Annotated in this window: 105 protein-coding genes and 3 tRNA genes (2 of these 108 running past the window's edge); 38 read left to right on the forward strand and 70 right to left on the reverse strand. The window is 61.9% G+C overall.

Features of this window, described 5'->3' with window-relative positions; translation table 11 throughout:
- From rpoD to I6A82_RS09580, 4 genes are all read right to left on the reverse strand, one after another.
- A protein-coding gene (gene rpoD / locus I6A82_RS09565) for an RNA polymerase sigma factor RpoD (protein ID WP_187336085.1) crosses the window boundary here: on the reverse strand, positions 1–492 show its beginning. The gene continues 1,545 nt to the left of window position 1, outside the view; the window shows 492 of its 2,037 coding nt (coding positions 1–492); it begins with the start codon at positions 490–492; the stop codon falls past the left edge of the window.
- Between the two features lie 36 nt (positions 493–528).
- On the reverse strand, positions 529–2,403 hold the full coding sequence (dnaG, locus tag I6A82_RS09570) for a DNA primase (protein WP_198094684.1): 1,875 nt from the start codon (positions 2,401–2,403) through the stop codon (positions 529–531).
- Positions 2,404–2,464: 61 nt separating this feature from the next.
- The gene (locus tag I6A82_RS09575; RefSeq protein ID WP_198094685.1) at positions 2,465–3,193 is read right to left on the reverse strand and encodes a hypothetical protein; all 729 of its coding nucleotides are present in this window, start codon (positions 3,191–3,193) and stop codon (positions 2,465–2,467) included.
- A complete protein-coding gene (locus tag I6A82_RS09580; protein ID WP_187336088.1) occupies positions 3,190–3,639 on the reverse strand; it encodes a GatB/YqeY domain-containing protein in 450 nt (149 codons plus the stop codon). The genes I6A82_RS09575 and I6A82_RS09580 overlap by 4 nt, the downstream gene beginning before the upstream one ends.
- A 163-nt stretch (positions 3,640–3,802) precedes the next feature.
- Here I6A82_RS09580 and carA point away from each other — a divergent pair, with 163 nt between their 5' ends.
- The 4 genes from carA (at position 3,803) to I6A82_RS09600 (ending at position 9,892) form a co-directional block, all read left to right on the forward strand.
- Positions 3,803–4,966 (forward strand): glutamine-hydrolyzing carbamoyl-phosphate synthase small subunit, encoded by a 1,164-nt coding sequence (gene carA / locus I6A82_RS09585; RefSeq protein WP_198094686.1) that lies wholly within the window; start codon positions 3,803–3,805, stop codon positions 4,964–4,966.
- Positions 4,967–5,297: 331 nt separating this feature from the next.
- Positions 5,298–8,651 carry a carbamoyl-phosphate synthase large subunit gene (gene carB / locus I6A82_RS09590; protein WP_198094687.1) on the forward strand — a complete coding sequence of 1,118 codons (3,354 nt, stop codon included), beginning with the start codon at positions 5,298–5,300 and terminating at the stop codon, positions 8,649–8,651.
- An 88-nt stretch (positions 8,652–8,739) separates the two neighbouring features.
- Entirely contained in the window at positions 8,740–9,216 is a 477-nt protein-coding gene (greA, locus tag I6A82_RS09595) for a transcription elongation factor GreA (protein WP_187336092.1), read from the forward strand.
- A 34-nt stretch (positions 9,217–9,250) separates the two neighbouring features.
- Entirely contained in the window at positions 9,251–9,892 is a 642-nt protein-coding gene (locus I6A82_RS09600) for a rhomboid family intramembrane serine protease (protein WP_198094688.1), read from the forward strand.
- Between the two features lie 20 nt (positions 9,893–9,912).
- On the opposite strand, the gene I6A82_RS09605 is transcribed toward I6A82_RS09600, so the two are convergent.
- The 5 genes from I6A82_RS09605 to I6A82_RS09625 all read right to left on the reverse strand — a co-directional run bounded on the left by I6A82_RS09605 (position 9,913) and on the right by I6A82_RS09625 (position 12,061).
- A complete protein-coding gene (locus I6A82_RS09605) occupies positions 9,913–10,137 on the reverse strand; it encodes a DUF4170 domain-containing protein (RefSeq protein WP_187336094.1) in 225 nt (74 codons plus the stop codon).
- A 114-nt stretch (positions 10,138–10,251) separates the two neighbouring features.
- Entirely contained in the window at positions 10,252–10,749 is a 498-nt protein-coding gene (locus tag I6A82_RS09610; RefSeq protein ID WP_198094689.1) for a YtxH domain-containing protein, read from the reverse strand.
- Positions 10,746–11,081, reverse strand: coding sequence for a hypothetical protein (locus I6A82_RS09615; protein ID WP_198094690.1), 336 nt, complete (start codon positions 11,079–11,081; stop codon positions 10,746–10,748). The genes I6A82_RS09610 and I6A82_RS09615 overlap by 4 nt, the downstream gene beginning before the upstream one ends.
- A complete protein-coding gene (locus I6A82_RS09620; protein ID WP_198094691.1) occupies positions 11,078–11,500 on the reverse strand; it encodes a phage holin family protein in 423 nt (140 codons plus the stop codon). Before I6A82_RS09620 ends, I6A82_RS09615 begins: the two co-directional genes overlap by 4 nt.
- A 33-nt stretch (positions 11,501–11,533) precedes the next feature.
- Positions 11,534–12,061: a hypothetical protein gene (locus I6A82_RS09625; RefSeq protein ID WP_198094692.1), complete on the reverse strand. Its 528-nt coding sequence runs from the start codon at positions 12,059–12,061 to the stop codon at positions 11,534–11,536.
- Between the two features lie 214 nt (positions 12,062–12,275).
- On the opposite strand from I6A82_RS09625, the gene I6A82_RS09630 reads away from it, so the two are divergent.
- The 3 genes from I6A82_RS09630 (at position 12,276) to I6A82_RS09640 (ending at position 15,275) form a co-directional block, all read left to right on the forward strand.
- Positions 12,276–12,611 carry an FtsB family cell division protein gene (locus I6A82_RS09630; protein ID WP_232343389.1) on the forward strand — a complete coding sequence of 112 codons (336 nt, stop codon included), beginning with the start codon at positions 12,276–12,278 and terminating at the stop codon, positions 12,609–12,611.
- Positions 12,612–12,747: 136 nt separating this feature from the next.
- Positions 12,748–13,845 (forward strand): pyruvate dehydrogenase (acetyl-transferring) E1 component subunit alpha, encoded by a 1,098-nt coding sequence (pdhA, locus tag I6A82_RS09635; RefSeq protein WP_198094693.1) that lies wholly within the window; start codon positions 12,748–12,750, stop codon positions 13,843–13,845.
- Positions 13,845–15,275: a pyruvate dehydrogenase complex E1 component subunit beta gene (locus I6A82_RS09640; protein WP_198094694.1), complete on the forward strand. Its 1,431-nt coding sequence runs from the start codon at positions 13,845–13,847 to the stop codon at positions 15,273–15,275. The genes pdhA and I6A82_RS09640 overlap by 1 nt, the downstream gene beginning before the upstream one ends.
- Positions 15,276–15,327: 52 nt before the next feature.
- Here I6A82_RS09640 and I6A82_RS09645 read toward each other — a convergent pair whose 3' ends face one another.
- Genes I6A82_RS09645 through I6A82_RS09655 form a run of 3 tightly spaced genes read right to left on the reverse strand, consistent with a single transcriptional unit; the run spans position 15,328 to position 18,700 of the window.
- Entirely contained in the window at positions 15,328–16,026 is a 699-nt protein-coding gene (locus I6A82_RS09645; protein WP_198094695.1) for a TadE/TadG family type IV pilus assembly protein, read from the reverse strand.
- Positions 16,023–16,574: a TadE family protein gene (locus tag I6A82_RS09650; protein ID WP_332310957.1), complete on the reverse strand. Its 552-nt coding sequence runs from the start codon at positions 16,572–16,574 to the stop codon at positions 16,023–16,025. Before I6A82_RS09650 ends, I6A82_RS09645 begins: the two co-directional genes overlap by 4 nt.
- Before the next feature lie 38 nt (positions 16,575–16,612).
- Entirely contained in the window at positions 16,613–18,700 is a 2,088-nt protein-coding gene (locus I6A82_RS09655) for a TadE/TadG family type IV pilus assembly protein (protein ID WP_198094697.1), read from the reverse strand.
- A gap of 78 nt (positions 18,701–18,778) precedes the next feature.
- On the opposite strand from I6A82_RS09655, the gene I6A82_RS09660 reads away from it, so the two are divergent.
- A complete protein-coding gene (locus I6A82_RS09660) occupies positions 18,779–19,354 on the forward strand; it encodes a squalene/phytoene synthase family protein (protein WP_198094698.1) in 576 nt (191 codons plus the stop codon).
- A 33-nt stretch (positions 19,355–19,387) separates the two neighbouring features.
- On the forward strand, positions 19,388–19,855 hold the full coding sequence (locus I6A82_RS09665) for a hypothetical protein (RefSeq protein ID WP_198094699.1): 468 nt from the start codon (positions 19,388–19,390) through the stop codon (positions 19,853–19,855).
- 1 nt (position 19,856) lies between these two features.
- Here the strand turns inward: I6A82_RS09665 and trmFO are convergent, their stop codons facing one another.
- Positions 19,857–21,197, reverse strand: a complete 1,341-nt coding sequence (gene trmFO / locus I6A82_RS09670) for a methylenetetrahydrofolate--tRNA-(uracil(54)-C(5))-methyltransferase (FADH(2)-oxidizing) TrmFO (protein WP_198094700.1) — start codon at positions 21,195–21,197, stop codon at positions 19,857–19,859.
- A 61-nt stretch (positions 21,198–21,258) separates the two neighbouring features.
- Between trmFO and I6A82_RS09675 the strand changes: the two genes are divergently transcribed.
- The 4 genes from I6A82_RS09675 to I6A82_RS09690 are packed head-to-tail and all read left to right on the forward strand — an operon-like array spanning position 21,259 to position 23,382.
- Positions 21,259–22,092 (forward strand): NAD(P)H-hydrate dehydratase, encoded by an 834-nt coding sequence (locus I6A82_RS09675; protein WP_198094701.1) that lies wholly within the window; start codon positions 21,259–21,261, stop codon positions 22,090–22,092.
- Positions 22,089–22,769 carry a lysoplasmalogenase family protein gene (locus I6A82_RS09680; protein WP_198094702.1) on the forward strand — a complete coding sequence of 227 codons (681 nt, stop codon included), beginning with the start codon at positions 22,089–22,091 and terminating at the stop codon, positions 22,767–22,769. Before I6A82_RS09675 ends, I6A82_RS09680 begins: the two co-directional genes overlap by 4 nt.
- A gap of 8 nt (positions 22,770–22,777) precedes the next feature.
- Positions 22,778–23,005 (forward strand): AbrB/MazE/SpoVT family DNA-binding domain-containing protein, encoded by a 228-nt coding sequence (locus I6A82_RS09685; protein ID WP_198094703.1) that lies wholly within the window; start codon positions 22,778–22,780, stop codon positions 23,003–23,005.
- Complete coding sequence (locus I6A82_RS09690; protein ID WP_198094704.1) at positions 23,002–23,382, forward strand: type II toxin-antitoxin system death-on-curing family toxin; 381 nt, start codon at positions 23,002–23,004, stop codon at positions 23,380–23,382. The genes I6A82_RS09685 and I6A82_RS09690 overlap by 4 nt, the downstream gene beginning before the upstream one ends.
- 85 nt (positions 23,383–23,467) lie before the next feature.
- Here I6A82_RS09690 and gyrA read toward each other — a convergent pair whose 3' ends face one another.
- The 3 genes from gyrA to yaaA form a co-directional block, all read right to left on the reverse strand.
- Entirely contained in the window at positions 23,468–26,182 is a 2,715-nt protein-coding gene (gyrA, locus tag I6A82_RS09695) for a DNA gyrase subunit A (protein WP_198094705.1), read from the reverse strand.
- A 136-nt stretch (positions 26,183–26,318) separates the two neighbouring features.
- Positions 26,319–27,011 carry an SDR family NAD(P)-dependent oxidoreductase gene (locus I6A82_RS09700; protein WP_198094706.1) on the reverse strand — a complete coding sequence of 231 codons (693 nt, stop codon included), beginning with the start codon at positions 27,009–27,011 and terminating at the stop codon, positions 26,319–26,321.
- A gap of 119 nt (positions 27,012–27,130) precedes the next feature.
- Positions 27,131–27,895 (reverse strand): peroxide stress protein YaaA, encoded by a 765-nt coding sequence (gene yaaA, locus I6A82_RS09705; RefSeq protein WP_198094707.1) that lies wholly within the window; start codon positions 27,893–27,895, stop codon positions 27,131–27,133.
- A gap of 212 nt (positions 27,896–28,107) precedes the next feature.
- Between yaaA and I6A82_RS09710 the strand changes: the two genes are divergently transcribed.
- Entirely contained in the window at positions 28,108–29,382 is a 1,275-nt protein-coding gene (locus I6A82_RS09710; protein ID WP_198094708.1) for a hypothetical protein, read from the forward strand.
- A 54-nt stretch (positions 29,383–29,436) separates the two neighbouring features.
- Here the strand turns inward: I6A82_RS09710 and I6A82_RS09715 are convergent, their stop codons facing one another.
- The gene (locus I6A82_RS09715; RefSeq protein WP_198094709.1) at positions 29,437–29,919 is read right to left on the reverse strand and encodes an Lrp/AsnC family transcriptional regulator; all 483 of its coding nucleotides are present in this window, start codon (positions 29,917–29,919) and stop codon (positions 29,437–29,439) included.
- Between the two features lie 173 nt (positions 29,920–30,092).
- Here I6A82_RS09715 and I6A82_RS09720 point away from each other — a divergent pair, with 173 nt between their 5' ends.
- Positions 30,093–31,802 (forward strand): sensor histidine kinase, encoded by a 1,710-nt coding sequence (locus I6A82_RS09720; RefSeq protein ID WP_198094710.1) that lies wholly within the window; start codon positions 30,093–30,095, stop codon positions 31,800–31,802.
- Between the two features lie 281 nt (positions 31,803–32,083).
- Here the strand turns inward: I6A82_RS09720 and I6A82_RS09725 are convergent, their stop codons facing one another.
- The 5 genes from I6A82_RS09725 to I6A82_RS09745 all read right to left on the reverse strand — a co-directional run bounded on the left by I6A82_RS09725 (position 32,084) and on the right by I6A82_RS09745 (position 35,176).
- A complete protein-coding gene (locus I6A82_RS09725; protein ID WP_198094711.1) occupies positions 32,084–32,668 on the reverse strand; it encodes a hypothetical protein in 585 nt (194 codons plus the stop codon).
- A gap of 179 nt (positions 32,669–32,847) precedes the next feature.
- Positions 32,848–32,924: transfer RNA gene (locus I6A82_RS09730), tRNA-Ile, on the reverse strand.
- A 51-nt stretch (positions 32,925–32,975) separates the two neighbouring features.
- Complete coding sequence (locus I6A82_RS09735; protein WP_198094712.1) at positions 32,976–33,263, reverse strand: hypothetical protein; 288 nt, start codon at positions 33,261–33,263, stop codon at positions 32,976–32,978.
- A 67-nt stretch (positions 33,264–33,330) separates the two neighbouring features.
- Positions 33,331–34,101, reverse strand: coding sequence for a murein L,D-transpeptidase catalytic domain family protein (locus I6A82_RS09740; protein ID WP_198094713.1), 771 nt, complete (start codon positions 34,099–34,101; stop codon positions 33,331–33,333).
- Positions 34,102–34,261: 160 nt separating this feature from the next.
- Positions 34,262–35,176 carry an NAD(P)/FAD-dependent oxidoreductase gene (locus I6A82_RS09745; RefSeq protein WP_198094714.1) on the reverse strand — a complete coding sequence of 305 codons (915 nt, stop codon included), beginning with the start codon at positions 35,174–35,176 and terminating at the stop codon, positions 34,262–34,264.
- Positions 35,177–35,264: 88 nt separating this feature from the next.
- On the opposite strand from I6A82_RS09745, the gene I6A82_RS09750 reads away from it, so the two are divergent.
- Positions 35,265–35,341 (forward strand) — tRNA-Pro (locus I6A82_RS09750).
- A 9-nt stretch (positions 35,342–35,350) separates the two neighbouring features.
- Here the strand turns inward: I6A82_RS09750 and I6A82_RS09755 are convergent.
- Positions 35,351–37,462, reverse strand: a complete 2,112-nt coding sequence (locus I6A82_RS09755) for a prolyl oligopeptidase family serine peptidase (RefSeq protein ID WP_232343390.1) — start codon at positions 37,460–37,462, stop codon at positions 35,351–35,353.
- Between the two features lie 189 nt (positions 37,463–37,651).
- On the opposite strand from I6A82_RS09755, the gene I6A82_RS09760 reads away from it, so the two are divergent.
- Complete coding sequence (locus I6A82_RS09760; RefSeq protein WP_198094716.1) at positions 37,652–38,536, forward strand: dienelactone hydrolase family protein; 885 nt, start codon at positions 37,652–37,654, stop codon at positions 38,534–38,536.
- An 18-nt stretch (positions 38,537–38,554) separates the two neighbouring features.
- Here I6A82_RS09760 and I6A82_RS09765 read toward each other — a convergent pair whose 3' ends face one another.
- Complete coding sequence (locus I6A82_RS09765; protein WP_198094717.1) at positions 38,555–38,863, reverse strand: hypothetical protein; 309 nt, start codon at positions 38,861–38,863, stop codon at positions 38,555–38,557.
- A gap of 3 nt (positions 38,864–38,866) precedes the next feature.
- Entirely contained in the window at positions 38,867–40,252 is a 1,386-nt protein-coding gene (locus tag I6A82_RS09770; RefSeq protein WP_198094718.1) for a M28 family peptidase, read from the reverse strand.
- A gap of 206 nt (positions 40,253–40,458) precedes the next feature.
- Between I6A82_RS09770 and ettA the strand changes: the two genes are divergently transcribed.
- Both ettA and I6A82_RS09780 read left to right on the forward strand, forming a co-directional pair.
- Positions 40,459–42,138, forward strand: coding sequence for an energy-dependent translational throttle protein EttA (ettA, locus tag I6A82_RS09775; protein ID WP_187336123.1), 1,680 nt, complete (start codon positions 40,459–40,461; stop codon positions 42,136–42,138).
- Between the two features lie 277 nt (positions 42,139–42,415).
- Entirely contained in the window at positions 42,416–42,883 is a 468-nt protein-coding gene (locus I6A82_RS09780) for a hypothetical protein (protein WP_198094719.1), read from the forward strand.
- A 366-nt stretch (positions 42,884–43,249) separates the two neighbouring features.
- On the opposite strand, the gene I6A82_RS09785 is transcribed toward I6A82_RS09780, so the two are convergent.
- The 8 genes from I6A82_RS09785 to I6A82_RS09820 all read right to left on the reverse strand — a co-directional run bounded on the left by I6A82_RS09785 (position 43,250) and on the right by I6A82_RS09820 (position 48,602).
- Positions 43,250–43,819 carry a Uma2 family endonuclease gene (locus I6A82_RS09785; protein WP_198094720.1) on the reverse strand — a complete coding sequence of 190 codons (570 nt, stop codon included), beginning with the start codon at positions 43,817–43,819 and terminating at the stop codon, positions 43,250–43,252.
- Positions 43,820–43,852: 33 nt separating this feature from the next.
- Positions 43,853–44,203, reverse strand: coding sequence for a gamma-glutamylcyclotransferase family protein (locus I6A82_RS09790; RefSeq protein WP_198094721.1), 351 nt, complete (start codon positions 44,201–44,203; stop codon positions 43,853–43,855).
- Positions 44,200–44,505 (reverse strand): acylphosphatase, encoded by a 306-nt coding sequence (locus I6A82_RS09795; RefSeq protein WP_198094722.1) that lies wholly within the window; start codon positions 44,503–44,505, stop codon positions 44,200–44,202. Before I6A82_RS09795 ends, I6A82_RS09790 begins: the two co-directional genes overlap by 4 nt.
- 6 nt (positions 44,506–44,511) lie before the next feature.
- On the reverse strand, positions 44,512–44,754 hold the full coding sequence (locus I6A82_RS09800) for a hypothetical protein (protein ID WP_187336127.1): 243 nt from the start codon (positions 44,752–44,754) through the stop codon (positions 44,512–44,514).
- A 203-nt stretch (positions 44,755–44,957) separates the two neighbouring features.
- Complete coding sequence (locus tag I6A82_RS09805; RefSeq protein ID WP_198094723.1) at positions 44,958–45,704, reverse strand: NYN domain-containing protein; 747 nt, start codon at positions 45,702–45,704, stop codon at positions 44,958–44,960.
- Positions 45,705–45,755: 51 nt separating this feature from the next.
- On the reverse strand, positions 45,756–47,255 hold the full coding sequence (putP, locus tag I6A82_RS09810) for a sodium/proline symporter PutP (RefSeq protein ID WP_198094724.1): 1,500 nt from the start codon (positions 47,253–47,255) through the stop codon (positions 45,756–45,758).
- A gap of 94 nt (positions 47,256–47,349) precedes the next feature.
- Complete coding sequence (locus I6A82_RS09815; protein WP_198094725.1) at positions 47,350–47,967, reverse strand: pyridoxamine 5'-phosphate oxidase family protein; 618 nt, start codon at positions 47,965–47,967, stop codon at positions 47,350–47,352.
- Positions 47,964–48,602: a carbonic anhydrase gene (locus I6A82_RS09820; RefSeq protein WP_198094726.1), complete on the reverse strand. Its 639-nt coding sequence runs from the start codon at positions 48,600–48,602 to the stop codon at positions 47,964–47,966. The genes I6A82_RS09815 and I6A82_RS09820 overlap by 4 nt, the downstream gene beginning before the upstream one ends.
- Positions 48,603–48,670: 68 nt before the next feature.
- On the opposite strand from I6A82_RS09820, the gene lipA reads away from it, so the two are divergent.
- Complete coding sequence (gene lipA, locus I6A82_RS09825; RefSeq protein ID WP_198095575.1) at positions 48,671–49,612, forward strand: lipoyl synthase; 942 nt, start codon at positions 48,671–48,673, stop codon at positions 49,610–49,612.
- Positions 49,612–50,082 carry a type II toxin-antitoxin system RatA family toxin gene (locus I6A82_RS09830; RefSeq protein ID WP_198094727.1) on the forward strand — a complete coding sequence of 157 codons (471 nt, stop codon included), beginning with the start codon at positions 49,612–49,614 and terminating at the stop codon, positions 50,080–50,082. The genes lipA and I6A82_RS09830 overlap by 1 nt, the downstream gene beginning before the upstream one ends.
- Here I6A82_RS09830 and I6A82_RS09835 read toward each other — a convergent pair.
- Complete coding sequence (locus tag I6A82_RS09835) at positions 50,034–50,549, reverse strand: CinA family protein (protein WP_198094728.1); 516 nt, start codon at positions 50,547–50,549, stop codon at positions 50,034–50,036. The two genes, I6A82_RS09830 and I6A82_RS09835, sit on opposite strands and share 49 nt — an antisense overlap.
- Positions 50,546–51,688, reverse strand: a complete 1,143-nt coding sequence (locus tag I6A82_RS09840) for a bifunctional 2-C-methyl-D-erythritol 4-phosphate cytidylyltransferase/2-C-methyl-D-erythritol 2,4-cyclodiphosphate synthase (RefSeq protein WP_198094729.1) — start codon at positions 51,686–51,688, stop codon at positions 50,546–50,548. Before I6A82_RS09840 ends, I6A82_RS09835 begins: the two co-directional genes overlap by 4 nt.
- Before the next feature lie 112 nt (positions 51,689–51,800).
- Here I6A82_RS09840 and dusB point away from each other — a divergent pair, with 112 nt between their 5' ends.
- The 5 genes from dusB (at position 51,801) to hflX (ending at position 58,443) form a co-directional block, all read left to right on the forward strand.
- Positions 51,801–52,799, forward strand: a complete 999-nt coding sequence (dusB, locus tag I6A82_RS09845) for a tRNA dihydrouridine synthase DusB (RefSeq protein ID WP_425498180.1) — start codon at positions 51,801–51,803, stop codon at positions 52,797–52,799.
- 112 nt (positions 52,800–52,911) lie between these two features.
- A complete protein-coding gene (locus tag I6A82_RS09850; protein ID WP_198094730.1) occupies positions 52,912–55,170 on the forward strand; it encodes a sensor histidine kinase in 2,259 nt (752 codons plus the stop codon).
- On the forward strand, positions 55,170–56,549 hold the full coding sequence (gene ntrX / locus I6A82_RS09855; protein WP_187336138.1) for a nitrogen assimilation response regulator NtrX: 1,380 nt from the start codon (positions 55,170–55,172) through the stop codon (positions 56,547–56,549). The genes I6A82_RS09850 and ntrX overlap by 1 nt, the downstream gene beginning before the upstream one ends.
- Before the next feature lie 74 nt (positions 56,550–56,623).
- Positions 56,624–57,118: an RNA chaperone Hfq gene (hfq, locus tag I6A82_RS09860; protein WP_198094731.1), complete on the forward strand. Its 495-nt coding sequence runs from the start codon at positions 56,624–56,626 to the stop codon at positions 57,116–57,118.
- Positions 57,115–58,443, forward strand: coding sequence for a GTPase HflX (hflX, locus tag I6A82_RS09865; RefSeq protein WP_198094732.1), 1,329 nt, complete (start codon positions 57,115–57,117; stop codon positions 58,441–58,443). The genes hfq and hflX overlap by 4 nt, the downstream gene beginning before the upstream one ends.
- On the opposite strand, the gene mazG is transcribed toward hflX, so the two are convergent.
- The 10 genes from mazG to I6A82_RS09915 are packed head-to-tail and all read right to left on the reverse strand — an operon-like array spanning position 58,422 to position 67,115.
- Entirely contained in the window at positions 58,422–59,198 is a 777-nt protein-coding gene (gene mazG, locus I6A82_RS09870) for a nucleoside triphosphate pyrophosphohydrolase (RefSeq protein WP_198094733.1), read from the reverse strand. The genes hflX and mazG overlap by 22 nt on opposite strands.
- Positions 59,199–59,218: 20 nt before the next feature.
- Positions 59,219–59,398, reverse strand: coding sequence for a hypothetical protein (locus tag I6A82_RS09875; protein ID WP_187336142.1), 180 nt, complete (start codon positions 59,396–59,398; stop codon positions 59,219–59,221).
- Positions 59,395–60,159 carry an MBL fold metallo-hydrolase gene (locus I6A82_RS09880; RefSeq protein ID WP_198094734.1) on the reverse strand — a complete coding sequence of 255 codons (765 nt, stop codon included), beginning with the start codon at positions 60,157–60,159 and terminating at the stop codon, positions 59,395–59,397. Before I6A82_RS09880 ends, I6A82_RS09875 begins: the two co-directional genes overlap by 4 nt.
- On the reverse strand, positions 60,156–60,932 hold the full coding sequence (locus tag I6A82_RS09885; protein WP_198094735.1) for a TatD family hydrolase: 777 nt from the start codon (positions 60,930–60,932) through the stop codon (positions 60,156–60,158). Before I6A82_RS09885 ends, I6A82_RS09880 begins: the two co-directional genes overlap by 4 nt.
- Positions 60,919–62,487 carry a methionine--tRNA ligase gene (gene metG, locus I6A82_RS09890; RefSeq protein WP_198094736.1) on the reverse strand — a complete coding sequence of 523 codons (1,569 nt, stop codon included), beginning with the start codon at positions 62,485–62,487 and terminating at the stop codon, positions 60,919–60,921. The genes I6A82_RS09885 and metG overlap by 14 nt, the downstream gene beginning before the upstream one ends.
- Positions 62,484–63,485, reverse strand: coding sequence for a DNA polymerase III subunit delta' (locus I6A82_RS09895; RefSeq protein ID WP_198094737.1), 1,002 nt, complete (start codon positions 63,483–63,485; stop codon positions 62,484–62,486). Before I6A82_RS09895 ends, metG begins: the two co-directional genes overlap by 4 nt.
- A gap of 4 nt (positions 63,486–63,489) precedes the next feature.
- Positions 63,490–64,116, reverse strand: a complete 627-nt coding sequence (gene tmk, locus I6A82_RS09900) for a dTMP kinase (RefSeq protein ID WP_198094738.1) — start codon at positions 64,114–64,116, stop codon at positions 63,490–63,492.
- A complete protein-coding gene (locus I6A82_RS09905; protein ID WP_198094739.1) occupies positions 64,116–65,252 on the reverse strand; it encodes a D-alanyl-D-alanine carboxypeptidase family protein in 1,137 nt (378 codons plus the stop codon). The genes tmk and I6A82_RS09905 overlap by 1 nt, the downstream gene beginning before the upstream one ends.
- 41 nt (positions 65,253–65,293) lie before the next feature.
- On the reverse strand, positions 65,294–66,100 hold the full coding sequence (locus I6A82_RS09910; RefSeq protein ID WP_232343393.1) for a septal ring lytic transglycosylase RlpA family protein: 807 nt from the start codon (positions 66,098–66,100) through the stop codon (positions 65,294–65,296).
- Positions 66,078–67,115: a lytic murein transglycosylase gene (locus I6A82_RS09915; RefSeq protein WP_198094740.1), complete on the reverse strand. Its 1,038-nt coding sequence runs from the start codon at positions 67,113–67,115 to the stop codon at positions 66,078–66,080. The genes I6A82_RS09910 and I6A82_RS09915 overlap by 23 nt, the downstream gene beginning before the upstream one ends.
- A gap of 177 nt (positions 67,116–67,292) precedes the next feature.
- Here I6A82_RS09915 and I6A82_RS09920 point away from each other — a divergent pair.
- A tRNA-Ser gene (locus I6A82_RS09920) sits at positions 67,293–67,380 on the forward strand.
- A gap of 163 nt (positions 67,381–67,543) precedes the next feature.
- Here the strand turns inward: I6A82_RS09920 and I6A82_RS09925 are convergent.
- From I6A82_RS09925 to I6A82_RS09940, 4 genes are all read right to left on the reverse strand, one after another.
- On the reverse strand, positions 67,544–68,764 hold the full coding sequence (locus I6A82_RS09925) for an MFS transporter (protein WP_198094741.1): 1,221 nt from the start codon (positions 68,762–68,764) through the stop codon (positions 67,544–67,546).
- 181 nt (positions 68,765–68,945) lie between these two features.
- Positions 68,946–70,358 (reverse strand): efflux transporter outer membrane subunit, encoded by a 1,413-nt coding sequence (locus I6A82_RS09930; protein WP_198094742.1) that lies wholly within the window; start codon positions 70,356–70,358, stop codon positions 68,946–68,948.
- Positions 70,355–73,498, reverse strand: coding sequence for an efflux RND transporter permease subunit (locus I6A82_RS09935; protein ID WP_198094743.1), 3,144 nt, complete (start codon positions 73,496–73,498; stop codon positions 70,355–70,357). Before I6A82_RS09935 ends, I6A82_RS09930 begins: the two co-directional genes overlap by 4 nt.
- Positions 73,498–74,640: an efflux RND transporter periplasmic adaptor subunit gene (locus I6A82_RS09940; protein ID WP_232343395.1), complete on the reverse strand. Its 1,143-nt coding sequence runs from the start codon at positions 74,638–74,640 to the stop codon at positions 73,498–73,500. The genes I6A82_RS09935 and I6A82_RS09940 overlap by 1 nt, the downstream gene beginning before the upstream one ends.
- A 512-nt stretch (positions 74,641–75,152) precedes the next feature.
- Here I6A82_RS09940 and I6A82_RS09945 point away from each other — a divergent pair.
- Together I6A82_RS09945 and I6A82_RS09950 are read left to right on the forward strand one after the other, a co-directional pair.
- Positions 75,153–77,846: a TonB-dependent receptor gene (locus I6A82_RS09945; RefSeq protein ID WP_198094744.1), complete on the forward strand. Its 2,694-nt coding sequence runs from the start codon at positions 75,153–75,155 to the stop codon at positions 77,844–77,846.
- 69 nt (positions 77,847–77,915) lie between these two features.
- Positions 77,916–79,883 carry a tetratricopeptide repeat-containing sulfotransferase family protein gene (locus I6A82_RS09950; RefSeq protein ID WP_442945087.1) on the forward strand — a complete coding sequence of 656 codons (1,968 nt, stop codon included), beginning with the start codon at positions 77,916–77,918 and terminating at the stop codon, positions 79,881–79,883.
- 16 nt (positions 79,884–79,899) lie between these two features.
- On the opposite strand, the gene I6A82_RS09955 is transcribed toward I6A82_RS09950, so the two are convergent.
- The gene (locus I6A82_RS09955; protein WP_187336162.1) at positions 79,900–81,255 is read right to left on the reverse strand and encodes an MFS transporter; all 1,356 of its coding nucleotides are present in this window, start codon (positions 81,253–81,255) and stop codon (positions 79,900–79,902) included.
- A gap of 126 nt (positions 81,256–81,381) precedes the next feature.
- Between I6A82_RS09955 and cyoA the strand changes: the two genes are divergently transcribed.
- The 7 genes from cyoA to I6A82_RS09990 are packed head-to-tail and all read left to right on the forward strand — an operon-like array spanning position 81,382 to position 88,057.
- Complete coding sequence (gene cyoA / locus I6A82_RS09960) at positions 81,382–82,488, forward strand: ubiquinol oxidase subunit II (RefSeq protein ID WP_442945088.1); 1,107 nt, start codon at positions 81,382–81,384, stop codon at positions 82,486–82,488.
- Between the two features lies 1 nt (position 82,489).
- Positions 82,490–84,508 carry a cytochrome o ubiquinol oxidase subunit I gene (gene cyoB / locus I6A82_RS09965; RefSeq protein ID WP_198094746.1) on the forward strand — a complete coding sequence of 673 codons (2,019 nt, stop codon included), beginning with the start codon at positions 82,490–82,492 and terminating at the stop codon, positions 84,506–84,508.
- Positions 84,505–85,128 carry a cytochrome o ubiquinol oxidase subunit III gene (gene cyoC / locus I6A82_RS09970; RefSeq protein WP_198094747.1) on the forward strand — a complete coding sequence of 208 codons (624 nt, stop codon included), beginning with the start codon at positions 84,505–84,507 and terminating at the stop codon, positions 85,126–85,128. Before cyoB ends, cyoC begins: the two co-directional genes overlap by 4 nt.
- Positions 85,125–85,520 carry a cytochrome o ubiquinol oxidase subunit IV gene (cyoD, locus tag I6A82_RS09975; RefSeq protein WP_187336166.1) on the forward strand — a complete coding sequence of 132 codons (396 nt, stop codon included), beginning with the start codon at positions 85,125–85,127 and terminating at the stop codon, positions 85,518–85,520. The genes cyoC and cyoD overlap by 4 nt, the downstream gene beginning before the upstream one ends.
- On the forward strand, positions 85,517–86,224 hold the full coding sequence (locus tag I6A82_RS09980; protein WP_332310958.1) for an SURF1 family protein: 708 nt from the start codon (positions 85,517–85,519) through the stop codon (positions 86,222–86,224). The genes cyoD and I6A82_RS09980 overlap by 4 nt, the downstream gene beginning before the upstream one ends.
- Positions 86,221–87,561 (forward strand): ATP-binding protein, encoded by a 1,341-nt coding sequence (locus tag I6A82_RS09985; protein WP_332310959.1) that lies wholly within the window; start codon positions 86,221–86,223, stop codon positions 87,559–87,561. Before I6A82_RS09980 ends, I6A82_RS09985 begins: the two co-directional genes overlap by 4 nt.
- Entirely contained in the window at positions 87,524–88,057 is a 534-nt protein-coding gene (locus I6A82_RS09990; protein ID WP_198094749.1) for a response regulator transcription factor, read from the forward strand. Before I6A82_RS09985 ends, I6A82_RS09990 begins: the two co-directional genes overlap by 38 nt.
- Before the next feature lie 50 nt (positions 88,058–88,107).
- Here I6A82_RS09990 and I6A82_RS09995 read toward each other — a convergent pair whose 3' ends face one another.
- The 6 genes from I6A82_RS09995 to I6A82_RS10020 form a co-directional block, all read right to left on the reverse strand.
- Entirely contained in the window at positions 88,108–89,544 is a 1,437-nt protein-coding gene (locus I6A82_RS09995; protein ID WP_198094750.1) for an NAD-dependent succinate-semialdehyde dehydrogenase, read from the reverse strand.
- 240 nt (positions 89,545–89,784) lie between these two features.
- Positions 89,785–90,111 (reverse strand): hypothetical protein, encoded by a 327-nt coding sequence (locus I6A82_RS10000; RefSeq protein ID WP_198094751.1) that lies wholly within the window; start codon positions 90,109–90,111, stop codon positions 89,785–89,787.
- A 77-nt stretch (positions 90,112–90,188) separates the two neighbouring features.
- Positions 90,189–90,998: a DUF1206 domain-containing protein gene (locus I6A82_RS10005; protein WP_187336171.1), complete on the reverse strand. Its 810-nt coding sequence runs from the start codon at positions 90,996–90,998 to the stop codon at positions 90,189–90,191.
- A gap of 104 nt (positions 90,999–91,102) precedes the next feature.
- The gene (gene lpdA, locus I6A82_RS10010; RefSeq protein WP_198094752.1) at positions 91,103–92,500 is read right to left on the reverse strand and encodes a dihydrolipoyl dehydrogenase; all 1,398 of its coding nucleotides are present in this window, start codon (positions 92,498–92,500) and stop codon (positions 91,103–91,105) included.
- Positions 92,497–92,859 carry an acyl-CoA thioesterase gene (locus tag I6A82_RS10015; protein ID WP_198095580.1) on the reverse strand — a complete coding sequence of 121 codons (363 nt, stop codon included), beginning with the start codon at positions 92,857–92,859 and terminating at the stop codon, positions 92,497–92,499. Before I6A82_RS10015 ends, lpdA begins: the two co-directional genes overlap by 4 nt.
- A gap of 43 nt (positions 92,860–92,902) precedes the next feature.
- A complete protein-coding gene (locus I6A82_RS10020; RefSeq protein ID WP_198094753.1) occupies positions 92,903–94,279 on the reverse strand; it encodes a pyruvate dehydrogenase complex dihydrolipoamide acetyltransferase in 1,377 nt (458 codons plus the stop codon).
- A gap of 144 nt (positions 94,280–94,423) precedes the next feature.
- Between I6A82_RS10020 and I6A82_RS10025 the strand changes: the two genes are divergently transcribed.
- The gene (locus I6A82_RS10025) at positions 94,424–94,879 is read left to right on the forward strand and encodes a universal stress protein (RefSeq protein ID WP_187336174.1); all 456 of its coding nucleotides are present in this window, start codon (positions 94,424–94,426) and stop codon (positions 94,877–94,879) included.
- Between the two features lie 23 nt (positions 94,880–94,902).
- Here the strand turns inward: I6A82_RS10025 and I6A82_RS10030 are convergent, their stop codons facing one another.
- The 3 genes from I6A82_RS10030 to phaR are packed head-to-tail and all read right to left on the reverse strand — an operon-like array spanning position 94,903 to position 98,455.
- Positions 94,903–95,424, reverse strand: a complete 522-nt coding sequence (locus I6A82_RS10030) for a peroxiredoxin-like family protein (protein WP_198094754.1) — start codon at positions 95,422–95,424, stop codon at positions 94,903–94,905.
- A 57-nt stretch (positions 95,425–95,481) separates the two neighbouring features.
- A complete protein-coding gene (locus tag I6A82_RS10035) occupies positions 95,482–97,872 on the reverse strand; it encodes a ribonuclease R family protein (protein ID WP_198094755.1) in 2,391 nt (796 codons plus the stop codon).
- Positions 97,873–97,882: 10 nt separating this feature from the next.
- On the reverse strand, positions 97,883–98,455 hold the full coding sequence (phaR, locus tag I6A82_RS10040; protein WP_198094756.1) for a polyhydroxyalkanoate synthesis repressor PhaR: 573 nt from the start codon (positions 98,453–98,455) through the stop codon (positions 97,883–97,885).
- Positions 98,456–98,500: 45 nt separating this feature from the next.
- On the opposite strand from phaR, the gene I6A82_RS10045 reads away from it, so the two are divergent.
- Positions 98,501–101,869, forward strand: coding sequence for a TonB-dependent receptor domain-containing protein (locus tag I6A82_RS10045; RefSeq protein ID WP_198094757.1), 3,369 nt, complete (start codon positions 98,501–98,503; stop codon positions 101,867–101,869).
- 48 nt (positions 101,870–101,917) lie between these two features.
- Here the strand turns inward: I6A82_RS10045 and alr are convergent, their stop codons facing one another.
- The 11 genes from alr to gor all read right to left on the reverse strand — a co-directional run.
- Complete coding sequence (gene alr, locus I6A82_RS10050) at positions 101,918–102,973, reverse strand: alanine racemase (RefSeq protein WP_198094758.1); 1,056 nt, start codon at positions 102,971–102,973, stop codon at positions 101,918–101,920.
- Positions 102,973–104,592, reverse strand: coding sequence for an MFS transporter (locus I6A82_RS10055; RefSeq protein WP_198094759.1), 1,620 nt, complete (start codon positions 104,590–104,592; stop codon positions 102,973–102,975). Before I6A82_RS10055 ends, alr begins: the two co-directional genes overlap by 1 nt.
- Positions 104,593–104,784: 192 nt before the next feature.
- Positions 104,785–106,812 (reverse strand): acetyl-CoA carboxylase biotin carboxylase subunit, encoded by a 2,028-nt coding sequence (locus tag I6A82_RS10060; protein WP_198095581.1) that lies wholly within the window; start codon positions 106,810–106,812, stop codon positions 104,785–104,787.
- Between the two features lie 63 nt (positions 106,813–106,875).
- Positions 106,876–107,901 (reverse strand): biotin synthase BioB, encoded by a 1,026-nt coding sequence (bioB, locus tag I6A82_RS10065; RefSeq protein WP_198094760.1) that lies wholly within the window; start codon positions 107,899–107,901, stop codon positions 106,876–106,878.
- A gap of 157 nt (positions 107,902–108,058) precedes the next feature.
- Positions 108,059–108,568 (reverse strand): SRPBCC domain-containing protein, encoded by a 510-nt coding sequence (locus tag I6A82_RS10070; RefSeq protein ID WP_198094761.1) that lies wholly within the window; start codon positions 108,566–108,568, stop codon positions 108,059–108,061.
- 137 nt (positions 108,569–108,705) lie between these two features.
- Positions 108,706–110,841 (reverse strand): methylmalonyl-CoA mutase, encoded by a 2,136-nt coding sequence (gene scpA / locus I6A82_RS10075; protein WP_198094762.1) that lies wholly within the window; start codon positions 110,839–110,841, stop codon positions 108,706–108,708.
- Positions 110,842–111,040: 199 nt separating this feature from the next.
- Positions 111,041–111,484, reverse strand: coding sequence for a methylmalonyl-CoA epimerase (gene mce, locus I6A82_RS10080; protein WP_198094763.1), 444 nt, complete (start codon positions 111,482–111,484; stop codon positions 111,041–111,043).
- Positions 111,481–112,167, reverse strand: coding sequence for a haloacid dehalogenase type II (locus I6A82_RS10085; RefSeq protein ID WP_198094764.1), 687 nt, complete (start codon positions 112,165–112,167; stop codon positions 111,481–111,483). Before I6A82_RS10085 ends, mce begins: the two co-directional genes overlap by 4 nt.
- Before the next feature lie 18 nt (positions 112,168–112,185).
- Positions 112,186–113,712, reverse strand: coding sequence for an acyl-CoA carboxylase subunit beta (locus I6A82_RS10090; protein WP_187336186.1), 1,527 nt, complete (start codon positions 113,710–113,712; stop codon positions 112,186–112,188).
- 234 nt (positions 113,713–113,946) lie between these two features.
- Complete coding sequence (locus tag I6A82_RS10095; RefSeq protein ID WP_198094765.1) at positions 113,947–115,047, reverse strand: cytochrome c oxidase assembly protein; 1,101 nt, start codon at positions 115,045–115,047, stop codon at positions 113,947–113,949.
- Between the two features lie 46 nt (positions 115,048–115,093).
- A protein-coding gene (gor, locus tag I6A82_RS10100) for a glutathione-disulfide reductase (protein ID WP_198094766.1) crosses the window boundary here: on the reverse strand, positions 115,094–115,343 show its final stretch. It continues 1,100 nt past the right edge of the window; the window shows 250 of its 1,350 coding nt (coding positions 1,101–1,350); the start codon falls outside the window, past its right edge; its stop codon occupies positions 115,094–115,096.

The following is a 115,343-nucleotide window of genomic DNA, read 5'->3' on the forward strand; positions in this document are numbered from 1 at the left end:
GATGGGCGATTCGCAAAGCCCCAGGATCATCGTGTCCCGGCCAGCCTCGATCCGCTTGGCGATGGCGATCTCGCCTTCGCGGCTCAGCAGTTCGACCGCGCCCATTTCGCGCAGGTACATGCGCACCGGATCGTCCGTCCGCTCGCCCGCGGCGGGCTTTTTGACAGCGGCTTTCTTGTCCGCGCCCTTCTTGTCGGCGGAATCCTTGGCGTCGACGCTTTCGACTTCGTCTTCAGGCTCCTCGGCGGCTTCCTCGTCATTTTCGACGATGTTCACGCCCATCTCGGAGATCGCGGACATCACGTCCTCGATCTGCTCTGAGTTCATCTGGTCCTGCGGCAGCGCGTCGTTCAGCTCATCATAAGTGAGATATCCGCGCTTCTTAGCGCGGCTCAGCAATTTTTTGATTTTCGCGTCGTTGAGGTCGATCAGCGGTGCATCGCCATTATCCGCATCACCGTTCGCTTCGTTCTTCTTCGCCCGAGTTGCCAATGCTCTACTCTCTCAATTTGCAATGAGGGGAGGGGGTTAGCCCTCATCCTGCATAAGGTCGGCGAGCCGACGGTCGAATTCCTCCCGCACGGCGCGCAGTCTCTGTTGTTCTGCGTAACTATCTTCGGTCAGGTTCGTTTCCGCGGCGCGGGTCGCGCGTTCCAGCGCGGCCTCGATCGCGGGGCGTTCCACCATGACGCGAATAGCTTCGCACAAATCCCGCTTTGCCCGTTCGACGACCCCATCAGGAGCCGCGCCGGGTGTGTTTGGCCGATTGAAGGAAAAGATCAGCGGCTCGGCCCCGTTCGGCCCTTGCGCTCTATTATACAATCCAGCTGCGGCTGATATGGGATAATCCCCACGTTGATCAACCCCTTTGGCGTGCCGGGCTGCCGGAACGGACAGCAGCGCGTCCAGGCGCTCGGCCAATTTCGCGTCCGCCGGTTGAAAATCGCCGAGAATTTCGAAATGCGAATGGGCGATGTCGGGATAACGCTCGAGCCCTGCTACCACGGCGCAAGCCATGGCATGGTCGAAGCTGGCCGCGTTGAAGCCTTTCAACGCGGCCGAGGCGGGGCGGGGCGCAGGACGCCACGGACCGCGGCCCGGACGCGCATTGTTACCGCGCTCGTATCGACCTTGCGGACGCTGCTGGCGCGCGAAGAGCGAATCGAGCCGTTCGCGAAAGGCCGCATGATAATGATGGCGAATGTCGTCATCGCGAATGTTTGCCGCATGCCCGTTCAGCCGGGCTTTTAGCGCCGCGCGCTGTTCGGGCGTGGCGAGCGGGGCGGCGGCGCGTTCGTGATTCCATAGGCGCTCGACCAGAGGCTCTGCGCGTTCCAGCAGCTCTGCAAAGGCGCGCGGGCCGGCGCTGCGCACCAGATCGTCCGGGTCCTGTCCAGCGGGAAGCGTCACGAAGGCAAGGCTGTGGCCAGGGCGCAGCAGCGGCATCGCACGCTCGGCGGCCCGCATGGCCGCGCGCTGGCCTGCGCTGTCCCCGTCGAAGCAGAGCACCGGACATTCGGTGTGCTTCCACAGCAGCTCGATCTGCGTTTCGGTAAGCGCGGTGCCGAGCGGGGCGACCACATCGACGAACCCCGCCTGGGCGAGCGCGATCGCGTCCATATAGCCTTCGACCACGATCATCCGCCCGGTCTGGCGCGCGGCAGGCGCGGCCTTGTCCAAATTGTAGAGCGTGCGCCCTTTGTCGAACAGCGGCGTGTCCGGCGAGTTCAGATATTTGGGCGTGCCGTCGCCCAGAATCCGGCCACCGAAGGCGATCACGCGGCCCCGAATGTCGCGGATCGGGATCATCAGCCGACCGCGGAAGCGATCATAGGGCTGCTTGCCCTCCACATCGATCAGCAGACCCGCCTCGATCAGTTGCGGCGTTTCGTATCGCGAGAGTTCGCGCTCCGTACCGCCGCGTTCGTCCGGCGCAAAACCGAAGCCGAAGTTCTTGACGATCTCGCCCGAAAAGCCGCGCTGTTCCAGATAAGCGCGCGCGCCTGCGCCCTCCAGGCCGCCCAGCTTGTCGCGGTAGCGCGTTTGCGCCGCCTCCATCACATCATGCAGGCTGGCACGCTTTTCCGCCTGCCGCGCGGCGCGGGGATCGGGGGCGGGCACGTCCATGCCGGCCTCGTCCGCCAACGCCTTGACGGCTTCCATGAAGTCCAGCCCCTGATGCTGGATCATCCAGTCGATCGCGCTGCCATGCGCGCCGCAACCGAAGCAGTGGTAGAAGCCCTTTTCTTCCACCACCGTGAAGCTGGGCGATTTCTCGTTATGGAACGGGCAGCACGCCTTATATTCGCGCCCCGCGCGCGTGAGTTTGATCGATCGGCCGATCAGCGAGGACAGGCTGATCCGGTCCTTGAGCTGGTCGAGCCATTGCGGGGAAAGGGTCATGCCGACAGTCTAGGCAGCCCCCCGGGATTCGCCAAGGCGGCATTGCCGCCCCGGCGCGAAATCAGGTGCAACCGGTCGCGTCGCCATCCGCTTGCGGGGCGGGGAAGGGGCCGGTCCCGTTCGCCGTAAATCCGTCCGCGTCGAAACCATAGGCCTTGGCCGGGCCCTGCGGCGGCTTCCTGGATTTCCAGAAGAAGGTGACCGGCTCACCCGTGCCCCAGAATTCTCCGGAGGCCACTTCCCATACCAGCTTGCCTTCGTTGCACGAGACGGTGAACGTCCCCTGCGGGCCCAGCGCCGCGCGCGCTTGTTCCAGCGAATAGCCAGCATGGCCGACGAAACCGCCCGCCGGCATGTCGGTCCGGAAGGTCACCGATTTGGCGACCGGCTTGATCGCTTTAGGCGTGCCGATCGCATCGTCATTGGGCTCGTCCACGCCCGGCGTCACGACATGGACATAGGTGTAGATCGTGTCCGCCGGAAGCTTCGCCGGATCGCACACGCTGATATTTTCGGGACAGGCGACATAGCTGCGGATATCGCCGATCGAGGTGCCGTCGGCCATCAGCAGCGAGGCTTCGACTTCAGGCCCGGCGGGTCCTTCGATCTTGCCGCCCAGCTGCTCCCGGCCGAAATCCTCGGCATTGATCACGAAATCCTCGGTCTGCGCCTCGAGCGCGGCTTCCTTTGCCTCGCTCGTTGCGTTGCTTTCGTTATCGACATCGTCGGCGCGGGCGCAGGCGGTGAGCGCCAGCGAAGCGGCAAGGGCGGTAAGGACGATTGGCTTCATGACAGGCTCTCCTTCACGAGCGCGCTGGCCCGGCTCATGTCGAGCTCGGTGCCGTGGCGCGCCTTCAGCTCGGCCATCACGCGGCCCATATCCTTCATGCCCGAAGCGTTAAGATCCGCTTTAATCCCCTCGATCGCCGCGCGCGTTTCGTCTTCGCTCATCTGCGCGGGCAGGAACTGTTCGATCACGGCCAGTTCGCTGCGTTCGGCGGCGGCCAGCTCATCGCGCCCGCCATCTTCGTACATCTGAATCGATTCGCGGCGCTGCTTCGCCATCTTCTGCAGCACGTCGATCACCATCGCATCGTCGTCGCCCGGTTCCTTGCCGCGCAGTTCGATATCGCGGTCCTTTACCTTGGCCAGCATCAGGCGGACCGCGGCCAAGCGCTCCTTGTCCCCGCCTTTCATGGCGGCGATCTGGGCAGCCTTCAGCTCATCGCGAATCATGGGTTCAGCTCCGGAAATGTCGTGAGAAATAAAGTACCGCCATAGCGGCCTTCCCCGATCTTTCCTAGATTGACCGTGCAGCCCTGCCGGTTGTAGCCCATCGCCACTTCGAAAGGCCGCCGAGCGCGGCCCGATCGCACGCGCAAAACAAGGATTTCGCCCCATGTCCGATACCGGCATTCCCGACGCTCCGCCCGGTGCCACGGGGTTGCTGTTATTGCCCAGTGGCCGCGCCGTCTGGGGCAAGGGCTTCGGCGCCGAAGGCATGCGCGTGGGCGAACTGTGCTTCAATACCGCAATGACCGGCTATCAGGAAGTGATGACGGACCCCAGCTATGCCGGGCAGATCATCACCTTTACCTTCCCGCATATCGGCAATGTCGGCGCGAACGACGAGGATGTGGAAGCGGATCACGCCCATGCGCTCGGCTGTCTGGTGCGTGAAGACGTGACCGCGCCCAGCAACTTCCGCCATGCCCAGCGTTTCGACGACTGGATGGCGGGCGAGGGGCTGATCGGCCTGTCCGGCGTCGACACCCGCGCGCTGACCCGCCTTGTCCGCCGCGAAGGCGCGCCGGGCGCGGTGATCGCCTACAGCAAGGAAGGCCTGTTCGACCGCGATCTGCTGATGAAGGCGCTGAACGACTGGACCGGGCTGGAAGGGCAGGACCTGGCGGGCGAGGTGACCGGCGAGGAAACCCATTTGTGGGACAAGGGCGGCACCTGGGAACTGGGTAGCGGTTTTGCTGATAGCCCGCGCGATGGCGCGCCCCATGTCGTGGCGATCGATTATGGCGCCAAGCGCAACATCTTCCGCAACCTCGTGCGCGCAGGCGCCCGCGTCACCGTGGTGTCGGCGCGCGCTTCGCTCGACGATATCATGGCGCTGAAGCCGGACGGCGTGTTCCTCTCCAACGGCCCCGGCGATCCCGCGGCGACGGGCGAATATGCCGTGCCGGTGATCCAGGGGCTGCTGGAGCGCGACATGCCGATCTTCGGCATCTGCCTCGGCCACCAGCTGCTCGGCCTCGCGCTCGGCGCGAAAACCGCCAAGATGTTCCAGGGCCATCGCGGCGCGAACCATCCGGTGAAGCGCCTCGAGGACGGCGTGGTCGAGATCACCAGCATGAACCACGGTTTTGCCGTGGATGGCGACACGCTGCCCGAGGGCGTGAGCCAAACGCATGTCAGCCTGTTCGACGGTACCAATTGCGGGCTGGAGACGAGGGGCGGCCGCGTGTTTGGCGTCCAGTATCACCCGGAAGCCAGCCCCGGCCCACAGGACAGTTTTTATCTGTTCGAGAAGTTCGTGGGAGGGCTAAGGTGAAAGTTCGGTCGTTTGCTGCGACGATAGTCCTAGGGGTAGTGCTCGCGGGTTGTGGATCTTTCGGTAAGCGAATGATGGTGCGCTCTGACTTTAATGACATTAAAAAAAGTTGTGATTCTTTCGAGTTATCTCTGCATCGCGATGATGAGCGAGAGGAGATGGAGCGCGCCGGTCTGACATACTGGACTGTGGTTACAGGGGATCGTCCTGACGAATTGGCAATTTGGGCGCCGAGCACGACGTCATTTGAAGGCGCAATGTGCGCGTCTAGCGAATTGCAGAAGCGCAAACTCATAGCAAACATAGCAATTCCGAACCGCGAGCACCAATAATGCCCAAACGCACTGACATAAACACCGTCCTCGTCATCGGCGCCGGGCCGATCATTATCGGGCAGGCTTGCGAGTTCGACTATTCGGGCACGCAGGCCATCAAGGCGCTGCGCGAGGAGGGCTATCGCATCGTCCTCGTGAACTCGAACCCCGCCACGATCATGACCGATCCGGACATGGCGGATGCCACCTATATCGAGCCGGTGACGCCCGAGATGGTCGCCAAGATCATCGCCAAGGAACGCGCCGAGCGTCCGGACGAGGTGCTCGCCGTACTCCCCACCATGGGCGGCCAAACCGCGCTCAACTGCGCGCTGGCGCTCGACAAGGACGGCACGCTCGAAAAATATGGCGTGGAGCTGATCGGGGCCAAGGCGGACGCGATCGACAAGGCGGAAAACCGCCAGCGCTTCCGCGAGGCGATGGACAAGATCGGCCTGGAAAGCCCGCGCTCGGCCACCGTGCACACGATGGAAGAGGCGCTGGAAGCCGTGGAGCGCACCGGCCTGCCCGCGATCATCCGCCCCAGTTTCACCATGGGCGGCACCGGCGGCGGCATCGCGTATAACCGCGAAGAGTTCGAGGAGATCGTGCGCGGCGGCCTCTATGCCAGCCCGACCAACGAGGTGCTGATCGAGGAATCGGTGCTCGGCTGGAAAGAATATGAGATGGAGGTCGTCCGGGACCGGAACGACAACTGCATCATCATCTGCTCGATCGAGAATGTCGATCCGATGGGCGTCCATACGGGCGATTCCATCACCGTCGCGCCGGCGCTGACGCTGACCGACAAGGAATATCAGATCATGCGCAACGCATCGCTGGCGGTGCTGCGCGAGATCGGCGTGGAAACCGGCGGATCGAACGTGCAGTTCGCGGTCAATCCGAAGGACGGCCGCCTGGTCGTGATCGAGATGAACCCGCGCGTATCGCGCAGCTCTGCGCTCGCCTCCAAGGCCACCGGCTTTCCGATCGCCAAGGTCGCGGCGAAGCTGGCCGTGGGCTATACGCTGGACGAGATCGCCAACGACATCACCGGCGGCGCGATGCCTGCGAGCTTCGAGCCGACGATCGATTATGTCGTCACCAAGATCCCGCGCTTCGCCTTCGAAAAGTTCAAGGGCGCGGAGCCCTATCTCGCCACCTCGATGAAGTCGGTGGGCGAGGTGATGGCGATCGGCCGCAGCTTTGCCGAAAGTATGCAAAAGGCGCTGCGCGGCCTGGAAACCGGGCTCGATGGCTTCAACCGCGTCCGTGACATTCAGGGCATCAGCCGGGAGCGGATCGTGGAGGCGCTGTCCAAGGCAACGCCGCAGCGGATTCTGGTGGTGGCGCAGGCGATGCGCGAGGGCTTCACCGTGGAGGAAATCCACGCGATCACTTTCTATGATCCGTGGTTCCTGCGCCAGATCGAGGCGATCATCAAAGCCGAAGCGGAGATCGAGGAGAACGGCCTGCCGATCGACGCGGCCGGGCTGCGCCGGCTGAAGGCGATGGGCTTTTCCGACAGCCGCCTTGCCAACCTCGCGGTCGATTCGGTCCACGTCGCGCACGGCACGGGGCGCACCGTCGCCCAGTCGCGCGGGCTGATCGGTTCGGTCATCCAGGCAATGGCGGGGGCAACTAACGAGGCGGAAGTCTGCGCGCTGCGGCACAAGCTTGGCGTGCGGCCCGTGTACAAGCGCATCGACAGCTGCGCGGGCGAGTTCGATGCCGCCACGCCTTACATGTACTCGACTTACGAAGCGCCGATCTTCGGTGAACCGGAGGATGAAGCCGAACCGTCCGACCGCGAGAAGGTCGTGATCCTGGGCGGCGGGCCGAACCGGATCGGGCAGGGGATCGAGTTCGACTATTGCTGCTGCCACGCCTGCTTCGCGCTGGAGGAGGCCGGCTACGAGACGATCATGATCAACTGCAATCCGGAAACGGTGAGCACCGATTACGACACGTCCGACCGGCTCTATTTCGAACCGCTGACCGCCGAGGACGTGCTGGAAGTGCTGCATATCGAGCAGACGAAGGGCACGCTGAAGGGTGTCATCGTGCAGTTCGGCGGACAGACGCCGCTCGGCCTTGCGCAGGCGCTGGAGGATGCGGGCATTCCGATCCTGGGCACCGATCCCGACGCGATCGATCTGGCTGAGGACCGGGAGCGGTTTGCGAAGCTGATCCGCAAGCTCGATCTGAAGCAGCCAGAGAACGGCATTGCACGCAGCCTGGAGGAGGCCCTCGCCGGGGCGGAGCGTATTGGATATCCGGTGCTGCTGCGTCCGAGCTATGTGCTTGGTGGCCGCGCGATGGAGATCGTCGACAGCCCCCAACAGCTCGAAAACTATATCGAGACCGCAGTGCAGGTGTCCGGCGACAGCCCCGTCCTGATCGACCAATATTTGCGCGATGCCACCGAGGTGGATGTCGATGCGATCTGCGACGGCGATCAGGTGGTGGTCGCGGGCGTGCTCGAACATATCGAGGAAGCCGGCGTCCATTCGGGCGACAGCGCCTGTTCGCTTCCGCCGCACAGCCTGCCCGCCGGCATCATCACCGAGATCCGCCGTCAGACCGAGGCGCTGGCCTTCGGCCTCAACGTGCGCGGTCTCATGAACGTGCAGTTCGCGGTGAAGGACGGCGAGGTGTACCTCATTGAGGTGAACCCGCGCGCCAGCCGCACCGTGCCCTTCGTCGCCAAGGCGATCGGCGTGCCGGTGGCCAAGATCGCAGCGCGCGTGATGGCGGGCGAAAAGTTGGCCGATCTGCCCGCGATTGATCTCGACATCGGCCATGTTGCGGTGAAGGAGGCGGTGTTCCCCTTTGCGCGCTTCCCCGGCGTCGATCCGGTGCTGAGCCCGGAGATGAAGTCCACCGGCGAAGTGATGGGCATCGACGGTGACTTCGCAACCGCATTCGCCAAGTCGCAAATCGGCGCGGGCATGAAACTGCCGATGGAAGGCACGTTGTTCGTGTCGGTGAAAGACAGCGACAAGCCGGTGATCCTGCCCGCCGTCCGCGACGCGCTTGAGCTGGGCTTCAAGGTGATCGCCACCGGCGGCACCGCGGCTTTCCTGCAAGGGGAGGGGCTTGAGGTGGAGCATGTGAACAAGGTGGCCGAGGGACGGCCCCATATTGTCGACCGTATCAAGGACGGCAGCGTGGATATGATCTTCAACACGACCGAGGGCTGGCAGTCGCTGAAAGACAGCGCCAGCATCCGCGGTTCGGCGCTGCGACAGAACGTCGCAAGCTATACCACGGCAGCAGCGGGCGTCGCCGCGATGGGGGCAATCCGGGCGTTGAAGTCACACCACCTTGAAGTTCGCTCACTTCAGGACTATTATTCGCGGTCGCAGTAACTCCCTTACAATTTAGCGAACTGCGTGCGGATGGCACCGGCCAGCCGCGGGGGATTTGGTTTTAGATTCAGACGTGAAGGATGCCGCCATGGCGACGTTCGATAAGATGCCGATGTTGGCAGAGGGAATGGAAAAGCTTCGTGCGCAGCTGAAGCTGCTGAAGGAGGAGCGTCCTTTGATCGTCGATGCGATCGAGGAGGCGCGCGCGCATGGCGATCTCTCCGAAAACGCAGAATATCATGCCGCCAAGGAACGTCAGGGGCAGGTAGAGGCGTCCATCGCCGATATCGAAGACAAGCTCAGCCGCGCGCAGGTGATCGATCCGTCCGAACTATCCGGTGACAAGGTGGTGTTTGGCGCCACCGTCACCATGCTCGACGAGAATGACAAGCCGATCAAATATCAGATCGTGGGTGAGGCGGAAGCCGATGCCAAGCAGGGCAAGCTGAGCTATTCCAGCCCGCTCGGCCGCGCGCTGATCGGCAAGAAGGTGGACGAGGAAGTTGAGGTAACTGTCCCGTCGGGCGACAAATATTACCTCATCGAGAAGATCGAGTTCATCTGATTTTCATCGCGGCCCGGACGATGGAGCCCGCCCGATGAACATGCCGAAAGGGCCGCTGACCAACATTTTGGTCGGCATCAATGTGCTGATCTTCGTGCTCGTCTGGTTGGGTGGATTCCAGCAGCAAGCGGTGGTCGAGGGCGCGCTGATTCCGGCGCGTCTCACTGGCGCGCTGGGCAGTGCGGGCGCTTATGATTTCTGGTGGCCGGCATGGGTGACATTGCTGACCCACGCCTTTCTGCACATCGATTTCAGCCATTTGCTGTTCAATATGCTGATCCTGTTTTTCTGCGGTCGCTTCGTTGAACTGGCGCTGGGCTGGAAACTGATGGGACTGGTCTATTTGACCGGGGCGATTGCGGGTGGTCTCGCCGAAACGGCCTGGTCTCCGGGCTCGCTCAATCCCGTCCTGGGGGCGAGCGGCGCGATCGCCGCGATTATCGCAGGCTATATGGTGTTATTTGCGCGCAACAGGCCGAAGCCGGTCGGCCCCTTGCCCGCCGAGATCGCGCGCGGCGCGCAACTTTTGCTGCTTTGGATCGGCCTCAATCTGATGATGGCCTTCGCATTCGGCGGCGACGGCATTCAGATTGCCATCGCCGCGCATATTGCGGGTTTTATCGTCGGGCTGGTGCTCTCGCGGCCGCTACTGATCCTGCGTTACCGGAAGGCCTGAACGGATCAGGGTCTGCTGCCTCACGGATTCGCCGGATCGCCGGGCTCCAGCAGCCGGTGCAGATGCACTACGACATAGCGCATCTCCGCATCGTCCACGGTGCGCTGCGCCGCCGAGCGCCAAGCCTCTTCGGCCTCTTCGTAATTGGGGAAAATGCCGACGATATCGAGCTTGTCGGTATCGGCGAATTCCAGCACGCGCGGATCAGAGACCCGGCCGCCGAAGACGAGATGAAGCTTGGCCATGATCGGCATCCGTTCTTTGAAACGTGTTGAAGGCCGCGCCGTTACCAGCGCGGCCTTTCCGATTCAAGACAGCCCTCAAAACATTCCCGAGAGAATGCCATCGGAGTACGTTATTCAGGCACCTTCAGCGTTGGCGACTGCCGATTTATCGGGATGCTTGGCACCTTCGGCCGCTGCCTTGCCGGCTGTCTTCGCGGCACCGCCAGCCTTGTCGACGAGCGATTTGAACTGGTTCTTCACCGCATCGCCGCTCAGGCCGAGTTGATCGATCTGCTGGCTGCCGGATTCCTTGGCAGCTTCGAACGCGCTTTTCGCGCGCATGTTGAGGTCGCGGCCCGTCTTGCCGAGATATTCCTGTTCCTTGCGCGTCCGCGGAAGCAGCGCACCAACCGCAGCGCCGATGGCAAGACCGCCGAAAAGTACGGCCAACGGGTTCTTCTCGATCTGCGCCCCCGACTTGTGGCCGAGCTCACGCGCTTTTACCTTGGTGTTTTCTGCGCCACGCTTCACCGCGTCACGGCTGCTGTCATAGGCGTGACCAGCTTTTTCCTTCGCGGAATTCGCGGCATGCTTCACGCGGCCTTCGCCGTCCTGATTGCTCTGTTCGGTCATAGTCTTTCTCCATCAAAATTTTTGGTAAGCGGCGCGGGTTCGGCGACATGGCGGCGGTGATGCCGCTTCCAGCGCCGCACGGAATGGGCGATCAGTCCGGCAGCCAATGCGGCAAGGCCGCCAAGCAGGATCGGATCACGGTTCTGAACCGCCTCCGCCTTGGCATCTGCAATCAGCCGTTCCACCTGGCTGCGCTTGCGGCGCTTGAACTGGCCAACCAGCGCGCCGGGGGTGATTTCCTGCTTCGCGGTACTGATGCTGCGCTTCAGCTTTCGGCGCACCGCCTTTCGGGCGATGTCGAGTTCGGCGACCCGTTCACGACGTGCGGTCATAGCTCATCCTCTTCATCGCGGCTGCCATGACTTGGTGTTGGGATTGCCAGTTTTCTGGCGCGCTTAAGAGCGATCCATGCCAGCAGTCCGGAGACTGTCAGCGTGACCAACACCACGATCACCGTTGCCCAGATCGGCCCGACCCGCGCCGATAGCACGAGTAGCGTACCGAGAATGAGGGCGGTGAATGCCGAGGCAGCCAGCGCAATTGCCGCGCCGAACAGCAAAGCGGCCTGCTTCGCCAGCGACTTGGAATAGCGCAGCCTGGCACCCCAATAGGCCTTTTCCGCGCCGATCAGCGTTTTGACATCGCCCACCAATCGATCGACATTCTCGTGCAACGTCTCACCGACGGGAGGCGGTATGTCCTCGCGCGTCGGTCCGTCTCGATAATGATCGGCTTCTGCGATATCACTCATTCCCTGGCCCCGCCGTTTCTGCCCGCATCAATCTCAAACGTTGTCGTCGAGATCGAGGCCGGATTTGACGACGCGCGAGGCTGCAAATCCGAGGGCCGCAGCGATGCCGATGGCGATAGCAGGGCTCTTGCGAACGAACGCCTTGGCGTCTTCCAGCAGCTCATCGATATCCTTGGCGTCGAGCTGGGCTGCAATGTCGTCGATCGATTTCGCGGCAGAGCGGGCGAAATCGCCATAGGTCTGGCCGACGTCCTCGTCGAGCTTGCTGGCGCTGGCTTGAATGGCCTTCGAGACGCCGCCCACCTTTTCGACGGCCTTGGATTTGCCGTCGGTTGCTGCGCTGCGTGCAGAAGACAGCGCCTTATCCTTCAAACCAAGGGCCTGTTCTTTGGCAGAACTCTTGACGTCCGACGCGGCTGCTTTGGCCTTCTCGGTTTTGCTTTCGCTGGCCGTGTCGCCGGAAGACGCCGCGGCGCTGGTCGCGGGCGTTGCCGAAGTGGTGCCTGCGGCCTGCTGAACGCGGGCGGTGCGTGCGGAGCTTTCGCTGGTCTCGTTCGCCATGATGTGTTCGGTCCTTTCATTAGGCGGAGGCAACCATCTGGTCTCGGTCACCGTCCGCATGGATGGTTTGTCTCTCGAACGAAGCCTGCTGCAGCTTGTTCCGTTGCCGAACCGAAATCATCTTGGCTCTTGCCTACCGGCGAATACGCGTACGGCTCGCTGACCGTGTGAGACCTGCGATCGAGCGCTAAAATCTTGCCATTGCCCGGCGTGTATGATTCAGTTGCCAGTGATGATGCGCCGCCGCCCGAAGATCCAGTCACTGCTTTATTCGGCGCTTGGCCCTGGCCTAGCGCTGATGGCGCTGCTCGCCATCGCGGCTTATGCCATGCTCGGGCCGACAGGTATCCTCGCCTGGAGCGATTACAAAACCGGGCTGGCCGAACGCGAGATCGAGCTGGCGAAGCTGCAGGAGGAGCGCGACGCCCTGCGCAATCGCGCCAGGCTCCTGGACGGTGACCGCGTCGACCCGGATCTGGCCGGGGAAATGATGCGCAAGGAACTGGGCGTCGCCGCGCCGGACGAAATTATCGTCCCCCTCGACGAGTAATGACAAGATCTGCCGCTCGCATAGCTATGCAGAGCCTCTAATCGCTTGCGGCAACCTGTTGCGCGGCCCGCGCATTCCGCTAGGGAAGGCAAACCACTTCGGGGGCCGCGGAAGGCCCCGACGGGAAAGGATTCAAATGGCGAGAACTCCGCAGAAGAAGCAAACCGCGAGCAAGGCGAAGGCCGCGGAAAAGGACGCCCCGGAGGACCGCCTCCACGGGCATACGCAGATCACCGACGATGCGCCCGGCAAGCCTGAGCTTTACGAGGCGAGCGAAGATGAGATGCTGGAGTTCTATCGCCAGATGCTGCTCATCCGCCGCTTCGAGGAGAAGGCGGGTCAGCTGTACGGCCTCGGCCTGATCGGCGGCTTCTGCCACCTTTATATCGGCCAGGAAGCGGTTGCGGTGGGCTTGCAGTCCGCGCTCGACGGCGATCTCGACAGCGTCATCACAGGCTACCGCGATCATGGCCATATGCTCGCTTACGGCCTTGATCCCAAGGTGATCATGGCCGAACTGACCGGGCGCCAGGCCGGTATCTCGAAGGGCAAGGGCGGCTCGATGCACATGTTCTCGGTGGAGCATCGCTTCTACGGTGGGCACGGCATCGTCGGTGCGCAGGTGCCGCTCGGCACGGGTCTCGCCTTTGCCCACAAATATCGCGGCGACGGCGGCGTTTGCCTCGCCTATTTCGGCGATGGCGCGGCCAACCAGGGCCAGGTGTACGAAGCCTTCAACATGGCCGAGCTGTGGAACCTGCCGATCATCTTCGCGATCGAAAACAACCAATATGCGATGGGTACGAGCGTCAATCGCTCTTCCGCCGAAGACAAGATGTTCCGCCGCGGCCAGTCCTTCCGCATTCCGGGCATCCAGGTCGACGGTATGGACGTGCTGGCGACGCGCGGCGCGTGTGAGTTGGCGCTGGAGCATGTTCGCGGCGGCAACGGCCCCATCATCCTGGAGCTGAAGACCTATCGCTATCGTGGTCACTCCATGTCCGATCCTGCGAAATATCGCAGCCGTGAGGAAGTGCAGGAGATGCGCGAAAAGTCCGATCCGATCGAGCGGCTCAAGGCCAAGCTGATCAAGGATGGCCATAGCGAGGACGATCTCAAGGCGATCGACAAGGAAATCCGTTCGATTGTCAGCGACGCGGCGGACTTCGCCGAAAGCTCGCCCGAGCCCGATCTCGATGAACTTTATACCGACGTGCTGGTGGAATCCTACTGATGGCGATTGAACTGAAAATGCCCGCGCTCTCTCCGACCATGGAGGAGGGCACGCTCGCCAAATGGCTGGTCAAGGAAGGAGACACCGTCTCTTCCGGCGACATCATGGCCGAAGTCGAAACCGACAAGGCGACGATGGAATTCGAGGCCGTGGACGAAGGCACGATTGCCAAGATTCTGGTTGAAGAAGGCACTGACGAGGTGAAGGTCGGTTCCGTCATCGCGCTTCTCGCTGAGGAAGGCGAGGATGTTGAGGAAGTTGCCAGGGGCGGCGGTTCTGCCAAGTCCGGCGGCGAGACCAAGGCCGCTGCCGACAAGGATCAGGCGGCCGATGGCGGCGATGATGAGGATCGCCACGAGCGTCCGGGTAAGAGCGCGACCAAAGATATGGCCGACGCGGGCGAAACCGAGATCCTGAACGATTCGGAAATTCCGGAGGGCACCGAGTTCGAAACGCTCACCCTTCGCGAAGCGCTGCGCGATGCGATGGCCGAGGAAATGCGCGACGACGACCGCGTTTTCGTGATGGGCGAGGAAGTGGCGCAGTATCAGGGCGCCTACAAGGTGACCCAAGGTCTGCTCGACGAGTTTGGCGACAAGCGCGTGATCGATACGCCGATCACCGAATATGGCTTTGCCGGCGTCGGCACGGGCGCGGCAATGGGCGGTCTGCGCCCGATCGTCGAGTTCATGACGTTCAACTTCGCCATGCAGGCGATCGACCATATCGTGAACTCGGCCGCCAAGACCAACTACATGTCCGGCGGCCAGATGCGCTGCCCGGTCGTGTTCCGCGGACCCAATGGCGCGGCGAGCCGTGTGGGTGCCCAGCACTCGCAGAATTACGGGCCCTGGTACGCCAGCGTTCCCGGCTTGATCGTGATTGCTCCCTATGATGCGCAGGATGCGAAAGGCCTGCTGAAGTCCGCCATCCGCAGCACCGATCCGGTGGTGTTCCTGGAGAACGAGCTCCTCTACGGCCGCAGCTTCGAAGTACCCAAGCTCGATGATTTCACCCTGCCGATCGGCAAGGCTCGCATCATGCGCGAAGGCAAGGACGTCTCGATCGTCAGCTATTCGATCGGCGTCGGCCTCGCGCTGGAAGCCGCCGAAACGCTGGCAGGTGAGGGGATCGAGGCGGAGGTGATCGACCTGCGCACGCTGCGTCCTCTCGATAAGGCGGCGGTGCTGAAGAGCCTCAAGAAAACCAACCGCATGGTGGTGGCCGAGGAAGGATGGCCGACCTGCTCGATCGCCTCGGAAATCGCCGCGATCTGCATGGAGGAGGGTTTCGACGATCTCGACGCGCCGGTTATGCGCGTGACGAACGAAGACGTGCCGATGCCCTATGCGGCGAACCTGGAAGAAGCGACGCTGATCGATGCCGAGCGGATCGTCGCCGCCGTGAAGAAGGTGTGTTACCGCGACTGATGGCGTTACGGGCGGCGGGATCCACTCCCGCCGCCGTTACGATGCAAGCGGCTCAGCCAGCGGTGTATTTCGTACAATATAGTTCTTTAAGTGGAGCGTCGTCGATCAGTCCGACGGTGAGATTGCGGTTGTCACGAATATTGTGAGCCGCTTGCTGGTTCAGGATCTTGTCCTTTACGAACAAGTCGCCGAAAAGGCCTTTGTACTTATAGTTTAGCTCCACGAACATCACAGCAGTGCCGCTAAGTGCGGTCACCTCCTGGCCAGCCCGACCCATGCCGGGAAAACTCGTGCCGATTGATCCGGTCCCTTCATCCCCATAGTCAGACTTGACTTTCATTGTTCCAAGACAGCGCTGCCAGTGGATCCACTGGCCGCCCGTCGGATTGCGCTCAAGACTTGTGAGGATCACGCGGCCATTGCTGAGCAGATCGAATGTCTGTCCCTGCAGCTTCAAACCATTGAAGACGGTGATGATATCGCTTTCCTTGATCGCCACCGAAGTCACGTTGTTCTGGGTTTGCCCCAAACGAGACGCATTGTCCGCTAAAGTAAGCGCGGCCTGGCTCATCTGCATATTCACCACAGCGAGATAGGCTAATTCCGTGCCATACATTCCCAGTCCGACAAAGATCGGCAGGCTCAGCGCGAACTCGGTCAGTGCCAGACCGCTCTGGTTCCGACGCAAGCGGCGGATAAGCCCGCCTATTCCTGTGGATGGGCGATGGCGTATCAATCTGCGCGGCGTCATAAGCATGTCCTCGTGACGGACGCCGCCTTGGTCTGCGAATCATAAGGCTGATTTCGAAAGACGGTGGTGGACGATATGGTAACGCGCTTCGATCCGCCGACTAATTTCCAGAGTGGAAATAGCTGATCGTACGTGACGTTGACATTGTACTGCACAACATCACGCGCACCGCCAACGCCGCTTTTGCCGACATCCTTGTCCCACAAAGAGTTGCCGTTTTCGTCTTCGTAGCTTTCATTATTATCGCAAACGCTATTGCCGTTGGAGTCCGCGAAAGCTTCGGCTCGCGCCACATCATTATAACTGAAATAGCTTTTCCGATTGAACGTGATGTCCGCCTCGGGCGCAAGACTCTGGACCTGTTTTCGGACGGTATTGTCGATAGAAGCAATTGAGCTTGGGCCGCCTTCCAACGCGCTCGCCCGCGCAGCCGCCTGTACCGCGCCGGACAGCGTGGCGCGCAGATAGACCTGATATCCGATATCGAACGTGCCAATTAGCATTAAGAGAAAGGTGGGCAGGATGACGGCGAACTCGATCACCGTCACGCCCCGCTCGTCGCTCCGGATGAGGTTCAGCAAGCGCCTCACTTGATGATCCTCAGATCGCCGATCGATTGGGCAATCTTCAAGAAGTTATCATTAAGCTGTTGAGAATTTAGCGAGACGAAGGAGCTGTTCGCGCTCGCGCAATTGCGTAGATCGTCGGTCAAGGCAGTCGAAAAGGCGATGACCCAGACGCGAACGCCTTTCGACTTTATAGATTCGCAAATGGCCTTGAACCGCTGGGTGTGCCGCTGGGTCTGATCGCTGAAACCATCGGAAGTCACCCGCTTGTCGTGAACCTCGACGCCATAGGCGCTATAGAGATCGACGCCCGGCTGCATGATGCCGTCGGTCATGAAAATGAGGTGGCGTCCGACGTAAAGACCATTTGCGGGTGAAGCGTTCACGGTTGCGCTGAACGGACCCGTCGATGAACTGAAACGTCCGCCCCACAGCATACCTATGTCGTGATACGTACCGCCGCTCGCAACGAGCCCATCGGCATAGGAAGCAAATTCGGTTTCCGTCATCGACTTCAGGAGTTGAGCGGGCTTCGGGCAGCTGGCGAAAGATTTAAGCCCTTCTGAACTCGTATCCGCTGAATTGTAGTAGACATTCCCATAGGATGTGTAGGTGCGAAAATAGGTCAGTTCCGGGACATAGGGGCGCCAGCCATCTTCCGAACTGCTGGGCACACCATCGATGTCGAGATCCTTCATGCCGCTCGGGCTGATGGCACCGTTCTTATACTCCACGTCACCGCTGTTGATCGTGTCGCGCTCTTCGATGCAGCCAGCCCAAACAAGGCTTTGATCGGCGCCATTATCTCCGGTTCGCGTGACGAAAGTCTGGCCGTTGAGGTAATTTTTCAGGTTCTGGTTTTCTACGCCATCGAATTTGCGCTTCTTGTAGACCCAGCCGGTGAATACCTGTTTGGTCGGATAAACCGGGTCCTCGTAAGTCACGGTGCCGTAATGTCGTACGCGGTAACCCGTTGCGCGCTTGATCGAGCAGGTACCGTAAAGAAAGCCAGAATAGGAATATGTATATACATATTCTTGCTTTTGCGGCTGATTGGTCAGGGCGTTGGTCTTGCGCCTACCGTCAGACAGGTATTCTACCGTATTCGTTGACGTTGTCCCTCCATCGTTCGTCCACGAACCGGAATTCGGCACGTTGGATGAGCAGGTCGAAGAACTGAGCGACGTGAAAGTCGAGACCGTCGTGTACGGTCCGGTCGAATAGGTATCGTAATAATCGACATTCTGCGTCTGCGGATTGGTGTAACCCACCGGCGGCTTACTGGTGTCAGTTTCGTTTCTCCACTGCGCCTCGCGACTTTGGTAGCTGTGTGTGTAGTCCATCCAGTCTGGGTTGGTCGCGTAAACGATTTTGCCCACATTGACGGTCTGCGCATAAGGAACGAAAGAGTAGCGCGCACGCGCGGTCGTACCGTTCGAAGCCGTTTTAATGGTGGCGTAGAATTGCTTCATTGCTGCGCGAAGCGCCGCAATTTTGGTGGTGGTTCCGCCCAACCCGTCGGAGATGGGATCGTCCATCGAGCCGGTGGTATCGAGCACCATCGTGACATCCACATTGGTGACATCAAGGGCTGAGGTGCATGTCACACTCAGATCAGTGTGGGCCATTCCGAAGATAAACATGACGAGATTGGGCACGCGAACGCTTGCCACCCCGTCCACCGTGGTGCCGTTGTTCGCGGAACTTGACGTGAAGCTGAGCTGCGTGCCCTCTTGATAGCCTGCGGGGAAGTTGGCGTTGAAGAAGCGCGCCGCCTGCGCTTTCGCAGCATCCCCGTAGCTACCGTTGCCTACAGCTTTGCGCCCTGCGAGCACTCCAGCGTCGCAGGCCTGTTGTAACCTTGTTTTGACCATGTAGTCGCGGCTCATGTCGACGGCTCCGCCGACCATCGCAAGGAGTGGGACCAGTCCGGCAGCGACCATCGCGAGGGTGTTGCCACCCTCATCGCGTAACAGCCGCGTGAATGCGGTGCTGACCAGCCTCGCCCGTTTGTTTCGCATCGCGAATACAGTCCTCGATTGCTTGAACCCGAAAGAGTTCAGCGAGCGCCATAGGGCGGTAATGGTGCAGAAGCGTTCAACGCGCATGGTTAACAGGGCTTAAGGATCGCGCTTAACCAGGCATTTTCATGGAGCTTTGATTGCTTTAGGCACTGGCCTGTACTTATGACCCCGCCCGATGACGCCAAACCCTGGGAAGCGCTCGCGCTGACCGCTGCCCTGCCGCAGGATAGGGAACTGCTCGATCTGTTGCTCGAGCTGGACCGGAGGCTCGCGCGCATCGTCGATACCAGCAGCGAGGCCATGCTCGGCCAAATCCGGCTCGCCTGGTGGCGCGATGTGCTACAATCGAATGATCCGCCCAAGGGCGAGCCTTTGATTGCCCGGATCCAGCAAGCGGAGGCGCGGATTGCCTGGGCGATCAAACCGGCGATGCAGCGCATGGTCGATGGCTGGGAAGCGCGGTTGCTCACGCCCGAAGAGCCGGATGCGTTCGCGCGTGAGCGAGGTGAGGGGCTGTTTACCGGTTTTGCCGGGCCAGATGCGCCCGATGGCTTGGAGGCGGCAGGCCGGGTCTGGTCACTTGCCGAGGTGGGTCAGACGAGCGCCGATTTCGATATGGCCGAGACGCGCTCATGGCCCCGCCGGCTTCGCCCGCTGTCGCTTCTTCTGCTCGCCGCACAATCGGAAGGTCGGTTCGCAGGGCTGCGGCTCAGCTGGCACGGGTTGACGGGACGTTAAAGCCCGCCATGATCGTTTCCGGGGGGAGCCATCATGAGCCGTTTCATTGCGGGCATTCTGGGAACATTGCTGCTGCTCGGCGCAGGTCTGCTTTGGTGGCAGGGCCGCGCTCAGGACGAAAAGCCGGTAACCGGCCCGCCCCCGCCGCTCGAAGCCGTGTCGACCGGCCTGCCCGATGCCGGCGATATCGGCGACGCGCGCGGTCCTGCGCCGCCCGTTCCCCCGGAAGCGCCCAAGCTGTCACGGGAAGAGGTGCGTTTCAACCGCTACGACCGGGATCGGGATGAGCTCATCAGCCGGAACGAGTTGATGGGAAGTCGCACCGCCGCCTTCCGCAAGCTCGATACCGACGGCAACAACCTGCTGACGTTCGAGGAATGGGCGGTTGCCACTGGTGAACGATTCAAAGGTGCGGACGCAGACCGCAATGGCCTCCTGACGCGCCAGGAGTTCGCCACCACGGCGCCCAAGCGCAAAGCCAAAGTAAGGTGTCGCTGCTAGGTCAGGCCGCCACGACGGGACGCATCCATTCGGCCATGTCGCGCTTCGCACGCTCGGTATAGAACAGCTTGCGCTCATTCTTCTTCACCTTGCCTTCGGGCATGGGGAAGAGGCCAAAATTGACGTTCATCGGCTGATAGTCCTTGCGCTCGGCATCGCCGGTAATGTGGCCGAGCAGCGCGCCCAGCGCCGTGGTCGCCGGGGGCGGGGTGAAGCTGTGGCCGCGGATTTCCGCCGCTGTCATCAGTCCGCAGGCAAGGCCGACCGCGCTGCTTTCGACATAGCCTTCGCAGCCTGTGATCTGCCCCGCGAACCGGATATGCGGCGCGGCCTTCAGTCGCAGCTGATGATCGAGCACCGAGGGGGAGTGGATGAAGGTGTTGCGGTGAAGGCCGCCGAGCCGCGCAAATTCTGCCTTCTCAAGCCCCGGAATGGTGCGGAACAGCTCCACCTGCGCGCCATATTTCAGCTTGGTCTGGAAGCCGACCATGTTCCAGATCGTACCGAGGCGGTTGTCCTGACGCAGCTGCACCACGGCATGGGCCCAGCGTCCGGTGCGCGGATCGGTAAGGCCGACAGGCTTCATCGGCCCGAAGCGCAGCGTTTCCGGCCCGCGCTCGGCCATCACCTCGATCGGCATACAGCCCTCGAAATAGGGCGTGTCCTTTTCCCAGTCGCGAAATTCGGCCTTCTCGCCGTCGATCAAGCCCTGGACGAAGGCGTCATATTGAGCCTTGTCGAGTGGGCAATTGATATAGTCCTTGCCGTCCCCGTCCGGCCCCACCTTGTCCCAGCGGCTCTGATACCATGCGATGTCGAAATCGATGCTCTCATGATAGACGATCGGCGCAATGGCGTCGAAAAAGGCCAGGCTGTCCTGCCCGCTGCGCGCCAGGATATCTTCGGCCAGGCCCGTAGCAGTCAACGGGCCTGTGGCCACGATGGCGAGACCTTCGCTCGGCAGACGGTCGATCCGCTCGCGAACGACTTCAATATTTGTATGCGATTCAAGCGCCTTGGAGACGTGAGCGGAGAAAATATCGCGGTCCACGGCCAAAGCAGAGCCGGCAGGGACTTTCGCCTCTTCGGCCGCGCGCATGATCAACGAGCCGAGGCCCCGCAGCTCATGGTGGAGCAGGCCAACTGCGTTGGCGGTATCGTCGTCCGAGCGGAAGCTGTTCGAGCAGACCAGTTCGGCAAGGCCTTCGGTCTGATGCGCCGGCGTCATGTCGCCGCCTCCGCGCATTTCGGACAAGCGCACCTTGACGCCGGCCTCCGCCAATTGCCACGCCGCTTCCGATCCGGCGAGCCCGCCGCCGATGATGTGCACCTGATGTTCCATGGCCCGCCCTCTAGCAAATAGGGGGGCGATGGGACAATGACCGCTTAGAGGAGACGCGCAAATGTTCGAAGCCCGGTTCGCCGAAGATGGAACGGTGTTGCCGCCGCGGGTGACGCCGCCCGCGAATGACGGCCACAAATATGATCGTGGCCATGCCTTCATCCTGTCGGGCCCGCGTCATGCCACCGGGGCCGCGCGCCTTGCCGCCATGGCCTGCCTGCGCGCGGGCGCCGGACTGGTGACAGTGGTGGGCGAAGCGGCGGCGCTCGACGAACATGCTGCCCACCTGACGGCGATCATGCTGCGCGAAGACGATGGGGAGAACGCGTTCATCGACGACCGTACCGGCGCGCTCGCCTTGGGGCCAGGTCTCGGTGTCGGCGCACAGACGCGGGAGAAGGTGTTGGACTGGCTGGGCCGGGGCTTTCCGATGGTGCTCGATGCCGATGCCCTGACGTCATTTGCGGAAAAGCCGGAGAGCCTGTTCGCGGCCCTGCGCGAGGAAGTAGTGCTGACGCCCCATGCAGGCGAGTTCAGGCGCTTGTTTTCCAATATCGATATGGGAGACCGCGCCGCCGCCGTACGCGGTGCGGCATCGCGCAGCGGCGCGACCGTGCTGTTGAAAGGCGCCGAGACCCATATTGCCACGCCGGGCGGCCGCCATGGTGTCAATCGGCACGCAACGCCTTGGCTCGCGACGGCAGGGGCGGGGGATGTGCTGACGGGGACGATCGCGGGCCTGCTCTCTCAGCATGGCGATGCGTTCGAGGCGGCGGCTATGGCGACATGGCTGCACGGCGATGCCGGGCGACGCGGAGGAGCCGGGCTGATCGCGGACGATTTGCCGAACCTGCTTGCGCAAAGTCTGCAGGCGTTATGCGAGGCTGACGCGTGAAGGATCACGATCTCGCGCACGCACGGCCATGGCTGCTCGCCAGCCTGTTCTTCGGCATCAGCTATGTCTTCGTGGAGCAGACCGCGATGCTGGGCGGTCTGTCCATCCTCTGGAAAGGAGCGGGTGTCGCGCTCCTCCTTCCCTATGCGCTACGCTGGCGCGCGGTGCGCATGCGCGCGCTGATTGGCCTGATGCTGGGCTTCTATGCCGGTGGAGATGTGGTGCTGGAGTTCGATCTGGTGAACGGCGCATTCCTGTTCGTCTGCGGGCATATCGCCGCGATCATCTATTTCTGGCTCAACCGCCGCACCGCGCCGACGCCGAGCCAGCGATTACTGGCCATCGTCATCCCGTTTGCGGCGCTCACCATCGGCTGGTTCCTCGCGCCGACGCTCGGCGATGAAGCGGGGCTCCTCGTCTATGTTGGTTTCGTCTCGCTGATGGCGGGCACCGCCTGGTACAGCCGCTTTCCGCGCTACCGCACCGGCATCGGCGCGCTGCTTTTCCTGGCATCCGACCTGTTTCTGCTCGCCCGCGAAGGCGGCCTGTTGGCGGACGCCATCGCCGCGTGGCTGGTATGGCCGCTTTACTATGTCGGTGTGTTTATGATGACAACCGGCATCGTCCAACGCTCGCGCGCAACCGCGATTGACGGGAAGCAAGAGGCGGCGTTATAACGGCTGTTATGACGAAGCGGGTCAAGATCGTGAAGGTTGGCAATAGTGCGGGGGTCATTCTGCCAAAGGATGTGCTCGCGCGACTGAATCTTGAGGTTGGCGACCAGCTTTCGCTTGGCGAGACGACCGATGGCGTCACGCTGCGGCGTGAGAACGAAGAGTTCGATGCGCAAATGGCTGAAGCGCGGGCAATTATGAAGGACTATCGCAGCGCCCTGCGCGAACTGGCTAAGTGACCGACTGGATCTGGCTGCGCGAAGACGTTGTTCATGCCTTGCATGAGGCGCAGATTGCGGAGCATGGCGGCGGTAGCGGTTTGCGCGACCAAGGCCTGCTAGAAAGCGCCTTGGCTCGTCCGCAAAATATCGCGGCTTATGGCGAACCAAGCGCAGCGGAACTCGCGACAGCCTATCTCTTCGGCCTCGCCAAAAACCATCCCTTTGTAGACGGAAACAAACGTACCGCGGCGGTTTGCGCGCTACTCTTCCTGCGGCTGAACGGCTTCGATTTCACGATCGGCGAGGCCGAACTGGTCGTGCTCGTATTGGGAGTGGCCGCCGGCGAACTGAGCGAGGACGATGTCACCGCCTGGTTCGCCGGGCATATCGACTAGCGCCGCCTCACTCGGCGTCCGGATCTTCCTCTTCCACATTTTCGCTCAGCGTCTCGCGGCTGGTGCCGTCGTCGAGCTGCACAGCCTAGGGATCGCCCTCGGCCAATTCCTCGGCGATCGCGGCTTCCGCTTCGTTTTCCGGGTTCTCGTCTTCGTCGATCCGCGCGGCACCGACGACATGTTCGCCCTTGGCGACGTCGAACAGGCGCACACCGGCCGAGTTGCGGCCGATGACGCGCATATTGTTGAGGCCGAGGCGGATCATCTTGGCCTGATCGGTCACGAGCATCAGCTGCTGCCCGGTGACGACCGGGAAGCTGGCGACGACCGGGCCATTACGGCCGATATTGTCGATGTTGATCAGACCCTTTCCGCCGCGCCCGATCTGGCGATAATCATAGGCGCTGGAAATCTTGCCATAGCCGTTGGCGCACACAGTCATGATGAACTCTTCGGTCTCGTGAAGATGATCCATCCGGTCCGTGGGAAGCGTGCTTTCCGCCTCATTCTCCTTCCACGGCGCGGCGCGCAGATAGGCGTCGCGTTCGTCGGACGTGGTATCGTCGGTGCGCAGCGTCGCCATCGAGACCACTTCGTCGTCATCGGCGAGGTTCATGCCACGCACGCCGGTGGCAGTGCGGCTTTGAAATTCGCGCACATCGGTCGCCGCGAAGCGGATCGCCTTGCCCTGACGGCTGGCGAGGAACACGTCATGCTCTTCGGTCAGCAGGCGCACACCGATCAGACGGTCGTCGCTTTCATCGTCGAAGCGCATCGCGATCTTGCCGTTGGACGGCACATTGGTGAACGCATCCATGCTGTTGCGGCGGACCATGCCGCGTGCCGTCGCGAACACGATGTGGAGGTTGCCCCATTCGCCTTCATCCTCGGGCAGCGGCAGGACGTTGGTAATCACTTCGCCTTCGCTCAGCGGCAGCAGGTTCACCATCGGGCGGCCGCGCGTCTGCGGACCACCTTCCGGCAACTTCCAGACCTTTAGGCGGTAAACTTGACCCTTGTTCGAGAAGAATAGAACGGGCGTATGCGTCGAAGTGACGAACAGCTCCGTCACCGCATCCTCGTCTTTGGTCGCCATGCCAGCGCGGCCTTTGCCGCCGCGCTTTTGCGAGCGGAAGGAGGCGAGGGCGGTGCGCTTGATGTAGCCGCCATGGGTGACGGTCACGACCATCTCCTCGCGCTCCATCAGATCCTCGTCCTCGAGGCCTTCCCAGCTTGGTGCGATCTCGCTGAGGCGCGGGGTGGCGAATTCGTCGCGGATCGCCTCTAGCTCCTCGCGCATGACTTCGTAAAGCTTCCGCCGGTCGGCCAGGATTGCGAGATACTCTTCGATCTTGTCCGCAAGCTGCTGCAATTCATCGCCAATTTCATCGCGCCCCAGCGCGGTGAGCCGATGGAGGCGCAGATCGAGGATGGCCTTCACCTGCCGCTCGGACAGACGATAGGTGTCACCATCCACCTCATGCTCGACGGCTTCGACCAGTGCGATATAGCTGGCAATCTCGGCCACCGGCCATTCGCGGGCGAGAAGGGCAGCGCGTGCGGCGGCGGGACTTGCCGAACCGCGAATGATGCGGACGACCTCATCCAAGTTCGTTACCGCGATCACAAGGCCGAGCAAAAGATGCGCGCGTTCGCGTGCTTTGTTCAGCTCATATTTGGTGCGCCGCGTAATGACTTCTTCGCGGAACTTCACAAACGCTTCGATGATATCGCGAAGGTTCAGAACCTCCGGCCGGCCGCCGCGAATGGCGAGCATATTGGCCGGGAAGCTCGATTGTGCGGGCGTGTGACGCCACAGCTGGTTGAGCACCACTTCCGGCGTCGCATCACGCTTCAGATCGATGACGATGCGAACGCCTTGACGGCTGGATTCGTCGCGGATGTCCGAGACATTCTCGATCCGCCGGTCCTTCGCCGCTTCAGCGATTTTCTCGACCAGACCGTTCTTGCCGACCTGAAAGGGAATCGAGGTGAGCACGATCGAACGCCGGTCGCTCCGGTTTTCCTCCAGCTCGTGCCGGGCGCGCATCATAATCGATCCGCGGCCTTCCATATAGGCTGCGCGTGCGCCGCCCTTGCCCAGGATGATCGGCGCGGTCGGGAAATCGGGGCCGGGAACAATCTCGATCAGCTCCTCGATCTCGATGCCGGGATTGTCGATATAGGCGAGTGCGGCGGCAATGACTTCGCCCAGATTGTGCGGCGGAATATTCGTCGCCATGCCGACCGCGATGCCGCCGGCGCCGTTTACCAGCAGGTTCGGGAAGCGCGCGGGCAAAACCTGCGGCTCTTCCCGGCTGCCGTCATAGTTCGGCGTGAAATCGACCGTATCCTTGTCGAGATCGGCCAGGATTGAGTTCGCCACCTTGGCGAGCCGCGCCTCGGTATAGCGCATGGAGGCCGGCGGATCGGGGTCCATCGATCCGAAATTGCCCTGGCCGTCGACCAGCGGCACGCGCATCGACCAGTCTTGGGTCATCCGGGCCAGCGCATCGTAGATCGCGCTGTCGCCATGCGGGTGATAGTTGCCCATCACGTCGCCGACGATCTTGGCGCTCTTGCGATAGGGCCGCCCGGCGACGAAGCCGCCTTCCTGGCTGGCGTAAAGAATGCGGCGATGCACCGGCTTCAGGCCGTCGCGCACGTCGGGCAGCGCACGGCTGACGATCACCGACATCGCATAATCGAGATAGCTGGTGCGCATCTCGTCGACGATCGAGATGGGAGAAATATCGCGGGGGGGTTGGCCGGGATCGATCACGGCGCCGTCGTCGCTCACAAGCGAGTATCCTGATTGTTTCGGTTGGGCAAAAGCCTAGGGGATCGCGCGAGCGATTGCCAGCCGGGCAGGGGGTTTTTCCGGCTTATCGACAGCTTTTGTTCAAGGCGGGGCGGGGCAGCGCGCGCTCATGACGTCATGGCGTAATCTCCTCGCCGTCCCAGGCGAAGATACGGCCGCTATCACCGGGCCTCAGATCGTCCAGCACATCGAGGAGCTGCACCGCCGCGCGATCGGCGGAGAAAAGTTTGCCTTCCGGCACATTTCCCTGAAACGGCTCGGACAACGCGGTGTCGACCGTGCCGGGATGCAGGCCGACCACGATCGAGCGCTCATTCTTGCGACGCCATTCGATCGCCAGGGTGCGGATCATCTGGTTTAGCGCCGCCTTGGACGCGCGGTAGCCGTACCAACCGCCGAGCCGATTGTCCGAAATGCTGCCGACGCGGGCGGACAGTGCGGCGAAGCGGGTGATGCCGCTATCCTTCATGATCGGCAGGAAATGCTTTGCCACCAGCGCCGGGCCGATGGCGTTCACGGCGAAGGAACGGGCAAGCCAGTCGCCGTCGAGATCGCGCAGCGCCTTTTCCGGACCCCGCTCGCCCTCGTGCAGCAGGCCGGTGGCGAGGATGATAAGCTCCGGTTTCATTGGAGCGCACCGCTCGGCAGCGGCGGCCACGCTCGCTTCGTCGGTAATGTCGATATGCGCATCACCTTCGAAGGAGCGGGCGAGGGCGGTGACGCCATACTCGCCTTCGTCGCGCAGGGTCTCGACCAGCGCTGCCCCGATCCCGCCGGACGCGCCGATGATGATGGCGGACTTGGTCATCGCGGAGAAACCTGTCGAAAAGTGTCCTTCGACAAGCTCAGGACTGCGGGGTTTGGGCAAATAGCTGTTCTAAAGACCGAAGCCCTGAGCCGGTCGAAAGGCACTTCTCTTAACCGCATTTACGCCGCCGCCCGGACGAAGCGCCAGCTATGCTCCTCGCTGCCGTCCTCCACGTACCGGTAGCCGTCGCTGTCGAAGCCCTTCAGCTCTTCCGGCTTTTCCAGCCGATGCTCGCAGATATAACGCGCCATCACTCCGCGTGCCTGCTTGGCGGCGAAGCTGTTGAAACGCAGGCCTTTGGGCCCGTCCTCTCGAAAATCGATCGCGATCACGCGGGCCGCCCGCACCGTGCGCGACCCTTCGACCGCGGCATAATATTCGTTGCTGGCGAGATTGATGATCGTGCCCGATCCTTCGGCGTCAAGATCGTCGGCGAGCAGATCGGCGATGGTCTTGCCCCAGAAATCGGTGAGCTTGTCGTATCGCGGTGCCCAGCGCGTCCCCATCTCCAGCCGATATGGGCGGATCGCGTCGAGCGGGCGCAGGAGGCCGTAGAGACCGGACAGGATGCGCACATGGTCTTGGGCGAAGGCAATCGCCTCCGGCTCCAGGCTTTTCGCCTCGAACCCGTTATAGACGTCTCCCGCAAAGGCGTAGATCGCGGCGCGTTCGGGCTGATCGTCGAAATGGCGATAGCGCCGATAGTTGAGGTCGGCGAGCTTGTCCGAAATCTTCATGATCTCGCCGATCCTGTCCTTGGTCAGATTGGAGGCGGCGGAGACCAATCGCCCGGTCTTGGCTTCGAGCCGCGGCGCGGTTACGTCATGCGGCGGAAGCTCGCTGTCATAATCGAGCGTCTTGGCGGGAGAGAGGAGTGCTAGCATAAGCGGTGTCCTAACGCTTGGACAAGCGCACGCCAAGGCGGTGTCGCTTTCCGCCGCGATCAATCCCGTTCGCGAAACCGAGGCGTTTAAGCAGCGTTCAAACGGCATTCAGACGATTCGCGCGATAAAGGATGCAACAGAGACTTTTGGCCGATATCGGATCAAATCAACGGCTTGAACGGCAGAGTTAAGCCGCAACAGGAAGGAAGACTATGAAACGCATTTCTCACAGGAAGCTCGCCCTGGCGCTGGCTGCCGGTTCGATGATGGCAATGGCCCCCGGCGCCGCGCAGGCCGCGCCGAAGAAAAAAGCGCAGCAGGAGGAACAGCGCGTTCCTGCGCCCACAAAAGCATATGCCGAAGGCTATAATAGCGTCGTAAAGCCGCTGCAGGCGGGTGACTTCGCTGCTGCGAAGACCGCGTTCGATGCAAGCGTCGGCTCGGCTACCGCGCCGAACGATATGTATTGGGCGGGCAATCTCGCCCTTCAGCTTGGCGCAAAACTGAACGATCAGGCGCTCCAGCGCCGCGGCATCAACATGGTGCTCGATAGCGGTCTGGCCAGTCCGGACGAAAAGGGCCGCTATTCCTTCTTCGAAGGCCAGTTTGCCTATCAGGACAAGGATTATGCCCGCGCCGCGCAGATGCTGCAGCAGGCCTATGACGCTGGTTATCGCGACAACAATATCGCCGCGGTCATGGCAGAAGCCTATAATAACGCCGGCGACAATGCGACCGCGCTGAAGTGGCTCAACACGGCGATCGAGAATCAGAAGGCATCCGGTCAGGCGGTCGACCAAAATTGGTACAAGCGTGGTGCCGCCCTGGCGCTGCAGGCCAAGAACAACGCCGCGGCCAGTGATTGGCTCGGCCGGCTCGTTTCCGCCTATCCGACGGCGACCAACTGGCGTGATACGCTGATCGTCTATCGCGATGGCGCGAACCTGACGACGCCGGAGAATCTCGATCTCATGCGTCTGATGCGTCAGGTTGGTGCGCTGAAGAGCGAGCGCGATTATGGCGAATATATCGAAGCGCTCGATCCGCGCCGGTTCCCTGGTGAGGTTGTCGCGGTAATCGATGAGGCCGGCTCCAATGGTCTCAGCAACAGCACCTTCCTGAACGAACAGCGCGGAATCGCGCAGGGAAATATCGCTGCCGACAAGGCGGGGCTCCCGTCTGCCGCCAAGGACGCGCGCACGGCGGCCAACGGCAAGATCGCGGCCTCGACCGCTGACGCTTATATGGGCTATGGCGACTACGCCAAGGCTGCCGATCTCTATTCGGTTGCTCTGGAAAAGGGCGGTGTTGACGCCGACATGATCCATACGCGCCGCGGGATCGCGCTCGCCGAAATGGGTGACAAGGCGGCTGCCCTCGCCGAGTTCGACATGGTGAACGGAGGCAACCGCGCAGCGATTGCCAATTATTGGAAGCTCTATCTGAACAATGGTGTTTCGGCGGAGGCGGCGGCAACCGCCAGCTGACCTCGGAAATACTCGGTAATTCAAGCAAACGGCCCCGCTTTCGGGGCCGTTTCGCTATTCGGCTTCGGCCGGGATCGGAACGCCGGGCATATCCTTCACCGTACGGATGGTCAGCGAGGTCTTTACGCTGGAGACATTGGGTGCGCTCGTCAGCTTGCCGGTAAGCAGTTGCTGGAAGCTTTGCAGATCGTGGCTGACGATCTTCAGGATGAAATCAATCTCACCGTTCAGCATGTGGCACTCGCGCACTTCAGGCAGCGCGCGGACATGCTCTTCGAATGCGCGCAGATCTTCCTCGGCCTGGCTCTTCAGGCTGACCATGGCAAAGACGGTGATCGAATAGCCCAGCTGAGCGGGATCTACATGCGCATGATAGGCCTTGATCACGCCTGCCTTCTCCAGTGCGCGCATGCGGCGCAGGCAGGGCGGGGCGGTTAAGCCGACGCGCTGCGCCAACTCCACATTGGTCATGCGACCGTTCTTCTGAAGCTCGGCAAGAAGCTTCATATCTATGTCGTCAAGATGGATTGTAGCCATTCTCTGTTATCCGAGACCCCCAAAACACCCGAAGCTTATAATAAAATTATCCGGTAATGCAATTGTCCCATCTCAGGGCGGCTTTCATTCGTTGCTTCCCGAATGGTCCGCGCAGCGCTACCCACTTGGCTCGAAACCAATCCGCAACCATTTTTACGACAGGGGCAACCGCGTTGCGCTACGACGACCGCCTGAAGACAGCGCTGAGCGGCCAGCAAACCGGTCAGGCCGCAGTTCAGTGGCGTCAGCTGATCGATCTACTGGCGCAGAGCCCTTTGGGGCAGGATCAGACGGACGTCGCGATCGGCTTGGCCCGCTTGCGTCACCTGCACGAAGGGACGAGCGAGCCGGTACGCGCGCAAAGCGTCCGCGCCCTTTCGGGTCGCCTTCGCTCCGCCCCCTTGGTGCGCTTTCTCTGTTCGGATAAGCCCGCCGTAGCCGCTGAAGCCGTGCGCTCTGCTCGGCTGACGGATGAGGAATGGGCCGCGATGGTTCCCGGCCTTCCGACGCGCGCGCGCGGATTTCTGCGCCAGCGCGACGATATCGGGCCAGCCACGGCGCGGGCGTTGAGCGCATGGACCCATGCCGATTTCGTCTTGCAGGATGACCGGGCCGAGCGGCGCATCGTCGATCAAAGTGAAGCTGAGGAGCCGGCGGTGGAGCCCGCTGTCCTGCGTGCGGCGCAAGAAGCGACATCCGAAGCCGGTTCGAGCGCCGAGAGCCCATCCCAGATCAGCGCGCTGGTCGATCGCATCCGCCGCTTTCAGGAGCAGCGCGAACGGGCCGAGGCGCCGCAGCTGCCACTGGAGGGCGGCAGCGCCCCGGAGCCTGCCCCATCGGCCGAACGCTTCACCTTCGAAACCGACGCACGGGGCCTGATCCGTGAGGCGGAGGGCGTTCCGATCGGTGCCGTTGCGGGCGTATCGATTGCGCAAGAAGCCTATGAGGACGATCCCGGCCCGGACGCCTTTGCCGCCGCCGCTTTCCGCCAGCGCATGCCGATTTCAGGCGCGCGCATGCGTCTCACCGGTGCGCCGATGGTGGCGGGAGACTGGCGCATTCATGCCGGCCCCATGTTCGATGATCGCGATGGCCGCTTCTTGGGTTTCAAGGGCATGATGCGCCGTCCGCATGCCGCAGACGATGCCACTATCACGGTCCGCGGTACCGAGGATTCGGGCAGCGACCAGATGCGTCAGCTCGTCCACGAGCTGCGCACGCCCTTGAACGCGATTATCGGCTTTGCGGAGATTATCGAACAGCAGCTATTCGGGCCTGTTTCCTCCGCCTATCGCGCACTTGCGACCAGCATTCTGGACGATGCACGGCGGCTGCTTTCCGGTTTCGACGATCTCGATCTGGCCGCGCGGCTGGAGACCGGCAGGCTCGACGAAGACGAAGGCACGACGGAGGCGGGCTGGCTGCTAAACCGCATGGCAGACCGGCTGCGCACGCTTACCGATATGCGCGGCGTATCTTTGCATTTGCGCAAGGCGGAAACCGTGCGCGCCTTTGCGCTGGGTCAGCAGTCGGCCGAACGGATTGCGACGCGGCTGGTGAGCGCGCTGGTGATCGGTTGCGAGCGCGGTGAGCGGATCGATTGCGTTATCCGCACCCGCATCGGGATGGAGCCGGTAAACCTCATTGATATCTCGCGCCCTAAGCGGCTCGCCGGCAAGACAGAGGAAGAGTTACTCAGCACCGAAAGCGGTGCCGACGAGGCGGGTGAACCGCTGCTCGGCCTCGGCTTTTCATTGCGGTTGGTGCGCAATCTCGCGCAGGCGGCGGGCGGCGATTTACGTTTCGAAGAGGACTCGCTGCTACTGAGGCTTCCGGCCGTCAAGGAACGGCTCGGCCGCGAAGGTGCGGGCCGCCTCGACTGACGGAGCAGATCATGGACCGACGCGAACCGCCCAGCGATCCGCGTTGGCCCTTGGGTGACGGTACACCAGTAGAATTTGGGGCCAAGTGGCGGCCGCGCTTCATCGTCACCGTCGATACCGAAGAAGAGTTTGACTGGGACGGTCCCTTCACCCGCGATCAGCACGGTCTGGAGCATGTGCGGGCCATGCCGCGCTTTCAGACATTTTGTGAGAAGGCGGGCGTAAATCCCATTTATCTAGTGGATTATCCCATCGTGAGTGATGGCGCCGCAGCGGAGATGCTATCCGGTTGGTGCCGCGCTGGGGCCGCAGATGTGGGCGTGCAGTTGCATCCTTGGGTCAGCCCACCGTTCGAAGAAACGGTTTCGGTTCGCAACAGCTACGCTTGCAACCTGCCGCCCGAGCTGGAGCGGCAAAAGTTTGGCCTGCTGTATGAAGCGATCCTGCGGAACATCGGTGTCGAATCGAAGATTTACCGCGCCGGTCGTTATGGTGCGGGGGCAGCAAGCCCGGCCATCCTTCAGGAATTCGGCCTGGACTGCGACACGTCGGTGCGCAGCCTCTTCGATTATCGCGGACAGGCCGGCCCCAATTACGCGGCCACGCCTCTTGTGCCTTATTGGCTGTCCAAAGAACACCTCGCCGAATTGCCGGTGACCAGCGTTCTTGCCGGTCATCTCGGTCCCCGCGCCGCCGGTCTGTTCCGTGCAAGCGAGGGCAGGGCGAACATGCGCGCAGCGCTTAGCCGCTTGGGACTGGTCGAGCGTATTGCGCTCACGCCGGAAGGTATTTCCACTGAGAAAGCAATCGAGGCCGTTGATGCGGCCCTGACGCAAAAGCTGCCGCTGCTGGTCTTCTCCTTCCACTCGCCGTCGCTGGCACCGGGCTTTACCCCTTATGTGCGCAGCGAGGCGGAGCTGGAATTGCTCTACGACTGGTGGACACGCCTGTTCGCCCATTGCGCGGCGCGCGGCGTCGATCCTGTCACACTGTCTGATCTGCGCGCCGCCATGCGGGCCGGGCGGACGGGGACGCGCGAGGTGTCTGGTGGGCCCGGAGGGACTCGAACCCCCGACCTAGCCGTTATGAGCGGCCAGCTCTAACCAACTGAGCTACAGGCCCGACCAGAGCGGGCAGTAGCGGACGGAGAGCGGCGCGCGCAAGCGCCATTCGTCAGCCGAGGCGCCGACGGTTGGCTTTCACCTTGCCGCTGAAATGGCGCATCATCTGCCGAGAGCCGGTAACGGGATCGCTGGAGATGCCACCGGTGAGCATTTTCATTTGCAGTTCGCCAAGCGCCTCCAGCTTTTCCTCCACCATGCGCCGTGATTCGCTTTGCGCCAGCGCGCCGCCGCCTGCGAGCCGCATCATCCGCAGGCCCATAACGGTCCAGGCTTCGAAGCCGAGCGCCCAGGCTTCCATGCCCGCCGCCACCATGTTGTCGCTGTCCCGCTTCGTCACATTGTTATCCTTATCGTTCGCACACCAACGGGTGGGGCGAGGTTCGGATACTGCAATGCAAAATATATCAGGTCTTGTCAGCGTAAATCAGGCTTCCCGGCGGAAGCGCGCGCATCACCTCCGGCAGGTCGTGCGCAGAAAAGGCGAAGCAGCCTTGGCTGCGGCCGAGCTTCTTCTGGCTCGCCACGATGCCCGGTTCGGCATACCACGCATTGTGAATCACGATCGCGCGGTCGCGCGCCGTCCGGTTGCTGGCGTCCAGCCCGTCAAGTCGCTCGGCGCGGCCATATTTGCCATCGTAAACTTCCGCCGTTCGATAGGCCCCGCGCGAGGTGGCGTTGGAACCGTCGACATCCGAAAAACGATCGAGATAACCGTCATGATCGGGATCCGATCCGCTGCCGTGAGTAACGCGCAGCGCCGTAGCGGTACGGGAATCGAGATCGACGATGTAAAAGCGTGGCTTGCTGCTATGCGCGGCGTAATCGACGATGCCGATGCGCGCCGTCTGCGACAGCTCGGCGCGATGCCTGTCGAGCGAGGACAGGGCGCGGTCGAGCAGTTTCGGCGGGATACCGCCGATGGAGGCCGGATGGGACGCCGGGGCAGGGCTCATTGCAGCTTTCGCAACAGAGGCTGGCGCAGCACCGGCGGGATGCTCCAGCACCGCGCTACGGCGTAGCGCGGCAGGCGCGATCCGGATCTCGTCGGCAAGCTTCACGCGCGTTTCGCGGTCCGGCGTGTTTGCGGCGCTTGGAAATACCGCGACGCTCAGCGCCAGCCCGCCCATCAGGGCGAGCGTTCCGGCGGAAATTGCGGTCCAGCTGCGAATTGTCATCAGTTCTCCCGGGGGCTGCGAACCCGCGCCTGATACTCCCGTGATCCGGCAGCGCGCAGCCATTATTGGATTGTCAGGCAGCCTGCGTGAAACGACATTAGAGGCCCGCCCGAAGGTTATGCACCCTAGCAATGCCGCCTGAACATGCCGTGAAAGCAGATCAGCGCGGGGTTTGCCCGTCCTTTTGACGCAAATCATTGTGCATCGCGGTGGCGGCAATGGCCCCGTGGCCCATGGCGACACTGATCTGGTCCAGCGCGGCCACGATATCGCCCGCGGCATAAAGTCCGTCGACCTTCAGCCGCTGGTGCCGGTCGGTCGGCACGCAGCCGTCCTCGTCCTGAGCCACTTTCATCGCATCGATCAGCTCACAATTGCCGTTGGAGCCGAGCGCGGGATACAGCGTGTCGTAGCGCTCCTCTCCGCCATCCTCGAAAGTTACGCGCACGCATTCGTCGAACGCGAAGGCCGAAGCGGGGCGTGTTTCGATGGCGACGCCCGCCCGCTCGCAATCGGCACGGTCGCCCTGACCGAGATCGGCCTCGACCAAGGTGAGCAGGGTAACGTCATCGCTATACTGCCGCAGGAATAGCGCTTCGGCCACACCGTGTCCGTCTGCGCCCAGCACGGCGATCCGTTGCCCGTTAGCTTCATAGCCATCGCAGATCGGGCAATAGCGCAGCAGGCCGCGCGCAAGCGCTTCGTCATGATCCGCCTCGGCGATGGGCGGGCGGCGGTTGACGACGCCTGTCGCGATCAGGACGGCGCGCGCCGTAATCGCACCATCGTCGCTGTCCAGCCGAAAGCCGTCACCCAGCGCGGCGATGTCCAGCACACGCCCGGTACGGATTTCGGCGCCATATTTCTCCGCCTGCGCACGCATCCGGGCAAGCAGTTCTTCCCCCGCTATCCCGTCCGGAAACCCGGCATGGTTATGCGAAGTCGGGATCATCGCCGCGCGGCTTTCGCCTGCATCGATCACCACCACCTGCCGCCGGAAACGCGCCAGATAGATTGCCGCCGTCAACCCCGCCGGCCCGCCGCCGACTACCACGCATTCAATCGTTTCGCTCATGCGATGCCGTTTACGCCCGCCCGCGGCCGCCGCCTAGCTATCTTAGCTCTTGTCCACCCAGCCGCGCGAAGCTAGGGCGCTGGGCAGTCGGGGAGTGGCGCAGGCTGGTAGCGCACCTGGTTTGGGACCAGGGGGTCGCAGGTTCGAATCCTGTCTCCCCGACCATTTTCACGCTTATTTCGAGCCTTCGCCGGTGCCGCCGGCGGGCGGGCCCATCAGCTTTTCCATGAAATAGGTGTAGGTGAGGGCATTGGTGCGCGCGGACTGCTTGATATCCGCCCCCGATCCGTGGCCGCCTTCCGTGTTCTCATAGTAATAGAAGGGCAGGCCGTATTCCTCCATGCGCGCGGCGAATTTGCGGGCGTGCTGGGGGCCGGTGCGATCGTCCTTGGTGGTGGTGAAGATGAACGGTTCGGGATAGTCCGCGCCGCGTTCCAGGTTCTGATAGGGCGAAGTTTTCTGCCAGAAGGCCATCGCCTCCGGATCGGTGTTCACATTGCCATATTCGCCCTGCCAGGACGCGCCCGCCGCGATCTTGCTGATGCGGATCATGTCGAGCAGCGGCACCTGGATGGCGACGGCATTCCAAAGGTCCGGCCGCTGGATCATTTCGACGCCCATCAGCAGCCCGCCATTGGAGCCGCCGAAGATGCCAAGATGCTTCGGCGATGTAATTTTGCGGGCGATCAGATCCTCGCCCACTGCTGCGAAATCATCATAAATGATCTGGCGCTTGGTGCCGAGGCCCGCCTCATGCCAGGCCGGGCCGAACTCGCCGCCACCACGGATATTGGCGAGCGCAAAGGCGCCGCCGCGTTCCAGCCATAGCTTGCCGATATTGGACGAATAATAAGGCGTCTGACTGACCTGGAAGCCGCCATAAGCATTCAGTAGCGTCGGGGTGTTGCCATCCAGCGGAATGTCTTTCCGGTGCACCACGAAATAGGGGATCTTCGTGCCGTCGCTGGACGTCGCCTCCAGTTGTTCGACGACCAATCCTTCGGCATCGAACTTTGCGGGAAGCGATTTGACTTCCTCGATTTCACCTGTCTCGGCGTTGGAAAGATACAGTGTGGTCGGTGTCGTAAAACCACTGGCAACCAGAAACGCCTCGTCCGATTTCTCGTCGGTCGAACCGAAACCGAGCGAGAGATTGTCAGGCAGATCGAGCTGCATCGCGTTCCAGCCATCATCGCCGTCAGGGGCGTAGGACCACAGCCGCCCGCGTACATTTTCCAGCGTCGCGATCAGCAGACGATCCTTCGTGGTCGAGACGCCTTCCAGCGCGTCGCGCGGGCCCGGTGCCCAGACGAGGCGGGGAGCGAGATTGGCCGGATCGGCCTTCACATCGGCAAGCGCCAGATCGACCACCGAACCGGCGGCGAAGGTCTTGCCGTCCACCGTCCAGTCCTCGTCCAGGCTCACGATCACATGACCGTCGACCATTCCGGCGATGTTCGCCTTTTCAGGGATGGCAAGCGCCTTTGCGCCGTCATCAGTAAGAACGGAAGTGGTAGAGTGAAAGAAATCGATCGCGCGCACGACCGTAGGCAGTCTGTTGCCCGATCCGTCCTGTACCATGCCGGGGAACACGCCGACATCGTCCTTCTCGCCGCGATAGACCTCCACCGCATCGGCCATGGCCTGTCCGCGCGCGAGGCGCTTGACGATATAGGGATAGCCCGATGTCGTCAGATCATCGCCGCCCCAGTCTGTCGCCACCAACAGGTGGTCCTGATCTTCCCAGGTGACCGCGGATTTGGCGCGCGGCAGATCGAAACCGCCGTCAACGAACCGGCCCGTCTTCAGATCGAACTCGCGCGTGACGGTCGCATCCTCACCGCCGTCGGACAGGCTGATGAGGCACAGACGTTCTTCAGGCTCCAGGCAGTCGGCACCCTTGAACACCCATGATTTGCCCTCCGCCTTGCCCAGCGCATCAATGTCGAGCACGGTTGTCCAGTTCGGATCGGCCGTGCGATAATCGGCAAGGCTCGTCTTGCGCCAGATGCCACGCAGATGTTCCTCGTCCTGCCAGAAATTGTAGATATCGCCGTTCAGGAAGCTCGGCATCGGGATGCGATCCTTTGCCCCTGCCAGCGCCAGCGCCTCGTCATAATTCACCTGATAGCGCGGGTCCGCCTCCAGACGTTTCACCGTCTCGGCATTGTGGGCGTTAACCCAGTCCATCGCGCGGTCCGACCGCACGTCTTCCAGCCAGATATAGGGATCGTCGGGATTGGCGGCTGCAGAGGCCGGAGCGGTGCTGTCTTTGGTTTGGGCCATAAGCGGAGCGCTTAGCAAAGTGGAGGCGAGGAGGGCGAGGGCTGTTCTGCGCATGAATAAGGGCTTTCCGGAAAATCAGGGGTTGCCGGGAGCTTATCGGCTGGCAAACCCTTTGCAAGAGCGGGGCTTTACGCGCGCTGTCTGCAGCTTAAGCTCTTCGACGAAAAACTAACGGCAGGAGACGAACCTATGTGCGAGCGCGACGATCTGAACCGGATGGAATCAGCCAAGCGCCATGACTGGTCGGTCAACCGCCGGCAGTTCGCGGCGCTCGGCAGCATGGCGGCGCTGGCGGCTTGTACTCCTGGCACCAGCGGAATGGCCTCCACTGCCAGCCTTACCGAGGGCATGGTGAGCATTCCCACGGCGGACGGCACGATGGATGCGTTTTTCGTGCGGCCCTCTTCCGGCAAACACCCGGCGATCCTTACGTGGCCGGACATTGCGGGCCTGCGCGATGCGTTCAAGGTGATGGCGCGCCGGCTGGCGGGGCAGGGCTATGCCGTGCTTGTCGCGAACCAATATTATCGTAGCGGGAAGGCGCCGATGTTCAGTGACTTCGCCGATTTCCAGGCCAATGACGGTTTTGCCAAGGCGGGCGAGATGCGCAAGCTGCTGGGGCCGGACGCGATCATGAGCGATGCCAAGGCGGCGATCGGTTGGCTCGATGCGCGCGAAGAGGTCGATACCGCCAAGGGGGTGGGCACAAACGGCTATTGCATGGGCGGTCCGTTCACCGTCTACACCGCCGCCGCGGTGCCGGCCCGCGTGCGCGCCGCCGCCTCGCTCCATGGCGGGGGGCTGGTGAAGCCGGACGATCCGCATAGCCCGCACAAGCTGCTGGACGAAACCAAGGCCGCCTATCTGTTCGCGATCGCCCAGAATGACGATGAGAAGGCACCGGGCGACAAGACCGCGCTTCGCGAAGCTGCGGCGACAGCGAATGTTCCTGCGGAGATCGAGGTCTATCCCGCGGACCATGGCTGGACCGTCATCGACAGCCCGTCCTACGATCAGTCCGCCGCCGAGCGCGCCTGGGGCCGGATGAGCGAGCTTTATCGCACAAACCTCTAGCCGGGCTTCGGTGCCCGATCAGTGGGGACGTTCCGGACTGGGCGTGGCATCCGCATTGGGTCTGCGGCGGCCGGTGCCATTTGGCTGCGCAGCCTGTCCGCCGTAAAGTGCGCCCGCAGCGGCAGCGGCTGCGGCGGTGCTCTCTCGCCGTTCGGCAGCACTGCTCGCGGCATCTTCCTCCACGATACGCGCTGCCTCATCGGCGGCTTCGTTCAAGGACTTTGCTTCCGCGTCGATCTTTGCTTCTCCGCTGAGATCGGGATCGGCAGGCTGCTGCTTGCACGCCATCAGCGCCAGCGGCAAAGCGATCAGAACGGCGCGGCGCACGGCTCAGCCGCCCTCTTGCGCGGCGGCGAGTTCGGGGCCGATCGGGCCGTCATGATTGGCCATGATCTGCAGCACCGTGGTCCAGGCCGCGACGTTCTGCGCCATCTGGGCGGGATCGATCTTGTCGAGCGTGTCATCCGGTGTGTGGTGGAGATCGAAATAGCGCGTGCCGTCCTGCTGCAGATCGATCACCGCGGGCTTCACCGCCTCGATGATCGCGCCGACATCCGCGCCGCCATGGGCATGGGTATCGCCGCGCGCGATGCCGAGCGGGGCGAGCGCCAGCGCCAGCCGATCCTTGAGGTCCGCATCGCCCAGGTTGAAGTCCACGCGCCACACGCGGTCCGCGCCGAAATCGGATTCCATGGCCAGCGCATGCGGTTCATCCTTGTGCGCCTCGCCATAGGCTTTGCCGCCGAACACGCCGACTTCTTCCGCGCCCGCCCAGAGGAGGCGAATGGTCCGGCGCGGCTGCCCCATCTCCATCACGCGCTTGGCCGCGGCGGTGATAATGCCGCAGCCCGCCGCATCATCAAAGGCCGACGGCGCGAGGTCCCAGCTATCGAGATGACAGGCCACCACGATCGGCGGCAGCGTTTCGTCTGCGCCCGGTACTTCGGCGATCACATTGCCGCTTTCCTGCATGCCGAAGTCCTTCGGCGTCAGCACCAGCTTCATGCGGACCGGCTCGCCCAGCGCAATCAGTCGCTCCAGCGTGTCGGCATCGGGATTGCTGATGGCGCCCGCCGGAATGTGCTTCACGCCCTCATCGAACGTGGTGCCGCCGGTGTGCGGATTGCGATGATTGTCGGTGCCGACCGAGCGGATGACAATGGCCGAGGCACCCGCCTTGGACGCGAAATTCGGCCCGCGCCAGCGCGAGGGGCCGGCAAATCCATAGCCCGAGCCGTCCTGCGTCACGCGCATATCGTGCGTCACGAACGCGATCTTGCCGTTCAGGCTACCCTCCGGCGCGGCGAGCAGGCGGGAGAAGCTCGGGAAATAGACCACCTCGCCCTCAATCCCCTTCGGCCCGGTCGAGCCGCTGGTGCCCAACGCAGTGATGTGGAAGTCTTGCGGTGCGGGCGCGATCACCTCCGCCGTCTCCGTGCCGCGCACCCAGACGGGCATCTGGTAGGTTTCAATGTGAACGTCGGCAAAACCCAGATCGGTCAGCTTCTTTACCGCCCATTCGCGGGCCCGCGCCTCGTCCTCGGTCCCCGCCATTCGGTGGCCGACTTCCGTTACCAGCCCTTCGGTTATGTCATAGGCCACCTCGTCGCTCATCGCGTCCGCCTGCATGGGCGAAAGGTTGCGTAGATCCTGCTGCGCCAGCGCGGGCGCGGCGGTGGTGAGAAGGAGGGCGGTGAGCGGGATGAGTTTGATCATGCCGCCCGATCTATCGGCCAAGGGGGCGCTTGCCAAGGACGGTTGAAGCGCGCGGGCCTTGCGACTAGAGGGAGCGGGAAATTCCATACTGCCCGCCTCTTTCCGAAGCCCTGAGCTGGTCGAAGGGCGCCTCTCGTTCGAGAAACGTGCTTCGACAGGCTCAGCACTTACGGAAAACGGGGCGGGCCAACCGAAAGCAAGACGACATGGCCGCCCAGTACAGCTTCGTGATGAAGAACCTCACGAAAACCTTCCCCGGAGCGCCCAAGCCCACGCTCTCCAACCTCAGCCTGCAATTCTATCAGGACGCCAAGATCGGCATCGTCGGGCCGAACGGCACCGGCAAGTCCACGCTGATGAAGATCATGGCCGGCATGGACAAGGAATTTACCGGAGAGGCCTGGCCGGGCGAGGGCATCACCGTCGGCTATCTGGCGCAGGAGCCAGAGCTGGACGAGAGCAAGACGGTGAAGGAAAATGTGATGGACGGCGTGCGTCCCGTCGCGGACCTGGTCGATCGGTTCAACGAGATCAGCACCCTGATGGGTGATCCGCCCGAAGATGCCGATTTCGACGCGCTCATGGAAGAGATGGGCACGCTGCAGGAAAAGATCGACGCGGTCGACGGCTGGACGCTCGACAACCAGCTCGAAATCGCGATGGAGGCCCTCCGCTGCCCGCCCGGCGACAGCTCGGTCGCCAATCTTTCCGGTGGTGAGAAGCGCCGCGTGGCGCTCACCCGCCTGCTCCTCGAAAAGCCCGACATCCTGTTGCTTGACGAGCCGACCAACCATCTCGACGCCGAAAGCGTATCCTGGCTGGAAAAGCACCTGGTGGATTATGCCGGCAACGTCATCCTCGTCACCCACGATCGCTACTTCCTCGACAATGTGGTGAACTGGATCCTCGAGCTCGATCGTTCGCGCTACTTCGTTTATGAGGGCAATTACTCCACCTATCTGGAGAAGAAGGCCAAGCGACTCGAGCAGGAAGCGCGCGAGGACAAGGGCCGCCAGAAGGCGATCGAGGACGAGCTGGCCTGGATCCGGCAGAGCCCGAAGGCCCGCCAGACCAAGAGCAAGGCGCGTATCCGCGCGTTCGACGAACTGGTCGAGGCGCAGGAAAACCGCGCGCCCGGCAAGGCGCAGATCCTCATCCAGACGCCCGAACGGCTGGGCGGCAAGGTGATCGAGGCGCAAGGGCTGACCAAGTCCTTCGGTGACAAGGTATTGTTCGAAGACCTCACCTTCTCGCTGCCCCCCGGCGGCATCGTCGGCGTGATCGGCCCCAACGGCGCGGGCAAGACCACTTTGTTCAAGCTCATCACCGGCAAGGAAGAGCCTGATTCCGGCTCCATCGAAATCGGCGAGACCGTGCGTCTGGGCTATGTCGACCAGAGCCGCGACCATCTCGATCCCGCCAAGAACGTCTGGGAGGAAATCTCCGACGGGCTGGATTATATGAAGCTCGGCAAGCATGAGATGGCGACGCGGGCCTATGTCGGCGCGTTCAACTTCAAGGGCGGCGACCAGCAGAAGAAGGTCGGCAAGCTGTCGGGCGGTGAGCGCAACCGCGTGCACATGGCCAAGATGCTGAAGGAGGGCGGCAACGTCCTGCTGCTGGACGAACCGACCAACGATCTCGACACCGAAACGCTCGCCGCGCTCGAAGAGGCACTGGAAAGCTTCGCGGGCTGTGCCGTGGTCATCAGCCACGATCGCTTCTTCCTCGATCGCCTGGCCACCCACATCCTCGCCTTCGAAGGGGACAGCCACGTCGAATGGTTCGAAGGCAACTTCCAGGCTTACGAAGAAGACAAGGTCCGCCGCCTGGGCGAAGACGCGCTGAAGCCGGGCAAGACGAGCTATAAGCGCCTGACGCGTTAGTTTCCCATCTGGAAGCACTATCAGCGCCACCCCGGTTCACGCCGGGGTGGCGTTCTTTATTCTCCTTCAGCAGCGGTCCTCGGATGCCGCCCGTCTCTTTTTGAAGGATAGGACCGAGATTAGATGCGGACTGACCGGTTTTCGGTTCGAGAACCCGCCGGCTACGATGGCAGCCGAGAGCTTTGCGACGGCTGCCAACGACCCCCTAGTCGTTACTCATCATTTGTCGTACAGTTGACAATGGCGGACACTTCTACCGCTATTGAGGTCTGAGGCCATGAAACTGAGGGTTAGCTCCGTTTTGCTTGCCAGTTTGGGAATCTCCGCCTGCGCTGATCAATTTATCGATGACACGAGCGCCAAAGTTGCGACCATGAAAGGCGATTGGCTTGTAACGGCTATCGATGACGAACTTGTCTTGGACGGAAACGGAAACGCAGCGCCGTTGATCATAACGGCATCTGATGAAGTTTTCCGCTGGGAGCCAAGTTGCGCACAGCTAATGTTCCTCTACCGCTTAGAGGGAAGCGATTTTCGTGCCGATCAAATCCGTTACGATGTTCCTTATGATGAGCCCTATTATCACCCCTCGGAGTACATGCCGCCGCCTTGTGCGATCGCCTTGCCGCCGAAGCTAAAAGACGCAATGGCTGTTATGGCGACCGCTCGAGAGATTGAATTTACCGCAGATGGAGGCTTCCGGTTGCGGAGTGATGAGCACAACTTGACGCTCAGACAACGTTAGTCATGTTTGCAGTGATTTGCACTGGGACATGTATCAAGTCACGAACAGCTGTTGGTCCGCTTTCCACCCCATTCTCGGCCATTCCATTACGAGCCGTCGCTAGCCGAACGAACGACCGCTTTCGGGCAATAAGGCACGCGCCGCGAATGACCGACTTTAAGCGCGGAAGCCAAAAGACCGGTTTTTCCTGTTTGAAAAGTGGGGTGCGAACCTAAGCGTCGCCCCCGGCGAAGACTGGGACCCGTTAGGCCTAGCGAACGGGAGCCTTGTTCGATTAAATTGCACGTACTGCGCGGGTGGGATGCGGGATAGGCTCCAATTTTCGCTGAAGCGACCGGGTTTGTTGGTGCCGGTTTGTGGCGGAGATCAGATTTTGCCAGTTTCCACTGCTAGTTTGTCGATGGTCATAGCCTGGACGGGTTCGCCCAGCAGCATCTCGCGCCGCTCGCCATAGCGCTCTGCACCGGGTGCCCATAGTTGGTGGATCACGCGTCGCTCCAGATCGACTACCCAATATTCCGGAATTCCGGCGGCTGCGTAGAGGCCAGCTTTCGGGCCGAGATCGAATTTCTGCGTGCTGTCGGCCACTTCGATCACGAGCTGCACGGTCTCGGCCGGAACAAGCTCGTCACCATGATAGTCGGTTACGACCAGATCGGGTTCGGGCGCGCCGTCGGGTGCGATGCGAACCGTGACTTCGGACAGAACCTCCCAGCTCGGTTGGATAATTTTCAGCGCCTCGGTGAGTATCAGCAGGAGCCTCGTCTTTGCCCGCGCATGGCGGCTATGCTGCGCGTTCACCGTGTAGATTTCCCCCCGGATAAGCTCCGCCTTCGCCTTGTCTGCGAACGACCCTTGCCGGTGGAGCAGGAGAAAGTCGTCGATACTGAAAAGGTATCGACTGGGACGCACGGCAATGACTTCATGAGCTGTCATGGCGCTGAGTTTATCATCATCGGGGTGCGCCCACTAGCGCGAACGCCATGTGCGCCAGTCCCCGCCGCCGATGTCCGGCAGCGATGCTACGTCGAAGTTATATTCATATAGCCAGACCTCGCGCCTGCCGGACGTCGTCACTTGTCTGCGGATATAGAGCGAGCCGCTTGGGTCGTGGGGATTGTAATCCTCGAACCGGTCGAGCGCTGTCCAGACGGCCTCGTCGGTAACGCGGAAGACTTCGCCGTGAACCGGGGTGCCTTCGCCGAGGATGAGACCGGGATAGCCGCCGCAATCGTACAGACGGCCGGAGACGCTGTCCCGGCCGATCGATGTCAGTTTGTCGTGAAGTTGCAAGTCGGCGAAACCGGTCTGGCCGGTCATGAGCAAGCCGTAGGTGAAGAGCAGATCGGCCACTGTCGCTTAGCGAAACTTTCGAACCCTTCCGGCTCGGCTTCTGCGCAGTCGATGCGTTCGACATCGGCGGCGGGCGGGCCGTCCTGCGCGAGGTCGATCAGGCGGTCGATGGCGTCAGGCTCACCCTCGGCGTGGATTTCCACCGTGCCGTCGTCATGGTTGCGGACCCAGCCAGTAAGGCCAAGATCGCGCGCCGCCTCGACCGTCCAGTTGCGGTACCAGACACCCTGGACACGGCCGTGGACGACGAGGCGGCGGGCGGTGGTCATAGGCTTTTACGTGGCGCTGGTTTCATTGGGCTTGGTGTCGGCGCGATCGTCGCCTTTGTCGACGCCGGTATCGACCTGCGGATCGTCCACGCGCTTGGCTTCGGCGCGGGTGCCGACGGCGGTCTGCTTGTCGCCGCCCGAACGGCTCTGTTCGGCGCCGCCGCCCATCGCGTCCTTCTGCGCGGCATCGATGATGCGGCTGTCGTCATGGTCGCGGGCGGTTTCGGTGCGCTTGTTTTCGTCGGTCATGTGATCTCCTTTAGATTTGGAGGGTCAACGGTCCGACAGGCGAGGGCGTTCCGGCCGCGCGATTTTGCGCTGTCCTACAGGAGAACAAATGGGGTAAACGAGGATCGGTTCTTTGATATCGTGAGCGCGCGCGGGGCCGCGGGGGCAGGGCGTTTCCGGAGGCAAGGATTTCCCTACCAGGACTGTGTGAAGCAGTGTGAAGCTCAGCGCAGCCGCTTGACCCAGAGCTGGTTGCCGTCGCGCCGTTCGGTCTGGAAGTTGGGCACCGCCTCGAACAGGTCGCTAAGACGCGAGAAGCCGTAGTTGCGCACGTCGAAGCTGGAACGGTTGCCCGCGCGCTGGCCCACCTGCGACATGTTGGCGAAGCCGCGCTCGTCCCGGTCGCTGGCATTGTACGCATCGACGAGCAGGGCGATGAGCTTGTCGTCCACTTGGCCGCGCTCCTGCGTGCCGTTGGACGCCTTGGCCTCCCCGGTCTTGGCGGGCTTGTCGCCGCGCGGTGTGTCCTTGCGCATCAGCGCGTCGACATCGATGAAGCGGGTGCAGGCGGCCTTGAAGGCTTCCGGCGTCTTGGCACTGCCGAAGCCGTAGACCGGGTAGCCGTCTTGGCGCAGGCGCATGGCGAGCGGCATGAAGTCGCTGTCCGAGCTCATGATGCCGAAGCCGTTCACACGCCCGCCGATCAGCATGTCCATCGCATCGATGGTCATCTTCATGTCGGTGGCGTTCTTGCCCTTGGTCATGTCGAACTGCTGCTGCGGCTCGATGCCGTAGAGGTGCAGCTTGTCGACCCAACCCTTAAGCGCCTGCTTGCGCCAATTGCCATAGGCGCGGCGGATGTTCACCTCGCCCAGTTCGGCCATCACGGTGAGCACGGCGTCGATGCCGGCGTGGGACGCGTTGTCGGCGTCGATCAGAAGGGCGGTGTTGCGTTTGCCATCGGTTGTCATGCGCGCTGCCCTGCCTGCTTGCATCCGCGATTGCAAACGTTCAGGGGCGCATTACTCGGCAGGCTGCGGTGCCGAATCGTCGGCCACCTCTTCGAACGGGGCGGGTTCGGTCATCAAGCTGACGACCACCACGGCGATGAAGGAGGTGATGAAGCCGGGGATGATCTCGTACACGCCTTCGCCGCCCATGAAGCTCTTGCCCCAGCCCAGGGCGATCCAGCCGACGACGACGACCGCGCCGGTGAGCAGGCCTGCGACAGCGCCTGCGCCGCTCATCCGCTTCCAGGTGAGCGAGAGCAGGATCATGGGGCCGAACGCCGCGCCGAAGCCGGCCCAGGCGTTGGAGACGAGGCCCAGCACCTCGCTGTTCGGATCGCTGGCGATCAGGATCGCGACGAGCGAGACGAGAAGGACGCAGATGCGCCCGACGTTCACCGACTCGCGCTCGGACGCATTCTTGCGCAGGAACAGCTTGTAGAAGTCCTCCGTCAACGAGCTGGACGAAACGAGCAACTGCGAGCTGATGGTCGACATGATGGCAGCCAAGAGCGCGGCGAGGAGGAAGCCGGTGATGAGGGGGTGGAAGAGCAGGTCGGCGAGAACGATGAAGATCGTCTCGGGGTCTTCCACCACGATGCCGTTACGCGCGGCGTAGGCGCGGCCGGCAAGGCCCACGCCCAGCGCGCCCAGCAGGCAGACGAACATCCAGGTCATGCCAATGTTCCGCGCGGTGGCGACGGCCTTCACGCTGCGCACCGCCATGAAGCGCACGATGATGTGCGGCTGGCCGAAATAGCCAAGGCCCCAGGCGACCGCGGAGAAGAAGCCGATGGTCGTGAGCCCGTAAGTGAGGTCTAGGAAGCCCGGCTGTACCTGCGTAAGCGATTCGCCCGCGCTGCCGCCGGGCCCGAACATGACGACGAGCGGCATGAGGACGAGCGCAACGACCATGATGCAGCCTTGTACGAAATCGGTCAGGCTGACGGCGAGGAAGCCGCCGACCATGGTGTAGGCCAGCACGACGCCCGCGGTGATCCACAGGCCCAGCGTGTAGTCGGGGATGCCGATGTCACCGAAGAGCGCGGCAAAGCTCGTCTCGAACAGCTTGCCGCCGCCGACGAGGCCGGCAGCGGTGTACACTGCGAAGAACACTACGACGATAAGCGCGCTGGTGACGCGTAGCGCCAGCGCGCGGTCCGGAAAGCGGTTGGCGAGGAATTCTGGGATGGTGAGGGCGTTGCCGAGCCGCTCGGTCTGCTCACGCAGCCGAGGCGCGACGATGATCCAATTGAGGAGCGCACCGAAGAACAGACCGATGCCGATCCACGCGGACACGAGGCCGGAGGCAAACAGTGCGCCGGGCAGACCGAGGAGCAGCCAGCCGGACATGTCGCTGGCGCCGGCGGACAGGGCAGCCACTGCGGGATGCAGTTGGCGTCCTCCGAGCAGATAGCCTTCGCTGCTGTCGGTCGACTTGCGCCAGGCATAGAGCCCGATGCCAATCATGAGGATGAAGTAGAGCGCGAGAGAGATGAGTGTGCCGGTCTTCATGGCGCCTTGGATAAGGATCGAGCGGCCCTTGTCCAGCCCGGCGGTGCTTCATACGCGGCGGACTGCCTTTAGGCAGTCCGGTGGCGGCGACTGATCAGGGAACCAGCCAGGTTTTGTCCCAGCATTCGCCGTTCCAAGCGAATCGCGCCCGGCGGTGGCCCTGATGGGCGAGATAATAAAAATCGATTTGATCGATTTCGACCTGCACGATCGCGAAATTGCTGCGGGCGGGCTTCAGTTGCTCGTCGCTTGGCTTCTCGCCCTGAACCGCTGCGGGAAGGCCGGAAGTGGGTTCCGGCATTGGCGTTCCAGGGCCGGGATCAGCCAGGTAACAACGGCGCGCAAAGTTATCTGCCTTGCTCCAGGCCTCGTCGGCTGACGCGCTACGGGTTTGAACGCTGGCTGTGCCCGAGAGCCTCAACTGCAGCTTGGCGTCCGCATCGTAAACTAGCACGCTGACCGGCGCGGCCGAGCCGATCTCCACGATCTTGTCGGATCGGGCATCGGTGTGAAAACGCATGTGCCGCCTATCTCGATCGGCTTCGCGCAGGACCATGATCCGTTGCTGCGGCCGCCCCTTGGCGTCCACGGTGGCCAACGACGGCGTATGCGCCCCGCCTGACCGGCTGTGCGCCCCTTCTAGAAGGAGCGCCCAGGCACGGTCGAGCGAGGCATCTAGATCGTTGTAGAAATCGGGAAGAGCGTCGCTCATCTCACCGTTTCGAACTGATCGCTGTCCTTGTTGAGTACGTGAAGCTCGCCGTCCTCGATGGCGAAATAAGCACCCTGCAGCTTCAGTTCACCCTTTTCGACCTTTTCGGCGACGTAGGGGAACGTCATGAGGTTGTTGAGGCTGACGCGCACTCCGGCAAGCTCCATGGCACGCCCAGCGTCGCGGCCTTCGGTGCCATATTCGTCCGCCACCTTTTTCTTGGCATCGCGCAGCATGCGTACCCAATCCGCGATGTGGGCGCCTTCGCCATGGCCGGTGTCTGCGACATTGCCTGTCAGCGCAGCATTGCAGCCACCGCAGCGCCCATGGCCCATCACAACGATTTCGGGGACCTTCAGGAACTGGACGGCAAACTCGATCGCTGCGGAGACACCGTGAAAGCCGGGGCTGGTTTCAAAGGGAGGGACTAGCGCCGCCACGTTGCGCACGACGAAGATCTCGCCCGGCTTGCTGTTGAACACGAGTGCGGGGTCGACTCGGCTGTCCGAGCAGGAGATCACCATCACCTGCGGCGATTGGCCTTCGGTCAGTTCTTCCCAGCGCTGGCGGTGCGCTTCCCAATCGTTGCGGTAGAAGCCGCGATAGCCTTCGATCATATCGTTAAAGTCGGTCATGGATTTCCTTTATCCCTAGAACGGCTTTGGGGGTGGCAACCATTGGGTGGCGTCGCTATTTCCGGGTCATGAACGACATGACCAACACTCCAGTTCCCGAGAATCGTCCGGAACGCAAGCGCAAGCCGGACTGGATCCGGGTGAAGGCCCCGACCAGCCAGGGGTTTGCCGAAACGCGCAAATTGATGCGCGAGCTGAACCTGAATACCGTGTGCGAAGAGGCCGCCTGCCCGAACATCGGCGAATGCTGGACCAAGAAGCACGCCACCGTGATGATCTTGGGCGATGTCTGCACGCGCGCCTGTGCCTTCTGTAACGTCAAGACCGGCATGCCACGCATCGTGGACAAGTCCGAGCCCGGCCATGTCGCCGAGGCTGCGGCCAAGATGGGCCTGGAACATATCGTCATCACGTCGGTGGACCGGGACGATCTACCGGACGGCGGCGCGGATCAGTTCGTCAGAGTAATCAACGAACTGCGCAACCAGACGCCCAGCACCACGATCGAGATCCTGACGCCCGATTTCCGCAACAAGCACGAACAGGCGATCGAGAAGATCGGCGCGGCGGGGCCGGATGTGTTCAATCATAATCTGGAAACGGTGCCGCGGCTGTATCCCACCATCCGTCCGGGCGCGCGCTATTACAGCTCGCTGCGCCTGCTGGAGCAGATGAAGCGCCACGCGCCGTCGATCTTCACCAAGTCCGGCATCATGCTCGGTCTCGGCGAACAGCGGCTGGAGGTGCATCAGGTGATGGACGACATGCGCTCCGCCGATGTCGACTTCCTCACAATGGGCCAATATCTCCAGCCGACGCCCAAGCATGCCGAGGTGGTGGACTTCGTTCCGCCCAAAGGCTTCGATGCGTTCGCTGCGATTGCGCGCGCCAAGGGCTTCCTGATGGTCGCATCGAGCCCGTTGACCCGCTCCAGCTATCATGCCGGTGACGATTTCGCGCAGATGCGGGCTGCGCGGGAGGAGAAGCTGGCCAAGGCGGCGGCGCGCTGATGCCCCGCCATAGCGAAAAGCGCCGGATGCCCTACACGCCCGAGCAGTTGTACGATCTGGTCGCGGACGTGAAAAGCTATCCCGAGTTCCTGCCCTGGGTGGTGGCCATGCGCGTGCGCAAGGAACAGCCGACCGAGACGATTGCCGATATGGTGGTGGGCTTCAAGGCGATCCGCGAGAGCTTCACTTCAAAGGTGTTAAAGGTGCCCAAGACGGCCATCCACGTCGAATATGTCGATGGCCCTTTGCAATATCTTCACAACGACTGGGCCTTCGAGAGCGACGGGGAAGGCGGTTGCATCGTCGACTTCAAGGTCGATTTCGCCTTCAAGAACCGGCTGTTCCAGAGCCTGGCCGGCCAGTTTTTCGAAAAGGCGTTGATGAAGATGATCGGTGCGTTCGAAAAACGCGCTGAGGAGCTTTATGGCGCGTCGGGCAATAACAATTCGAGCGCACAGATCACCGCCTGACGGCGAATTTCGGCGCGGCTCTTGTCCTCGCCAAAGTCCTTGCGATCGGCATGGATCTGCTCGGGATCATCGCCGCGCTTGGCTTTCGCGAAGACCACCGTGCCGACCGGCTTGTTTGGCGAGCCGCCGCCGGGACCGGCAACGCCGCTGATCGCAACGGCAACATCCGCGTCGCTCTTTGCGAGCGCGCCCTGCGCCATGCCCCAAGCCACCGCCATCGAAACTGCGCCGAACACCTCGATCAGATCGGGCGCGACATCCAGCATCGCGATCTTCGCTTCATCGGCATAGGTGGTGAAGCCGCATTGGAACACCGCGCTGCTTCCCGGAACCTCCGTCAGCGCGCCGGATACCAGTCCACCCGTGCAACTCTCGGCGACGGTCACCCGGCGTCCGATCGCCTTGTTCTCGTCAATCACGCGCTTTGCGAGATCGTACACCTCCGAAGAGAAAAGCGTATCGGTCATGGTTCGTCCTTTCTCTGAAGCAGCGCATTGGCGCTGGCGGCGATCGCCTCGCGCCGACCGGTATAGCCCAGGCCCTCAGTAGTCGTCGCCTTAATGCTGATACGTGCGATATCGGTGCCGACGATCCGGGCAACTTCCTCGCGCATCGCATCGCGCCGCGGTCCGATTTTGGGAGCCTCGCAGATCACCGTGCAATCGATATTGCCGATCATGTAGTGCGCGGCATCTGCTAGCGCCACCGCATGGGCCAGGAAACGGTCCGATCGCGCGCCGCGCCATTGGGGATCGCTTGGCGGGAAATGACTGCCAATGTCCCCAGCCCCGATCGCGCCCAGGATCGCGTCGGTGATCGCGTGAAGCACCACATCGGCGTCGCTGTGGCCGGCAAGGCCGAAGTCGTGATCGAACAAAACGCCGCACAGCCACAATTCTTCACCGCGAACCAGGCGATGCACGTCATATCCCGTCCCGATGCGGAAGGGGGGCAGGGGGCTCAGTTCCATGAAGTCCTCCGCAAAGGTGATCTTTTTCAAACGCTCATCGCCCGGCACCAACGCTACTTCTCCCCCGCTTGCGCGCAGCATCTGGGCATCGTCGCTCGCATCCCGATCCTCTGGCCAGGCACGGTGGGCGGCAAGGATGGCCTGAAGGTCGAACGCCTGCGGTGTCTGGACGCGGCGAAGGGCCTCGCGCGGGACAATAACTCCGTCCTCCGCCCGGATAATGCTATCGGCAACCGGCAGAACAGGAGTTGCTCCGGGCGCAATTGCCAGTGCGGTCATCAACGCTTCGATCACGCTATCCGGCACATCCGGCCGTGCGGCGTCGTGAATGAAAACTACGCCCTGCGCGCCATGTGCAGCCAGATGTTCCAGCCCGTTTCGTACACTATCGCGCCGGGTGGCACCGCCGGTGATGAGCTTTGCTTTGATACCGCCAAGCGCTGCCAGCGCTTCTCCCTCTTGCCCGGCGCCGATAGCGATCGTCAGCGAGCGGACCCGCTTATCCTGCGCGAAGCGTTCGGCGCTCCAGCGAAGCAGTGGCTTGCCGAGATAAGAGCGATACTGCTTCGGCACATTGCCGCCGACGCGGCTTCCGCTGCCGGCAGCGACGATCAGGATATGCAGGTCTTGCGCCATCGCCGCGCCCTTAGCGCCCCCTGATCTTGTCCGCCAAGCGCTTTAACGCTATTTAGCGGTCTAACACGCGGGTCTAACCAGCCTCCTTCCTGTCAACATGCGGACTTACGATATGCGGCTTTCGCCCATCCAGATCGGCGACATCACCATTGCGCAGCCGGTGATCCTGGCGCCAATGACCGGTGTGACGGACATGCCGTTCCGAAAGCTTGTGCGCCGCTATGGCTCCGGCCTCAACGTGACCGAGATGATCGCCAGCCAGGCGATGATCCGTGAGACGCTCCAATCGGTACAGAAGGCGGCGTGGGACCCGGCAGAGGAGCCGGTCTCGATGCAGCTTGCCGGCTGCGATCCGCAAGTGATGGCCGAGGCGGCGAAGCTGAATGAAGATCGCGGCGCGGCGATTATCGATATCAATATGGGCTGCCCGGTAAAAAAGGTCGTCAATGGCGATGCAGGCTCTGCTCTGATGCGCGATCTTCCGCTGGCGCGCCGCCTGATCGAGGCGACCGTGAATGCGGTGAAGGTGCCGGTCACTGTAAAGATGCGCATGGGCTGGGACCATTCGAGCCTGAACGCGCCGGAACTTGCGCATATTGCCGAGGATGTCGGCGCCAAGCTGATCACCGTGCATGGCCGCACGCGCTGCCAGATGTACAAGGGGACGGCGGACTGGTCGTTCATTGCAAAGGTGAAAGAGGCCACGAACCTTCCCGTCATCGCCAATGGCGACATCTGCTCCATCGAGGATGCCGACAAGGCGTTGGAGCAAAGCGGGGCGGATGGCGTCATGATCGGCCGCGGCGCTTATGGAAAGCCGTGGCTGCTCGGGCAGGTGATGCGCTGGCTGGCGGACGGCACCCGTCTGCCCGATCCCTCGCTGACGGAACAATATCGCCTGATCGATGAGCATTATCTGGCAATGATGGATCATTATGGTCCAGATGTCGGCGCCCGGTGCGCGCGCAAGCATCTGGGCTGGTACGTCAAGGGGCTGCCCGGTTCGGCAGAATGGCGCAATGCAGTGAATCAGGAGCCGGACCCGAAGAAGGTGCGCGATATGCTCGCCCGCTTCTACGAGCCCTATCTGGAGCGTGCAGAAGCGGCCTGACGCGTCCAGCCGGGTCCAGCGGACGGTGAATATCGCTTTTAGACCGCTTTTTGTGGTGAACCGGCCACGTTGATGGGCTAACTGTGTCCTGATGGCCACTAGCGCGCCCCGATTGGACGTTGAGATAAGCGAACGCCGCCGAAGCGTCTTCTCCCGACTGGCAGACTTTGCCGGCGGCGAACGTGCCATCTCCATATGGGAGTGGGTCAGCGCGATCGGGATGCTCCTGATTGCCGGTCTTACCTACTGGGTGCTTTCTGGCCAGGGCAGCAACAATGTGCCGCTCAGTCCCGTGGTCATGGCAGCTCTGCTTGTTGCCAATCTTTTGCCCGCTACTGCAATTCTTGTCCTAGGCGGCCGGAGGATGGCGCTGCGCCGCGCGGCGCGGTCGTCGATCGGCAGCAAGGGGCGGCTCCATGTCCGGCTGGTGGCGCTGTTCTCGCTGATCGCCGCGGTGCCGACCTTGCTGGTCGTGATCTTTGCCTCGATCCTGTTTCAGAGCGGTGTGCAATTCTGGTTCTCGGACCCGGCGCGCGGAATGATCGAAAATTCGGTTTCGCTCTCCAAGGGCTATTACGCCGAAAAACTGAACGACGTGCGCGACGAAACGCTCACCATGGCGAGCGATCTCAGGATCGTGCTCGGCCAGACAAGCCTGCAGTCGCCCGCCTTTCAGGATGCCTATGTCGTTCAAACCGTGGGCCGTAAATTCAACCAGGCGGTCATGGTCCAACTGGGCGAGGACGGGCGCCAGCGCACGGCCGCGGTGGCAGGTTCGGAGGGCACACCGACGGGCGATCCCCAATGGATAGGGCCGGACATCATGCACCAGCTTAAGTCCGGCGAGCAGATCGTGGTGCAGGCCGACGCGGATAAGATCGAATCCGCGACGCCGATTTTTCCGGAGAGCGGACTTTATCTTTACACCACCCGCACCGTAAATTCGGCCGGCTTCACGATGGGAGACCGCGCGCAGGAGGTGTTGAACGATTATCGCGCGCTGGCCGAGCGATCGCGCAGTCTGCAGCTTCAGTTCAATGCCGCGCTGTTCCTGATCTCACTGCTGATTATCGGTGTTGCCGTATGGGTGGCGTTGCTGGTGGCGGACCGGCTGGTCAATCCGGTTACCGAGCTGGTCTATGCCGCGCAGAATGTGGCCGACGGCAAATTTTCCACGCGCGTGCCGATCGTCGACGACCAGCCGGATGAAATCGGAATTTTGCGCCGCTCCTTCAATCGCATGACGGAGCGCCTCGAAATCCAGACATCCGATCTGCTTGCTGCGAACAGTCAGCTCGATGGACGCCGCGCGTTCATCGAAACCGTGCTGGAATCGGTGACGGCCGGCATTGTCAGCCTTGGCGACGATGGGCGCATCCGTCTTGCCAACAGCATCGCCCAGCAACTGCTCGGCAGCGATGGCCAGGGTCTTATCGATAGGCCGCTGCGCGATGTTTCGCCCGCTATGGCGGATCTGGTCGATGGAGGAGAAGAGCGCGCGGTGATGCAGTTCGGCGGCGGTGACGATGCCCGCACGCTCGCCGTGAATCTGTCCGTCCGGCCTGACGCCAAGGTTCTGACGTTCGAAGATATTACGCAGCAACTGGTGGACCAGCGCCGCGCCGCCTGGGCCGATGTCGCCCGCCGCATCGCGCACGAAATCAAGAACCCTCTCACCCCGATCCAGCTCGCCGCCGAGCGGCTGAAGCGCAAGTTCGGCAAAGATATTGCGAAAGATGGCGACGTCTTCCTGGAACTTACCGGCACGATCATTCGTCAGGTTGGCGACCTTCGCAATATCGTCGACGAGTTCTCGGCCTTCGCACGAATGCCCAAGCCCGTTTTCCGCAGCGAGAGCCTGCAGGATATGGTCAAACAGTCGCTATTGCTTCACGAAGTCGCACACCCCGATATCATTTTCGATCTCAACGCGCCGGATGACGATGTAGAGCTCGTGTGCGATCGACGCCAGATCGGCCAAGCGTTCACCAATATCATCAAGAACGCGGTGGAAGCGGTCGATGAACGTGCTCAGGCCGATCCCGGTTTCAATCTCTCCGATGGCCGGATTGGCGTCCGGATCGCAAAGAGCGACGATGACATCCGTGTCGAGATTAGTGATAACGGCATCGGATTGCCCGAGGACCGCGATCGCATCGTCGAACCTTATATGACCACCCGCGCTAGCGGCACCGGCCTCGGCCTCGCGATTGTGAAGAAGATCGTGGAGGAGCATTTCGCAGAGATCGGCTTCAGCGACTCCGCTGATGGCGGCACTTGCGTAACCTTGCGCTTCTCTCCCGCGTTGTTGGGTACGCCCGGCGGCAACAAACTCAGTGACGACCAGAACGGCCCGAAGGACAAGAATTAATGTCGCTCGATATCCTCATAGTCGATGACGAAAAGGACATTCGTGATCTCGTTGCGGGCGTGCTCTCTGACGAGGGCTTCGAAACGCGAACGGCCGAGAACAGCGATAGCGCGATGGACGCAATCAACGAACGTCGTCCGTCGCTTCTGCTTCTCGATGTCTGGCTCCGCGGCTCGAAAATGGACGGTCTCGAAATCCTCAAAGAAGTAAAGAGCCGCGATCCGGATCTTCCGGTGATCGTATTCTCCGGTCATGGAAATATCGATACCGCGGTTGCCGCGGTAGGCATGGGCGCCGTCGACTTCATTGAGAAGCCTTTCGAGGCCGAGCGGCTGATTCACCTCGTCAATCGCGCTACGGAGACCGAGCGGCTGAAGCAGGAGAACGCCGTCCTCAAAGAAAAGGTGGGACAGGCTGAGGAACTGACCGGCAATTCCAGTACCATCAACAATGTCCGCGCGACGCTTAAGCGTGTGGCCGGCACGGGAAGTCGTTTGCTGATTACCGGGCCGGCGGGTGTGGGCAAGGAAGTGGCCGCGCGGCTTTTGCATGGCTGGAGCCCGCGCGCTTCGGCGGCTTTCGTCACCGTCAGCGCTGCACGCATGGCACCGGACCATGTCGAGGAAGAACTGTTTGGGATGGAGCGGGAGGGGCGCCTTATTCAGGCTGGCCTGCTTGAGCGAGCCCATGGCGGCACCCTGTTTATCGACGAGGTCGCGGATATGCCGCTCAACACGCAAGGGAAAATTCTGCGTGTGCTAACCGATCAGAGCTTTATCCGCGTCGGCGGCAGCCGTCCTGTTCGTGTCGACGTGCGCTTCATCTCTTCCACCTCGCGCGATCTTGCGGAGGAAATTGAGGCAAAGCGGTTCCGGGAAGATCTGTTCTACAGGCTCAACGTGGTTCCCATCGATCTGCCGCCGTTGACCGAGCGGCGCGAGGATATCCCGGCGCTGGCCCGTCATTTCGTCGCCCGGTTCTCCAGCGAACAGCATATTGCGCCGCCCGAGATTACCGAAGAGGCGATGGCAGCGCTGCAATCATGTGAGTGGCCGGGTAATGTCCGCCAACTCCGCAATGTGATCGAGCGGACGATCATTCTTTCCCCGGTCGAGCGGCGGGACAAGATCGAACTCGACATGTTGCCGCCGGAAGTGATGGGACAGGATGGAAATTCGGGGTCCGCAATCACCAACATGATGGGATCGCCGCTGCGCGAAGCCAGGGAAACCTTTGAACGCGAATATCTTCGCATCCAGATCCGGCGTTTTTCGGGGAACGTGTCTCGCACGGCTACGTTCATCGGTATGGAGCGCTCTGCCCTGCACAGGAAGCTCAAGCTTCTCGGAATTTCCGATCGGAAGAAGGAAGGCGATTGAGCCCTCGGCAGACAGAGTGACGATAACAATAATCCGCGGGGACGAACGCCCGCCAAATTCGGGGGAACAATCGAATGGCAGATGGAAATAACGGACTTCAGGACCTGTTCCTGAACAATCTGCGCAAGACCAAGACGCCGGTAACGATGTTTTTGGTCAAAGGCGTAAAACTGCAGGGTATCATTACCTGGTTCGACAATTTTTCCGTGCTTCTGCGCCGCGATGGCCAGGCCCAGCTTGTCTACAAGCATGCGATTAGCACCGTAATGGCCAGTGAGCCTGTCGAGATGGACCAGTTCGACGACCTGATGGCGTCCGCGAACAACCGCAAGGGCGTGTTGCAGGAGGTGTTCCTCCATGCCGTGCGCGATACCGAGGAGCCGGTGACGATGTTCCTGGTGAACGGTGTAATGCTGCAGGGGACGATCCGCGCATATGACCTGTTCTCGCTGCTGCTGGAGCGGGAAAATATGTGCCAGCTCGTTTACAAACACGCCGTGTCGACCGTTCAGCCGCTGCAGCCGATCAACCTTGCCGAATATAACCGCGAAGACGAGGAGGACGATTGAGTACCGGTTTTACGCTTGGCCGCGAGGATGAATTTTCCCGCGGTGCCCGTACCGTGCTGGTCCTCCCGCAGATCCACCGAGAGTCCGGTTTCGACGCCGACGCGCGGCTTGAGGAGGGCAGGGGACTGGCCCTCGCAATCGGGCTGAATGTCGTGGATTCGCGCACCTATCGCGTGCGCGCACCGCGCGCAGCCACCCTACTGGGCGGCGGGCAGGTTGAGGAAATCGCGGCGGCGATCGAGGAGAACGATGCTGAACTGCTGATCGTTGACGCGCAGCTAAGCGCAATCCAGCAGCGCAACCTGGAGGACAAGACCGGCACCAAGGTGATCGACCGCACCGGGCTCATCCTCGAAATTTTTGGTGAGCGCGCAGCAACCGCCGAAGGTCGTCTGCAGGTTGAGCTTGCCCATCTTGATTATCAGGCCGGTCGTCTCGTCCGCAGCTGGACGCACCTTGAACGCCAGCGCGGCGGCTTCGGCTTTCTAGGCGGTCCGGGTGAAACCCAGATCGAAGCCGACCGTCGCCTGATCCGTGATCGCATGGCCAAACTGCGCCGGGAACTGGAGGATGTGCGCCGCACGCGCTCGCTGCACCGCGACCGGCGTCAGCGCGCTCCCTGGCCGGTCGTGGCGTTGGTCGGCTATACCAATGCCGGAAAGTCGACGCTTTTCAACCGCCTGACCGGAAGTGACGTCATGGCGGAAGATCTGTTGTTCGCCACGCTTGATCCCACCATGCGTGAGATCAGCCTGCCCGGTCTGGATAAAGCAATATTGTCAGATACCGTCGGCTTCGTTTCCGATTTGCCGACCGAACTCATTGCTGCCTTCCGGGCGACGTTGGAGGAAGTGACGGCAGCGGATCTGATCGTCCATGTGCGCGATATTGCGCATGAGGAAAGCGATGCGCAGCGGGCCAATGTTTTGGCCATCCTTCGCGACCTGGGCGTGAACGGGGAAGGGGAGGAAGATCCGATTCCGATCCTTGAGGTCTGGAACAAGATCGACCTTATCGGATCTGAGCAGCGAGCCGATCTGGCAGAAGCGGCGGCGAGCCTGTACGACGTGGCTACGATCTCGGCCGTTACCGGTGAGGGCGTCGAGGCTATGCGCGAGCTGGTCGCAGGCAAGTTGACTGCGGACGACCGGGAAGCAGTCGTGCGTTTACCGGCGGGTGAGGGACGTCTGCTCGCCTGGCTGCATGAGAATGGACGGGTGCTGGGTCAATCGCAGGATGGCGAGATGACAGAATTGAACGTTCGCATGTCGGAGCGCAATTGGGGGCGTTTCCGGCGTCTTGATCAGTCCGTTGAAGATGCCTGAGCACGCTTGGCGGCAGCCCACAGTTCTTCGAGGCTTTCGAGGGTTAAGCTTCCAAGGGGTTGATCCGAAGACTTTTCCATCTGGCGGAAGCGCCGTTCGAATTTCGCCGTCGCACCGCGAAGCGCGGTTTCCGGATCGACGGCACGATGCCGCGCGTAGTTGACCACGGCGAAGAGGAGATCACCGACCTCGTCCTCCACATCCGCGGCGCTCGTCGCCGCTTCGGCCTCGTCCAGTTCCTCAATAATCTTGGCTTTCGCGCCACTTGCGTCGGGCCAGTCAAAGCCCACGCGGGCCGCGCGCTTCTGGATCTTCTGCGCTCGCAGCAGCGCAGGTAGTGCCAGCGCAACACCGTCCAGCACGCCAACATCGCCGCGTTCGGCCGCCTTGATCTCTTCCCAGCGCTGTTCGATAGCGTGAGTTTCATTGGGCGAACTTTGATCGAAGATATGGGGATGGCGGCGGACCATCTTGTCGCAGATCGCTTCGATCACATCCTCAATGGCGAAAGCACCAGCTTCCTCGGCCATCCGCGCGTGGAAGACCACTTGGAGTAGCAGATCGCCAAGCTCATCCTTCAGTTCGGGCATGGAGCCACGCGCGATCGCGTCGGCAACTTCATAGGCCTCTTCAATGGTATAGGGCGCGATGCTGGCGAAGGTCTGGGCCAAGTCCCATTCGCATCCACCTTGCGGGTCGCGCAGACGCGCCATGATGGTTACGAGGTCGTTAAGGCTGTTCCGAGTTTCGGCCATTCTAAGTGCGATAATACATATTATGTTAAATCTGTGATCAAGTTTATGATGAGATAGGCTGCAACGAATATGGCCACCCAGATCAGTCCGATGCGCACAGCGCCTTTCAGCGGTACGCGCCGTGCCATGAGCGAGCTAATGCAAAGCACCAGAATGCCGATCGCCCAGATCAGGTTCACGCCCAGGCCGCCGCCGATCACCAGACGAATTCCAGTCCGTCATAGGCCGGTTCCACATGCTCCGGCAGCTCAGCTTTTAGTGTGACATAGTCCATCGACTGGTCGAGATGGGTCAGCGCCGCCTGCTTGACGCCCAAATCGTCGATCCACCGCAGAACCTGCGCAAGATGCGGATGCGTCGGATGCGGACGGCGCCGCACCGAGTCCACCACCCACAGATCGACGCCTTTGAACAGTTTGCGAGCTTCATCGGTTAACTCGTTGAAGTCCGTCGCATAAGCCATGGCCACATCGCCGATGTCGAAACGCATTGCCGCAGAGCTGATGGGACCGTGCGGCAGATCGACCACGCGCACCCGAACACCTGCGATCATGCTGTCGTCGGGTAAAAGATCGACGCTGGCATAAGCGGGATATTCGTTGAAGCCCTGGAAGGCATACGGAAAACGGTCGGTCAGGATCGCCTGAGTGCGTTCGCGCGCATAGCCCTGTACCGTGCCCCGATTGTTGAAATAAACGCCGCGCAGCTCATCGATCCCATGGCAATGATCGGCATGCTCATGCGTCCAGATCACCGCGTCGAGCGTGGCTACATTCGCATCCAGCAGTTGCTCACGGCAGTCCGGCCCTGTGTCGACGATGATGTTCTTTCCGTCATGCTCGATCAGGATCGAGGCACGCCGGCGCCGGTTACGCGGATCACCGGGGTCGCAATCGCCCCAATCATTGCCGATCCGCGGAACACCCGAACTGGTCCCGCTGCCCAGAACCCGCAGCTTCACCGGACCGCCTTTGAAAAGAGCGTGTAGAAATTCTCCGTCGTGCTTTCGCCGAGCTGTTCGATCGAGACGCTGCGAAGCTCTGCAACATAGGCGGCCGTATCAGCAACGAATGCTGGTTCGCAGGGTTTTCCGCGATGCGGAACGGGCGCCAGAAACGGGCTGTCGGTTTCGACAAGTAGCCTGTCATCGGGAACTTTGGCTGCTACGTCTTTCAACTCCTTGGCATTCTTGAACGTCACGATACCGGAAATCGAAATGTAGAGGCCGAGGTTCAGCACCTTCTCCGCGAAATCGGCGCTGGCGGTGAAGCAGTGTATCAGGGCCGGAAAAGCCCCCTTCCCCATCTCCTCCTGCAGGATTTGAAAGGTATCGACCTCGGCCTCGCGGGTGTGGATGATCAGCGGCAGTCCGGTTTCGCGGCTCGCTGCTACATGCGCGCGGAAGCCGCGCCGCTGCTGATCGCGGTCGCTATGATCATAATAATAATCGAGACCGCTTTCGCCGATGCCGATCACGCGGGCGCGCTCAGCGGCTGCTACCAGCTTGGCGGTGTCCACTTCTGGATGGGCATCCGCCTCGTGCGGATGAATGCCGATCGAGGCCCAGACGTCAGACTCGCGTTCGGCGGTCGCCACCACATCGTCCCATTCGCTTTCGCGGGTCGATATATTGAGCATGGCGGAAACGCCGCGCGCACGGGCGGCGGCGAGCACTTCCTGCTGCCGATCGACCAGCCCGTCATAATTCAGATGGCAGTGGCTATCGACCAGCATCGGTCGCCTCCAATTCCAATCGCGGAAAAATGCCCTCGGGTTTGCCAAGCGGCGCGCCGGCGGCGCGTGCCTGGTACCAATTTTGATCAGCGATATCGCGCCAGTTGCGGGCTTCGATACCCATTTGATCGAGCAGCTTCTCCGCCGCGTCCGGAACGATCGGAGCAATCGCTATCGCAAGCGTGCGGATGCACATGAAAAGCTGGCTCAAAACCGCCGCCATCCGTTCGGGATCGGTTTTCTTGAGCGTCCAGGGCGCTTGCTCATCGACATATTGATTGCACGCGAACACCGCCCGCATCCACGCCTCGAGACCGTGCGAGAACGCAAAGCGCTCGAATGCTTCCGGCAGCTCCTCACCGCATGCATTCTGGACGAGCGCCTGAAGCTCAAGATCAGCTTCTGCCGGTTCCCATCCAGTAGCTAGTTTGCCATCCAGGTTCTTGTGGATCATCGACAATGTCCGCTGTGCGAGATTGCCGAAGCTGTTTGCGAGGTCAGCATTCGCGCGGGTCACGATGGCCTCATCTGAAATGCTGCCGTCCTGACCGAAACTGACGTCACGCATCAGGAAATAACGGATGGCGTCCGATCCGAAGCGGTCTGCCAACGCGATGGGATCGGTGACATTGCCGAGCGATTTGGATTCCTTCTGCCCGCGATTGAGGATGAACCCATGAGCGTGCACCTGATGCGGCAATTCGATCCCCGCGCTCAGCAGGAACGCCGGCCAGTAAACCGCATGAAAGCGTACGATGTCCTTGCCGATCAGGTGGACATTCGCGGGCCAGAATTTTTCGACCAGTCCATCCTTGTCGTCAGGAAAGCCAAGGCCGCTCAGATAATTGGTGAGCGCATCGATCCAGACATACATCACATGATCCGGATCATCCGGCACCGGCACGCCCCAATCGAAACTGGTGCGCGAGATAGATAAGTCGTTAAGGCCACCTTCGACAAAGCGGATGACCTCGTTGCGGCGGCTATCAGGCTGGATGAACTCCGGATGGTCGGCATAGAGCGCCAGCAGACGCTCCTGATAGGCTGAAAGACGGAAGAACCAGCTTTCTTCGACCGTCCATTCCACCGGCGTTCCCTGCGGGGAGAGCTTTGCGCCCCCTTCCCCGTCCAGCAGTTCGCCCTCCGCATAATAAGCTTCGTCGCGAACCGAATACCATCCTTCGTAGCGGTCCCGATAGAGATCGCCGCTCGCTTCCATCCGCTTCCAGATTTCCTGCGCGGCGATGTGGTTGGCGTCCTCGCTCGTGCTGATAAACCGATCACAGCTGATCCGGTAACGCTCACACAGCTCAGTGAAGTGCGGTGTCATCTGTGCCGCGAATTCGGACGGCTCGAGGCCCTTTTCGCGCGCGGTCTTCACCATCTTCAGGCCATGGACGTCGACGCCGGTCTGGAAACGGACCTCGCGTCCCTGGGAGCGGCGGAAACGGGCGATGACGTCGGCCGCAATCCCTTCATAGGCGTGGCCGATATGCGGCTTGCCATTGGGATAATTGATCGCGGTGGTGACGTAGAATGGGCTGGTGTCGGTCATTGCCGTGCATCCCTATGGGCAGAGAGGCCTGCCAGCAACCGCGCCATGCGAAAAACCACACTCTGCTTGTCCAGCGTAAGCGGGACGGCGCGTGCGGCAAGGTCGCTGGCTTCACGCCAGGCATCGATTACAGGGGCCACTTGGGCAGGGGGGGTCTCGCGCGCGATGGCTGCGAAATAAGCAGGCGCCTGCTCCAGAAAGGCGAGATATCGCTCATTCGCGGCTTTCAGCGAAAGCTTTTGCGCAAGTCCGGATCCCAGGCTGCCGCTGCGATCGCCCTCGCGGTAAATCTGCGCCAGCTGCCGGTCGAGCGCACCGAGATCGAGCCCATGCATGGCGATCGCGCGGCCCGGCGATCCTTCCGCGGCGAGGATCAACGCTGCACGGTCCTGGTCCGGCAGATCGGGCAGTGCGGAACGCAGGAAAGCATCCATCTGTTCATCGCTCAAGGGGTCGAAACGCTGAACCCGGCAGCGCGAACGAATGGTCGGAAGCAGTCGCTGCGGTGCATGTGAAACTAGGAAAAACACAGTGTTTTCCGGCGGTTCTTCCAGGTTTTTCAGAAGCGCGTTAGCACCGCTGCGCTCCAGATCATCAGCGGCATCCACTATGATGACACGCCGCGGCGCGATCGACGTCTTACCGCCGAGCAATGGCTGCAGCGATCGCACCTGATCGACGCTGATATTGCGCTTGAGATCCGCCTCATCGCTGACATCTTCCGGATCGACCCCGTCCTTCTTGGGTAGGCGCTGCAAAATCTTCAGGTCGGGATGTGATCCGGCGCGGATCAACGCAGCTGCCTGCCCTTCTTCCGAAGCGGAGAAACCTTCGAGTCCATCACTATCGCTCAGAAGCAACCGCGCGGCGCGTAGCGCGAAACTGGCCTTGCCCATGCCCTTCGGCCCGCTCAGAAGCCAGGCGTGGTGAAGCCGTCCTTCGGCCAAACCGGCGAGAACCGCCGCTTCCGCGCGATCATGTCCGATGAAGTTTGTCATCGCGTCACGAGATATAGTCGCCGAGCGCCGAAACCAGAGCGCGAGTGACGTCTTCGGGTGTCCCGCTTGCTTCAATCCGACGAAAGCGATCCGGTTCGGCCGCAGCGTAGCGGCGGAACGCGCCGGCGACATCGGCATGGAACTGCTCGTCCCGCCCGCCGATGCGATCGCCTGCCCCGCCGTCGCGACGATGGGCGCGTCGTCCTGCCTCGCCCTCGGGCAGTTCCAGCAACAACACGCGATCGGGCAATAATCCGCCGCTCCCGATGCGGTGCAATGTCATCAAGTCATCGTCCGGCAGTCCGCTGGCCGACTGATAGGCGCGCGAGCTGTCGACATAACGGTCGCTCAAAACCCATTGGCCCTGTTCGATTGCCGGGCGGATCAGCTTGGCGACATGATCGGCACGCGCCGCGGCAAATAGCAATGCCTCGCTCTCCGGCGTCCAGCGATCTGCCGCTCCTTCCAGCAGTAAATCGCGGATCGCCTCGGCCCCCACCGTTCCGCCTGGCTCGCGGGTGGTAACCACATCGATGCCGCGGCGCGAAAGCTCGGCGGCCAGCGCCTTCACCTGCGTGGACTTGCCGGTCCCCTCGCCCCCCTCCAGTGCGATGAAACGGCCCCGTTCCATCAGGCGAAAAGCGACAGGAAGCCGTTCCAGATGCGGGAAAAAATGCCGGCCTCTCCCACATCCTCGCCAGCCACCAGCGGCATTTGCTGGGTCGATCCGTCCGCCGTGGTCACGATCAGGTCCGCCACCTTGGCCCCTTTCGCGATCGGCGCGGTGAGCGGCCCCTCATAGCGCACCGCAACTTTGTAATCGCCGCCCTGCGTCGCCGGCAGCGTCACGGCTAGATCGCGCGGTGCAACGAGCGGAACGCTGCGAGAGCCGCCCTGCTGCACCTTCGCTTCAATGACTTCCGTACCCTTTTTATAGAGGGGCTTGGTCGTCCATGCACCGAAGCCCCAGTTCATGAAGGCAACGGATTCCTTGATACGGTTGTTATAGGTGTCGAGCCCGGCGACGACCTCCACCAAGCGGCGGCCATTCTGTTCGGCCGATCCGGTAAATCCATAGCCGGCCTCTTCAGTGTGGCCGGTCTTGAGCCCGTCGGCACCTTGCACCTTGCCGATCAGCGGATTGCGGTTTGGCTGCTTGATGCCCTGCCAAGTGAAATTATGCTGCCCGTAATATTCTTCGTAAAGCTTCGGATGCTCTTCGATCGTCGCCTTGGCGAGCGTGGCCAGGTCTTTCGCGGTCACATAGGTAACGCCTTCGTCAGGCCAGCCGTTCGTATTGCCGAAATGGCTGTTGCTCATGCCGATCTTGCGGGCCTTCTCGTTCATCATGCCGACGAACGCCTGCTCCGAGCCGGCAAGCCCCTTGGCCAGGACCACGGTGGCGTCATTGCCCGAAAGCGTCACGATGCCGTGCAGCAGATTGCGCACGGAAACCTGCTCGTTGACGCCAAGAAACATGGACGATCCACGATTATTCCATTCGCGCCAGGAATCCTCGCCGACCAGAATTTTCTTGTCGGCGTTCACCTTGCCGCCGTCGATCAGATCGAAAGCGACCAGCACCGTCATCATCTTGGCCATCGAGGCCGGGGGCATGCGCTTGTCCGCTGCGCGCGAATAGAGAACCGCGCCGGAACTCAGATCGACCATATAGGCGATCGGAGCTGTGCTGTCATAACTCGGTGCCTGGGCGGAGGCGGGAACGGCAAGCGTAAGGGCGGCGGCGAGACTGAGGAAATGGCGCATGAAATTCCGTCGATAGATGGAGTGAGGACAAACAGGTTCGATCAGCGATTCAGGATCATCGCGTCCGAATAGCCCGCCCGGCGCGCCGCTTCCACCCCTACGCGTGCGGCTTCGCCAGAAGAATAGGGGCCGAGCAGCACCTGCCAGTGACCTGAGCCGCTTGGCCGAATGCTGGCGCCAAGGCGCGAAGCGAGCCGCGACGCATTGGCCTTCTCCGAGAAACTGGCGACTTGGACATAGAGAACAGAGGATTGCGGTGCGACCTGTTGCCATGACGTCACGCCGCCGCCTTGGTTCAATCTGGTACGCAACCCAGCGAGTTCACGCGGCGATGCGCTGGGCCTGTTAACGCGCTTGCCTTGGCGCAGGCGTTGCCGCTCGCTCTCGCGCGGTTCGACGCGTCGGACACGGACCGGCGCAATCCCTGCTGCCTTGACGCCAAGTTCTTCCGCCGCACCTTCCGAAAGATCGATAATGCGCCCGGCCACAAATGGCCCGCGGTCGTTAATGCGCAGAAGGATGGTGCGTCCGGTCTCCAGGGCAGTCACCTCGACATAGCTTGGTAGCGGCAGCGTGCGGTGCGCGCCGGTGATCGCGGACTTGCGAAAAGGCTCGCCCCGCGCCGTCGCTCTCCCCTCATGCGCGCCGCCGTACCAACTGGCATAGCCTACCGCGTCATAAGCCGGATCATCGGCAGGAACGTAGGTCGCGCCGCGCACAGTATAGGGAGCGCCAATCTTGACCGGACTGTCGGAAACTTCCCTAAGCTGCGGACCGCCGGAACAGGACGCCAGTTCGGCTGACATCAGCCCGAGGATGATCAGCTTAGCGCTGGATTTGATCCGCAAGAAGGCCAACCCCCATCGCGTAGAAATTTGAGCAATTATAATCCAGGATCGCGCGGTAATTACCCGTAAGCAGATAGGCCGTGTTGCCGGGGCCGTCGGGCTCCAGCAGCGTGGCGAGGATCCTGCCCTTGTCCTGCGGCCAGAAACCGGCCTGCGGGCGGAAGCCGAGCTGTTCCCATTCGGCTAACGTCATCCAACGGCTATGCCGTTCGAACACGCGCGGGCAGCGCGTAGGCACGGTGCGATTGCGGTAAGCGCTGCGATCGAAACCGGAGGGCGCGTCTACCGCAACGCCCCAGGGCCGGTCCGCCCGCCATCCCGCGGCAACCAGATAATTGGCGATCGACGCCATCGCGTCCGCCTCGCTATCCCAGATGTCGGCAAAGCCATTGCGGTCCTCGTCTACCGCAAGGCGCAAATAGACAGACGGCAGGAATTGCGGCTTGCCCATGGCGCCCGCCCAGCTGCCGGTCAATTTCGTGCGCGGAACGCCCCGATCGACCATCTTGAGCGCTGCTATCGCCTCCCCCTCGAACAAGGCACGGCGGCGTCCTTCATAGGCCAGCGTCGCCAGCGCGCTAATCGTATCGAAATTGCCGGTATAGCTGCCAAAATTGCTCTCCTTGCCGTAGATGGCGAGAATGATGCCAGGCGGCACACCCAGTTCGCGCTCGATCTGATCGAGCTGGGGACGCAATTCACGATATTTGTCGCGGCCCGGCCCGGCCTTGCCGATAATAGCGCGCTGCTCATCCGATCCGGTGAACATCGGGATCGCACCGCTCCCCCCGCCCCCGCTCGCCTTCTGGTCGATCCGGATCGCGGTTTCGCTGAACGTAAGCGTGGGCAGAACGCGGTCGAGCGTAGCGGCGCTCACGCCTTCTGCCAGCGCAGCGGCGCGCAGCTGCGTCAAATAGGCCTGAAAGCCCGCGGCATCCTGCGCGAACGCCGGTTGGGAGCTAGCCAGCATCAGCGATGCAAGACCTGTGACGATTGCCAGAACAATACGCGGCATGAAGAACTCCCTTGGGCCACAAATCTATGGTGCAGTGTCGTTGTCGCACGGATGAACCGCGCGCGAAACCGCAAATGGTCGCCGCTTCGCCACGCTTCAGCGCAAGGCTAGGCAGCGGCGTGGCACCACGCTAAGGGAACCCGCGACCGGACGGCTCGAACAGGCCTGTCCAGCACAGGAAGGGTGGCAGAGTGGTCGATTGCAGCGGTCTTGAAAACCGCCGATGCGCAAGCATCCGTGGGTTCGAATCCCACCCCTTCCGCCATCGCTCTCATTACGCGGGTACGCGCTCTGGCTTAAAACCGATGAGCGAGGTACAAGCCGGGTGCCTGGAACTAGCCCAGCGTTGTGCGGACCTGATCGTTCTCACCCGCCGCTGAGCGCTTACCGAGAGCATCGGTCTGCGCGCGTGTGCTGCGAAACGAAGTTCAGTCCTCTTCCGGTTCCGGCACCGCCATCATGGGCGTGGTGCGGGTGAGCGGTTGGAAGGTCTGCCGGTTCGCCACGCGGGCGGCACGGCCGACAATTACGCGCCACGATCCGAAAATCGCGCCGAGCATCGCGAAGAGCGCAACGGTTGCGAACAGGCCCTGTATGCCGATCAGTTGCATGCCAGCCGAACCGATCAGCGGCCCCGCCACCGCGCCCGCCGAATAAGCGAGAACCAGGCCGCTGCTTGCGCCCACGCGCTGCTCTTCGGTCAGATAGTCGTTCGCATGGGCAACGCACAGTGGATAGAGCGCGAAGGCAAAGCCGCCGAACAGCGCGCCCAGTAGGAACAGGCGCGCGTCCGGCTGCGCGAACAACACCAGAGCGGCACTCACGGCGAGTACCATCAGGAGGCAGCCCACGATGACCGAGCGACGGTCGATACGATCTGACAGCAGGCCGAGCGGCCATTGGAGCGCAACCCCGCCGCCGATCACGCAGGAGGTGAACAGAGCCACCCCGGCAAGTCCCATGCCCAGCCGCTGAATGTAAATGGCGCCGAGCGCATAGAAAGCGCCCAGGATCGCACCAGTAACCAGTACGCCCACCACGCCTAGGGGCGAGGCGGAGTAGAGCCGCCTTACCGAAAAGGGCTCGACATATTCGATTCTCGGTTGATCGATTTTGGTAAGAACCACCGGAACGACCGAAAGCGAGAGCAGAATGGCCGCGATGACGAAGGGCATACTGGGCCGTTCGGACCCAAGGGTCAAAAGGAACTGGCCGATCGCCTGACCGCCGTACAGCGCGATCATGTAGGCGGCGAGGATGGCGCTTCGCGTCTTGGCGGTCGCCTGCCGGTTGAGCCAGCTTTCCAGGCAGACGAATACGCCCGCCATCATGAACCCGTCGACAAAGCGCAGAATACCCCAGAAGGGTGCGCTCATCTGAATGGAATAGGAAAGTCCGCTTGCCGAAAAAATGGAAACGAAGGCGGCGAAGGAACGGATATGGCCCACCCGGGCGATGATGGCCGGAACGCGTACCGATCCAACGGTGAGACCGGCGAAATAGGCCGCGGCGACCAGACCGATCGTAATAGCTTTCGATCCTGCCGTTTCCAGTCGGATTGCGATCAGGGTCGAGAGGAAACCGCTGCCTGCCATGATGACGAAGATCGCCAAAAGCAGCGTACGGACCGAGACGAGCGGGGCGAACATGGCGCGGGCCTTAGTCAGATCGTCTGCTTCAGGATAGTGGGTAAGAACACCGCCCGGCGCATTTGAACCTCAGCGCATCGAATGCATGCTGCGCTTAGGGCGAAGATCCGAAGTATCGGCCTTCATCCGATCTCCTTTAAGGCGAGCGGAGCCATCAGAATACGCCTGCGCGGCGCGTTTATCATTGCATCGGCACTTCTGCAGCGTTGGGTAATCCCTCGTCTCGCGGCACATCCGTCGGGGCGCCGACGGCGCTGTACATGCGCACGATTGCGCTCGCCAGTTGGGCCTGTGCATCGACATAGTCCTGGCGGCTGGAAATCAGCTGACGTTGCACATCCAATACTTCGAACAGGCTAGTCAGCCCCTCCCGGTACAGCGCGTTCGACTGATTGTACGCCACCTCGCTCTGATCGATGGCGTCGGCCAGCGCATCGAGCCGATCCTTGTAGCTCTGAATGGCCACCAGCGACGTTTCCACTTCGGCGAGGATCTGCAGCAGCGTCTGACGGTAATCGTACAGGCTGGCCTCTGCTAGCGCCTCGGCGGACCGCACCTCGGCGCGGCGGCGGCCACCGTCGAAGATCGGAATGTCCAGGGCGGCGGTGAGCGTGCCCAGAACGGACGACAGGATATCGAGCGGACCCAGCGCATCGAGCCCGATCTGCCCCGGAATGACGAGGCTTGGATAGAGATCCGCACGTTCGATGCCAATGGCCGCAGCGGCGGCGGCAAGTTCAGTTTCGGCGACAAGCAGATCAGGGCGGCGGCGCGCCAGATCGGCGGGCACTCCGCGCGGAGGACCGCCTGCAAATTGCGGGATTCCGCCGCCATCGTCCGGTAGTAGTGAAGGATCGGACGCCGGTTGCCCGACCAGCACCGAAAGACTGTTGAGCGCATCGGCACGGGACAGCTCGATCAGCCCGCGCTGTGCCTGGGTTCGTGCAAGATCGGCAGCGGCCCGGCGCACGTCAAGATTGGCCGACAGGCCCGCCTCGTAGCGCAGCGTCACAATATTGAGCGTGCGCTCCTGCAGATCGCTCGACTGGGCGAGCAGGTCCAGCCGCTCCTCACTGCGCTTCAATTCGATATAGGCAAGCGCCACCGACGCAGCGACCAGACGGCGCGCATCGGCGATCTGATAGGCCGCGCCGCGGGTAAGAGAGAGCTGCCGCTCGATCTCGGCAGACAGACGCCCGTTGATGTCCGGATTGAAGGAACCGAGCAGGCCCGCGGTGGCGCGCAGATCGCTGCCGCCATCGCCCAGCCCTGCATCGATACCGGCTTCACCGAAGCCGTCCACCTGCGGGCGCCGATCCGATCGTTCGGCATCGAGCAGCGCGAGGGCGGATCGCAGCCTTTCGCGGCTGCCGGCAATGCCGAGATTTTGCGCGAGTGCACGCTCGACCAATCGGTTCAACTCGGGATCGTTAAATCCCTTCCACCATAACTTCCCCTCCCCGGCCGGAGGACGATAGGCGGCGGCAAAATCGTCTGGTAGCGACATTGCCGGCGCGGACAGCACGGGCCGATCCGGAGCGGCGCAAGCGCTAAGACCCGCAGCCATGGCGAACGATAGAAGGAAGGGCTTCATGCCGCAGCGCCACCTTCCTGCATCATGCCGCGATCTTTGGCCTCTTCCAGTTCCTCGCGTAGGCGCGAGAGGTCTTGCGAACGCGGCTCGCTGAAGCGCGCGACGAGCAGGTAGATGGCCGGCGTCAGGAACAGGGTGAACAGCCCGGCAAGGCCGAGGCCGCCAAAGATCACCCAGCCAATGGACTGGCGCGCCTCTGCGCCCGCGCCGCTGGCGATGATTAGCGGCACCGCGCCCAATACGGTGGAGATCAGCGTCATCATGATCGGGCGCAGGCGGATGGCTGCGGCTTCCTGGGTTGCCTGCCGCAGCGAGCGTCCTTCGAGGCGCAGTTGGTCCGCGAACTCCACGATCAGGATGCCATTCTTGGCCATCAGCCCGATCAGCATGACCAGCCCAATCTGCGAATAGATGTTGAGCGAAATGCCCGATAGGAAAAGTGCGAAGATTGCCGCCGCCAGCGCGAAGGGTACGGTTAGGAGCACCACGAGCGCGCTCGTCAGGCTTTCAAATTGCGCCACCAGGACGAGGAACACGATCAGGAAGGCGAAAACATAGGTCAGTAGCAGATCGTTCGACGTCTCTTCCAGCGTCTGCGCCTCTCCCTGCAGCACCAGGTCGATGTCGCTAGCTACCGTTTCGCCAGCCAATCGCTCGATCTCCTTCACTGCATCGGCGAGCGGTACGGACGGATCGACATTCGCCTCCACCTCGATCGCGCGGCGTTGCTCGGTACGGTCGAGCTCGGCGGCGATGCCTTCCTCGCGGATGCGCGTAACGGCGGACAGCGGGACGAGGCCGCCCGAGCGGGTGCGCACCGAAAGGTTGGACAGATCGGAGGGATTGGTGATCGAAACGCTCTCGGCGCTGAGCATGATCGGGATCGCCTGATCGTCGACATTCAGATCGACCACCTCGTTTCCGCCCACCATCGCGCGCAGCGTCAACGCCAGTTCGTTGAGATCGACGCCAAGATCGGCGGCGCGCTCGCGGTCGATCTGGATCGCGAGCTGTGGCTGCGTCGGTTGATAGCTGATATCGCTTTGCGACAGGATGTCGGAACGGGTGTCGATCGCCTCGGAAAGCTTCAATGCCGACTCGTAGATGTGGTCGTAATCACTGCCTGTCAGCGCCACCTCGATCCGGTCCCCGCCGCCGCCGCCGACGTTGAGCGATCCCTGCCCGCGCGCGCTGGCCCGCGAGCCCGGAATACGCTTCAGCGGGTCGCGCAGCGAGTCTACGATCTCGCTCTGGCTGCGATCGCGCTTGTCCCAGTCGGCCAGCGTGGCATCCACGCGGATACGGTTGGGATCGTAGCGCCCGACGATCGAGAAGCTGGAGACGATCTCGCCGGAATCTATGAGCGGCTGCAACACCTGCTCGACCGCGTCCATTTCGCCCTGCATGAAATCGATGCCCACGCCGTCCGGCCCGCTGGCATCGACGATCACGCTGCCACGGTCTTCGTCGGGCACCAGTTCGTTATCGAGCGTGGTGTAGAGCAGCGCCGCCGCCCCCGCCGCCAGCACGGCGATGCCGACGGCTGCCTTGGGATGATCGAGGCAGCGTTCAAGGATGCGCTCATAATAGCCGTTCAGCTTTTCTCCAAAGCTGCCGATGGCGCGCGCGACCCGGCCTTCTTCGGTGATCTCTCCATCCTCGTCGCGGGGCACGAGATACAACCGTGCGGCGAGCGCAGGCACCAGCGATAGCGCGACGAACGAGCTGATGATGACCGACAGCGCGAGGACGAAGCCGAATTCGCGGAACAACCGCCCCGCCTCGGACGGCAGGAAACTGATCGGGACGAACACCGAAACCAGCACCGCCGTTGTCGCGACCACGGCGAAGAACACCTGCCGGGTCCCGATCACCGCCGCCGCTTTCCGGCCGAGCCCCTTGCCCTGAAGGCGCTGCGCGTTTTCCAGCACCACAATCGCGTCGTCAACGATCAGACCGGTTGCGAGGACCAGCGCCAGCAGTGTCAGCAGGTTGATCGAGAAACCGAGCAACCAGATCCCCGCCAGCACGCCGATCAGCGCGACCGGTATGGTGGCGCTCGGGATAATGGTGGCGCGCCATTGTCGGAAGAACAGGAGGATCGTCAGGATCACGATGGCGACAGTGAAGCCGAGGGTGATGAGCACCTCCTTCACCGAGACGCGCACGAATTCCGCGTCGTCGGAGATGACCGAGATGCTGAGGTCGTCGAAGCGTTTGTTCAATCGGTCGACGGACGCGCGGATGGCATCGGATATCTCGATCGTGTTGCTGCTTGCCTGCCGCACGACGCCCAGCCCGATGATCTGCTCTCCGTTCAGCCGCACGAAATTGGTGGCATCGGCAGGTGCGAAGTAGACCTCCGCGACATCGCCGATGCGCGCATTGCGGTTGATCGCCACGTCCTTGATCAGTGCAGGCGTCGCCGCATTGGCCTCGGCCCGGACCACCAGTTCCTGCGCATCTGATCGGAAGCTGCCGACCGGAACGTCGAACGGGGCGTTCTGCAAGGCTTCGGACACATCGCCGACGGTTAGGCCGAAGCGTCCCAGCCGCACGGGGTCCACCGCCACGCGCATCTGCCGCTGGCGCGAGCCGAACTGGTCGATACTGGCCACCCCCTCGGCGGTCAGCAATTCGGGGATCACATCGTTATCGATGATCTCGGTAAGTTCGGCTTCCCCATGAACGCGGCTGGACACGGCGAGCCGCATGATCGGCCACGCGTCATTGTCCGCCTTTACGATCCTGAGCTGCTCCACGCGCTCTGGCAGATCGCGCTGCACCCGGTTCACCGCTTCGCGCACATCACTGGCCGCGGTATCGAGATCGGTCCCCGGGCTGAACTCCACCCGAATGCGGCTATTGTTCTCCTCGCTGGAGGAACTGATCTCGCGCACGCCGGTGACACGCGCCGCCGCGTCTTCCAGGATCGAGGTGACCTCGCTGTCCATGGTTTCGGGCGCCGCTCCGGGGAAGGTCGCGGTGACCGAAACCACCGGCCGGTCTATATCGGGCAGTTCGCGCACTTCGATCCCAAACAGGGCAGCAAGGCCCGCAATCACGATGAGCAGATTGAGGACGAAGATGAACAGCGGCCGCTTGACCGCGAGCATCGGAAGATCGGACTTTTCTTGCATCAAGGCCCCGCGCGCCCGCGTCCGGAACGGGCAGCGGCCCCTTCTTTATTCGCGCGGACCGTGGGAGCCGATTGCGTCTCCACGATTTCCACTTTGCTGCCGTCGCGGACCTTTTGCGCGCCCTTTGCGATAATGGTCGCGCCGCGCGGCAGCTGCGCATCCACCAGCGCCAATCCTTCGCGGCGCGCCACGATCGTGAGCGGCAAACGCCGCGCGGTGCCATCGACCACCCGGAACAGATGCGCACCGTCACTGCCCCAGATAATCGCTTCTTCGGGGACCGCGGGCAGTTCGCGTCCGGCCAGATCAAGATTGATCCGGAAGCTCATGCCCGGGCGCAGCGCGTCGCCCGTATTGGGAACGCGGGCGCGCACGGTAAACGTCCGCTCCTCGCTGGAGATCGTGGTATTGCGGTCGCGCACTTCCGCCTCGAAAGTGCGCTGCGGCATCGAATAGGGCGTGATGCTGATCGCCCGGCCCGGTGTCATCGCATTATAGACGCTCTCGGGCGCCTGGAAGTCGACGAACAGAACCGATCGCCGATCGAGTTGCGCGATCAGCGTGGACGTGGTGATTCGGTCGCCCACATCGACTTCGGTAAAACCGATATTGCCGGAAAAAGGCGCACGGACGGTGCGATTGGCCAAGGCGAGCCGTGCCTGCCGCAACTGGATTTGCGCGCTGACGAGCGCGGTCTCACCCTGCTCGATCTGGCTTTCCGAGAGCGCCCCGGTATCTTCGATCCGCCGATAACGACCAAGCAACTGCTCAGCCTCCCGCACCGCATTTTTGGCCAGTTCCACCGCAAGCGTTTCTTCGCGGGAATCAAGCCGGATGAGCGGATCTCCGGACCGCACGTAATCGCCGCCCTGGAAGAGAACCGCGGTCACTCGCCCGTCAGTTTCGGGATAGATTTCGGCCGAATCCTGCGCCCGGGCGGTCCCGATCGCTTCAACCTCACGCTGTTCCGGACGATAGATCACAGGCTGCGCGGTCACGGTGACGGCCTCCTCGGCAGGCGGTTCGCCCACGTCGTCCGGAGCACAGGCAGTCAACGCTAGCGCAATCGGAAGCGCGGCGATGCGAAGGAACAGTAATGGCGGCATGAGGACCGACGGTAGCGTATCGCTGGGCAGAGGCAACCATACTGATATTTTAGGAATGATATGCGACAGAGGTCACACCAAAGAGTGGGGCGGGGCTTCTTTCGATAGATCAATGACAGCAGAATAAGGGATAATGCAACTGGTTCGGCGAGCGGGATTGATAGGCCAGATTGCTAAAACTTTGTAGCGCGAACTCAGATCGCACAGACCATGACGTACTGCGCGCAATAGCAGAACGTTCTTATTCCCAAGACTGCATCAATCGCGAAACTCAAAACCGGTGCTCTTCTTTGAAGAGTGTCTGCGATCTTTCGATCGGTAACGATCGGACACCACCGCTCGCTCCGTCCGCGAATTTGTTCCCGCCAGTCGCCTGTTGCTCTGAAGCAACAGTCTTAGGCTGTGTGTCATCATTTGCCCTGCTTGTGTGGCCATGGCGCTAAGCCCTTGTTATCTGAGCTGTGTCTTGGGCGAACCATGTTTCGCCATATTCCGACATCTGAACCGGCGTCCTCTGGCGATGCCGACTCTGAAACAAGGGACCTAAAATGAACCGCATCTCGAACGGCGCCTCCGGCGTCGCGATTGCTATCGCCTTATCCACGCCTGCGGCCGCGCAGCAGACCAGTGAGCAGCCGGCAACGCGGCAGCCCCCTGCCGCTCAAAGTGCTGCGGCGCAGAAGGCTAAGCCGAAAGGCGGTGCGCCGGTGATCATCGTAACCGCGCAGCGGCGCAACGAGAACCTGCAGGACGTGCCGATCGCCGTCGACGCCATTGGCGAGCAGGAGCTCGAGCAGCTCAATATCAACACCTTCGACGATTATCTGCAGCAGCTGCCGTCGGTCACTGCAGGCGGTCAGGGCCCTGGCCTCAGCACGATCTATATTCGTGGGCTCGCTTCGACGACGCCCAACCTCACCACCGCGGGCGTTGCGGGACTTGCTCCGAATGTTTCGCTTTATCTCGATGAGCAGCCGCTGGCACAGCCGGGCCGCAACCTCGACGTTTACGCTGCCGATCTGCAGCGGATCGAGGTGCTGAAAGGGCCGCAGGGCACGCTGTTCGGTGCCAGTTCCCAATCGGGCGTAGTCCGTCTGATCACCAACAAGCCCGACCTGTCGGGTTTCGATGCCAGCTTCACCGTCGGCACGTCCTTCACCAAGGGCGGCGAGGAAAGCTACAAGGCCGAGGCCATGATTAACCTGCCCGTGACGGACCGTTTGGCGGTGCGCGGGGTCGTCTATCTGGACGATCAGGGCGGTTATATCGACAATATCGCGGGCACGCGCAGCCTGCGTGACAGCGCGCGTTTCCGCGAAGCCGGCACCGTGCGCCGCAACGGCGTACCCGTGGCACCGAACCGCGCCGGCATTCAGGCGGGCGCCGATCTTTCCAACGTGACGTTTCGTCAGGCCGACAATTCCGGGCTGGTCGAGGACAATTTTAACGACGCCCAATATTCGGGATTTCGCGCCTCCGCGCTCTACGAAATCTCGCCGGACTGGAGCGTTACGCTTACGCACACCCGCCAGAGCCTGGAAACAGACGGCGTTTTCTTCGCCGATCCCGAGCTCGATCTCGACAATCTGGAGATCCAGCGTTTCGAGGACGATCGGCTGGAGGATAACTTCTCCAACACCGCCTGGAGTGTCGAAGGGCGCCTCGGCATGCTCGATATCGTGTATAACGGAGCCTATACGGACCGCGAGGTCGATCAGCGGGTCGATTACACCGACTATCTCTTCGCCGGGCAGTATCTGCCTTATTATATCTGCGACGGCTCGGTGAGCTATCCCGGTGCGGGCAACGATCCGAGCGGCACCTGTCAGGAGCCCAATCTCTACGTTACCTCCCAGGGCGGAACCACCGTCTTCACGCAGGAGCTGCGCTTCAGCACGCCCGAACAGAACCGTTTCCGCGTCACCGGCGGCGGCTTCTATTCGAACCTGATCCTGAAGGAGCGGAACGACTATAATTATCCGGGCAATATCGAGGCGGCCCCGTTTGGCGGCTTTGCCCCCAATTTCCCTTTCCCGGGGGCCTATCAGAGCGATCCGGGTCCGCTGCCGGCCAGCGCCATCTTCCGAAACGACGTGCGCCGTTCCGATCGGCAGATCGGCATTTTCGGCGAGGCGAGCTACGATCTCGTCCCCGATCTGCTGACTGCCACGTTCGGCGCGCGCTATTACAATGTGGAAGTGGATTTCGAGGGCACGGCCAACAGCGCCTTCTGCAACGCCGGTGCGGCCGAGGATCAGAACGCTTTTGGCACCAATCTGTCCGATCTCTACGACGGCGATGGCCAGTACACCTTCATCGGTTCGTGCAACGCCGCGCTGCGCCAGACTTTCAGTCAGGGCGACACTGTTCAGGATATCATGGCCGCCGGTCTTTCGCAGGCGCAGGCCACGCAGGTGTTCAACGCGCTGAGCGCACCGGACAAGGCGAAGTCCGAAGGCGTGATCTTCAAGGGCACGCTGACGTTCACGCCGACCGATGACCTGCTGTTCTATGCCACCTATTCGGAGGGCTTCCGTCCGGGCCTGCTCAACCGCCCCGGCGGCGCGCAAGGGCCAGACGGCTTCACGGTGCCGTTCGAGCTGGAGACCGATTCGGTCAACAATTACGAACTGGGCTGGAAGACGCAGCTGTTCGATCGACAGCTGCGGCTGAACGGCAGTGCCTTTTACGTGGACATCAGCAATCTGCAGACCACCATCTTCGATCCCAGCATCACCAATCTGTTCTTCTCGGACAATGCGGCGAATGCGGAGATCTGGGGGCTGGAAGCGGAGTTCACCTACGCGCCCTATACCGTGCCGGGCCTCACGATTTCCGGCGCTTTGTCCGTGCTGGATAGCGAGATCACCGAGGTGCTGACGCCTACGGACGACGTGCAGCTGGGCAGCGATCTGGCCTATGCACCCAACTTCCAGGGCAATTTGCGTGCGCGCTATGCCTGGGACGTCAGCCCGACGCTGAGCGCCTATGTCATGCCGCAGATGACGCATTCGGGTTCGAAGTTCACGGACATCATCGCCATCAACCGGCTGAAGCTGGACGGATACACCACCTTCGGCCTGTCCGCAGGTGTCGAGACCGGCCAGTGGAATGTCGAGGTCTATGGCGAGAATCTGAGCGACGAACGGGCGCAGATTTCGGGCGACTTTTATTATGATCGTCCGCGCATCGTGACCAACCGGCCGCTCACCGTGGGTATCCGGGTCGGCTTCGATTACTGATCCGAAGGCGGATTGAACGGAACGGCGGCGGTGGCATTTGCTCCCGCCGCCGTTCCTGCGTTAGGGCTCATGGCCATGACCACAAGTTACGAACGTCTGGCGCAAGGCCGCAAGGCTTTGCAGGAGGGCCGCCATGCCGATGCCTTGGCCGCGGCGGAGGCGGTGCTGGCGGATGACGCCGCGCATGGAGAGGCGCTCTATCTGGCGGCGGTCGCGGCGCGCTATGCCGGCCGCACCGAAGAGGCATCGGACTATCTCACACGCCTGCACCGCGCGATGCCCGAATATGGCCGCGCCTGGCAGGAGGCGGGGCATATCGCCCGCGATGCGTGCAAGCGGGACGAAGCGATCGGCGCTTATGCGCGCGCGGTGCGCTTCAACCCCGCGCTCGCGGCAAGCTGGCGGGAGCTTGCCCACTTGCAGGCGGCGGCGGGACACGCTGCCGAAGCGCAGGCGGCAGCGGCGCAGGAGCGGCGGCTTGCCGGTCTGCCGCGCGAACTGCTCGCCGTGACCAACCATCTCCACGAAGGGCGCCTGCTCCGGGCGGAGGAAATCTGCCGTCATTATCTGCGCAGTCATCCGCAGGATGTGGAGGGCATGCGGCTGCTCGCGCAGATCGGCATTCGGCTGGGCGTTCTGGACGATGCCGAATTCCTGCTGGAAAGCGCCTCCGCTTTTGCGCCGGAGGACGTGCAGATCCGGCTCGATTATATCGATGCGCTGCGCCGCCGCCAGAAATTCGAACGCTCGCGGAAGGAGGCCGAGGCCTTGCACGCGCGCGATCCCGACAATCCGCTGTTCCAGTCCCAGCTCGCCATCGAGAGCCTGCAGACCGGCGATTATGACCGGGCGCTGGGACTGTTCGAACAAGTGCTGGACCGCCTGCCGCGCGATCCGGCGACGCTCACCAGCCGCGGCCATGCGCTGAAGACCATGGGCCAGCAGGACCGGGCGGTGGAAAGCTACCGCGCTGCGTTCGACGCGCGGCCCGATCATGGCGATGCCTATTATGCGCTCGCCAATCTGAAGACCTACAATTTTTCGGACGATGAAATGGCGCGGATGCGCGCGCAGGTGGAGCGGCCCGATCTGGCTTTCATGGACCGCGTCCACCTCAGCTTCGCGCTCGGCAAGGCGCATGAGGACCGGATGGATTATGGCGAGGCGTTCCGCTTCTACCGCGAAGGCAATGATCTGAAGCGCGCGCAGACGCGCTACAGCGCCGATGCGATGAGCGAAGAACTGGCCCGTCAGCACGAAGCCTGCACTGCCGATCTGTTCGCCGCAAAGGCACAGGCCGGCCATGATGCGGCCGATCCGATCTTCATCCTTGGCCTACCGCGCGCGGGGTCCACGCTGCTGGAGCAAATCCTTGCGAGCCATAGCCAGGTGGACGGCACGCTGGAGCTGCCCAACATCCTCTCGCTCGCCCACCGTCTGCGCGGCCGCAGCGCCGCCCGTTCGCGCTATCCGGCGGTGCTGCACGATCTGTCGGAGGAGCAGCTCACCGGTTTCGGTGAGCAGTATATCGCGGACACGCGCATTCACCGGCAGGGCGCGCGCTTTTTCATCGACAAGATGCCGAACAACTTCCGGCATATCGGCCTGATCCATCTGATCCTGCCGAACGCGACCATCATCGATGCGCGGCGCGATCCGATGGATTGCTGCTTTTCCGGCTTCAAGCAGCTGTTCGCCGAGGGGCAGGAATTTACCTACGGCCTGGAAGAGATCGGGCGCTATTATGCCGATTATGTGCGGTTGATGGATCATTGGGACGATGTGCTGCCCGGCCGCGTCCTGCGCGTGCAGCATGAGGATGTGCTGGACGATCTGGAAGGCCAGACCCGCCGGATGCTCGACCATATCGGCCTGCCGTTCGAACAGGCTTGCCTCGATTTCCACAAGACCGAGCGCGCGGTGCGCACCGCCAGCAGCGAACAGGTCCGCCGCCCGATCAACCGTTCGGGCCAGGGGGCGTGGAAGCCGTTCGAACCCTATCTGGACCCGCTGAAGAAAGCGCTCGCCAAAGGATAGATGCTTTTCGCGAACCTCACGCCATGCGGCGGCCGAGTTCCTTGTTGATTCCGAGGGCGATCAGCGTGGCGAGGGCGCCGGACAGCAGATAGGCACCGGCGGCGATCAGGCCGAAGCGGCTCGCGATGACGAGGGCGACCAGCGGGGCAAAGCCGGCGCCGACCAGCCAGGCGAGGTCCGACGTCAGGGCAGAGGCGGTGTAGCGCCGCGCGGTCGCGAAGTTGGAGGCGACCGTGCCGGACGATTGGCCGAACGCGATGCCGAGAAGCGCAAAGCCCAGGATCATGAAGATGAACTCGCCGACATTGCCGCCATCGAGCAGCTGCGGCGCGAAACCGCTGAAAGCCGCGATCCCGGCTGCCGAAATGCCCAGAACATAGCGCCGGCCATAACGATCCGCGGCCCAGCCGGAGACGACGATCGCGCCCAGCCCCACGAAACCCCCGACCATCTCGATCAGCAGGAATTGCGCGGGCTTTTCGGGCGTGAAAAGCGCCACCCAGGACAGCGGAAACACCGTGACCATATGAAACAGCGCGAAGCTTGCCAATGGAGCGAACGCACCGATCACAATGCTGCGCCAGTCACTGCGCAGCGTGTCGGCCACGCGCGAGGGCTGCAGATCCTTGCTCTCGAACAGTGCGGTATAATCCGGCGTCGAAACCATGCGCAGCCGTGCAAACAGCGCGACCACGTTGATCGCAAAGGCGACGAAGAAGGGATAGCGCCAGCCGAAGCTCAGGAAATTCTCGGTCGACAGGGAAACCAGAAGATAGGCGAACAGCCCGCTCGCCACGATCAGGCCAAGCGGCGCCCCGAGCTGCGGGATCATGGCGTACCAGCCGCGTTTGTTCTCGGGCGCATTGAGCGCGAGCAGCGAGGCCAGGCCGTCCCATGCACCACCCAGTGCCGCGCCTTGCCCGATCCGAAAGATCGCGAGCAACACCGCCGCCCACAGGCCGATCGTCTCATATCCGGGCAGAAATCCGATCGCCACGGTGGACCCGCCAAGCAGGAACAAGGCAATGGTCAGCTTGGTCCCACGCCCCAACATCTCGTCGATGCGCAGGAAGATCAGCGAGCCCAAAGGCCGTGCCACGAACGCCAGTGCAAAGATGATGAAGCTGTAGAGCGTGCCCGTCAGTGGATCGACGAACGGGAAGACCAGCGACGGGAAAACCAGCACCGAGGCGATCGCATAGACGAAGAAATCGAAAAATTCCGACGTCCTGCCGATGATGACGCCGATGGCAATTTCGCTCGGCGCGATATGGCTATGGCGCGTGTTGATCGCGCGGGCGTCGCGCTCGGCGCTTTGAGAAGCGTTGAGCGGGCGATCGGGCGCTGCGTTCAGGCCGGTCTCGGCTGTCATGGTCTTGTTGTCCCGCGAAGTGGAGAATCCATCGGTAGACGCGCTCTATGCATTAGCGCAAAAACTTTTGGGATTGGACAAAATGTCCAATGTGGCACCGCACCATGAATTGATAGATAAGGCGTCATGGCAAGACTTCCCACTTCTGCGCGCTTCGCTGGCGCCATGCTTCGTTTCGTTCCCGCGATCGGCCTGGCCGCGCTCTTGTCCGGATGTGACATGGTGGTGCTGAACCCGATGGGCGATGTGGCGGTGCAGCAGCGCAACCTGCTGGTTTTCGCACTAGCCCTGATGCTTCTGATCGTGATCCCGGTGATCGCGCTGGTCGGTATCTTTGCCTGGAAATACCGCGCGAATAACAGGGAGGCGCGTTACGATCCGGATTGGGACCATTCGACCAAGCTGGAGCTGGTGATCTGGTCCGCGCCGCTGTTGATCGTGATTTGCCTTGGCGCGGCCACCTGGACGGGTACGCACCTCCTCGATCCCTATCGGCCTATCGAGCGGATTACCAAGGGAGAACCGGTCCCGGCGAACGTCAAGCCGCTAGAGGTTCAGGTGGTCTCGCTCGACTGGAAATGGCTGTTCATCTATCCCGAATATGGCTTTGCCACGGTGAACGAGCTGGCCGCGCCGGTGGACCGCCCCATCAAGTTCCGCCTCACCTCCTCATCCGTCATGAACGCGTTCTACGTGCCCACGCTGGTGGGGATGATCTACACCATGCCGTCGATGGAAACGCAGCTGCATGCGGTGATCAACGAGCCGGGTAATTACGACGGCTTCTCCAGCAATTACAGCGGCGCGGGCTTTTCCGGCATGCGCTTTCGCTTTCATGGCATGGAGCCGGCCCAGTTTGACCAATGGGTGGCGATGAATCAGGCCGATGGTGACGCGCTGACCCGCGCCAGTTATCTGCAGCTCGCCAAGCCCACCGAGAACGTGCCTGTCATGCGCTATGGCCGCGTGGCACCTGACCTGTTCAATCTGGTCGTGAATCACTGCGTCGAGCCCGGCTCGGTTTGCATGAGCGAAATGATGAAGATGGACCGGGCCGATCCGTCGAGCATCGACGACGAGCACGGCATGTCCATGCCTCAAGGGCACCAGCCGCAGCGCCCGCTCAACAGCGCCGATGCCGGTGAAGAACCGCCGCAATCCCCCGCCGATGTGGACCAACGAAGCCGTTCGGCCCCCGGCGCCCTCGATATTCCCTCCCAGCGGAACAACTAATATGGCTCAGCCTGAAACCCTCTCCCCCCTGAACGTCAGCCCCATCTTCGGCCGTTTCACGCTGGAATCGCTGCCCCTGCATGAGCCGATTGTGGTCGTTACCTTTCTGGTGGTTGCACTGGCGGGCGGCGCGCTGCTCGCGGCCCTCACCTATTACAAGGTCTGGGGCTATCTGTGGAAGGAGTGGTTCACCACGGTGGACCATAAGAAAATCGGCATCATGTACATGGTGCTGGGCATCATCATGCTGCTGCGCGGCTTTGCCGATGCGATCATGATGCGGCTTCAGCAGGCGATGGCCTTCGGTGGGTCCGAGGGCTATCTCAACGCGCATCATTATGACCAGATCTTCACCGCGCACGGCGTAATCATGATCTTCTTCGTGGCGATGCCGATCGTCACGGGCCTCATGAACTATGTGGTACCGCTGCAGATCGGCGCGCGCGACGTGTCCTTCCCTTTCCTCAACAATTTCAGCTTCTGGATGACCGCAGCGGGCGCCGTGGTCATCATGATGAGCCTGTTCGTGGGCGAATTCGCGCAGACCGGTTGGCTCGCCATGCCTCCCTTGTCCGGCATCGCCTTCAGCCCGGGCGTGGGCGTCGACTATTACATATGGGCCTTGCAGATAGCGGGCGTCGGCACGCTTCTATCCGGCGTGAACTTGATCGCGACCATCGTGAAGATACGCGCGCCGGGCATGCGCTTCATGAAGATGCCGATCTTCTGCTGGACGGCGCTGTGCACCAACATCCTGATCGTAGCCGCCTTCCCGGTGCTGACCGCCGTGCTCGCGCTGCTCAGCCTTGACCGCTACATCGGCACCGCCTTCTTCACGAACACCCTCGGCGGTAACCCGATGATGTATGTGAACCTCATCTGGATCTGGGGCCATCCGGAGGTCTACATCCTGATCCTGCCGATGTTCGGCGTTTTCAGCGAAGTCGTCTCCACTTTCTCCGGCAAGCGGCTCTTCGGCTATACGTCGATGGTTTACGCTACGCTCGTGATCACCATTCTCGCCTATCTCGTCTGGTTGCACCACTTCTTCACCATGGGTTCGGGCGCCAGCGTGAACAGCTTCTTCGGGATCACCACGATGATCATCTCGATCCCGACGGGGGCCAAGATCTTCAACTGGCTGTTCACGATGTATCGCGGCCGCGTGCGGTTCGAGCTGCCGATGATGTGGGCAATCGCCTTCATGATCACCTTCACGCTGGGCGGAATGACCGGCGTGCTGCTCGCCGTTCCCCCGGCCGACTTCGTGCTGCACAACTCGCTGTTCCTGGTGGCGCATTTCCACAATGTGATCATCGGCGGCGTATTGTTCGGGGCGTTTGCCGCCATCAATTACTGGTGGCCCAAAGCCTTCGGTTTCAAGCTGGATGTGACTTGGGGCAAGCGCAGCTTCTGGCTGTGGGTCACGGGCTTCTACTTCGCGTTCATGCCGCTCTACGTGCTTGGCCTGATGGGCGTGACGCGCCGCCTGCGCACCTTCGAAGACCCAAGCCTCCAGATCTGGTTCCTGATCGCTGGCTTCGGCGCCTTCCTGATCGCGCTGGGTATCGCGGCCATGCTGATGCAGTTCTTCGTCAGCATTCGCAATCGCAAGCAGCTGGCCGATGTCACCGGCGATCCGTGGAACGGGCGCACACTGGAATGGGCCACTTCTTCGCCGCCGCCGGACTATAATTTCGCATTCACGCCGGTGGTGCATGACAGCGATGCATGGTGGGACATGAAGGCGCGCGGTTACAAGCGCCCTGAAAGCGGGTTCGCGGCAATCCATATGCCTGCCAACACCGCCGCCGGCATGGTGCTGGCCGCCCTCAGCGTGGCCTTCGGCGTCGGCATGATCTGGTATGTCTGGTGGCTCGCCGGCCTGAGCTTCCTGGGCATCCTGGCGGTCTCGATCGGCCATACGTTCAACTACAAGCGGGATTTCTACATCCCGAAGGAAGAGGTCGTGGCGCAAGAAACGCTCCGAACCCGGCAGCTGGCGGGAGCGGCGGCATGAGCAGCGTGACCAGCGATTACGATCGCGACACCTTCCACCTGCCGGAAGAGCCACATCACCCGGAAGGTTCGAGCACGATGCTCGGCTTCTGGCTGTACCTGATGAGCGATTGCCTGATCTTCGCCATGCTGTTCGCTACCTATGGCGTACTGGGCACAAGCTATGCCGGCGGTCCGGGACCGAAGGAACTGTTCGAGCTGCCGCTGATCGCGCTGAACACGGCGATGCTGCTGTTCTCCTCGATCACCTATGGCTTTGCCATGCTCGAGATGGTGGAGGGTCGGCGTGGCCGCATGCAGGCCTGGCTGGCGATCACCGGCCTGTTCGGCCTCGCCTTCCTGGGCATTGAGATGTACGAATTCACGCATCTCATCATGGAAGGCGCGACGCCGCAGCGCAGCGCCTTTCTGTCCAGCTTCTTCATCCTGGTCGGCACACACGGCTTGCACGTCACCTTTGGCGTCATTTGGCTGGTGACGCTGATGGTGCAGGTGCAGAAAAAGGGACTGATCGCGGCCAATCAGCGCCGCCTGATGTGCCTCAGCCTGTTCTGGCACTTCCTCGACGTCATCTGGATCGGCGTCTTTACCTTTGTTTATCTGATGGGGATGCTGCGATGAGCACGCACGACACCACCAAGAGCGCGCAAGGCCATGACGCGCATGATCACGCCCACGGGCTCGAGCATGAGGAAGGCCACGGCTCGCGCAAGGGCTATATGATCGGCTTCGGTCTGTCGGTGGTCCTCACCGCGATACCGTTCTGGCTGGTGATGACGCGGCCGCTGACGACGCAGGCGACCGCGCTGATCATCCTCATTTTCGCGGCCGTCCAGATGGTGGTCCACATGGTCTACTTCCTGCATATGAACCGGCGGGCCGAGGGCGGCTGGTCCATCATGGCGCTGATCTTCACGGTAGTTATCGTGATCATCGCGTTCAGCGGATCGCTTTGGGTGATGTATCATATGAACGCCAACATGATGCCGATGCAGGCGATGAGCGACATGTGATCCGGCGTTTCGGCCCGGCGCTCGCGCTGCTGGCAGGCCTGCTGGTGATCGGTAGTCTGCTGGCGCTCGGCACTTGGCAGGTGAAGCGTCTGGCGTGGAAGGAAGCGCTGATCGCGCAGGTCGATGCGCGCATCCATGCACAGCCTGTACCGGCACCGGAAACGGCGACGAAGGATGACGCCTATCTGCGCGTCACCGCACGCGGCCGCTACTTGCCGGACGCCACCACGCTCACTCTGGCCGCAACCGAGAAGGGATCCGGCTATTGGGTGCTTTCGCCGCTGCGAACAGACGATGGCCGGATCATCCTCATCAATCGCGGTTTCGTACCAAAGCGTGAGAAGCCTTCCTTGCCTGTCGGCGAGCAGAGCGTCACCGGTCTTCTCCGGATAAGCGAACCCGGCGGCGGATTTCTGCGAAATAATGATCCGGCGGCAGATCGCTGGTACTCGCGCGATGTGGCCGCCATCGCCGCGGAACGCGGGCTGAGCGGCGTTGCCCCCTATTTCATCGATGCCGAAGCAGAGCCGAAATCAGGGGCTGGCGGATCGGACCAACCGATCGGCGGGCTCACCGTCGTCTCCTTCCCCAACAATCATCTCGTTTACGCCATCACATGGTATATCCTTGCCATCATGGCCGCAGCAGCCCTCATCTTTCTGATCCGCTCGCGCCGCATTTCCCAGCGTGGCGAGCGCCCGTGAACAAGCTGCCACTGCCCGTGGCCGAGCCAAGGGAAACGGACAGCGCGGGCCGCGAGAACCTGATGCAGCTCATCCAGCTGCGCTGGCTCGCCGTGGCCGGACAGCTGGCCACCATTCTTCTAACCCATTTCGTATTTCATATTACGCTGCCGCTGGCACCTATGCTGACCGTGCTGGTGGGCCTGGTGATCCTGAACCTCGTCAGCTTGCCGCTGGTGCGCCGCGGCGGATCGATCCGTAACGGTGCCCTGTTCGGCGCACTCTTGCTGGATGTCGCGGCTCTTTCCGCCCAGCTCTATTTCAGCGGCGGTGCGACCAATCCGTTCGTCTCGCTCTTCCTCTTGCAGGTCGTTCTGGGGTCGGTGCTGCTCGATCGGTGGTCGAGCTGGGCGCTCGTGCTCGCGACCAGCGTGGCCTTTGCCATACTGACGCTATTCTACCGGCCGATCACTCTGCCGGTCTCTTTTCACACCGATCTCTTCTCGCTCCACATTCAGGGCATGTGGGTATGTTTTGCGCTGGTGGCGGTGCTGCTCGTCATGTTCGTCACGCGCATCAACAGCAATCTGCGCGCGCAGGATGCCCATCTCGCGGCGATCCGGCGGCAGGCGATCGAGGAAGATCACATCGTGCGCATCGGCATGCTCGCTAGCGGCGCGGCGCATGAGCTGGGCACCCCCCTCGCCTCGATCAGCGTTCTTTTGGGTGACTGGCGGAATATCGATGCCGTCCGCTCGGATCCCGAGCTGCTGCGCGATGTGGTCGATATGCAAGCAGAGGTGCAGCGCTGCAAAGCCATCGTCACCAACATCCTGCTCTCGTCCGGCGATGCGCGCGGAGAACAGTCCGCCGCGACCACCGTGCGTATTCTGTTTGACCGCATGGTCACCGACTGGGCTGAGGCGCGCGGGTTTTCCGATCTGCATTATGAAGATGCGTTCGGACCGGACGTGCCGATCGCGTCGGACCTCGTGCTGCAACAGGCGGTGTTCAACCTGCTGGACAATGCCGCAGAGGTTTCACCGGATCATATCCTCGTCACTCTGTCGCGCGAGGCCGAAGGGCTTTGTCTGACGGTCCGCGATCGGGGGCCGGGCTTCCTGCCTGCTCAGCTGGCCGCGCTGGGCAAACCTTATAACAGTTCCAAGGCGGAACCAGGTCGCGGGATGGGGCTTTTTCTGGTGGGCAATGTAGCGCGAAAGCTCGGCGGATCGCTCGACGCGCGCAACGTGCGGCGCGGAACGGGCGCGCAGGTACGCCTTCGCCTTCCGCTCGATGCCATTCGATTGGAGAATGAGGATGCCGGACAAGCCGCTGCTGCTGATCGTCGAGGATGACGCCGTCTTCGCGCGCACCCTTGCCCGCTCCTTCGAACGGCGCGGATATGAGGCGGTGCTGGCGGCCAGCCCGGCGGAGGTCGATGCCGTCCTAGCCGATCGCACGCCGCGTTACGCAGTCGTCGACTTGAAACTGGCGCAGGCCTCGGGTCTCAACTGCGTGGAAACGCTGCACGCGCATGATCCCGAAATGATCATCATCGTGCTGACCGGCTATGCCAGCATCGCCACCGCGGTGCAGGCGATCAAGCTGGGTGCCACATCCTACCTCGCCAAGCCTGCCAATACGGACGAGATCGAGGCTGCGTTCGGCCAGCAGGCCGGTAATGCAGAAGCCCCCATCGAAGGGCGGCCCACGTCGATCAAGACAATGGAGTGGGAGCGGATCAACGAGGTGCTCGCCGAAACCGATTTCAACATCAGTGAGACAGCGCGGCGGCTCGGCATGCATCGGCGTACGCTGGCGCGGAAACTCGACAAGCGCCGCGTCAACTGATCACAGCGGCAGGCGGGGCCCCTGTCGCAGAAACCCCGCCCAATAACTGCTCACTTCATGTGGAAGGTTTTCGTGATCAGGTGCGCGGCGACCCCTTCCGGGCCGTCTTCCGAACCGAAACCACTGTCCTTCATCCCGCCGAACGGGCTGTCCGGCCAGCTGAGTGCGAGCTGGTTCACCGCAATCATGCCTGCCTCGATCTCATCGCCCAGCCGGTTCTGACGCCGACCATTTTCGGTGAAGCAATATGCCGCCAGCGCGTAGGGGAGCCGATTGGCCTCCGCGATTGCTTCCTCATCCGTACCGAACGGCCGGATGAGTGCGAGCGGGCCGAACGGCTCTTCGTTCATGACCCGCGCCGACATCGGCACGTCGGTCATCACCGTCGGTTCGAAAAAGAAGCCGCCGTTGGAGCCGCCGCGTGATCCGCCGGTGACGATCTTTGCGCCCTCGCTGCGAGCATTTTCGACCATCTCTTCGATCGCTTCGGGCCGCCGCGGATTGGCCATCGGCCCCATCTGGGTGTCGGAGTCCATGCCCGCGCCGACCCTCAGGGCCTTAGTGCGCTCGGCAAAGCCTGCCGCGAACTTTTCGTAAATGCCCTCCTGCACATGAAAGCGCGTGGGCGACACGCACACCTGACCGGCGTTGCGGAACTTGTGCGGCACCAGCATGTCGAGCGTCTTGTCGAGATCGCAATCATCGAACACCAGCACCGGCCCATGTCCGCCCAGCTCCATCGTTGAGCGCATCACCGTGTCCGCTGCCAGCTTCATGAGATGCTTGCCGACTGGCACCGACCCGGTGAAGCTGAGTTTGCGTGTCACCGGCGATGCCAGCAGATGGCGCGAAATTTCGTCGGGCACGCCGAACACCATCTGCGCCACCTTGCCGGGCAGCCCGGCATCGCGGAAGCAATGCATAACCTCGATCGCGCTGGCCGCGGTTTCCTCGCTGGGCTTCAGGATGATGGAGCAGCCCGCAGCGATGGCGGGAGCAAGCTTGCGCACCGGATTGAGGATCGGGAAGTTCCACGCGCAGAACGCCGCCACCGGGCCGATCGGTTGATGCAGCACGAGTGAGCGGGTGCCGGTGGGTCGCGGGAGCACCCGGCCATAAATACGCTCCGCTTCACCGGCATGAAATTCCAGGAGATTGGCCGTCGCGCCCAGTTCGCCCTTCGCCTCGGTCAGCGGCTTGCCCTGTTCGGTCGTGGCAATTTTTGCGATATGATCGGCACGCTCGCGCAGCAAAGCCGCGGTTTTGCGCAGCACAGCAGCGCGCTTGGCACCGGGCGTATCGCGCCATTGCGCAAAGCCTTCCTGCGCGGCGTCCAGCGCGCGATCGAGATCGGCCTTGGTCGCGACCGGAAGATCACCAATCCGCTCGCCCGTCGCGGGGTTGAGCGGATGCACGGTCTCTCGCCCTTCGGAACCCAGCCATTCGCCGCCGATATAGAGGGCAAGCTTCGTGCTGTAATCGGTCATGAAAGGTCCTTCGTCTGTTTGATTTTTGATACGGCCGGGCGACCGCGACGGTGCGGAGATAGGAAGCGAGCATTGGTTCGCCAGCCATACGCATGGATTTCTGGGGATCTACGGAGGGTAAATGGGCCGTCCGCCGCCAATGTCACTCAGCAGCGCGATGGAGGCTGTATTCGCTCACCGGAACGAACCGATCCCGGACGACGAAACCTGTCTTTACCCGAGGACCGCAGCCGGGAAACGCTAACGAAGCACGGGCCGCGTGTTGCTTTCGCTGTAGTTGGCGTAATTGTTTTTCATCATCGCGAGAATGTTCGCAATTTCCTCATCGGCATAGCTGGCGGCATCGGCCTGACTGGACCCGAATTCGCGTTCGGATTTAACGACCGCAGCGCGGTAGGCATCCCTCTGGCTGGCGCAAACGTCATTGGCCGCGGCAACGAACTCTTTTTCGCTTTTTTTCTCGTCGAGACTGCTGACCGTCAGCTTCATCAGACAATCATTATAGGCCTGATTGGTGGTAATCACTGGATCCTGCGCACTGAGCAGCATGGCAATTGCGAAAAACATGAAACCTCTCCCGTTCCTGCTTTATTGCGCGATCATAGCATTGAAATCGCGCGCGCCAAAGCAGGAACGGAGCAGGATCAGGAATGCTTCTTGGCCTCTCGTTTCAGCCGCTCCAGCACATCCTCATTACGGATCGTGCGATAGCGCGCCATGGCCAGGCTGAAGAGGCCGAAGAGCAGGAAGCCGATCGCGACCAGCGTGAACAGCCAGCCATTGTCCTGCAGGGAACTGATCGCGCCGCCGACGCCGCGAACCTGACTGCCCTGCTCGGCAAGTGCAGCCTTTACGGTGAACCAGCCAATGATGAGGAATACGACCGCACGGGCCGCATAACCGGCATGGCCGAGATATTTTACGAAATGGGGCGTGTCCGCATCAAGCTTGCCCATGAACTTGCCGGTATAGGCCTTTTTCGCCTGCTCGAACCCGGCGCCGATAAAGCACAGGCCGATGAACGCGAGGACGATCCAGCCGCCGGGGAACCCAAGCACCATGCTCGCGGCTTCCTCTTGTCCACCGCCGCCCGATCCGGAGCCGCCGCTGCCCGCCCCGAACGCAGTCTTGATGGCAACATAGGCAAGGAAAAGGTGCCCTAATCCGCTGGCGACATGGCCCAGGCGCTTTGCGATGCCCTTGGGCGTCGTTCCACCGCCTTCAATATCGATAGCCGCGCCGTAGATGCGGAAGACGCCGTAACCGAGCAGGCCGAGCCCCACCAAGGCCAAGACGACATGACCTGCCGGCATCTCCTCGATCTGGCTTAGAATGTCGGTAGCGCCAGATCCGCGCCCGGTTGTCAGCGCGATATAGCCGATGAGAAAATAAACGATCGCGCGCGCAAGATACCCTGCGCGCGCGAAATTCTGTACCTGAGTGACGCGGCTCATACTGATAGTTCCCTGTTCGTTACGCAAGGTGAACGGACCGGGCAGCTTTCAGTTCATTTCGGGTCCGGCATTCAGGCTAGCCACGGTATGCCTGCGATAATCGGTCAGTAATGGATCGCGCGGTCATAAGCGTCGAGCACGCTTTCGTGCATCATCTCGCTCAGCGTCGGATGCGCGAAGACCGTATGCATCAACTCTTCCTCGGTGGTTTCCAGCTGGCGCGCGACGACATAGCCTTGGATCAGCTCGGTCACTTCCGCGCCGATCATATGCGCACCCAGCAGTTCGCCCGTCTTGGCGTCGAACACCGTTTTCACGAAGCCTTCCGGATCGCCCAGCGCAATCGCCTTGCCGTTGCCGATGAAGGGGAAATTGCCGACCTTCACCTCATGCCCGGCCTCCTTGGCCTTGGCTTCGGTCAGGCCGACGCTCGCCACCTGCGGGCGCGAATAGGTGCAGCCCGGGATGTTCGATTTGTCGAAGGCATGCACATCCTTGCCCGCCAGCTTCTCGACCGCGACGACGCCTTCATGGCTGGCCTTGTGCGCCAGCCAGGGGGCGCCGGTCACATCTCCGATGGCCAGGATCCCGTCGACATTGGTGCGCCCGAAGCCATCCGTCTTGATGTGCCCCTTCTCGGTTTCGACCCCGAGCTTTTCAAGGCCGATATTCTCGGTGTTCGGCACGATGCCGATGGCGACGATGACGTGGCTGAACTCTTCGGTCGTGCTCTTGCCCTTGGCGTCCTTGATCGTCGCCTTCACGCCCGATTTGGAGCTTTCCAGTTTCTCCACGCCCGCACCGGTGCGGATATCCATGCCCTGCTTCTTCAGCGCCTTGGTCATGAAGGTGGAAACGTCCGCGTCTTCCACCGGCAGGATGCGGTCGAGCATTTCCACGATCGTCACGTCCGCGCCCATATCGCTGTAGAAGCTGGCAAACTCGACGCCGATCGCACCCGAACCGATCACGAGCAGCTTCCTCGGCATTTCCTTGGGCACCATCGCATGGCGATAGGTCCAGACGCGCTCGCCATCCGCCTTCGCGAACGGCAGGTCGCGCGCGCGGGCGCCCGTGGCAATCATGATCGTCTTCGCGCTCACGTCGGTGGACTTGCCGTCCTCGCCCTTCACCGCGATCTTGCCTTTGGCGGTGATGGTGCCGACGCCGTTCAAGACATCGATCTTGTTCTTCTTCATCAGATGCGTGACGCCGCCGTTCAGCTGGCCGGCCACCTTGCGGCTGCGATCCACGATCTTTTCCAGATCGAAGCCCGGCTTTTCCGCCTTCAACCCATATTGTTCGGCATGGGTCATATAATGGTGGATTTCGGACGTGCGCAGCAGCGCCTTCGTCGGGATGCAGCCCCAGTTGAGACAGATGCCGCCCAGCTTCTCGCGCTCGATAATGGCAACCTTCATGCCTAGCTGCGCAGCGCGGATCGCCGCGACATAGCCGCCCGGGCCCGAACCGATGATGGCGAGATCGTAAGTGGTGCTCATACTGTGACGTCCTCCTGGGAGATGGGCTCTTGCGCAATGGGGCGCGGCCGTCCCTCGTCGTCGACGGCGACGAAGGTAAATTGCGCTTCGGTGACCTTGACGTGGCGGTCCGCATGGCGGTGGCGCCGCCAGGCTTCCACGTCGATCTTCATGCTGCTGGTTCCGACATGGGTGAGATCGGCATAGACCGAAACCTCATCGCCCACCTTGACCGGCGCGTAAAACTGCATGCCGTCCATCGCAATGGTGACGGCGCGCCCACGGGCATGCCGCGCGGCGACGAGGCCGGCGGCACTGTCCATCAGGCTCATCAACCAGCCGCCGAAAATGTCCCCATAGGCATTGGCGTCCGCCGGCATCGCCGTGACACGGATAGCCGGATCGCGGGGTTTGTCATCCAATTCAGGCCACCATCGCCAGCGGGTTTTCCACGATCTGCTTGAACGCCTGCATCAGCTCCGCGCCGTCCGCGCCGTCGATGGCGCGGTGATCGAAGCTGCCGGTGGCGCTCATCACGGTGGCGACGGAGAGCGCATCGTCGACGATATAGGGGCGCTTCTCGCCCGCGCCGACCGCCAGGATCATGCCCTGCGGCGGGTTGATGACGGCATCGAACTGCTTGATGCCGAACATGCCCATGTTGGAGATGGACGCGGTGCCGCCCTGATATTCTTCCGGCTTCAGCTTGCCTTCCTTGGCGCGACCGGCAAGCTCCTTCACCTCCTGGCTGATCGCGCCGAGCGCCTTCGTTTCCGCGCCCGTTACGATCGGCGTGATGAGGCCTGTGGGAGTGCTGACCGCGACGCTGATGTCCGCGCGGCTATATTTGATCAGCTGGTTGCCGGCATAGCTGACATTGCATTTGGGCACCTGGATAAGCGCCTTTGCGAGCGCCTTGATCAGCATGTCGTTGACAGAGAGCTTGATGCCCTGCGGTTCCAGCGCCTTGTTGAGATCGGAACGCAGCTTCAGGAGCTTGTCGAGCTGCACATCGACGGTGAGGTAGATGTGCGGGATCGTCTGCTTCGCCTCGGTCAGGCGGCGCGCGATCGTCTTGCGCATGTTGGACAGCTTTTCCGCCTCGTGCGGAATATCCGTCTGGAAGTCACCTTCCGCGGCGGCGGTGGACTTCGCCTCCTCTGCCTTCGCTGCGGGCGCCTCGGCGGATTTCGCCGTCGGCTTCGCATCGGCGACGTCGGCCTTTACGATCCGGCCCTTGGGTCCGCTGCCTTCGATCGCGGTCAGATCGAGGCCCTTTTGCGCGGCGATCCGGCGCGCGAGTGGGCTCGCCTTGATCCGCTCTCCACTGTCGTCGGTCGGCGCAGCAGGAGCCTTGGTGCCGTCGTCGGCTACGGCCTGATCGGTCGGCTTGCCATGATCCTCGGCCTGCGTCTTGGAGCGCTCTGCCTTTTTATCCTCATCCCCGGTCTTGTTGGGGTCGGACGGTTCCTTGCTCGGCTCCTGCGCGGTCTTGGCTTCTTCGCTCTTCGCCGCGCCGCCGCCGGACGCCGCTTTGGCCGCCTCTTCCAGATCTTCGCCTTCTTCGGCCAGGATCGCGATGACCGCGCCGACCTTCACTTCGTCGGTACCTTCCTCGACCAAGATCTTCGCAATGGTGCCTTCGTCCACCGCCTCGAACTCCATCGTCGCCTTGTCGGTCTCGATCTCCGCCATGATGTCGCCGGAGCTGACCGTGTCGCCTTCTTTCACCAGCCATTTGGCGAGCGTGCCTTCTTCCATCGTCGGCGAGAGAGCGGGCATTTTAAGTTCGATGGGCATGGAAGATTCGTTCCTATCGCTGGCGTGTGGAGGGTCTATGCCAAAGGGTGACGCTGCGTCCAAGAGGGTTTAGCCGCCCAAGCTTGCATGGATCGGGATTTTGGCGCAGCTTTCCGGATGACAATTGGGAGAGGCACCATCGCCATGCGCACCTATCTGGTGGTGATCGATGAAACGGATGAAGCGCTGCTCGCGCTGCGCTTCGCCACGCGGCGCGCCGCAAAGACGGGGGGCGCTGTGCACATTCTTGCGCTGGTCGAACCGCAGGACTTCGTCGCCTGGGCGGGCGTGCAGCAAACCATCGAGGAAGAGAGCAAAGCCCGGGCCGAAGCGCTTGTCGTCAGCGCGGCAGGCACCATCCTTGAGGAATCGGGCCTACGCCCTTCGATCACGGTGAAGGAAGGCCGCGGGCCCGATGTGGTGCGGGAGCTTTTAAGCGAACGCGGCGACATCGCCGCCCTCGTGCTCGGCGCCTCGGCGCATGGCGGGCCGGGGCCGCTCGTAAGCCACTTCACCGGCGCTGCAATGGGCAGCCTGCCCTGTCCCGTCATGGTGATCCCAGGCGGACTGAGCCACGAGGATATCGACAGGCTGAGCTGAGCGGCCGCCCGCAACCGGCTTCGTCAGGCTTTCGTGCCGCGCGGCGGATAGTCTTCTTCGATCACGAAATCGATTCCCTTCAGGATCGCATCGAAGCTCGGGCGCGCGAACGGGACGCTTTGATGTTGCATCATATAGATGTTGCCGTCGGGCCGGATCAGTGCGATGCCGGGCTCGGAAAATACCGCCGGCTCTTCCGAACCTTCGCGCGCGGTGCTGATATACAGCCCCCATTCGCGCGCTTTCTCTTCGCTCATATCATAAGCGAGCGGAAGGTTGCCGGTATCCCACTCGGCATCCACCTTCATCGCGCGCTCTTCATCGTCCATCGAGATGGCGAAAGGCGAAATACCGCGTTCGGTGAACTCGTCCAACCGGCTGCCGAGCTCTTCCAGCTGTTTCTTGCATAGCGGACAGTGCGAGCCGCGGTAGAAGACTAGCATCGTGAAACGATCCGGCGTCTGGGCGGAAAGTTCGAACTTCGCCTGGATGGTCAGCGGCAGGTCGAGGCTGGGGGCGGCGGTGCCGGGAACGGGATGGGTCATGCAATCTCCTTTGCATCGATCAACCCGGCGAACCCGCCTCCGTTCCAGTCGAAGCGATCAGCGCTTCTTTTTGCCCTTCCCTTTCGGCTTGGCGCCGCCCTTTCCAGCGGGCGTTTTCTTCCGCCCGCTTTGCGGCCGCTTGCTCTTGCGCGGCACGCTGGAGGGACGCCCGCGCCGATCCCGACGCACCGGCTTGCCCGGCGCCCGCCCAGGGATTTCCACGTCCGGCACTTCGAACCGAAGCCCGCCCGACACCGGGTTCGCCTCGGCAAGGCGCAGCTTCAATTTCATGCCGCTCTTGTAGACGGTGTCGCTGTCCCGCCCAGTCAGCGTGCGCGCGGCCTCGTCATAGGCGAAATGCTCCGCGCCCAGCGTGGAAACCGGAACAAGCCCGTCGCCGCCAAGCCCCTCGACCATCGCAAAAAAGCCGAAATCGAGCACGCCGGTGATCCGCGCATCCACCAGCTCGCCGACATGGGACGCCAGATAGGCCGCGACATAACGGTCCATCGTGTCCCGCTCCGCCTCCATCGCGCGCCGTTCGGTACGGCTGATCACCTCGGCGATATGGCCGAGATCGGAAGCGTCCTTTTCCGTCAGGCCCGTGCCGCGCTGGATCGAACGGTTGTTCGGCGCCGGCATTTCCAGATCATAGGCATCCACCAGCGCACGATGGACAAGCAGATCCGCATAGCGCCGGATGGGCGAGGTGAAATGCGCGTAGGAACCGAGCGCCAGCCCGAAATGCCCCGTCTTCTCCGCACCATAATAAGCCTGCGTCTGCGTGCGCAGGATCTGCTCCATCACCTGCGGCAGCACTTCGTCATTATCGACGCGCTCGATCAGCCGGTTGAACACCCCCGGCGTCACCACCTGACCCAAGGCGAACTCCATGTCGAATGTCTTCAGATAATCCTTCAGCGCCACCAGCTTCTCGCGCGATGGCGGAAGATGCGCGCGGTACATCACCGGGGACTTTTTCGCCTCCAGCGCCTTGGCCGCCGCGACATTGGCCGCGATCATATAATCCTCGACCAGGCGGTGGGCATCGAGACGCTCGCGCACCGTCACCTCGGCAATGCGCCCCTGATCGTCCAGATGCACCTGCCGTTCGGGCAGATCGAGATCCAGCGGCGCGCGCTTCTCCCGCGCCTTGAACAGCAGCTTCCAGCAAGCCCAGAGCGATTCCAGAGCCTTCGCCAGATCGCCGTCCGCTTTCAGCTTGTCGAAGGAACGCTTGTCCTCCTCGGATATCTGCGAGCCGGACGGCCGATCCTTGCCGTCGACGATCGCCTGCGCATCCTCATATGCGATGTTCGCTGCAAGCCTTACCGTGGCGCGCGTGAAGCGGTGGCCGGTAACCTCGCCCTGGCTGTTGATGACGAGGTGGCACGCCATGGCGGCGCGGTCCTCGCCCGCCTTCAGCGAGCATTTGTCCGAGCTCAGCTCATGCGGCAGCATCGGAACCACACGGTCCGGGAAATAGACGCTATTGCCGCGCCGCCGCGCCTCACGGTCCAGTTCGCCGCCGGGGCGCACATAGAAGGACACATCGGCGATCGCGACGACCGCCTTGAAGCCGCCTTCGTTCGCCGGATCGTCGTCTGGCGCCGCCCAGAGCGCATCGTCATGATCGCGGGCATCGCGGGGATCGATGGCGAGGATCGGCAGGTGACGAAGATCTTCGCGCCTTTCCGCCGCCACCGGTAGTTCGGCAACGCGCTGCGCTTCTTCGATCGCGGCGTCCGGAAACACATTGGGAATACCATATTTGGCGATGGCGATCAGGCTGAAGCTCTTGGGCGCAAACGGATCGCCCAGCACCTCGATCACCCGCGCGGTGATGCGGTTGCCGCGCCCGCCTTTTTCCGCGACCACCAGCTGGCCGGGCTCGGCATTGCCAAGGTCGGAGATCGGCGTATCGCGGCGCGCTTTTTTGTCCGTGCTGCGCAGCATGAAGCGCTCGCCGTCCTTCTCGACCACGCCCAGCAGCTGTTCGCTACCGCGCGCCAGTTTCTTCATGACATGCGCGATATGGCCGTTTCCGCGCGCCTCGGTACGCGCCAAAACGCGGTCGCCCACGCCCAAGGCGCCGTTACGGCCACGCTCGATAATGCGCAGTTTCGGCGCGGGAACACCGTCCGCCTCCCAACTTTCGGGCACGCCGACCGGCTGATTGCCGTCGATATCGGTGACCCGCAGCACGGTCACCTTGGGCAGGCCACCCATTTTATGGAAGGCGCGGCCGGGTGCCATCGCCACCAGTCCTTCGTCGGTCATGTCCTTCAGCAGTGTCTTCAGCGCAATCTTGTCCTGACCGCTGAGACCGAACGCCTTGGCGATCTCCCGCTTGCCCGCAGGTGTGTCGCTGCTCTCGACAAATTCGAGGATCTGCTCGCGGCTGGGAAGGCCCGCGCGCTTCGATGTCTTTTTTCTGGAGTTGGCCAAGGCGGTGCGATCAATCCTCGGGCGAAAGCCGGTCGAGCTTGGCTTGAAGTTCAGCCACCTGCCGCTTCAGCTCATCCATCTCGCCGCGGCTGCTCTCCGCCGATGGCGCCGCAGCGCCCGGTGCGGGCACGAACGCATCGCGCGCGGCCTTCATCATCTGCAGGTTCTTGCGGGCGATCTCACCGAACGGCCCCTTGGCCACCGCACTCTCCAGCGCATCGTCGAGCTGACGTTGGTTTTCACGGAACTGGCGCATCGAATTTTCCAGATAATCCGGGATCATCCCCTGCATCGACCCGCCATAAAAGGAGATGATTTCCTTCAAAAAGTTCGTTGGCAAAAGCCCCTGCCCGCTGCTCTCTTCCTCCATGATAATCTGGGTAAGCACCGTATGCGTGATGTCATCCCCGGACTTCGCGTCGATCACCACAAACTCCACGTCCCGCCGGATCAGATCGGCCAGATGATCCAGCGTGATATATTTGGAACTGGACGTGTCATAAAGCCGCCGATTGGCGTACTTTTTGATGGTGATGGGTTGCTCGTCTTTCGACCTAGTCTGCACTGCCAACTCACTCCTCATCGGGACGCTGCAATAACGTAACAGCTCTGCGCGACGATGTGCTAAATGGCCGCGAACGAACCTGCACGCAAGTGGGTACCTCCCTCGAAGGCATGTGGCCGATATGTCACGGCAATCGACAAACAGTTTGCAACGACCGCAACGCAGGTTGCAGAAAAACGACAATCGGGCTTTGTTGAGACAGCAATTATTCAGGGAAGAGAGTTTATGCGCACATCGAGATTTTTATTTGCTGCATCAATTTCTGGCATTGCTTGCAGCATGTTGCTGCCGGCCTCGCTTCATGCTCAGATAACCAACGATGAAGATGAGCGCGTTGAAAGCGAAGTCGATGCGATTGTGCCAGACTCGTCTACCGCGCAGCAAACAGATAATGGCCTTATTGTCGTTACCGGTAGCCGCATCGCACGGAGCGCCAATCTGGAAGGTCCCATTCCTGTTACGGCAATTGACGCTGAAACACTTACCCGAGGTAGTGATATAGCGCTGGGCGACGCGCTGAACGAACTTCCTGCGCTGCGTTCAACATTCAGCACAAGCAATTCGGGACGCTTTATCGGTACTGCTGGACTAAGCTTGCTTGATCTCCGCGGACTCGGGACAACTCGTACGCTCGTACTGGTAAACGGCCGCAGGCACGTAACTTCGACGCCAGGCGATTTCAACGTCGACGTCAATACCATTCCGAGCGAATTGCTTGAACGCGTAGAAGTTATTACGGGTGGTAGCTCTGCGGTTTATGGTTCGGATGCCGTTGCCGGTGTCGTGAACTTCATTCTCCGTGACGATTTCGATGGCCTCCGAATCAAAGGTCAAGGCGGAATTTCCGACGAGGGTGATCGCGGGTCGTATTCGGTTAGCGGAACGATCGGCAAAAACTTTTTCGACAATCGACTGAACATTGCGCTTTCGGGCGAGTACTCCCAGCAAAACCCCCTCTTTTTTACTGATCGTCCCGATCAATTTGGCGCGTTTGCGGGTACCCCCGGGTTTGTTACCACGGACCCCACCGTTACAATAAACCCGGACGGATCGGTGACTCCGGAACCGCCGGCGGGCGACGGCATTCCCGACACCAGCTTTGTTGGCGGAAACGGTCGTCCCGGCGTGAAGTTTGGGTTCATTTCTGGGGGCGGTGCCCTTAGCACCAGTTGCCCTGCTCCTAGGTTTGATCGCAGGGTTACAGATACATGTAGCGGTCAACTTGATCAGCAGGGATTTAACATCCCAGTTCGTTACTTTTTCCAGCCAGACGGTTCTCTGGTGCGTAATACCGGAAACTACACACTCACAGGGGGGTCAATCGGTGGTCTCGGCGCGACCGGTATTGAGGGCGGACTGGCTAATGTCGGCCTCAAGCGCTACTCTGGCAATATTTTGGTAAACGCGGATATATCGCCGGCATTTCAGCCTTTTCTTGAGGCAAAGTACGTTCACGTAGACTCATTTCAGGCTAGCCCCCAGGCGACATTCTTCAATTCGCGCCTCAACTCGGTGTTCAATACGAACAACCCGTTTCTTACTCCGCAAGCCATTGCTACAATTAATTCGATTACTGGGCGTCCAGGCGGTGGTACGCCACAATTTGTAATCCAGCGCTTCAACTACGACATCGGGACGCGGGGAGAGGATCATGATCGTGACACGTATCGGGTAGTGGCCGGCATTCGTGGCAGCCTATCCGATGTTGGCAACCTCCGGTATGAGGCGGCTTTCAACTATGGTCACACGGATACATTCTACCGTACTAGCGGCAACATCTTGATTGCGAACTTCAACAACGCCCTTGCTGCTGTTCGCGCTCCCGACGGGAGTATCCAGTGCCGGATCAATGTTGATTCAAATCCCGCAAACGACGATCCTGCATGTGCGCCGTTAAATCTTTTCGGAGCAGGTAATCCCTCTCAAGCGGCACAGGACTATGTGCTGTATGAATCGACCCGGGACGAAACCGCTGATCAGTATAACGTCACTGCCTTTATTTCTGGCGATAGCAGTGGCCTCTTTGAACTGCCCGGTGGCCCCGTCGGTTTCGCAGTAGGCGGTGAATATCGCCGCGAGGAGGCGTTTTCTAGTTTTGACGATCTGACTAATGCCGGGGCAACATTCCTGAATTCGAATACTCCATTCGATCCGCCCGCCCTTGAGGTTTACGAGGCGTACGGCGAACTGAACGTACCGATCATTTCCGGCGTCTCTGGCATTGAGGAACTTACCGCCTCCGGAGCTGTGCGTTATTCTGACTACAACTTCTCGGGTGGTGTGACAGCATACAACGCGAACCTTATATATTCTCCGTTCCCTGGACTGCGTTTCCGGGGGGGCTATGCTCGCTCGGTACGTGCACCGAACCTGGGTAATTTGTTCGCAACGCAATCTGAAACTTTTAATACTATCGCCGATCCGTGTAATGCAACTCGGATAGGTGAGCAGCCGAACTTCGCTGCACGTTGTGCAGAAGCCGGCATTCCAACCACGATCACACTTCCTAATGGAAATGTAATTCCATTCACCAATGTCTCGCCGAGCAATATTTCCGGTTTCAATCGCGGTAACCCCAACCTTCGGCCCGAAAAAAGCAATAGCTTTACCTTTGGTGGGGTGTTCGCACCGACGTTCCTACCTGGCTTTTCGATTACTCTTGACTACTATAATATCGAGGTCGAAGACGTAATCTCTGGGCTGTCGGCGCAGGCAATCGTTGATCGTTGCTATAATGACCCGAATTCGTTGGACAATCCTTTCTGTGCCGTCGTGTTTCGGCGTGCGCCAACTGGGAATGTCTTCCAAGATTACGCATTCGACGGTCAGCAAGGTCGTCGTTTTCCGGGACTCGCAGATGAAACCTTCCCAGCCGTCGGTCCCGGCTTCATCAACCAGCCATTCAACTTCGCTTCTCTGAAAACCTCGGGTATTGATGCTGACATTAGCTATCGTAAAAACCTGGGCGCTAACGCGAGCCTGGCAATTCGGGGTCTCGTCAGTTGGGTCGCTGAGCGGAACAGCTTCTCGTTTATCGGTGACCCGGATCGGTATGTACGTTTGAAGAGCACCCTGGGTGATCCAGAATGGGCAGGAAACCTTTCGGTTGCGTTGGAAGTAGATAACGTCACTTTGACCTATGAAGGCCGTTACGTTGGTAAACAGACCATTGCGGCTTTTGAGACCCAAAATTCGGTTCAGGGCCGACCCCCTGAAAACGCCGATGCTTTCCCGCAGATCTATTATCCGGACATTTACTATAATGATATTCGTCTAAGCTTTAATGTTCAGGAAAAGTACGATTTCTACGTGGGCGTAGATAATGTACTTGATCAACTTCCGCCCTTCGGCATCGATGGCACAGGCGGCGGTGGCGCTATTTATGACAACACCGGGCGTTTCTTCTATGCGGGCTTCGTAGCGAACTTCTGAACCGCTTTAACTGTCTTAAAAAAGGGCCGCTTTTGCGCGGCCCTTTTCTTATACACACCAGCTTCTCTCCGATCTTCTTCCAGAGTTTGTTAGCAATTCATATTGTGACAAATTAGTGGAGCGAGCGGCCATAGCTAGAGATTGTGCTACTCGTGCCCACTGGTGACCGATCTGTCTGAAAGCTAGTTTCAAAATAACTAGATCCATTGAAACCCGACCCACAACTTCAGCCGAATCGTTTCCGATGAAGAACTTCCCGCCATTCGAGAATGCCCGCATGTAGCCGTCGGCATATCCGATAGCGGCGACGGCCACGGTCATCTCTCGGTCGGCGGTGAAGGTGGCGTTGTAGCCTACCTTGTCGCCGGGTTTTAGGTGGCGGATCTGGAGGATGCGGGCTTCGGGGAAGGCGACTTGCCGGATGCGGCCTTCATATTCGGGGCGCTGGATGCCGCCGTAGATCGACAGGCCGGGCCGGGTAACGTCGAAATGATAATCGGGGCCGAGGGCAATACCGGCGCTGTTCGCGAGGCTTTTGCGGGCATTCGGGAAATAGGTGGCTACGGCGCGATAGCGCTCCAGCTGGGCCGCGTTTTGGGGCACGTCTTCGTCAGCTGACGCAAGGTGGCTCATCACCATATCGATGTCGAGTGAGAGAGCGGCGACTTCGCCTGCCCGCTCGTCCTCAATGCCGAGGCGGTTCATGCCGGTTTCGAACATGATATCGCAGCGCCCGCCGCCCGCATCGCGCCAAGTGGCGAGCTGCTCCATGCTGTTGATCACAGGTTTGGCGCCCAGTGCGATAGCGGGACCTACCTCTTCTGGCAGAACACCGTTCAGCACCGATATTTGTTCCGGCGGAATGAGATCGGCTATTGCCGCAGCCTCCCGCCAGTGCGCGACGAAGAAAGCGCGACAACCCGCCGCAGCAAGGCGCTTCACGACCTCGCGGGCACCGAGGCCGTAGCCATCGGCTTTAACGGCGGCGCCTGCTGACGCACGGCCGCTCATGTCATTCAATGTGCGCCAGTTGGCAATGAGCGCGTCGGAATCGAGGCGCAGCCGCAGAAGCGGCGGAAAGTCTTCCGGTTTTGGCTTGTCCATTAATTCCGCTCGGCCGACCAATCGGGTTGTTCATTCGGCAGTCCGAAGAGCGTCACGAGGAACGCCATCAGCACCACAGCCCAGGTGTACCACAATCCGGAATAGGGATCGCCTGTCGTCGCGATGATGGCTGCGGCGATCAGTGGCAGGAAACCGCCGAAATAGCCGGTGCCGAAATGATAGGGGATCGACATCGAACTGTAGCGGATTTTCGGCGGGAACATTTCGCTTAGCAGGGCTGCCATCGGACCATAAGTCGCGCCGGACAGGCCGCCAAGTAGCACTAGCATCAGGATGATGACAGCGATCGCCAACGGCTCCGGTACAACCGGCTCGAAATTATAGCCCGCAGCGGCCAGTCCGGCATCGATGCTGGCCTTGTCGAACGACGTGATCTGCTCACCGCCGATGGCGAGCGACAACGTTTCGGCGGGCTGAATGGTATATTCCACGCCGCGGGCCGACAGGTCGGCCAGCAATTGGCCGCATGGGCTGGCCTGCTCTGACGCGAACGCATTATAATCGCAGGCCGGTCCGCTCACCACGATCGGTGCTCGGTCGAAACTGTCGCTTAGCTGCGGGTTGGCGACAGCGCCGATACCCCAGAAGATCGGGAACAGCAGGATGAGCGTCAATCCGAAGCCCCAGACGATGGGCTTCTTGCGTCCGATTCGGTCCGACAGGCGGCCAAATAGAAGGAACCAGAAGAGGCCAAGGGTCGCGCCGATACCGACGATGATTTCAGCTGCCGTGCCCTCGATCCGCATCGGACCTTTCAGGAAGCTCAGGCTGGAGAAATAGGCGGTGTACCAGATGACGGTCAACCCTGCGGACAGCCCGAACAGCGCCACGAAAATGCGGCGCTTGTTGCCGGGATAAGTGAAGCTTTCGACGAAGGGATTGCCGGACAGTTCGTTCGACGCCTTCATTTTTTTAAAGACCGGGCTTTCGGACAGTTTAAGCCGCATCCAAAGTGAAATGGCCAACAGAAGCAGCGACAGGATGAAAGGAACGCGCCAGCCCCAAGCGTCCCATATTTCCGCTGGCATGGCCGCCTTTACGCCCAGCACCACGATCAGGCTGAGAATGAAGCCGCCCGGCACGCTGGCCTGGATGAAGCTGGTATAGAAGCCGCGCCGTTCGGGCGGGGCGTGTTCGGCAACATAAACCGCCGCGCCGCCATATTCGCCGCCCAGCGCCAGGCCTTGCGCGATGCGCATCAGGATGATCAGGATCGGCGCGGCATAGCCGATGGTGCTCGCCGACGGGATCAGGCCGACGCCTGCAGTCGCCAGACCCATGACAGTGATGGTGACGAGGAAGGTGGCCTTGCGCCCCACCCGGTCTCCCAGAAAACCGAACAGGATGGCGCCGAGCGGGCGGAAGCCGAACCCGACGGCAAAGCCGGCCCAGGCGAGCAGCGTTTGCAACGTCTCATTGCCGCTTGGGAAGAACACGCGGCCGATGATGCCGCTGGCTGCGAGCGTGCCGTAGATGAAGAAATCATACCATTCGAAAATGGTACCTGCCGAGGACGCCCCGATGACCAGGCGGATGGTTTTCGGATCGGCTTCTGCGGGGGTGCCGGATCCCGCAGCTTCTTCCGCAACGCTCGACATCGCTCTCACACCCCTCACCCGTTCGCCCCGCCCCTGCCCTCAGCCCTCAGCGATTGCTTCACGCGGGCAGTCGACAGGGCTGATTTCGCTCCAAAGCCATTAGAGCGGAAAAGCGGGCTTCGACAAGCATGGCTGAGCGACGTCGAAGCGCTCGGCCAAAACGGGTGCAGGCGGCAGCAGTCTGGGCGCGCGTTACTCCAGTTCCAGGATCACCTCGTCCACCGCGAGGCTGTCGCCCTCGCCCGCGTTGATCTTGGAGATGGTGCCGGACTTTTCGGCGCGAAGGATGTTTTCCATCTTCATCGCTTCCACCGTGGCCAACGGCTGGCCAGGTTCCACGGCATCGCCCTCGGCCACATGCAGCGAGACCAGAAGGCCCGGCATCGGGCACAGCAGCAGCTTGGACGTATCCGGCGGCAGCTTGTCGATCATGTGCTGTGCATGCTGCGCAGCATGGGCGGGCAGCACGCGCAGATCGTGGCTGGCGCCGAGTGTGTTCAGACGGAAGCTCGCGCGCGTCGGTTCGATCGATACAACGATGCAGTCATCGCCGAACTCGGCCTCCACCATGCGGTCGCCCGGCGCATAGGCCATGGACAGGCCGGTGGGCTCGCCGTTCACGGCCACCTCGTTCTCGGACATGGCGACATCGTAAAAATCATCACCGATGCGCACCTGCCATTCTGCGGGCGGCTGCTGCTTGGCGCCGAGTTGACCGTCGATCAGCAGATTGCGATCGGCATGGGCGGTGGCGACAAACCCTGCGATGGCGGCAAGCCGCTTGAGCAGTTCCTCGCTTGCCGGCGCGCCCTGGAAACCGTCCGGATATTCCTCGGCAATAAAATTGGTGGTGATCTCACCGGAGCGGAAACGCTCATGCTGCATCAGCGCGGAGAGAAAATCGATATTGTGGCCGAGGCCCTTGATCTCGAACCGGCCCAGAGCATCCACCATGCGGTCGATCGCCTCGATCCGCGTATCGCCATAAGTGATCAGCTTGGCGATCATCGGATCGTAGAACATCGACACCTCGCCGCCCTCGGCAACGCCGTCGTCGACGCGGACATTTTCGCTGCCGTCTTCGTCCCCGGTTACGAACGGGGCCTGACGCTTGCCTGCGGCGGGCGGATCATAGCGCGTGAGGCGTCCGATCGAGGGCAGGAAGCCGCGATAGGGGTCTTCCGCATAGACGCGGCTTTCCATCGCCCAGCCATCCATCGGGATCTCGTCCTGCGTGAACGGCAGGCTCTCGCCCGCGGCGACACGGATCATCTGCTCCACAAGGTCCACATGGGTGATATATTCGGTCACCGGATGCTCGACCTGCAGCCGCGTGTTCATCTCCAGAAAGTAGAAGCCTTCGCCCGTGGTGTCGGCGCCGGAGACGATCAGCTCCACCGTGCCCGCGCTGTGATAATCTACCGCCTTGGCGAGCGCCACGGCCTGTTCGCCCATCTTCTTGCGCATTTCGGGCGAGACGAAGGGCGACGGCGCCTCTTCCACCACCTTCTGGTGGCGGCGCTGGATCGAGCATTCGCGCTCGTGCAAGTAAACGATGTTGCCCTGCTTATCGCCGAGCACCTGAATTTCGATGTGCCGCGGCTGTTCGATGAATTTCTCGATGAACACGCGGTCGTCGCCGAAACTGGCAAGCCCCTCGCGCTTGGTCGCCTCGAAGCCTTCCTTCACATCGGTGTCGTTCCAGGCGAGGCGCATGCCTTTGCCGCCGCCGCCCGCGCTGGCCTTCATCATCACCGGATAGCCGATGTCGTTAGCCCATTTTAGCGCGTCTTCGGTGGTGTCGATCGCGCCTTCGGAGCCGGGCACGGTGTTCACCCCGGCCTCGCGCGCCAGCTTCTTGGATTCGATCTTGTCGCCCATCGCCGCGATGGCATTGGCGGGCGGGCCGATGAAAGCGATGTCCGCCTCTGCGCAAGCTTTTGCAAAGCTTTCACGCTCGGACAGGAAGCCGTAGCCGGGATGGATCGCGTCGGCGCCGGTGTCCTTGGCCGCCTGGATGATTTTGTCGGCAAGCAGATAGGATTCGGCTGCGGGCGGCGGGCCCAGATGCACCGCCTCGTCCGCCAGTTCGACATGCGGGCTGCGCGCGTCCGCATCCGAATAGACCGCGACGGTGGCGATCCCCATTTTCTTGGCGGTGCGAATGACGCGGCAGGCGATCTCGCCGCGATTGGCGATCAGGATTTTCTTGAACATCAGGCTTCCTCTTTCGGACCGTCTTTGCGGCCTATTGTTTCGTCATCCTGGCACGGAGCTCGATTTTTACTCCGCCGCCTCCATCGCCACGCTGCCGCACGCACGCTGCGCGCGCATCGGCTCTTCGCTCGTCATCGCTTTCAGGCCAAGTTTCGCCAGCATCGCGGCATCCGCATCGTCGCCTGCATTGGCGGCGGTCAGCAGCTTGTCGCCGGTGAAGATCGAGTTCGCGCCGGCCGTGAAGCACAGAGCCTGCGTTGCCTCGGACATGCTCTCTCTGCCCGCGCTGAGGCGGACCATGCTGCGCGGCATGGTGATGCGCGCCACCGCGATGGTGCGAACGAATTCGATGTCGTCGATCTTGGCGAGCGGCGTGTCGGCCAGCATATCGCCCAGCACGGTGCCTTTCACCGGTACCAGCGCGTTCACGGGCACGCTTTCGGGGTGCCGCTCCAGCGTCGCCAGCGTGTGGAGAAAGCCCACGCGGTCGGCGCGGGTCTCACCCATGCCGACGATACCGCCCGAACAGACGTTGATCCCGGCGCCGCGTACATGATCCAGCGTTTCGAGCCGCTCGTCCATCGAGCGCGTCGAGATCGCCGTCTCATAATATTCCGGGCTGCTGTCGATGTTGTGGTTGTAATAATCGAGCCCTGCCTCGGCGAGCATGTCCGCTTGTTTCGGCGTCAGCATGCCCAGCGTCATGCAGGTTTCCATGCCCATGTCCCGCACGCCCTTCACGATCTCGACGATCTTGGGCATGTCCCGGTCCTTGGGGTTGCGCCACGCCGCGCCCATGCAGAAGCGTTGCGAACCCTGATCCTTCGCTTGCGCCGCGCGCTGGAGAACCGCCTGCGGCTCCATCAGCTTGGTGGCCTTCACGCCGCTATCGGCATGGACCGACTGGCTGCAATAGCCGCAATCCTCCGGACAACCGCCGGTCTTGATCGAGAGCAGCGTGCACAATTGCACCTCTCCCGGCGCATGGTTTTCCCGGTGAACGGTGGCGGCCTGATAGAGAAGTTCGGTGAACGGCAGGTCAAAAAGCGCGGCGATCTCGTCGCGAGTCCAGTCGGTGCGGATATCGGTCATGGGCTTGCGATAGCGAAGCCTTTGCCTTCCGAAAACCCCTCTGGAAGGAGGTTTTGCAACGCACTGTTCGCGTTCGCAGCTCGGGCCCAGTTCTAAAAAGCTGGCAGGCCGCGCGTGCGTACTCGCATCGCGCGGCCCCGCCGGGTTCATTGGCGCCTCAGCTTTTCCTGGACTTGGCGGTGGCCACCAGTCCGTTGATCCAGTTCTGGTGCCCGTCGATCATCTCATTGGGCTTGGAGGTTGCCAGTTCTTTCGCGGGATTGCCGTTCTGCGTTTCCTGCGTCAGAATCCTCACGCGGTCCGCGTCCAGATTTTCGATCAACCAGGCGTGGTGCACTTCAAGTCGATCATCGCCTTCGCCGGATTCGCCGTACCACGCGATCCGCGCTGGCTCACCCTGATGAGCCTCGACGCATTCCACCACTTTGCATTCGACGGGGAAACCAAAGGTCTTGAAGTGGAAGCTGTCGCCCAGCTGAAGTTCGGGACCGCCCCCGTCATGAATGCGAACATCCGCGGCGTTATCATAATAGCCCGGCCATTCGTGGGGCTGGCTGAGCAGCGGCCAGATGTCGGCGACGGAGAGGCCGGTGACGATCATCTCGTTCGAGGCGAAATTATCGACGAAACCGGGCACGAAGCCCTTCGGCCATTGAATAGCGTACATGGAACAGGTCTCCAGATGAGATGGCTGGCGCGGAGAAAAGCGCGCCAGAATTCCGCCTTGGCGGCAATGATCCAACCCATGCCGTCTGTGTATTGTTCCATACTTTCCCTGACCCGCATATGCTGCGGGAGGAAAGGCTATTCCGCAGCTTCCTCCAACGGCGGCAGGTTGTGCCCCAGCAGCTGCAAAACCTCACCCGCGGCGTCGACCAGATTGGTGCCGGGGCCGAAGATCGCCTGGACGCCCTTCTCGCGCAGATATTCGTAATCCTGCGGCGGGATGACGCCGCCCGCGATCACCTTGATATCCGAACGGCCCGCTTCACCGAGCTTTTCGATCAGCTCCGGGATCAGCGTCTTGTGGCCAGCGGCGAGCGAACTTGCCCCCACGATATCCACATCCTTTTCCACAGCCCAATCCGCCGCCTCGCCGGGCGTCTGAAACAATGGACCGCTGACGATCTCGAAGCCCAGATCGGCAAAAGCGGACGCGACCAGATTGGCACCGCGGTCATGCCCGTCCTGACCCATTTTGGCGACCATCATGCGCGGTTTGCGGCCCAGGCGGCGCTCCACCGCCTCGACGCCCTCGCCTGCGCGGGTCCAGCGCGGATCGCCGGTATAGGCGCCGCCATATACGCCGCTCACGGGCTGCGGCACGGTATCGAACCGGCCGAACACATCTTCCATCGCCGCCGACATTTCACCCAGCGTGCAGCGTGCGCGCGCCGCCTCGACGCACAGCGCCAGCAAATTGGCATCGCCTTCCGCGCCAGCGCGCAGGTTTGCCAGCGCTTCGGTGGCCGCAATCTCGTCGCGCTCGTTCTTCGTTTCCTCGATCCGCTTGATCTGATCGCGGCGGACACGAGCGTTGTCGATGTCGAGGATTTCCATCTCTTCTTCTTCGGGAAGGCGGTATTTGTTGACGCCGACGATCACCTGTTCGCCGCGGTCGACCGCGGCCGCCTTCGCCGCGGCCGCCTCTTCGATGTGGCGCTTGGGCAGGCCCTCGGCCACCGCCTTGGTCATGCCGCCCGCCGCCTCGACTTCGTCGATCAGCTCCTTGGCCTTGTCCACCAGCGCCTGGGTGAGGCTTTCGACATAATAGCTGCCGCCCAGCGGATCGGCGACATCGGTGATGCCGGCCTCTTCCTGCAGGATCAGCTGCGTATTGCGCGCGATGCGGGCGGAGCGATCGGTGGGCAGCGCCACGGCTTCGTCGAAGCTGTTGGTGTGCAGGCTTTGCGTACCGCCCAGCGTGGCGGCCATCGCCTCGATCGTGGTGCGCACGACATTGTTGTACGGGTCCTGCTCGGTGAGCGACACGCCGCTGGTCTGGCAATGGGTGCGCAGCATCTTGGACTTCGGATTTTCCGCGCCGAAATCGTCCATGATATCGTGCCACAGGGTGCGCGCGGCGCGCAGCTTGGCAACTTCCATGAAGAAGTTCATGCCGATGCCGAAGAAGAAGCTGAGACGCGGGGCGAAGCTGTCCACCGGCAGGCCCTTGTCCATCGCCGCGCGAACATATTCCATGCCGTCGGCCAGGGTATAGGCCAGCTCCTGCACTGCCGTCGCCCCGGCTTCGTGCATGTGATAGCCGCTGATCGAGATCGAATTGAAGCGCGGCATATGCTCGGCGGTGTAGCCGATAATGTCGGCGACGATCCGCATGCTCGGCTGCGGCGGGTAAATATAGGTATTGCGGACCATGAACTCCTTCAGAATGTCGTTCTGAATGGTCCCGGACAGCTGCTTCTGCTCCACGCCCTGCTCTTCGGCGGCGACGATGTAGAAGGCGAGCACCGGCAGTACCGCGCCGTTCATGGTCATCGACACCGACATCTTGTCGAGCGGGATCTCGTTGAACAGGATCTTCATGTCCGCCAGCGTGTCGATCGCCACGCCGGCCTTGCCGACATCGCCGGTGACCCGCGGATGATCGCTGTCATAGCCGCGGTGCGTGGCGAGATCGAAGGCGACCGACAGGCCCTTCTGTCCCGCGGCGAGGTTGCGGCGATAGAAGGCGTTGGACTCTTCGGCGGTGGAAAAGCCAGCATATTGCCGGATCGTCCAGGGGCGCCCGGTGTACATGGAGGCATAGGGCCCGCGGGTGAACGGTTCGAAGCCGGGCAGGCCCGGATCGATCGCGTCCTCGCTGGTGTAGAGCGGCTTCACGACGATGCCCTCGGGCGTTTCGCGCGTCAGATCGCGGCCCTTGACCTCTTTGGAGGCCTGTTCCTGCCAATCGGCATAGGTCGGTTTGTCGGTCATGCTATCACCCTATCCGCTCGTCCTGAGCTACTCGAAACCAGCACTACTTACGCCCGGCATACTCCGTCATTGCGAGGAGCCGCCAGGCGACGAAGCAATCCGGAGCAGATGCAGCACGGCAACGGCTCTGGATTGCTTCGGCTTCGCCTCGCAATGACGCGGTTCTATAATCGGATCAAGCCGCGCCTCCGTAGACCGATCAATGATCGCCCTTGGGCGTCTCCATGATCTCTGTGAGCTGGCCCATCATGTCCTTGGGATGCAGGAAAAAGATGGGCGTGCCATGCGCGCCGATGCGGGTGGGGCCGAGGATGCGTTTGCCCTGCCCTTCGAAATGAGCGCGTGCGGTGTCGATATCCTCCACCTCGAAACAGACATGATGCTGCCCGCCGAGCGGATTTTTGGCGAGGAAGCCGTTGATGGGCGAGGCATCGTCATAAGGCTCGATCAGCTCGATCTGCGTGCCCTTGCCCACTTCGCCCGCGCCGTCCGGCGTGTCGACGAAGCACACCTTTACGCCCTGCTCGGGCAGGTCGAACGGCTCGGTAATCGCCACCGCGCCCATCGTTTCACGATAATAAGCGATGCTGTCCGTGATAGAGGGCGTCGCAACGCCGACATGGTTGAGGCGGCCGAGTTTCATGACATCTCTCCTTTGGCCAGCGCATCGGCCAGCTCTTCGATGGTTTGAACGTGGAAAGCGGCCGAACGCTCCAACGGATACCAGGCGCAGCCGGGCCGCTGCACGAAGGCGATGTCCATGCCAACATGGCGCGCGCCCATCAGATCCCAAGGATGGCAGGCGACCATCAGCGAATGCGCCGCCGATGCGCCGGTCTCGGCGAGACCGCGTCCGTAGCAGCGGCGATCGGGCTTATAGGCACCGGACGGCTGCACGCTCAGCATCGCGTGGAAATGCCGCGCGATTCCGGCCCTGGCGAGCCGATCTTCCAGACCGTCCTCGCCCGAATTGGTGAGCGCGACGAGCTCGAAACCCGCCTGCTTCAGCCGCGCCAGACCCGGCGCCACGTCAGGCCAGGCATCGGATGCGCCGAGCCCATCCGAAACGACCGCCTTGGCCTCATCCAGCGACAGCGCAGCGCCATCTTCCGCTACCAGCATCGCGAGCACTGCCGCGGCAATGTCGGCGAAGGCATGCTCGGCCCCCGCCAGCGTCTCCGCCTGCGAATAGCTGACCAGCGCATTGAACCAACGCCGCCCCTGCCCCGCGCCGCCGCCAAGCCGATCGGCGACGGTATCGCGCAGCGGCGCAATGTCGATCAGCGTTTCGTTGACGTCGAAGAAGATGTGGGTGGGGCGCTTCATTCTTTCAGCGAAGGCGTATCAAAGCGGAATATTGTCGTGCTTCTTCCACGGGTTCTCCAGCTGCTTGGTCCGCAGCTTTCTTAGGCCCATGGCGATGCGCACGCGGGTGGAGTGAGGCATGATCACCTCGTCGATGAAGCCCTTGCTGGCCGCCACGAAGGGGTTGGCGAAGCGGTCTTCATATTCCTTGGTGCGCTCGGCGATTTCTTCTTCGCTCTGGTTGCGGAAGATGATCTCCACCGCGCCCTTGGCGCCCATCACCGCGATCTCGGCGGTGGGCCAGGCGTAGTTCAAATCGCCGCGCAGATGTTTGGAGGCCATCACGTCATAGGCGCCGCCATAGGCCTTGCGCGTGATGACGGTGATCTTCGGCACGGTCGCCTCGGCATAAGCGAAGAGCAGCTTGGCACCGTGCTTGATGATGCCGTTATGCTCCTGCGCTACGCCGGGCAGGAAGCCGGGGACATCGACGAAGGTCAGGATCGGGATGTTGAAGGCATCGCAATAGCGCACGAAACGCGCGGCCTTCTTGGCGCTGGCGATATCCAGAACGCCGGCCAGCACCATCGGCTGATTGGCGACGACGCCCACGGTGCGGCCCTCCACCCGGCCGAAGCCGCAAATGATGTTGCCGGCATGGGCCGGCTGCACCTCGAAGAAGTCGCCCTCGTCGAGCGTCTTCTGGATCACCTCATGCATGTCATAGGGCTGGTTGGCATTGGCCGGAATGATCCGGTCCAGGCTCGGCTCCAGCCGGTCGAACGGGTCCGCGGTGGGGCGCTCGGGCACCTCTTCGCGGTTGGACAGCGGCATGAAATCGATGAAGTCGCGCGCGGACAGCAGCGCCTCGATATCGTTCTCGAACGCCAGATCGGCGACCGAGCTTTTGGTGGTGTGGGTGACGGCGCCGCCCAGCTCTTCCTGCGTCACCACCTCGTTCGTCACCGTCTTCACCACGTCCGGGCCGGTGACGAACATGTAGCTGGAATCCTTCACCATGAAGATGAAATCGGTCATCGCGGGCGAATAGACCGCGCCGCCCGCGCATGGCCCCATGATGAGGCTGAGCTGCGGCACCACGCCGCTCGCCAGCACATTGCGCTGGAACACCTCGGCATAGCCGCCGAGCGACGCGACGCCTTCCTGAATGCGCGCGCCGCCGCTGTCGTTCAGGCCGATGACGGGCGCACCGACCTTCATCGCCATGTCCATGATCTTGCAGATCTTCTCGGCATGACGTTCGGACAGCGATCCACCGAACACGGTGAAATCCTGGCTGAAGACGAACACCAGGCGCCCGTTGACGGTGCCCGATCCGGTGACGACGCCGTCGCCCGGAATATGCTGCTCATCCATGCCGAAGTCGGTGCAATTATGTTCGACGTAGCGATCATATTCCTCGAAGCTGCCGGGATCGAGCAGCACGTCCAGCCGCTCGCGCGCGGTAAGCTTGCCCTTGGCGTGCTGCGCATCGATGCGCTTCTGCCCGCCCCCCAGTTCGGCCTGCGCGCGTTTTTCTTTCAGCTGTTCGAGAATGTGCTGCATGGGGTGCCTTTACGGAAATTGAGCCTTGCCGGCGGTCATTCCAGACAAGGGGGCGTTTGGCAACGGGGGAGGTAGGAGCCGACGTCATTGCAAGCGGAGGGCAAAGCCCGGAGCGCGGCAATCCAGAGCGGTTACGGCGTTGCATCCGCTCTGGATTGCCCTTCGACTGTCTGCTTGCAGCAGTCGCTCAGGACAGGCTTCGTCGCCTGCGGCTCCTCGCAATGCCGTTGAAGCTCACCCCGCCCGGTGCTCCGCTGCGCCGACATGCGCCACGGCGTCGGGCGCGGTGCTGTGCTCCATTTGAATGAGAAAACTCACCACCGCCACGGCCAGCATCAGCACCATCGCGGCAAAGCCGGCGAGCGACCAGCCGAGTCGCCGATTGTTGGCCTTGGTCGCGGCGGGATCGCGCGCGGTCATGCGGCCTTCGCGCTGGCGGCGCTCGACCGTGCGCTTCTCCTCCTCGCCGAAGCGGAACAGCATGATGCCCGCGGCCAGCCCGAACATCATGCAGCCGGGGATCCACATGACGAGGCCGCCAATCCGCTCATCGGTCAGCGGGGCCACATCCCACATGCGCCCGAGATGGTCGTAGGCGGTGTAGAGGACTTTCGTTTTGAAGCTGAGCGTCGCGCCCAGGCTGATATTGCCGAAGGCGGCGGCGACGAACATCGCCATGCGCGTGCCGATGCCGGGCCCGGCGGGCGCAGGATGCGGATCGAGCAGGACCGAGAAGAACAGAACGCCCGTCACCACCAGCGAAATATGCCAGCTATAATGCACCGCCTCGTTCAGGATCGCGAGATCGTGCCACTCCGGCACCATCCACACCCAGCTCGTGCCGATGAACAGCAGCGTCGCCACCAGGGGACGGCGCAGGAATTGAAGCAGCTTGTGCAGCCAGCCGGTGCGCGCCACAGGGCCCACCAGCGAGGAACGCAGTCCCTTGGGGAGCCCTCGCATCAGCGCGCCCTGCGGGATGGCGAGGAACAGAAACAGCGGCCCGATCGTGCGCAGCAGCATATGCTCCACCTGATGCACCGCAAAGATATGATCGGCGAGCCGCTCGACCGGCGAAATCAGCGCCACGAAAAAGGCGATCAAGGCGGCATAGAAGCTCGCGATACGCCACGCCGAGGGCCGCCGTCCGCCGCCGAGGCCGCGGGCGTAAACCCAGCCCGCCAGCAGCAGCGCGGCGATGATTTCGGGCGACCAGTGCCAGAGCGACCAGAAACCCTGGCCGGGATGCACCTCGTCTCCATGCGCATATGCCGCGGACGGCAGCAGGAGCCCGCCGAGGACGGCGAGCGAACGGACGAAACGGGGGCTGGGCATGCGCCCTTCCCTAACGGAAAGCGCGCCGCCCGTTAACCCCCGCGCCTTATTTCATCAGCACCAGTTCCTCGGCCATGCTGGGGTGCAGCGCCACGGTATCGTCGAACGCCTGCTTGGTCAGGCCCGCCTTCACCGCGATGGCCGCCGCCTGCAGGATCTCGGGCGCTTCCGGCCCGATCATGTGTAGGCCGACGATCTTGCCGTTCTCACCGTCGCAGATCATCTTGTAGAGGCCGCGTTCGTTGCGATTGGCGAGCACGTTCTTCATCGCGCGGAAATCGGACTGGTAGATCTTC

This window comes from Novosphingopyxis sp. YJ-S2-01 (assembly GCF_016093175.1).
Taxonomy (GTDB): domain Bacteria; phylum Pseudomonadota; class Alphaproteobacteria; order Sphingomonadales; family Sphingomonadaceae; genus Novosphingopyxis; species Novosphingopyxis iocasae.

Coding starts and splice junctions, on each gene's coding strand:
- I6A82_RS09835 (WP_198094728.1), bottom strand. CDS start 50,549: ATGACCGATACGCTTTTCTCTTCGGAGGTGTACGATCTCGCAAAGCGC.
- mce (WP_198094763.1), bottom strand. CDS start 111,484: ATGAAACTCGGCCGCCTCAACCATGTCGGCGTTGCGACGCCCTCTATC.
- I6A82_RS10090 (WP_187336186.1), bottom strand. CDS start 113,712: ATGCAGCACATTCTCGAACAGCTGAAAGAAAAACGCGCGCAGGCCGAA.
- I6A82_RS09745 (WP_198094714.1), bottom strand. CDS start 35,176: ATGAGCGAAACGATTGAATGCGTGGTAGTCGGCGGCGGGCCGGCGGGG.
- I6A82_RS09740 (WP_198094713.1), bottom strand. CDS start 34,101: ATGACAATTCGCAGCTGGACCGCAATTTCCGCCGGAACGCTCGCCCTG.
- I6A82_RS09700 (WP_198094706.1), bottom strand. CDS start 27,011: ATGACCAAGTCCGCCATCATCATCGGCGCGTCCGGCGGGATCGGGGCA.
- I6A82_RS09755 (WP_232343390.1), bottom strand. CDS start 37,462: ATGGCCCAAACCAAAGACAGCACCGCTCCGGCCTCTGCAGCCGCCAAT.
- I6A82_RS09615 (WP_198094690.1), bottom strand. CDS start 11,081: ATGACCGCACGTCGTGAACGGGTCGCCGAACTCGACATCGCCCGAAAG.
- I6A82_RS09805 (WP_198094723.1), bottom strand. CDS start 45,704: ATGACAACCGATGGCAAACGCAACACCGCCCTTCTGATCGACGCCGAC.
- I6A82_RS10055 (WP_198094759.1), bottom strand. CDS start 104,592: ATGTCGAGCGTTGCGGAAGAAGCTGCGGGATCCGGCACCCCCGCAGAA.
- I6A82_RS09895 (WP_198094737.1), bottom strand. CDS start 63,485: ATGACAAACTTCATCGGACATGATCGCGCGGAAGCGGCGGTTCTCGCC.
- I6A82_RS09995 (WP_198094750.1), bottom strand. CDS start 89,544: ATGACCGATTACAGCACGAAGCTTGCCCTCTATATCGGCGGCGAATGG.
- ntrX (WP_187336138.1), top strand. CDS start 55,170: ATGTCGCTCGATATCCTCATAGTCGATGACGAAAAGGACATTCGTGAT.
- lpdA (WP_198094752.1), bottom strand. CDS start 92,500: ATGAGCACCACTTACGATCTCGCCATCATCGGTTCGGGCCCGGGCGGC.
- cyoA (WP_442945088.1), top strand. CDS start 81,382: ATGGCAAGACTTCCCACTTCTGCGCGCTTCGCTGGCGCCATGCTTCGT.
- I6A82_RS09655 (WP_198094697.1), bottom strand. CDS start 18,700: ATGCGCGTTGAACGCTTCTGCACCATTACCGCCCTATGGCGCTCGCTG.
- I6A82_RS10085 (WP_198094764.1), bottom strand. CDS start 112,167: ATGAAGCGCCCCACCCACATCTTCTTCGACGTCAACGAAACGCTGATC.
- I6A82_RS09950 (WP_442945087.1), top strand. CDS start 77,916: ATGGCCATGACCACAAGTTACGAACGTCTGGCGCAAGGCCGCAAGGCT.
- I6A82_RS09675 (WP_198094701.1), top strand. CDS start 21,259: ATGTTCGAAGCCCGGTTCGCCGAAGATGGAACGGTGTTGCCGCCGCGG.
- alr (WP_198094758.1), bottom strand. CDS start 102,973: ATGGACAAGCCAAAACCGGAAGACTTTCCGCCGCTTCTGCGGCTGCGC.
- I6A82_RS09640 (WP_198094694.1), top strand. CDS start 13,845: ATGGCGATTGAACTGAAAATGCCCGCGCTCTCTCCGACCATGGAGGAG.
- I6A82_RS10030 (WP_198094754.1), bottom strand. CDS start 95,424: ATGACCCATCCCGTTCCCGGCACCGCCGCCCCCAGCCTCGACCTGCCG.
- dusB (WP_425498180.1), top strand. CDS start 51,801: ATGCGGCTTTCGCCCATCCAGATCGGCGACATCACCATTGCGCAGCCG.
- I6A82_RS09885 (WP_198094735.1), bottom strand. CDS start 60,932: ATGCTGGTCGATAGCCACTGCCATCTGAATTATGACGGGCTGGTCGAT.
- putP (WP_198094724.1), bottom strand. CDS start 47,255: ATGAAGACCGGCACACTCATCTCTCTCGCGCTCTACTTCATCCTCATG.
- I6A82_RS09780 (WP_198094719.1), top strand. CDS start 42,416: ATGAAACTGAGGGTTAGCTCCGTTTTGCTTGCCAGTTTGGGAATCTCC.
- I6A82_RS09660 (WP_198094698.1), top strand. CDS start 18,779: ATGACCCCGCCCGATGACGCCAAACCCTGGGAAGCGCTCGCGCTGACC.
- I6A82_RS09760 (WP_198094716.1), top strand. CDS start 37,652: ATGTGCGAGCGCGACGATCTGAACCGGATGGAATCAGCCAAGCGCCAT.
- I6A82_RS09600 (WP_198094688.1), top strand. CDS start 9,251: ATGAACATGCCGAAAGGGCCGCTGACCAACATTTTGGTCGGCATCAAT.
- greA (WP_187336092.1), top strand. CDS start 8,740: ATGGCGACGTTCGATAAGATGCCGATGTTGGCAGAGGGAATGGAAAAG.
- cyoC (WP_198094747.1), top strand. CDS start 84,505: ATGAGCAGCGTGACCAGCGATTACGATCGCGACACCTTCCACCTGCCG.
- I6A82_RS09840 (WP_198094729.1), bottom strand. CDS start 51,688: ATGGCGCAAGACCTGCATATCCTGATCGTCGCTGCCGGCAGCGGAAGC.
- I6A82_RS09770 (WP_198094718.1), bottom strand. CDS start 40,252: ATGATCAAACTCATCCCGCTCACCGCCCTCCTTCTCACCACCGCCGCG.
- I6A82_RS09925 (WP_198094741.1), bottom strand. CDS start 68,764: ATGTTCGCCCCGCTCGTCTCGGTCCGTACGCTGCTTTTGGCGATCTTC.
- I6A82_RS09790 (WP_198094721.1), bottom strand. CDS start 44,203: ATGACCGGCCAGACCGGTTTCGCCGACTTGCAACTTCACGACAAACTG.
- scpA (WP_198094762.1), bottom strand. CDS start 110,841: ATGACCGACAAACCGACCTATGCCGATTGGCAGGAACAGGCCTCCAAA.
- phaR (WP_198094756.1), bottom strand. CDS start 98,455: ATGAGGAGTGAGTTGGCAGTGCAGACTAGGTCGAAAGACGAGCAACCC.
- I6A82_RS09610 (WP_198094689.1), bottom strand. CDS start 10,749: ATGACCGAACAGAGCAATCAGGACGGCGAAGGCCGCGTGAAGCATGCC.
- I6A82_RS09935 (WP_198094743.1), bottom strand. CDS start 73,498: ATGCAAGAAAAGTCCGATCTTCCGATGCTCGCGGTCAAGCGGCCGCTG.
- I6A82_RS09785 (WP_198094720.1), bottom strand. CDS start 43,819: ATGACAGCTCATGAAGTCATTGCCGTGCGTCCCAGTCGATACCTTTTC.
- I6A82_RS09905 (WP_198094739.1), bottom strand. CDS start 65,252: ATGCGCCATTTCCTCAGTCTCGCCGCCGCCCTTACGCTTGCCGTTCCC.
- I6A82_RS09815 (WP_198094725.1), bottom strand. CDS start 47,967: ATGAGCGACGCTCTTCCCGATTTCTACAACGATCTAGATGCCTCGCTC.
- I6A82_RS09685 (WP_198094703.1), top strand. CDS start 22,778: ATGACGAAGCGGGTCAAGATCGTGAAGGTTGGCAATAGTGCGGGGGTC.
- I6A82_RS09630 (WP_232343389.1), top strand. CDS start 12,276: ATGATTCAGTTGCCAGTGATGATGCGCCGCCGCCCGAAGATCCAGTCA.
- tmk (WP_198094738.1), bottom strand. CDS start 64,116: ATGGAACGGGGCCGTTTCATCGCACTGGAGGGGGGCGAGGGGACCGGC.
- I6A82_RS09620 (WP_198094691.1), bottom strand. CDS start 11,500: ATGAGTGATATCGCAGAAGCCGATCATTATCGAGACGGACCGACGCGC.
- yaaA (WP_198094707.1), bottom strand. CDS start 27,895: ATGCTAGCACTCCTCTCTCCCGCCAAGACGCTCGATTATGACAGCGAG.
- cyoB (WP_198094746.1), top strand. CDS start 82,490: ATGGCTCAGCCTGAAACCCTCTCCCCCCTGAACGTCAGCCCCATCTTC.
- carB (WP_198094687.1), top strand. CDS start 5,298: ATGCCCAAACGCACTGACATAAACACCGTCCTCGTCATCGGCGCCGGG.
- I6A82_RS09665 (WP_198094699.1), top strand. CDS start 19,388: ATGAGCCGTTTCATTGCGGGCATTCTGGGAACATTGCTGCTGCTCGGC.
- lipA (WP_198095575.1), top strand. CDS start 48,671: ATGAACGACATGACCAACACTCCAGTTCCCGAGAATCGTCCGGAACGC.
- I6A82_RS09580 (WP_187336088.1), bottom strand. CDS start 3,639: ATGATTCGCGATGAGCTGAAGGCTGCCCAGATCGCCGCCATGAAAGGC.
- I6A82_RS10025 (WP_187336174.1), top strand. CDS start 94,424: ATGCGCACCTATCTGGTGGTGATCGATGAAACGGATGAAGCGCTGCTC.
- I6A82_RS09625 (WP_198094692.1), bottom strand. CDS start 12,061: ATGGCGAACGAGACCAGCGAAAGCTCCGCACGCACCGCCCGCGTTCAG.
- I6A82_RS09945 (WP_198094744.1), top strand. CDS start 75,153: ATGAACCGCATCTCGAACGGCGCCTCCGGCGTCGCGATTGCTATCGCC.
- I6A82_RS10000 (WP_198094751.1), bottom strand. CDS start 90,111: ATGTTTTTCGCAATTGCCATGCTGCTCAGTGCGCAGGATCCAGTGATT.
- I6A82_RS09990 (WP_198094749.1), top strand. CDS start 87,524: ATGCCGGACAAGCCGCTGCTGCTGATCGTCGAGGATGACGCCGTCTTC.
- I6A82_RS10070 (WP_198094761.1), bottom strand. CDS start 108,568: ATGTACGCTATTCAATGGCCGAAGGGCTTCGTGCCCGGTTTCGTCGAT.
- I6A82_RS10020 (WP_198094753.1), bottom strand. CDS start 94,279: ATGCCCATCGAACTTAAAATGCCCGCTCTCTCGCCGACGATGGAAGAA.
- cyoD (WP_187336166.1), top strand. CDS start 85,125: ATGAGCACGCACGACACCACCAAGAGCGCGCAAGGCCATGACGCGCAT.
- I6A82_RS10045 (WP_198094757.1), top strand. CDS start 98,501: ATGGCCGCGAACGAACCTGCACGCAAGTGGGTACCTCCCTCGAAGGCA.
- I6A82_RS09715 (WP_198094709.1), bottom strand. CDS start 29,919: ATGGCTACAATCCATCTTGACGACATAGATATGAAGCTTCTTGCCGAG.
- ettA (WP_187336123.1), top strand. CDS start 40,459: ATGGCCGCCCAGTACAGCTTCGTGATGAAGAACCTCACGAAAACCTTC.
- bioB (WP_198094760.1), bottom strand. CDS start 107,901: ATGACCGATATCCGCACCGACTGGACTCGCGACGAGATCGCCGCGCTT.
- I6A82_RS09645 (WP_198094695.1), bottom strand. CDS start 16,026: ATGACGCCGCGCAGATTGATACGCCATCGCCCATCCACAGGAATAGGC.
- I6A82_RS09605 (WP_187336094.1), bottom strand. CDS start 10,137: ATGGCCAAGCTTCATCTCGTCTTCGGCGGCCGGGTCTCTGATCCGCGC.
- I6A82_RS09795 (WP_198094722.1), bottom strand. CDS start 44,505: ATGACCACCGCCCGCCGCCTCGTCGTCCACGGCCGTGTCCAGGGTGTC.
- I6A82_RS10095 (WP_198094765.1), bottom strand. CDS start 115,047: ATGCCCAGCCCCCGTTTCGTCCGTTCGCTCGCCGTCCTCGGCGGGCTC.
- I6A82_RS09820 (WP_198094726.1), bottom strand. CDS start 48,602: ATGACCGACTTTAACGATATGATCGAAGGCTATCGCGGCTTCTACCGC.
- metG (WP_198094736.1), bottom strand. CDS start 62,487: ATGACCGACACCAGCCCATTCTACGTCACCACCGCGATCAATTATCCC.
- I6A82_RS09710 (WP_198094708.1), top strand. CDS start 28,108: ATGAAACGCATTTCTCACAGGAAGCTCGCCCTGGCGCTGGCTGCCGGT.
- pdhA (WP_198094693.1), top strand. CDS start 12,748: ATGGCGAGAACTCCGCAGAAGAAGCAAACCGCGAGCAAGGCGAAGGCC.
- mazG (WP_198094733.1), bottom strand. CDS start 59,198: ATGGCCGAAACTCGGAACAGCCTTAACGACCTCGTAACCATCATGGCG.
- trmFO (WP_198094700.1), bottom strand. CDS start 21,197: ATGGAACATCAGGTGCACATCATCGGCGGCGGGCTCGCCGGATCGGAA.
- I6A82_RS09955 (WP_187336162.1), bottom strand. CDS start 81,255: ATGACAGCCGAGACCGGCCTGAACGCAGCGCCCGATCGCCCGCTCAAC.
- I6A82_RS09915 (WP_198094740.1), bottom strand. CDS start 67,115: ATGCCGCGTATTGTTCTGGCAATCGTCACAGGTCTTGCATCGCTGATG.
- dnaG (WP_198094684.1), bottom strand. CDS start 2,403: ATGACCCTTTCCCCGCAATGGCTCGACCAGCTCAAGGACCGGATCAGC.
- I6A82_RS09830 (WP_198094727.1), top strand. CDS start 49,612: ATGCCCCGCCATAGCGAAAAGCGCCGGATGCCCTACACGCCCGAGCAG.
- I6A82_RS09800 (WP_187336127.1), bottom strand. CDS start 44,754: ATGACCGACGAAAACAAGCGCACCGAAACCGCCCGCGACCATGACGAC.
- carA (WP_198094686.1), top strand. CDS start 3,803: ATGTCCGATACCGGCATTCCCGACGCTCCGCCCGGTGCCACGGGGTTG.
- I6A82_RS09930 (WP_198094742.1), bottom strand. CDS start 70,358: ATGAAGCCCTTCCTTCTATCGTTCGCCATGGCTGCGGGTCTTAGCGCT.
- I6A82_RS10015 (WP_198095580.1), bottom strand. CDS start 92,859: ATGCCGGCGGACGCCAATGCCTATGGGGACATTTTCGGCGGCTGGTTG.
- hfq (WP_198094731.1), top strand. CDS start 56,624: ATGGCAGATGGAAATAACGGACTTCAGGACCTGTTCCTGAACAATCTG.
- I6A82_RS10005 (WP_187336171.1), bottom strand. CDS start 90,998: ATGAGCCGCGTCACTCAGGTACAGAATTTCGCGCGCGCAGGGTATCTT.
- I6A82_RS09575 (WP_198094685.1), bottom strand. CDS start 3,193: ATGAAGCCAATCGTCCTTACCGCCCTTGCCGCTTCGCTGGCGCTCACC.